Here is a 115343-nt window from a genome sequence, read left to right as displayed (position 1 = left end):
GCAGTGGCGATAACGTATGGGCTCCTATCGGAGTCGACACGAGCAGGGGCGAGCAAAACCGCTGTCAATTCGCACCGTCAACCTCTAACGCAAGGTGCCCGCCATCGTCGACACCGAACCCTTGGTGGGAAAGGAGCAAGGTTTTCGTCTCGATCGACATTTTACTACCTCCACCGAGAGTCTTGCTGAGCTGGCGCGGCACCGGCGCCGTGAGCTCGTTCAACGCAAGGGGACTCGTGATCGAGCAGGTCGCCTGACACTGCGACACCGAGGTTCGAAAGCCGCCTGCCCCGACTGTGTAAGGCAGCTGCCGGGCAGCTGCGACGTTCCCATCTGCCGCTCATCTTGAAGATGCGCGCGAGGGGCTTACTCAACAGGGTTCGACCTGGTGACGTCCCGCTGGTCGAAGGCAATGGGTATATTCCGTCGGGATCAATTATCTCGATGAACCTATCTGGTCGCATTCGGTGTTGTATGCCGGGCCGATAGCGGGCGCCACAACGGCCAGCCCACGATGATTGAAGCCAATGTCGTCGACACGAAGCGAAGTATTTGCATTTCAAACCCGCATCTCCCTGCCCGAGCAAACGGAGCACAGAATGGGTCCGTCGCTACGCGATTGCGCAGGCTTTCAAGGCCCTTGCGTTAACTCGGTTGTGGCAAGCTCACATACATCAAGCATCAGTCCACGGCTCGCCAAGCTGCAGCGATCGCCAACTCATGACTCTATGCGGCGCGCGGCCTCTGATTAATCATCCGACTTCAACAGCGTCATCCGGCTGATCGACCGATTTCGCTCGGCCGAGGTAGGACGTGCCAGCGCATCTCCTAGACTTAGGTATGCTCTTCTCAGCCGAAGTACCACTCGGATCAACCTTCTGTGCAATGGTGTTGGCAATCTCCTCGTGACTACGCTTGGGCTACAGCCGCACCGATTTATCGAACCGCAAGACGATGGCCAGAGTTCACCCATGACAATCATAGATAACTCCGCGTTGTTTGGTTTTGTCCTCAAGACGGCTAAGTCAGCCTCCGACATCGCCGAGGTCGTTCACAATCTGTTCATGGACGTGCGCGACTGTTACCGCCCCGGGCTGCACTACATGCGCGGCCCCGGCCTTAAACGGCGCACCAACCATCAGGCCTGGCTAGTAGATTCTGAAGCCGTACCGCTGCCGGGGCAGCATCAGCCGCCGCCGGTGTACATACGCCCCTGCGACGCGGCAAGCCCGGCTCGATAACCCGGCCAAGGTTCTAACATGTTCGTCCTATGGGGTATCCTGTTTGCCGTCTCGCTCTCGATTAATCTGGCGACATGTATTGTAACCTCTGCCCGTAATAGTTGGGTGGCAACTCGAGGCTGGATGCGGCACGGCGTCGCCGCCATTTGCATCGCATTGCTCGGCCCGGCGACGATGCCGGCTGGTTCGGCGGGCGCCGGGGTCACCCTCGAATTGCGCAAATTGCCGATGAAGTTTAGCTGGATTGCTTGCCAGCCGAATTGCCGAGGTTGGGTCAGCGCGGTCGGCATCGTGACCGCCGATACTCCGAGGGCTTTCGACGAATTCGCGCTAGGTCGACAACTTGACGGTGCGACCATCGTGCTGAATTCCAGCGGCGGTGCGGTCAATGAAGCGATCGCGCTCGGGCGGCGCTGGCGCGATCTGGGGGCGCTGACCACCGTTGGCGTCAGCGTTCAGACCAACACTGCACAGAGCGCTCCTTCCGACAAGGCTCCCGTGGCTTATTGCGAATCGATGTGCGTGTTCCTGCTGCTCTCGGGCAAGACGCGTTTCGTGCCCGAGGCCGCCCATGTTCGGGTGCATCAGATCTGGATCGGTGACCGCGCCAATGATGCCAAAGCCGCGACCTACAGCGCGGATGATCTGATGATCGTGGAACGCGATATCGGTCGTCTCGCGAAATACACTTTCGACATGGGCGGCGCGGGTGATTTGTTGTCGCTGTCGCTGAACGTGCCGCCCTGGGAAGATCTGCATGAACTGTCGCAGGAGGAGTTGCGACTCACCGGGCTGGTCACGACCCGTATGCATGATCAGCCGGCCAACAAGGCAGCGGTGGTCGAGCTGACGCCCAAACCGGTGCGGGGGCGCTTCGTAAGCAGCGCGGTCGCGACCAAGACAAATCCAGAGCCGGCAATATCGACCAAGTCGGCTGAAGCTATGGGGGCCGCGGGCAGCGTGAGCGCGGTGGGCCCGCTTGGGCAAGACTAGCGGGTACCATGTTGAGGACCGATTGAGGATTCCAGCAAAGCCAACCAAGCGATCGGAATATTCACGCTAGATTTCCGAAACAGTCTCGGTCGTGTGAGCGGCTCGCTGGACGTCGACCCTAGCGCTCGCCCGAACAACCTTTCCGACGGTCCGTGCCCATTACCGCGGCGAATCAAGCGGGTGCACATGCCGATTGCTTCGCGGCAGCAGCCCTCCCCAATTAGCCGAAGGGTTTGTATCCGCATCGCAACTTTCGAGACCCGCTCAGGGTCTCCGCCGGAACGCTCAGCCGCCCTAGCGAGCTTTTTCGCGAGCTCCAGCCCAGCGGTTACTCGGCCAAGTGGACGGCTAGCTACCGAAACCAATCGACAACTGCTGTGCCGCTCACGGCCAGTCCTTTCTCGGCCGCCTTCAAGGACACCAACAGTGTGGCTCACAAGAAGCGTCTTTCCGACTTGAAGATCGAGGCAGCCAAGCGGTTGATCTGGCCAGAAGGGGTCGCTTGCTGGTTGCGCTGATTTGCGGCTTCGGGGATCAAGATTAATTCACGCGCGCTCTCTCGCGGGGCGTGGGCGGCAGCCCAGGCTCGTGGCGCGGGCCGATGGATAATCGGCGCATTTCTTACGTAGGCTTGATCATATCCCGTGCATAGGCCAAACCGATACCGTATCCGCCGCCGTGAGCCTCCACGATAGCTCGCGCTCCGTCATAGGTCTCGTGCCGGGTCCAGTCGCGCTGGAGTTCCAGAAGGACCTGGATCCACGACGTCGGCTTCGCGCCCGCCGCTTCCATCCGTCGCATCGACAGATCGTGACTGACCGGAGTGAGCCCGCCGCAAGCGTCGCCGACGACGTGCACCTCATACCCCTCCGCGCGAGCGGAGAGCACCGGAAAAGTCACACACGCTTCCGTCAACAGCCCCGAAAAGATCAGCTTCCGTCGTCCCGTCGCCACGATAGCAGCGCGCGCAGCGTGGTCCTCCCACATGTTCATGTTGCGGCGCTCGATCGCGACTACTTCAGGAATCGCAGTGTGGATTGCTGGCATCAGAGGACCGCTGTAGACCTTTGTGGCGGACGTGGAAGCCACGATCGGCATGCCGAAAACGGTGGCAGTGCGCGCTAGAGCGATCACGTTGTTCAAAAGCGTCTGGCGATCGATCGAGCCGACGCCGAAAGCAAGCCCGGCTTGCTGATCGACCAGCACCAAGGTGCAGTCCTTCGGCTCGATCAGGATGTCGGGCATCGCCGTTTCAGGTCCTTGTGTCATGTTTCGTTAACTCGGGACATCGGGGAGTTATCAAGGTGGCTTCGCTTCTGTTCCGACAGCCTAGCGGTAAAGGTGATCTCGATGAGTTGTTCAGGAAAGGCCAGTCTCAGCACACCTATCAGGTTGCTGGCGCACTGAGGTCGTGCCGTGCCGTAGGCCTCCTTGCGCACCCTGCCCGCAACGGCGAATGCGGCACCGACGTCGAGGACATACAGCGTCTCCTCGACGACATTGTCCAACGTCGCCCCGAAGCGCGCCAAAAGCTTGGCGGCATTGGCGTACGTCGCCCGCATCTGCTGTTCCATCATCGAAAACTCGGCCGGTTTGCCGGATTCATCGAGAGAAGCAGGCGCGACTAGATTCCCCTTCTCGTCGTGGCTGAGCTGACCGGAGACATGGATGGTGTCACCAACCGTGATCGCCTGTGCGTACCCGTAGGCATCTTCCCACGGCACATCAAAATAGGCGGCCTCCTTATAAATTGTTGCGGCGGCATTTATCTCGTCGCGTTGCATACTGAGCCTCCTGGCTTCTCAATCCCGTCTCGATGGCGGCACTGACCGTCGGTAGGACGATGCTTTGGAGAATGACCTTGCAACGCCGGCGAAGGAAATCACCTCTCGTCATAGATTCGATAGACCATCGTTAGCGCCGTCTCGCCGCGTGATGTAGTAACGGGGAATGCCACCAGTCCCGCCTGCAGAGAGTCCGATGGTCGCCCGCGCTGAAAAACGAAGACGAGCCAAAGGAGAGTTGAGTGAGACATCCCACTCGCGCCGATACGTGGAACGAACGGTGACAGGCTTGTGAATGCGTGCATCGCGCAAGCCGCGCAGATGCGACCTGGTCGGTCGCGACGCTTGTATTCGAAGCTTCGCGGAAAATGTCTTTTAAACGGATATTCGTCAGAGTGAACTGAAGGTCTCGGTTGGGGCCAAAAGACGACCTAACTCGTCGGATTAGCTCAGATGGAGCGGCGGGCCCGGCGAATAGCTGTGCCACCACACCAGACCTGGGGATGCAAAAACAGCTTGATCGTGGCGCGCGAAATCCACCGTAGGAGCGGCGTCATGGTCGAGGAGGCGGCGCGCTGCCACCCGTGATCTGGATTGCTCCCAGGCAGCCAACGGAAATCTCTGCATGTGCCTCTGGTGACGGTCCTCGCTGCGGATTCACGCGGCGCGGCGGCAATAACGATCGTCTATCGAATTGATGGCGAGAGGTGATTTCCTTCGCCGGCGTTGCAAGGGCATTCTGCGGGTCGGGCGCGCTTTGGAGCAACGCTGGACAACGACGTCGAGGGGACGGAGAGTCGGATGATGTCATACACCGCTAAGGCCATTCCGCTTCGGACAGCCGCTCCGGATGACCCCGCTCTGGCGCGGGTGTTAGCGGCTTACGTAGCGTCGGCGACAATCTGGCTCGTATTGACCACGGCCGTGGGACTCTTAGTCAGCTTTAAGTTCGCCTATCCGGATTTTGCGACGACGCCGGCGCTGTCGTTTGGACGGCTGCGGGCGATCCACACCAACGGAACATTTTATGCCTGGGCGAGCCAGGCGCTGATCGGACTTGCGCTGTTCGTGGCAGCGCGCAGTTCGGGCGCGCGGCTCTACAGCGAGCGCCTCGCATGGATCAGTCTTGCGCTCCTTAATCTCGCCGCTGTACTGGGCACCGTTACACTCGATTTCGGTTTCAATTACGGCCAGGAGTATCGCGAGTGGCTGTGGTGGATTCGCGTTATCCTCGGGCTTGGTTTGATCACTGCGGTCTGGAATATGATCGCCACTGTCGAGCAGCGGGATGCCGAGGATATCTACATTTCTAACTGGTATACTATCGGAGGCACGCTGTGGACGATTGTCATGGTCGTGGTGTCGCTTCTGCCATGGTACCAGTTCGGACTGGGTCAGGTCGCGGTACAGGCCTTCTTCATGCATAACGCCGTCGGACTATGGTTCACGCCCCTATCGCTCGGTGTGTCCTATTATGCGCTGCCGAAGCTCCTGAACCGCCCGATCTATTCGTATTCTCTTGGCGTCTTTGCATTCTGGACCAATCTCATCTTCTATCCGATCGTTGGCGCCCATCATTTTGAATTCAGTCCATTACCGTGGTGGCTGCAGACTACGGCCATCGTCTTCAGCGTGGCCATGCTGGTTCCTGTGCTGAGCGGCACCGCGAACTTCCTTCTCACCTTCCGGGGGACTCACGAATGGATATATCGCTCGCCCGCGGTGTTCATCCTGGTCGCCGTCTACGGCTATCTACTGGGTTCGACGCAAGGCACATTGGAGGCATTCCGCTCGCTGCAGCAGCTGTGGCATCTGACCAATTACACGGTAGGGCACTCGCACCTGACGATGTACGGCTTCGTCACCTTCGCGATCTGGGGCGGAGTCTATGCACTCTTGCCGCGCGCCACCGGCAAGTATCCGTACAACCTGGCCATGGGCATCCATTTCTGGCTTTCTGCAGTCGGTGTTGTCATCTACGTTGCGGCGCTGTCGGCCGCAGGAACCATTCAGGGACTCGATTGGTTTCGAGGGCTCACGTTCATCCAGTCGGTCGAAGATGCCGCGCCATATTGGTTGTGGCGCTCCGTCGGTGGCTCGATGATGTTCGCCGGCCATCTCGTCTTCGCTTTCAATGTCTGGACAATGACCTACGGCAGGTCCTACGCCGAGCTTGCCGCAGCCAAGACGGTGTCGGTATGAATAGGTTATTGGCGATTTCCGGCGGTTCAACGCTGGTCTACACCGGGTTGGCGGTTCTGATGGGCGTGCTGCCGGGCATCTGGCTATCGAACGTACCGCCGACGCCGGGCCTTAAGCCACTGACCCCCCTAGAGGCGCGAGGGCGGGATGTTTATGTCTCCGAAGGCTGCTTCTATTGTCATACCCAGCAAGTACGCCCCCTCCCTGGAGATAAACCCTTTGGCCGTCCGTCGGCACCGGGCGATTATGCTTACCAGACCACGGAATTGCTAGGTTCGGAGCGTAACGGACCGGACTTGAGCAATATTGGCGCGCGGCAATCGAGCAGCATATGGCAGTTCATCCATCTCTATCAGCCGCGCGCAGTGGTGCCGCAATCGATCATGCCAGCGTTCCCTTGGCTATTCAGCGTTGTGGACAAAGTACCCCCCGCAGAGAAAGCGGTGTCATTGCCGCCTGAGTTCGCGCCAGGCGGTACCGTGATTCCTAACGAAGACGGCAAGGCGCTGGTGGCTTATCTGTTGTCGTTGAAGCAGCCCGCGCTAGCTCCAACGCAGCCCGGCGCCGTGCCGTTGAGTCGCTCGAGCGGGCCGCTAGGGTTTGATGCCAGCAAAGGTGCAGCATTGTTCGCCAACAACTGCGCATCCTGCCACGGCGCGGAAGGCAAGGGTGTGCCGGGAACGTTTCCGCCGCTCGCCGGAGATCCGGTGGTTAACGCCGCGAATCCGACGGCACACATCGGGGCTGTGCTGCATGGACTTAGCGGACACGTGATCAATGGCCAAAAATATGAAGCTCCGATGCCTGCGTTCGGGGATCAATTGTCGGATCAGGAGATCGCCGATATCATCGACCACGAGCGCTCCTCATGGGGCAATCATGGTGCCTTGATCAGCGCGGCTGATGTCGTCGCGGCGCGCGCCAACGAACCACTGCAGAAGCAGCAGACGCCGCCGAAACAGGTCTCGGCGATAGCGGCTCCGGCACCGACATTCGATCCCGCGGAAGGATCGAAGCTGTTCGCCGAGAACTGCGCCGCCTGTCACGGTGCAGAGGGGAAAGGCGTGCCCGGCACGTTTCCGCCACTTGCGGGCGATCAGGTCGTTAACGCGACCGACCCTGCCGAACACATCACCACCATGCTGCGCGGCCTTGGTGGGAAGGTCATCAACGGCCAGAAGTACGAAGTAGAGATGCCGCCGTTCGCTGACAGACTATCTGATCAGCAGATCGCTGATATCATCAATCACGAGCGCACGTCCTGGGGCAACCACGGGCCGCTGGTGACGCTCGCGGACATCACGAAGCTCCGTGCCAAGAAATAGGAGGCGACGATGACTGATACGATTACCGCTTGGATCCTCTCGGCGCTTGGCTATCTCTGCACTACGCCTGTGATCCCTATTGCTGCTGGCGATCATAGTCTTACCGGACCACTACTCGGCAACGTGCTGGTGGCGGGCGGGGCGGGGCTCGTGACCCTCAGCTGCATCGTGGCGGCGCTGTGGATGCTCATTGATCCCGGCGAACGGGATCCCAATCATCCAAAATATCGCGTCTTGGACACCGACCGTTAGAGGAATGCAACACGTGGCCGACCCGCGCATCCGCATCTATCTAGACGACACGCCAGATCCGGTCGCCGATCAGCGGCCGCCGACCGAGATAGCGCTCGACACCAAGAGCCTTGCCGACGGCGAGCACGGCCTGCGCATCGAAGCCCAAGATGCCACCGGCCAGGTCGGGGTCCGGCGCCTTCGATTCCAAGTCCGCAATGGCCCTGGGATCACGGTCACCGGGCTTGGTGATGGTGCCGTTGTCCACGGTACCGTGCGCCTCATGGTCAACGCATTCGGAGCGGAAGAGCCGTTCGAGCCGCACCGAGCGGAATCGCCCTCGCCGATGCCGGTCTGGGTGTGGGTGCTGACGCTACTGATCGTTGCTTGGACCGCTTGGTATGTCGCAACCCTTTGGAACGTTCCGGCGGATTACGCGAAGACACCAACTTATTCCTCTTCGATGAATCCATTCAAATAGCGCCCCAAGATCGAACGGGTCAACGCTGTGGCTGCTGACCCATCCGGATCTCCGCAAGTGTGAAGACGAATATGCTCGTTCATGATCCATTGCGTGGAGGCGAAGTCACGCGGTCTCATCGACAGGCTTCCGCTATTGAAGACGGAGGCGTCCACTTAAGTTAGCGTGATGCCGCACGTAAAGTTTCGACGCCGTCGATCACCTTTGATTGTTAGGTATAAACAGGTGATGGCAGCTCGCTGCGGCGTTTGAGCTCGATCTTGAGGTTGAAGCGATGTACGGACGCATTCAGCGCGCTTGACATCCGAAAGGTGCGCAAGCTCCATTCTCGAGGAACCCGCACCCTTCTCGACTTAGTCCAGTGCCTTTATAAAGTTGCGAGCTATTGGCTGCTTCTCCGTTGCGGGCGACTGTGGATGGATGTGAAATATCGCGTGAGAGAAGATACCTATGCAAGGACTACCACACCAGAGTCACGCTGTGCGGCTACATGAGCAGGCGCCGATCATAGCTAGTTGCGCAACGCTATAGGTTCGCGAACTGCCGAAGAAGCAAGAGGTTTCATTGTGGAAATTCGACTCGGCACCAGACGTAGTGAGTTGGCCATCTGGCAAGCCAGTCACGTCGCCGATCTTATTCGAGGCGTCGAGCCGGCCGCTGAGGTACGCTTGGTCTTCGTGAGTTCGGCTGGCGATAAGGATCGAAGGTCGGCCTTTCATCAGCTTGGCGGCATCGGAGCGTTCACGAAGGAGAGCGAAGACACGCTTCTGCGCAACGAAGTTGACCTGGTTGTTCATTCCCTCAAGGATCTTCCAACCAAATTGCAGCCCGGCTTGGTATTGGCAGCCGTTCCCAAAAGAGAGGATCCTCGCGACGCGATTTGTGGCGTTACACTAAGTGAGCTACAACCGGGGCTGCGCGTCGGCACTGGATCAATTCGCCGGAAAGCTCAACTTCTCGATCTATGCAATGGTCTCGATATTCGACCCATCCGAGGGAACGTTTCTCCAAGGCTGTGTAAGGCAAAGAACCGACAGGGAATAGACGCTACTCTATTGGCGGCGGCCGGGCTGTCCCGACTAGGATTGCTACATGAGGCTTCACAGATTTTAGACGCTCGTGTTTTCCCGTATGCAGTCGGTCAAGGTGCTCTCGCGGCCGAAGCTCGCGAAGAGGATACGGCACTTATAGCGCTGCTTCAAAAGATTGAAGACCGGCAATCGCGCTCCGAAGTGGATGCAGAGCGCGCATTGATGAGAAGTCTCGATGCGGGTTGCAGCCTCCCCGTCGGGGTCTCTGCCACATGGCTCGCCGGGACATTAACACTTCGAGGACAAGTGACTCATCCGGATGGCCAAAGGAAGATCGCCGATGAAAGTGTGGGTCTGGCCGATCAAGCCGACGCAATAGGCAGAAGTCTCGGGCATAAACTTCTTCAGCAAGGCGCCGAAGAGATATTGAAGGCTGCGCTCCGTACAGTGGAAGAGCAAAGGACAATCTGAATTCGCTAGTTGACATGACGACTTATGCTCTTGGGAAGCCAGCATAGCGCAGGCGCTCGGCCTTCTTGAGCAGTGTGGAACCGATTACTGTTGCGCGAATTGCAAAAGCCCGACTGGCGTTCTCCATTAACGATCTGTACCTGTGCCGCAGGGCAGTTGCCGCAGCTTCGTCAAATCAGGGAACCGAGCTTGGCCGGTGGGGGCCTCTCGCCCCGCAAAGGCCTAACGACCGGCGCTTTCCAGGTTGCAGATGCTGCTGCGCATGGGTGATTGCGCCGCGGAGACCAAAGATCAATGTCGATAATCGTGAGTAGGTCAGCCGGTAGCTGGGTCGGGTGGTGAACTACGCGCGTGAGTTTGTCTTTGCTATCCGGGCAGCATCAGCCGGTCGAGCACCAAATGAGGCGATAGACGATGAAGTCCGGCCTCCCCGCGCGCCACGCCTATGGAGCCAGTTGCCTTCGAAACTTTCGGTGAAGAGCTGACCACCGCGCAGGACGACGTTCCAGCGGAAGCGGCGCGCGATCAGCTCTACGATCCGCCACGAAGGCAAGCAGATCGTTCTCGCGGCGCTGATATCAGGTTTGGGCACGTTGGGAAACCGTTCCGCATTGCGGATACGGACCAATGCTTTCGCATGCCCGGACCGCAATAACCTCCGCGGTGATCACTCGGTGACCGGACGCTGTCAATCGGAGTGATAAAGGCTCTTGTCGCCGCGCCCTCGAGATGCACCGTGTACGCGCCGCACAGCGCCATACCGCATCCGAACCTGGTGGCAGTCATTTGGAGCATGTCGCGAAGCACCCACAGCAGCGGGGTGGTCGCCGTCAGCGTCCATCGTATGCGGCTTGCCGTTTACCGTGAGAACATATGCCATTCTGCACCAGTGATATTATCGCGTGTGACGGTAAGGGGCCGTAAGCGCCCCAACCTTGGCGTACATCGGCCGCTCCGGAATAACCTCAGATCGTGCTCATGGGGTCGCGTTTTTCTACTCGATGGCTGGCGCCATCGGCGCGGGTCCGACGTGCTCAGCTCGGGACCAGGCGCCCCGGCGATTTCAGATACTTCGTTGTGATTGCATCGGCCGCCCAATAGGCCAGAGCTCCGACAGTGCCCGTCGGATTGTGCGACGGGTTTTGCGGAAAGGCGCCGGCGCCCATAACAAACACGTTGGGAACATCCCAGCTTTGCAGATAGCGGTTGACAGCGCTGGTCGTCGGATCGGCTCCCATAATGGTGCCGCCTGTCGTGTGCGTCGTCTGGTAAGGGACGATCGAATAAGGGCCCTTGCGATAGTTGATGCCCATTTTGCTCGGGTTCATGTGCTTGGCAATGTCGGCTGCACGATCGGTGCAGTACTTCGACATGTCCAGATCGTTTTTGCTGAAGTCGAACGTCATCCGCAGCAGGGGATTGCCGAAGCCGTCCTTATAGTTCGGGTCGAGGTCAAGATAGTTGCTGCGCTGGGCTGTGACGCTGCCGAAAGACGCGATCACGAAAGTGCGGTTATACCAGTGGGCAACCGATTGCTTCCAGCCTTTGCCCCAGCGAGGCTCGCCTGGTGGCAGGTTGCGGAAATCGATCGGCCGTTGCCCCTTGCTCTCGACACAGATGTAAGAACCACCCACGAAGCCGAGCGGCCCATGATCGAAGTTGTCGTAGTTGAAATCATCTATGATCATGGCGCACGCACCGGCGCCCATGAACGGATTGAAGACTTTATCGTTGAAGTGCGCGGTGACGCTGCTGGACATCTGGTAGGCATAGTTGCGCCCAACGCTACCCTTACCGGTTTTAGGATCGTAGATGCGACCGATTCCCGAGAGCATCATCAGCCGTGCGTTATGCAGACCAAATGCGCAGAGCAGTACCATATCGGCGAGCTGTTCGAACTCCCGACCTTGCGAGTCGATATAGGTAACGCCGGTTGCCTTTTTGCGGCCGGAGTCAAGATTGACCTTAGTGACATGAGAAAGCGTGCGTAGTTCGAATCTAGGGTCTTTCAGCAGAAGTGGCAGAAGCGTCGATTGCGGGCTTGCCTTCGCTGACATTTCGCAACCGAAGCGCTCGCAGAACCCACAGTACACGCAGGAGCCCATGTCCACACCCTCAGGGTTCGTGTAGGCCTGCGTAACGTCGGAGGATGGCTGAACATAGGGGTGATACCCCATTTCCCGCGTTGCATCCTCGAACATCTTCATTTGAAAGCTGCGCTTCATCGCCGGATTCGGATATTCGCGCGCACGGGGCCCTTCGAACGGATTTCCGCCCTCCTGGATCACGCCTTTGAGGTTGCCGGCCTTCCCGGCGGTGCCGCAGAGATATTCGAAGCGATCGTAGTAGGGCTCGAGCTCGTCGTACGTAACCGGCCAATCTTGTATCGTCATTTGGTCGGGAATGAACGTCTTGCCGTATCGTTCGCCATAGTGGCTGCGGATCCTGAACTCGCTGGGCGCGAACCGATAGTGCTGGCCGTTCCAGTGGACGCCTGCGCCGCCCACACCATTTCCCGGCAAGAACGATCCCCAGCGCCTGATCGGCAGCGCCGTCTGGTCAACGTTGTTGCGAAAGGTGAGAGTCTCGCGGGAGGCGTCCTGCATTAGGTCATGACGAATGGCGAAACGCAATTCGTCATGTATCATGGGCGCCGCAAAGTTCGGGATAGTGTCGCGCATCCCGCCGCGCTCAAGCGCCAGCACGTTGAGTCCCGCTTTTGTGAGTTCCCTGGCCAGCACAGCCCCGGTCCAGCCAAAGCCAACAATGACTGCGTCGACGGGTTTCAACTTCGTCGCCATCGGAACTCTCCTTCGACCTGAAAATCAGCTCAAGTCAGCGATGCTTTGGCTTGGTTCGGTGTAAGGCTTGTTGTAAGTCGTCTCGATCAGGTCGACGAAGTTCCCGGTCGCCCCGCTATAGCCGATCATCTTCCACGCAGCCTTATCGCGATTGCCGCCGTAAGCGGGATCGCTGAAAAAGCCTTCCATCACGTTCTGATAAAGCAGATCAAGGAAGAGGCCAGCAGGAAGCGGTCCCGAATCCGCTTTGCCTGTGCCGAGATCATTTAAGACCTCATCGCGCTGACTTTCCGTGATCGATGAAAAGTCCTTGCCGTAGGCCTTGGTGCAGTATGCGTTGATCGCCGGGATGGCGGCGCGATAAGCTTCCGCAGGAGAGAGGCGAACCTGCCATCCTTGTTGGGGCACCCCAGGATGCCATGGACCTTGCATAAACATTTTACCGCCTTGCCCGAAACCGCCTGCCAATTGCTGATCGATGAAATAGGCAATGCCCAAATCGACGCCGCTGGCCGTCAAGTCATCGGCCGGAATCATATGATTGACCGCCGCCTCGACCCAGGTGGCCTCATCGGGATTGAGGAACGTGTAAGTGCGCTTCTCGGGTGGTGCGGAAGTTGCCGTCTGTGCGGGTGAGGATGCATGAGCAGTCTGCTTCGGGCCCATCTGCATCGCATGCTCTGCCGATGCGGGTTGTGGGACGACTGATCCGCCAGTTACGCCGACGACGCCAATGACGCCCGCTCCAACAACGAATTCACGACGTTTGAGGGTCATGGCTGACCTCCTTCAAGTTGTGACGGCCCGCAAGTGTCAAGGTGCCGCCGGAGTATCAACTGCTCGCGCTGCTGCCATGCCTGCCATGACAGCGGTCTTGCCTGCTTTGAGTTTGGCCGCTGCCGCGGCGTAACCTCCGTCGGCTCCATCAACGAAGTGGACGTGATCTGACCGGATGTTTGAAGGGACGTAACAGGTGAGATGCGCGCTCGTCTGACGATGTGTGCCCGCTACACAAACGCCAGAGAGCTGGGCCGAAACCAGTCGAGCCTCGATAGCGTCTGCGATTTCCGGCGAACAGTCCACCGTCATTTTCAGGCCATCGTCGAACTTCCTGAAATCCGTATTGTTCGAAATCTCTCGTCGATATTTGAGGGGTTTGAACTGGCCCATGCGAATACCTGCCGAAAGAACGAATCGCGTCTTGATGGCTCGTAGTGCATCTGCGATGGCCGTCAGAAGGTGCGCGTGTGAGGAGTGCTTATCAAGCAATCTCTGGATTTTGCCTCCGAGCCAGGCGGGCAACGGACCGCCCTCCGGCAACGGATGGCCCGATCGACGCGAGGAAAATTCGATCAAGGCCAAAACATCCGCCACCAAAGCCGCGTACGACCTTTGCTCTTCGACCGGAATGGCGATGATAGAGAGGATGGTGCCCTGCTCGGTAGGGATCGGCCCGAATCCGCAGTAGAGCCCTGATAAATCGGGCGTGGCATTCAACGGTGCGCGGCGTACTTTGAATTCTCCCTTCTTGAGTTGTCCTTCCGCCCACGCCATGCCGCCGCCGGTGAACATGGCGTACGAGACGTTCTCGGACGCTGCATATCGTGTGACACGAACATCGTGACCGGCTGCGCGGATTGCAGAAACCGGAACGATCGCGACTCGAAGTACAAGATCGAGAGTATCGTCTGCCCATGCCGCAGTTCGCGCCAATGCAGACTTCACTTCGTCAAGATACTTGCCGGGGATCGCTACGGTCGCTCCGTCGCCGCCGAAAACGTAGGGAAAGCAGAGTTCAGGTAACGCGTTGGTTATGGCGACCAGCACCGCAGCGCCCACCATGTTGACGGCTTTGTATCGGCCGGTCTTGATCGCCGTCGTCGATTGGACGACATCGGCAATTCCGATGAACCAATCGCGCGGTAAGGGGAGATAGCGGTCGAAATGCGTTATTTGTGAGAAGTTATCGAACGGCTTCAGATTGGCGTAGAAATGCTCTGTACTCGCGCTTACCGTATTCGTGGGTGAGAAGGGGCGTACATGAGCTGATTTGCCCGTCAAGCTGTCTTGGAGCGTCATTTGCTCGCTCCTTTCGTTATCCCAAACCCTCGCAACAGGACCGGGATGCGCGCGTGAGCTTACCAATGAGCCCGTTTCACCGTTAGCTACCACGTCGTCACCGTCAGTGATGAGCTTCCGTTGATTCTTTGTTGCCATATCCTCTTTGGACCACTCGGCCAATTGAACATCCCGCATTCGGTGAATAACCAGCACTGAGCTCGATGAAATGCGCAAGGATAAGGCAGAAGACATACGCTCGCGCTGAACTCGTTTCAGCTTGCTCCAAGAACGACGTGCGAATGATCGAGGAACGCTATGATGTCTTAAATACATGTTGGCTAGCGGCAGCTCGAGGGAGCCGCGCACGGCCAAGCTTTGGCCTCACCGGGATGGAAGTAGTCATAGGTCGGATAGCCCCGGTACGAATTATCAGTAGGATAACCTCGCCGCACCCGATAGCGCACGTCCGTCGTCGCGGCTGGTACCGCCGCCTTGATCGACGTGCAATTGATCGGAGCAGCAGACGATTCGGCCGTTGCAGCCACCGCGATAGGAACAGCAATTGCGAGCGCAATCGCGAGGCCGCGGACTTGAGTAGTCACGGTAGCTCCTGTTCGCTTTGAAGATGACTATCCACCACCCGACGAGAATGACCTTGCAACGCCGGAGGGGGAAATCACCTTTCGCCATAGAGTCGATAGACGATCGTTATTGCCGCCGCGCCACGTGATGCCCGAGCGAGGAATGCCACCAGCTGCATCTGCAGAGACTTGCCACCCTTGGCCCAATCGAGGTCGCGCGTGCCAACGCGCGCCGCCGTCCGAAGCAGATGAAGAGGATGCGGCAGGGCCATTGAAGGATAGGCTTATTGCCGAACTGACGGAGCGCCGTACGAAAGTAATAACGTCGATTGGTGGATCGATCGCGCGGAAGTCGGCACTCGCTTCTGCTTCAAGGATACAAAAAGCAAAAGAGTCATTCGCTCTCGCTAGTCCGCACTTTGGCATCAGGCCCGCTGGTCACGGCGGCGGGCCCGGTTTGCCTAGGAGCCCGGGCCGTCACCCTCCAGATCCCGCTGCAGGTCCTACGTTTTCCGCTCGCGATGTTCGTACTTGTACAGCCGGAATCGCCACGGGTTACGAGATCAATTTCTTGAAGGGGCGGATAACAGTGAAGCAGCGCGTATTCGCTGGTATATGGCGCGGGTGAGCGTACGCAGACGTTTTGCGCCAACGGGTAGATCCACCAACTGCCCGTCCATAAGATGTAGCTGCAGTTGTCCGTCTTCTTTGCCGTTTCTGCCGTACTGTCATCGGCCCAAGCTGCGCCCAGCGATGCAAGGGCGACGCCTGCGATTATCAGTGTACGCATCTCATTCCCTTTCCTGGACACCTTCCGGCCCTTCAATCCCGTGTGGCGCGAGGTGGTACATGGTCATGATAGGCGGACCTAAAGGCAAGCTCGGTGCGATAGCGCGCCTTAGCTTGCCCATTGGGCGATCTCGAGCCCCGCGCAAATCATCATTCCCCACAAGGCGAAGCTAACTTGGAAAGCGAGTGCCATTTCGAGCTCCCGACACTCCTGAGTCGCACGCACTCTGCAACCGGGGGTCCTACGCGATCGGAACGGCGACTTTGGCCCTTACAGAGTCGCGCGAAAAGCAAATCACCTCTCGCCATGAAGTCGATAGCCGATCGCTATCGGCAGAGACACGCTTGAGGCGCTTCGGTGGGCAGGGCTGGCCTTTGAGTACGAGGTGATCGCCCTGCAGGCATGAAAGAGGCCTTCAACTGAGGCGGCTTTATCGTGGGTTATGGCGCGCAATTAGAGGAAGCGGAAACTGAGCGAATCAAGGCCGACCGAGGCCGCGGTTCGCGGCGTAGCTGCTCAAGGAGCGCAATTCGCCCCGGCCTTAGCCACCGCTTCGCGAGTTTGGAAACGAAGGCTGATTTAATTGAGCATCGGAGCGCAGGAGCCTCAAAAGTGAAGGTCGCAGGAACGGCTAAAAGGCTGCTCCTGCGACCGACGCCGCGAAGTTCCGCACGATCGGCACGGCACCCGCGGTGCTAGCACAGTGCCCGCCAGCGTGAACCGGCCGGCCTTTTTGCCTGGATTGTGACGCGCAGGAATCCCGGTCTATACTCACGCGATGCCGGACGCCCCTGACGCCGAGATTCAATTGAGGGACATCTTCGAAAAGTACGCGACCCACGTCGAGCGCTATCGGGCAGCGAGTCGTGCATTCGCGATCAAGCCAGGGTCAATGCAGGAAACCGTGTTTCGCCTATGGTTTGACGAACGGCATGCAGAGTACGAGAAGGAGCAACGAAAATAAGGGTCGTCGCGGATGGCCAAGAAGCCCGCCCTATCGCTGAGGCGGGGCGGTGTGTGCTATAAGGGTAGATGACTGAGCCGCAGCAGAAGAGGTCTCCCGCAGCGCGTAGTCGAGATCGGGCTGAAGAAGAAATGACTGACGACTCACGAACCGGGCAAGTCATGCAGCGCCCAAAGTCGTTCCCCTCCTTTGCTCCCCAAACAACAAAAACCGGACGTTGGTTTGTGGCTGTGAAAACTGGTGTTGGTCCCGTTTCCCACATTGCCGACTTCGCGACGGAAGCGGATGCCATGAACTGGATTTCGAACAAATCGGAATACTGGCCCGGCGGACCGAGAAACGGAATCCAAAAGAGACTAGCCTAGCAGAACCTCCCTCTCGGCCAGACGCAATTCGCGGGCCTGGTGGAGATCGGGCGAAGGCAGAAAAATGAGTCAGGTGCTAGACGAACTAAAAAAGCAAGCCGAAGACGCGGAAACGAAAGCCCTCGCGCTTCCGCAGAATCCCGAGCGCGACCAGCTGCTCTGCGATCTCGCCAACTTCCGCGCGACGCTCGCAAAGCTGAGTCACGAACGTGAAATGGATCAAGGCTAGGGTGGCTGTCCAGGCCGAGGTGCGACCAAGATGGCGTGGAATTTCCCCGTTATCCATAGTCTCGAGGCTGCCGCAACTTGACAACAGCGCTTGAATTGGCCCTGAGCGAGAGCAACCTTCGTCTTTTCCGATTGGCTTTCTTGCGGGGGAAATTCAATGGACAAGATCGAGCGAGCTTTCGTGCTTATTGCACTCACGGGCTTTTACGGCACGATCGCCGGGGTGACGTGGCTGATCGTCGGCTAAGAATGCCTACCGCAAAATGAAGGGCCCGGTGTATAGGAGCCGACATCAAGCTATTCGGACGCTGATGCGGCGAGCGTTAAAGGTTAAAAATAGATGCCACCCCGGCGAACCATCTGCCGACCAGCTCGGAGCGAGATGCGTTGCAGAAGCTGCGCGCGGGACGTGAGCTAACGCCGAGAGCTCTTGCGCCTACCGGCAAGCGCACCGTCTTAAATATGGTCTCCAAGGGCTGGATCGAGCGCGGGAGCACGGCCGCGAAGTATCGGATCACAACGGCGGGTCTCGCCGCCTTGCTCGTCAAGATACCCTAGAGCGGGAAACCTGACTTCTATTTATTCAGGCAGGAACCATCCTACGCTCCCCCCATTACTCAAGTTGCTCCAGGCCTTCCCCCGGGGGGCTTGGAGCTCCAACAGCGGCCTCCGCGTGCCCCCGCGGGGGTCGTTTTGCTGCGAGGCACCAATGGACGAGGCTTGGCGGGTCGTGTTTGCGCCAAGTGCGACGCTGCTGCATATTTTCTTTTCCAAGTTGCGGCAATTTACGCGCGCGACCTATTGATCTCGCGCAGTGGTTGAAGTTCAGTGCGCCCTGTTGTTTTTGGCCGGGGGGCTTTTTCAAATGCGTAATTTTGGAATCGTGGCGCTTGGCGCCGCGTTGGCTGGCTGTGCGTCAGCATCGTCAGATATCGCGCCGTCGTACGTTTCGCCGGTCGTGTACCAATCCTACAACTGCCAGCAGCTGGGGCTTGTGGCTCAGGGTATTTCCAGCGAGCGGCCGGTTTCCGGCGCCTAAGGCAGCCAGCGGACGAAAGACGGCTTGGTCACGGCGGCGCTACCGTCGTGTTCTGGCCAGCCGCATTTTTTGTCGGCGGTGACAAACAGACTGCCGCGGAGCTCGCCAACATGAAAGGCCAAATGGTCGCGATCGAGCAGGCGAGCATTCAGAAGAAATGCAACATCCAAATCCAAGGGAAGCCGCCGGCGTGAGCGGGGGCGCCGATTGTGGGAAGACCGCAGGCGCCGGAAGGCGTGTCCTGCGGCCCCAGGGCCTACGCCCAAAGGCGGTCCGCATCCGTCTTGGTGTCGAGCCACGTCACGCCGTCCTCGTCACCTACCGGGCTGTTCAGGCTGTAATCGCCGTATCCGAGGTCGATGCCGCTGATCAGCCAAAAATTCGTCTACACGCCCTCTCGCATCACTCAACCTGAGGCGCCCCTCCGCTATCGCAACAAACATCCGAGACATGACGTCTCCGCGCTCGTACTTAGAAAGATGGGCGGTAGCTTGCCGTACCGCTTCGTAGGCATCTTCACCCTCGTTTTGGGTCAATGACGCCGCAGCAAGCCGACGCCTGGCATCTGAGCAGCGTTCCGCTTTGCGAACGCATTCTGATCGGAGAGGTCACGCAGCCGAGTACCCAGGTTGGGAGTCGCCCTCATGAAATTCCTCATCGTTTGCTGCATTTGCGACGTTAGAGTCGAACTCAGCGTTCCGCCCTCATGAAGCACTGAGATGGAAGATCTCACCTGTTCTGCGCTGGGCATAAGCAGTTGACGACGGGTCTTCATACAATCCTTGCAGCGTCTGACGAGGTAACCCAGATGCTGCTCATAAAATGTACTGTCCATCGTCCTGATATGGCCGTTCTTGCATCTTTCCGCTGTTCGGCGATTGTTAGCCGACCGCTGTATCGCGAGCCACCACGTTACGGTTACTCGGACTTGCGCCGCGGCTTGTTCATTGGCCTTGGCACGCCTCGCCTCGTCAGCCCACTCGGGGTGCAGCTCGCAATGCTTCCTGAAACGCTGAGGGTGACCAATGCAGGGCCGCATCGCTTGTCGCCAGACGTGATCCTTCGAAGCGTCTCCCCTGCGTTGAGCCGCTGCATGAACTCGCCGGCAAGCTCGGGTGTCATTCCGGGAGGGACGTTCATCCACTTCCGTCTGGCCGCGCTACGCTCCTCATGCGAACGATAGCACCTACATGCGATGGACGTTCTAGCTCGACCCTACTGGTTCCGAGTTAAGATTTGATGGTCCGCCAGATGTGATGCGCGAACGGCAATCTCGATTCAACCGTTTCACAGAAGCACGACGGCGAGAAAATACACGCCGACCAGCAACGTGAGACTGCTAACAGTAATAGTGAGATAGATCTGTTGCATTGCGACCTCCCGGAACCGGCGCCATTCAGTGTTTGTGATTCAGGAGCCTCTTCTTACCGGTCGTTGCTATCCATAATTGGGACCCTTCAGTGATCGGAAGCGAGCCGAGAAAAGGCCGACGGGCGCTACGCCGCCGACCTCTTCTTGCAACTGCCGGCTCGCGGGTCCGGTTCCGTTGCGACTCTCGGCACTGAGCCGTTGGACTCACTGCTATCTCAGAACGATTTCTCAGGCCATGGCACGCTTGTATCGCGTTATCGTGCTGAGGGAGGATCGCATTCCACAATCGGAATGGTCTGATCATACGTTGGTCTAATTCTAGCCTGCGATGAGCAGTATCGGCATTGAAAAGCTCAGTGTCTTCGGTTTAATGGCTGTTGGATAAAATGGGAGGTTGCTCCAGCTTATCCTAAGCGCGTGCACCCTAAATGCCGTGCTCGGCGACAGGAGTTCGTGCGCTTTCCTGCATTTCTCAGGATCACCGCCCGCACAATGTGCGTGTCGGCTGTCATGGCGGCGAGTTGCGCTATTCCCCGAGAGATCGCAGATGCGGTTCGCTGATGAGATGTCGCTGTCCCGAGTAGCGAGCCTCTAACACATCAGCCTCGGCCACTCGAGGGCCTCCCGCCGTCCTTGGGGCCGATGTTTTGTGCGGCTATGTCTTGTTTTCCACTTCGGCACGCCGCACGCGCTCGATGATCAATTATTGTCCAAGACATCCGAGAAGTCACATAGTTCGGTAGCAACTTGACAAGCTCGCGATGCCGGTCTCAAGCGCTTCCCACCCGATCCGGCGCCGTTCCGTCGGGCCTGACGGAGGCGGCCGGTAAGGTGTGCACTTTGTTGACCCGACCCCGACGAGGCTGACGAGTCGCGGGCCTCCAGCCGTCTGATGCATGCGCCCTCAATTCGGCTTGCCGAGCACGGAGGTGAAGGGCACTACGAAGAGCTCATCGCCGCTGTCGTCGCTGACATGCAGGACCCAGTCACGCCAATCCTCGAGACTTCGCTCGCGGGTTAAGGATTGGACGACACGGGTTGCGTGATCGCGTGCCTCAGCAAGATCGTCCACCACAGCGCCGCGGCGATCGACGAAAACCGTCTTCGTGTTCGAACAGTGAAAATATACCTGAGTCATGGTCAACCTCCTTCAAATGTGACGGTTCGCTGCGATACCTCAGCGCGTTGGTGGCCTCGACGGCGGGATACGACCGACGGAATCGATGATGTCTCGCGGAGTTGGACGTCAGCGACTGCGACTCTCATTTCCATGGGTTGAATCATCCAAAAATATCCGCGATTCCGCATAAGCACCCGCGGAGTTCGACACTTGCATGCCGGTGCTCTGCCGCGCCTCTTCGATAAGCTCTTGGCGCGGAGCTCCCCAGAGCAGGGCAATCCCAACGACGGCGGAAAGAATTGACGCAGCGAACACGGCAATCTTGGCGGCTGAGAAGTCAGTGGCGCTTGGAAACGCTTGCCCGGCGATGAACAGCGACATCGTGAAGCCGATCCCAGCCAGGGATCCCGCCCCGGCCAACTGCCGCCACGTGTACTCCGCCGGCTTCACGGCTATGTCGGCGCGCACGGCCGCAGCGGCCGCGAGGAAGATGCCGACCGGCTTTCCTATGGTGAGGCCCGCAATGATCGCGGCCATGAGCCAGTTATGCCCAACGAAGACGCCGGGGTTGATTGCCACACCCGCATTCGCCAGTGCGAAGATCGGGAGCACTGCGTAGCTCGACCGCGCGCCGGCGTGTCGCAGCAGCCGGTCGGCGGGGGATTCAAGTCGGTCGTAGATCGCTTCGAGCGCGTGCAGCGCCGGGGTGGAGGGGCCGTGCCTGAGAACCTCGCCCTCGTGTTGGGCCTCGGAGGCAATGATCGTGCTGGCCTGCGTGATCAGGGCAGCCAGGTTGGCAGGCGGGCGCGTCGGAACGAATAGCGCCAGTACCACGCCAGCCACCGTCGCGTGGAGGCCGCCCGCGTAGACGAACGCCCACAACGCGACGCCAAAGAGAGCATAAGGCGAGAGAAGGTAGACTTTCGACCGGCTCAGCAGCGCCAGCGCGAGGACCACGGCCGCGGCCGCGGCCAAGTAGCCCAGTTGGATATCGCCGGAGTAGAACACGGCGACGACGACGATCGCACCGATGTCGTCAACGATGGCCGCCGCGGTAAGGAAGATCCGCAGCCCAACAGGAACGCGGGCGCCCATCACGGCGATCAAGGCAATCGCGAACGCAGTGTCGGTCGCCATCGGAATGCCCCACCCGTGCGACCACGGCCCCGCAGGGATGACCAACGCATAGAGAAGCGCCGGCACGACCATCCCGCCGAGCGCGGCGGCGATCGGAAGCGCCGCGGAGCGGCGGCTTGCGAGGTGGCCAACTGTCATCTCACGCTTCACTTCCAACCCCACGACGAGGAAGAACACCGTCAGCAGGCCGTCGTTGACCCAACGGAGGATGGGCATCTGAAAGGCCGCCTCACCCAAGCTCACGCCCAACTCCTGGCGCCAGAGCGCCTCGAATGCCGGCCGGATCGGCGAGTTCGTCAAGACGATGGCCGTCAAGGTTGCGAGGACTAGCAAAATGCCGGCGGACGGGCCCCAGCTCGCGAACTCCAGGGCTGCCGTACGGACGCGGTGGCCAAGCGTGCCAAGCATCGCGTCGACGAGAGAGCTCTCGTCCCAGGGTCCGTCATAGCGTCGACGGTTGATGTAGAAGGTTGGCGTGATTCTCACCCCGCTTGCGCGTGCGCTTGCGACGTCCGCCTCCACCCTCGCCCTCGCGCGCCGTAAGGCGTCGCTGTTGCCAAGCGAGAAATCGGCGCTCACACCGAGGTCCGCGGCCACCGCGACGAGGTCGTCCTCTGTGAGCTGCATCGACCTCGTCATCAGCTTGATGTGCGCGGACCAGAACGCCTCGGGCGTCTGAGCATGCTCAGCGAGCTCGGCGGCCCGAAAGGAAATGCTGTTGTCCGCGAGCGGCTTGTGGCGGAAAGCATAGCAGACGCGGTTGCCAAGTTGGTCGCGTGCTTGCGCGATGCGCTCGTTGGCAGCCCTGCAGTGCGGACAGGCGTAGCTGCCGTACTCGACGAGCGAGATCTCAGCATCCACGGCGCCGAGCACGTGGTCCGTCTCTTGGTCGACCGGACGGTCGAGACGGCGCGGGGGGATCATGAGCTGCATCACTGAACGGTCGGGTGTTCGCGCCGGCTACGACGTCGGCGCAGCTGTCGCCGGTTTGATGACGTGGAATACACCGCCGTCAGGTGACGGCGTGTAGGCTATTTTCGTGCCGACGATGCTGCTGGGGAGCCCAGCCGCGTGTACGCGCGGGAGGAAGAGGCGCACCAAGGTGCCTAAACCCTGCTTGCTCTCTGTACTGATTGCGCCGCCGCGGCCTTCGGCGAAGCGCTGGACCTGGGGGAGCCCGAGACCGGTGCCGCTGTCCATGGGTTTTGTGGAGAAATACGGGGTGAATGCCTGCGAAAGGACCTCATCAGGCATGCCCTCCCCGTCGTCGGCGACGATGATCTCAACGAATGCCGCGGCCGCACCGGAGGAAGGTTCGACGTTCCGCGCCGCGACGGTGATCACGCCGAGGTCCGGCATGGCATCGGCCGAGTTTCGACAGAGATTCAGCAGCGCAAAGTACAGTTCTTCCGGATCAGCGTTGAAGTTCCATAAATCAGAGGCAATCTCGGTGCGCACCGTGATATCCGGACGCAACGCCCGGTCGAGCGTGCCCGCTATTGCTGTGAGGCGACTGCCTGAGACGAACTCATCGGTCGACTTGGGGCGCGGTCGCGCAGCGTCGAGGAGCTGCCGGGAAAGCAACGCGCCTCTCGTGATCGCCTCCTGCATTTTGTCGGCGGTAGCCTTTCGGTGCGCGGCTTCGCTCTGGCACTCCAGCAGCTGCAGTCCGCTCCCGATAACGGCGAGTAGGTTATTGATGTCGTGGAGGAACTGCTTCAGGTCCGCTGCCCTCACCCCTGCCCGCTCGCCGGCCGCGACCGCCTCTCCGGTGTCGGGCCGCGGACTGGTGCGGCACAAAATTCCCGAGACCTTGCCGTCGGACACGACGAGCGGGATTTCAACGTACCTGGACGCGATGAGGCCGCTACCGTCATCGCGTGCGCCCCGCACGCTTGCGTTGCTCGCACGCTGCACTCCAAGCGCAAGCCCGGCGCGGTCCCTGAGCACGACGACATCCTCCAGCGGCGGGCTTTCGACCGCGCCGGGGAATGAAACGCCAGTTGTCTCTTTGATCTGCATGTCGGACCTCTTGGCTTGCGACGGTTCAATGGAAGGCCGATTTCGGCTCTTACCCGAGGGCCGGCGACCATGGCTCGAAGATTGAGTCCATGTCGGTCAAAAGGAAAATCACCTCTCGCCATGGAGTCGATAGCCGACCGTTATCGGATCGAGAGAGACGCTTGGCGCCACCGCGGGCGCGCAGCGCTGCCCTCTGCACCGCCTCGCCCGACCAGAACTCTCGGCCACCGAAAAGGTGTTCCACGTGCCTATCTGGATAAGCCCAAAGCGGTTATCGAGACGATCATCGCTTTACCGGTCGATTCCATGGCAATGACATTGGTGCCGCGAGCGCGGTCGTGAGGCCGAAGCGCCGCCGTACACCCGCCGCAATTAGAATTGGGAGTATAGCCATGAGCAAGTATCGCAGGACAGCCTGCCCTTGAACTCGAGCCCTACTGGATCGAAGCTCGGGGAAAGGAACGTTCGCCTCTCACGAGGAACTCGCCGCGCGCCACAGGCTTCTCTCTTCTTTCAGTGTTGGTGCGGTGGCTACCACTCGCACCGATCTCCAATTCTCCAGGGGTTGGCTCACGATCCCCGCAAATGAGGACCTCGGAAACGCCGCAGTCCAGACTGCATCGAGGGGGCCTACGTCTATGCGCGCGACAAGTTGCCCTTCGACCAGTAGCGCTACGGCCCCGGACCCGTCGCCCATGAGGGCCATTCGTCGCGGGGAGTCCTTACCACCACCATGGCCCACTACCGCACCGGTGGCACACCGCGGTTCGTTGTCATCGGACGCAGATCACTCCTTCGCGGAGCGTTAAGGCTAGCGGAGCGTTGTCCTCCAGCGTAGGCTTCCAATTCTCTCTGAAGGAGCCGAGCCTGCCGACAGCCGCAACAAATCTTGGTGAATCAACGGCGCGGATCCGAGCCGAAGACTCCCAATGACCTTCTCGCGACAAGCGGCTACAGAGATGGCCGACCAAGTCCACGTCTTGTCGGTTAGCTCGGGAAGCAGTCCATCGCTCTTGAGCGTAGCGCTAGTCGGAACTTTCCACGCCATCCCCTGTCTTTTGCGAGAATGTGACGAGCGGATACCGTTCGATCCCACCTTCACCATCTATGACCGAAAGACTCGGCCGACCCGATGAATTTGGTCCGGCTGAGCAGCGATTTTCCACCACTGAGTGCCAGTGGCACTTGCCTCGCCATGTACTCACGTTCCGTGAACGCGGAAACGTCACGGAGGGGGCCCTGGACCGGTTCTCTCCTTGCTCCGCCAGTAGGACCAGTGAGCTGAAGCAACCGCTCGCAGCCTACGCGGAGGCAAAGCAGGCGCAGAACGCGAACTTAGGACTGGCAGAAGGGACTATCGACGTAAATTTCAGTGCTCTTCGCTCTTGAGCTCACCGACATGATTCTGGGTGTAAAGCTCGATCCCGATCCGGTTGATCAAATCAAGCTGCGTCTCGAGGAAATCGATGTGGTGTTCCTCGTCCGTCATCAGGTTCTCGAACAAGTCGCGGGTGACATAATCCTTCACGGAATGACAATGCGTCGCCGCCTCTTGGTACAGCGCACGCGCGCTCATCTCGGCGGCGAGATCGCACTCGATGATTTCGTTGACGTTCTGGCCGATCCGCAAGGGATCGAGTATCTGCATGTTGGGAAAGCCCTCTAGGAATATTACACGGTCGGTGATGCGATCGGCGTGCTGCATCTCCTCGATTGATTCCTTGCGCCAGACCTTGGCCATCTCCGAGAGGCCCCAATTGGCCAGCAGCCGGTAGTGCAGCCAGTACTGGTTGATGGCAGTGAGCTCGTGACGCAATCCCTTGTTCAGATACTCGATGACTTTGGGGTCGCCCTGCATGATGAACTCCAACAGTTGAGGCGGGTCTTCGAGCCTAGGAGTTTAGAATGCTTCTGGCAAAAAACAAGCAAGCAGGCATTCCAGGCGCGAATCGAGCGGCAAATCCACCGAAGTCAGGGCGCTGCGGGCGCGATTTTGGGCTCATCTCCCGCGTCATCCATGATCTGGCTAAGCGAGCAGCCGGCCTGACAGGCTAGCGCACATTCCCTGTATGCCTCGTTGATGATCGTCTTGATGGTGCGGGCGCAGCGGCCGCATTCAGCGCTACAACCAAGGCAGTCATAGATCTGCTTGGCATTGCGCGGCGCGTCATCGGCCGTGTTGACGGCGTGGCGAACATCGTGGTCGCTGAGGACATTGCAGGAGCAGACGATCATGAAGCGCAAGAGACCTCCGGTGATGCAGCGTCGTCGATACGGGACGGCGTCGGAGCGCGTTGAAGGTCCCAGACAACGCGGAGATGAGTGAATGGCGCACTCCAGGGAAAGTGAGCCCTTGATCCTTAGATCTCAGCAAAACTCGGTTTGATGACTCGCGGCGGCGGCCAGCTGCGGAGCCGACAGAGCACACGGCAGCGCGCCGTTGCGTATCGGCGAAAGGTTAATGTTCTCGGTCAGCGTAGACGACACAGCTGGAATCTGTTGGCCCTGGGTAGCAGCCACCACGGCGTTTCGCGTGTTGTTGAAGACCTCCTCGATTCCTTTCGAAGACCCGATGCGCTCAAGAAGAGCGGTCATCAGCTGGCTATGTAGTTCGTCCACGTCTTCGACGACTTGGCCAGGCGCCGCTGAGCTCAGGATGAGCGCGTTTTCACTCGTTTGAATAGGCGCAAGTCCGTGTGAGTAATTCCTGAAGCGTCGCTCGTAGGGGTTGCGCCGCGAGGCTTCAATTACTAGGAGCCGTACGCGTGCTCCGGAAGACTTGAGTTGCGAAAGGAGGCGGTCAATACTTACGCCTTGTCGGCGGACATCTTCTTCAGTCCAGATCTTCGCATCGACCGGAATCAGATAATTCTGTCCGTCGGATTGGACACCGTAACCTCCGAAATACACTAACACAATTGAGTTCAAATGTACTTTTGCCGTTAGACGATCAATTGCGCGGGTGATGTCGGGACGCGCCGCATTGTCAACGGCGTCGACCAGAAAACCGTCGTTGCGAAGAGCATTTGTCAAACCTTCCGCATCGCGTGTCATTTGAGAAAGAGGAGATTCGGCATCGGGATAGGTTGAATTACCAATCACTAGAGCTAGCCGATTAGTACCGACGGGGGCAGATTCACCCGACCCAATGGGCGCGCTCATAGACCGAGGCGTCTCCAACCGCATTGTCCTGTCGAGGCCGGTTGAGAACAAGCCGAGCAGGACTGCGATGCCGACTAGTATTCTGGGAACAGTCATTTCATTACGGTCTCCAGTTCACCGAGAAAATGCTCCTTTGCGTAAGACTTGGCGTTAACAGCATTCGCGCACTCGCACCCCGTCGCGTGCCCGCCGTCGAGTCCTTCAATTGCGGCGCGCGGTCCAGTAGCCCGAGCATCGTGCCATTCCTGAGTGGCCGCTCCAGGTCCCCCGACCGGACGTTGCGAACAATTTGCCCGCACCGGCGGCAACTTTGTCTTGGACCGTTACCGAAGCGCGAACCGCGCCGGACCTTGCGACGTAACCTCGAAATTTTACGAGATTGGGATGCGTGACAATTCCGTTGGTCACATCGACAGTAAAGCTGTAACTGGAATCGCAGGTTCCCCTTTGCGTCACGAAGACGAGGTCCCAAGAGCCGTCGTAGGCCGAGCGCCCATATGCTGCCGGTGCAAATGCAATGAAACAGCTTGTAGCTGTGATCATAAGCGAACGTTTTGTCATGATAGTTCTCCTATCTAGTTAGCAAGAGTTTGTCTCGATCGGTCCAGTAGTGGCGGGCATTCGCCCGGAACCGGTACGGTCTCGGATCAAAGCCATTGCGACGCTGGCGTGGAGAGCGCTTCTCAGCTACCACGCCATGCGTACCCAGCCATTTAGGGCCAGGCTCACGCATATAATGACGTTCGGTCTGAAAGGGGTCACAGGCGGTCTCGAGGAGCTTGCTGCACCTGGTTTTGATACTCACCACGCATTGGCGAAGCGGCGCTATGTATGACGGAACCGCCGAGCATGCTGACTTCGATGCGACTTCTTGCCGTTTGCCGCACCTACGACGCGGACCGCCGTTGGATCGCCAACGGCACTTGCGATCATCGCGTATCAGCGTGTCTTGGCGAAGTGAAGCACTAGCAGTGCCTTCCAGATGCCCTTCTGGAATGCGGAGCCGACGAGTTCGAGGCTCGATGTGGAAGGACCTCCGTGTGCCCGCCGAGAAATGGCTGAGCTGGTCCTCCGCGCGCTCAAAGATCGGGTGGTCAACAGCCTCCAAGAGTTCGCCAAGGCGCACGCGCTTTAGATCGAAGTTTTCCAAGAACACCGCTAAGGTTTTGTGGCTCATGAGTTTGAGGGGGGCCCCCGGTGTTTCAACAGCTTTATAGAAAAACGTCACGTCGACCTCCGTTAGACTGACCGCGCCGTGTCAGCGTTGCGGCTTTCGGACGGGCCGTTGCTGTTTCGTACGCACGCGGTAGTCCTTCAAGCTTTGGGTATATTGAGAAGACGACTTCGAAGGCGTGAAGTGCACTTCAGGTTTGGCGGGCGCACGATGTTTCCATGAAACTCGGTCATCCCGAGTCGCTGTCGAGCTTGTCGAAGCATGCGAATAGCGGCTCGCTGGAAACGTCGATGTAGAGACCAGACTTCCTGTTGTCCCAGTATTCGTTGGAGAAGGGAACGCTCGGTCCCATCAGTCTGCGTCTCGCGATACTACTCGGAGTCAACTTCGAGACCGCTTCGGCGGTGTTCCTGTAGGTCGGCATCCGCCGTACTCCGTGGTGTGCTACATTGAAGATATGTACCGGGTCGTCGACCGTCCAATCACCTCCAGCTATCGAAACGATGCCATGAGTTTGCGCGAGCGGTCGCCGGCGGCCACGGCGTCTGCTTCAATCCCGGCTGAGGTCGGGTTAGGCTCTTTGCGTCCTGCGAAGTACCGGCCGAGAAGGTTGTCGCGTTTGTTCTCGGGCATGTTCCCCGGTCTCACCGCGGGTTTAGGAAGGCTGCGCGGTTGCGTGCGACGTATGCGCACCGCCCGCGGAGCGAGCGCGGGGGTCAGTTCGCTCCCTGATGCTCTGAAGGATCATTTCGGAGCCCGGCGCCAGAGCCATCAAAGCGGTGACCGAGGCGAGCGCCGCCGCGGTCCATATCACGTGCCGGCATGCCTGAACAACAGTAACGGATGCAAAGGGCTGACGCGCAGTACAGGATCGGCAATGGCGGGGCCGACGACAGTGCCGCCGTCATGCTGATGGACTAGCCCAACCGCCGACGTCTCGAGATCTAAAGCGCTCGCGGAATTGAGAGAGTTGAAAGACCAAGCGATCTGGCGCGGCGCGTCGCGTAACTTGGCAACAGCGAAGGTTGATCACGGGGTCTTGCTGCGGCTTAAAGTGCCCGCAGCACATCACGCCCGCTTCCGCGAGCTCGAGCAAGCGCTCAATCCGGTCAGGTACTGCATCTTAGACTGGAAGGCGAGATGGGGGCTTTCAGGGCCGCCGGTTCCACCCCGGTCAGCGCGGCGAGCAGCTGAGCACGAAGTCTGGGACTGAGACATCAGTGCCCGATCGGCGCTCGGCCGATGACCTGCCGTTATGGACTGTATGATCAACAAACATGAGCGCCGTGGTGCGACGCGTCCTAGTCTTCGAGGCAGTCCGGTCGCTACCGGTAGCTGAAACGCCGGCGTTGGTTGCTTCGTCACCAACCGAATAATCGTTGGCGGTCTAATGGAGGATCAAATGCCACGCATTTCCATTCCGAAACGCGAGGACGCTCCGGTGGACTCCAAGCCAATCCTCGACAACGTCGACAAGATGCTGGGCTTCGTGCCCAACCTGCACCGCCTCATGTCGATCAGCCCGAACGTGCTCTCCGGCTGGGCTACCCTGATGGCATCACTTGCTAAGACGCTGGACATCAAGACGAGAGACGGGATCGCGCTGGCGGTGTCTGAGGCGGACGGGTGCGACTACTGCTTGGCCGCGCACAGCTTTATGGCGGGCAATCTAACCAAAATCCCAGCGGATGAAATCGAGTTGAACAGGGAGGGCCGCTCAATCGATCCCAAGCGCCAGGCTGCGGTCGCCTTCGCGAAAGCGCTCATCGAGACGCGCGGCAAAGTTTCCGACGCCCAGTTTACGGCCGTCAGGGATGCGGGGTGGACAGACGCCAACATCGTCGAGATGATCGCGCTGACTGCTCAGTTCTTGTTGACGAACTTCATCAACAATGCGGTACAGACCCCGATCGATTTTCCCGAGGTCAGTCCCGCGAAGGCGACCTAATGCGAGTTGCCCTCCCTTACGGAGGAGACGACTGGAGAAACCAATGTCTCGACACTCCTGTCGGCTTGGTGTTAAACGTGTGTACGAGCTGCCCGAGGGCTCGGACGGCACGAGGGTGCTCGTCGACCGCATTTGGCCGCGCGGACTCACGAAGGAGCATGCCAGCGTGGACGTGTGGCTGAAGGACATCGCTCCGAGCGGCGGCCTCAGGACCTGGTTTGGTCATGACCGGAACCGGTGGCGCGAGTTTCACAAGCGATACTTCGAGGAGCTCCGCGCCAATCGCGCCGCAGTCGAGCACCTGACAAAGCTTGCATCGACGGGCAAAGTCACGCTGCTCTTCGGCGCGCACGATACCAAGCGCAACAACGCCGTAGTGCTCGCGGACTATCTCGCGGCCCGCTAATCGGGGTGATGTACGGAATCGGAAGCTCGCTCAAGTCGTCGTATAGCTTGCCGCCGGCCCGATGCCGACGCGATCGTTAGCGCGGATGTCGGCGCAAGGCCCAGCGTCCGCCCGGCGAGACACATGTTTGCAGCCTGCATCAGTTGTGCGCGGCCTCGTCGCCAGGCGTTCCTTCGAGCTCGATGGAGCGCTCGAAGCAGTCGCAGCCGCCATCCCTGGCATGGTGGTACGACACGGCTACTGCGACGTCGGATAGCGGCATTTTTTCGCCTTCGCGCCTGCAGCCGTGTGGTCATCGCCGAGCATGCGGCGAGCGAAGCACCTAGCAACTCGTCGGGGCCGCCCCCCCGGTGCCGCCGCTGCTGTCGGGGCCGCGATTGAGAACACCGATGCGCCGACAGGCCGTTAAGCGTGCCAGCGTCGTCAAGGTCTCCGGCCACCTCAGCCTGTGGCGGAGAGGTCCATCATCGTTCGAGTTCGTCATCGTGCTTTCCTTTCAGAGTTTGACTTGGTCTTAGCTGGCGAGCCAGAGCAGGTCAGTGCACGATCGGTTTACACGGACCTTTCCGCGCGCCTCCGGCTCACGCTCGCTGACGACGAGAGCACGTAAGCCCTGATCACCACTGGACAACAGAAGGACGCTTCGAGGGATCGCCCAATCCAGCGCAACGAGGCCGCCATGATGTTCGAGCGGAACACGATGAGGAGCCAGACGAGCGACGCGTTAGCAGAACCCGGATTTCAGCGATGCCTCGGCCTAAGCCGTCCTCATTTCGGCGGGTCTCCTTGATCGTGTTGGTCGCGGTCACCTCGCGAGAGCGACGCTGGCTGCTCCGCGGCTCGCGACTTCGCTGACGCACGGTCTAATTCGCAGCAGGGCGGGGAGCGGTCTCAGGCGTAGAGGGTCTTACCGCCCTGGGCCTCTGCATAGTACTGAGGTGCCTCGCGACGGTCGTATTTGCCATAATCGCGTACGATCCGCACTGTCCGAACCCGTGCCGTCTCATTCGGCGCGTAAGCGTCCTCGTAGGCCCGCGCTGCACCGGCGTCCTTCCAGGATATGAGCAGAATCAGGTCGCCGGGCGTAAGTACGGCCTCGAAGATGTCCCAGGACGTGGTGTCGGGAGCCCACGGATTCAGGCCGAGCCACTCGGCGCAATCGTACGGGTTGTCGGTTTGCTTCCACTCCCCGGGGCGAGTCGCGTTGATAAGCGTAACCGTCGTTCCCTCCCCGACTTCGGTCTCGTCGAGCCTTTGCTCAGTGACTGCGTACCCCGTCGGCACCTGATTGTCGGCAGTGATCTGGCCGACGCGCAGGTGATAGTCCGCGAGGATTTCCTCGCGCCCCTTCTGCTGAACCTCATGATGACGCCGGCGGGAGCGCCAGCGGACAAGCGACTTCTCGTCCCGCCAGTTTGAAAGCGAAAGGATCCAGCCCTCGCGAATCAGGCTCTTGTATCGGATATTGTCGACGAAGCCATCGACCTGCTCCAGCTCGGGGTGCAGCCTCTTGGCGTTCTCGAAATAGTCATCCCGGCTCTCTTTGTTGGGGAGCATCTCAAAAATCACTGAAAACATACTCGGATCTCGCTCCTAGAGTGCTGCGACGCAGTCGATTCTCGACGTAGAATTGCCCGGTCGATCGAGGATCTAAGCACGGCAGTGTAGCCGTTGGCCCCATCAGCCGCACGGAAACATGCTGTCCCTGGGTGTAGTCGGACGTTTCGGATACGGTTGCGAAAGAAGCTCTTCATAGCGGCGTCCTCCGGGATCTCGACCATCGTGCAGCTCTGCCATCGCCCGGGTTGCGAGAACCGCTTCAGTCATTCGCGTATGGCTGCTCTCTGCGGGCGAGAGCCGGCTACAGCCCGCTAAGCGGCCATGCGCCGGATGAGCAGGGTACCGTTATGCACTTCCGCGCGGCGAATGAAAAATGACATCGCGCCATGAAGTCGATAGTCGCTGGTTATGACCGCCCTCCGCCTTCCGCATCGGACTCGCGTGCACCCGACGCCGGCTCCTCCAACAGCACGGTCAGCATCCTGACTGCCTCCGTTAGCTTGAGGATTTCACGCTCGCGCGGTTGGTCGATCTTCTCATGCAACAACTCTATCTCGAGCTCCGCCTTCACGTCGATCCGGTACTCGTTCTCCGCCGCCTCGCGATCGATGTCCTGCTGCCGGTTGTGGCTCATCATGATGACTGGCGCGGCGTGGGCCGCCTGGAACGAAAGCGCGAGATTGAGAACAGTGAGCGGGTAAGGATCCGAGCGCCTGATCGCGCCCACCAGGTGGGCCGATGTCCAGACGCATAGGATCACGCTCTGGACGATGATGAAGGTCCACGATCCCATGACCGCGGCGACTGCGTCGGCTATCCGTTGCCCTGGAGTCAGGAGCGCAACCGTCGGTGGGCTCATCGATATCCTGAAGCCGACGTGAGCGGCGCGTTCGTCTGAGGTCGACGAGCAGGGTTTGCTCGGCCGGCTCCATGCCTCCGAGACGTCCCGCCTTGTCTTCCACGCAGCTAGCACCCCTTCCGCTCGACCGCGAGGTCGACGCGGCCAGGCAACTGCCACGTTCTGATCGCGGTTGGTGAGCCGTGGAGCTTCGTGGCGTCTCCGCGAGGGCGCTCCCCGGTACCTGGCGCCGACAGCCGATGTCGTCCGATCAGCTCGGATGCAGAGGCAACAGGCCGCACTCCCAACCGGCACTGGAGAAGTTTGCTGGCGTGCCCCGCGTCGAGCGAACAGTGTGAGTGACGAGGGTCGATCGTTTATCTCTCGAGGCGCTCGTGGCGAGCTACACGGAATCAGAAGCGAGCGCGAAGGCCGTCAGGATCACGATGGAGCGCGGCGGTGACCGCCACTTCACCGCAGACGGGAGCGATCCCAAGTCGCCGTGCCCGGCTGAAGCGAAAAACGTCAACTGCGGTCTCGAGTGCAGCTTTCCATGCGTTTCAACTCTCCTCGGCGGCTCGATGCTCTCCGCTCCCTGGGGAGATGCCCGAGAACAAACTCGCCTGGCTGGTATTTCTCAGGACGCCAAGAGCCTCACCCGACCTCGGCCGGTAAAGGTTGAAGCTGACGACGTCGCCGCCGGCGACCGCTCGCGCGAACGGGCTGGATTCGCTTTCCGTAAAGACTTCCGCCCGGTGACGCCGTACCGCAGTCCCTGGTACACGCCTTCGCCGCAGCCCGATTCAAAGTCCTGTTGCAGCAGTGTCAGACCCGCCTCCTAGGACCTTGCAGATTGAAACACCTCCAACGTCGATCCTCATGGCATCGTTTCGATAGCCGGAGGTGATTGGACGGACGACGACCCGGTACATATCTTCAATGTAGCACACCACGGAGTACGGCGAATGCCGACCTACAGGAACAACCCCGAAGCGGTCTCGAAGTTGACTGCCGAGCAGTATCGCGAGACGCAGACTGATCGGATCGAGCGCTCCCTGCTGAAACAAATCCTGGGACAACAGGTAGTCTGGTCTCTGCGTCGACGTTTCCAGCGAGCCGCTATTCGCATGCTTCGACAAGCTCGACAGCGAAACGGGATGGCCGAGTTTCACGGAAAGCGCGAGCGCCCGCCAAAGCTCGAAGTGAACTTCACGCCGTTGAAGTCGTCTTGTGCCCATTGCGTACGCCGTTCCTTGGTCGACGCGAAAGCGGAATGCAAGCAGCAGTCCTGACTTCACTCTACCAGAACGTCGGCTTTTTCCGCTCGCTTCCGCACTATCCTGGTGAGTCGTTCTTAAGTATGGCCGAGTGATTGGATGGTTGACACACCCAAGACTGACTCCACCCCGACGGCTCCAATCCAAAGGAGCCGGTTTTGGGAACCCCGGATGAAGGGGACCGTAGTGTCGAGTGTTACCCCCGAAGAGAGCTGCGGTCCTCTCATTTCGGCTTGTTACCTGATCGTCAGGTGCGTGCTCGCGAGCGCCCTAATGTTGACGATGAACCTGCCATCTTCCAACGGCCATGATGCGATGCACCCGGAGCTGAACCCGTGGTTTGCGAAGCTCCGTAGTAAGTCTGGGCCCTGCTGTGATGGCTCCGACGCCCTACATCTGCGGGATGTCGAATGGACCACTCAAAACAAGAAGGAAAGCCATTACAGGGTTATGGTGCCCAAGACCGCCGACCTCTACAGATCCGCCTCCAACGGTCAGGACATGAAGAAGGGCGATACCGAGTGGGTTGATGTTCCCGACGATGCCCTCATTACCGAGCCGAACTTGGACCATAGCACCTTGGTATGGGTGTGGTATAGCTCCGGTTTTCAGATGACCGACCAACCGCACATTCGCTGCTTCATGCCGGGACCGCTGACATGACCCGCGATGTTCATGATTGCGCCGCGCTCGAAATGAAAAGCGGCATCTCGAGGCCGCAAGTGTCCTCAAGAACGGTGACAGCTCGCAGGCATACACGGAGACAGAGGTCCGCTCCAAGCACGGAGACAGCCACCTCGGCCATGTTTTACCTGACGGGGCCTTGCCACAAGGAAGGGCTGAGATACTGCGTCAACTCGGCCCCCCTTCGCGTAATCCACCGCGACCAATTGGGGTGTGAGCGATTCGGCGAGTACGTGAGGTTCTTTGCAAAGCAGGAGGCCTGAAAATGGCAGGGACTACAGAACGCGCGATCCTGGCAGGCGGTTGCTTCTGGGGGATGCAGCAGCTGGTGCGGCGCCTGCCCGGTGTGATCTCAACGCGGGTCGGCTACTCCGGCGGCGACGTCGAGAATGCCACGTACCGCCACCACGGCACACACGCGGAAGCGATCGAGATCAGGTTCGATTCGAGTCAGACAAGCTTCCGCGACCTGCTTGAGTTCTTCTTCCAGATCCACGATCCGACGACTCTCAACCGGCAGGGAAACGACCAGGGTGCAAGCTACAGGTCGGCGATTTTCTACATAAACGAGGATCAGCACCGCGTCGCACAGGAGACCATTGCCGACGTCGAGGCCTCAGGGCTGTGGCCGGGCAAAGTGGTGACCGAGCTTTCGCCCGCTGGCGATTTCTGGGAGGCAGAGCCAGAGCACCAGGATTACCTGGAACGCTATCCGAACGGCTACACTTGCCATCGTGTTCGTCCACAATGGAAGTTGCCGCGCAGGAACGCCGCCTGACGGGCGATTGCGTTGTCGGTGGCCTGCGGCGCGCGCGCAGCCCCGCGGCGGGTGTGTCGTAAGCGTTTGCAAAGTGCTCTCGCCGCTCCCGCGAAGTCGCTCAGAACGCGACAAGGTGGTGAGGTTTGGAGGGCCGGGCAAGGCCTCAGATTCTCGGCCCTGGATCATTCCATGACGTTTGACGTGCGCGAGTCTATGCGCGTTGAATGGCCCATTTGAATTCATCGTGAGGACTTGCAACTGCCTTTGCGCATCCGTTCCAATCGGCGCTCGTGCTCAGGTGGCCTTGAGCGGTTCTAGCGATAGGCCGGCACACGAACGAGTAGGACTGAGAACCGATTTCCGTCGCGGGCGCAACGGACGCAGTCGATGACCGATGCGCTCTGCGAAACTGGCACCTCACATACGCGACCTGTTTTTTGTGGCGATCGCTCTCGCTGATCTGATGGACTACGGCCATTCGATGAGCGGTTCACATTCCTGTTCAATGCCTAGTAGAAGACACTGAGGCGCGGCTGCAGCGTCCTCGTCGCGGCATGATCACGCGGGCTGGCAATGGACGAAGTCCAATAGCGCGCGCATGTCGACCCGAGCAGTCGCTAACTTGGTTGCTCCCGGGCCGGGGAGGTCGCTGAGCTGATCGAGCTCGGATGTAACATGAGCAGCCTATGGGCTGGTCGGGGCCGCGTAAGTGGCAGACCCCGAACGGCCCGCACGGGACGATGACGCTGAAGTCTCAACTGGTCGAACCGACCCGTCCGTCGTGCACGTCAGCTACTTCGAGGCTCATGCGCTTGCCAGGTGCTCTGGAAATCGGCTGCGGAGCCAGAGCGCAAAGGGTTGAGATGGACGGCACCCTAGGCCCAAATCCGCGTCCCTACCGAAAGCTGGGATGCAGCAGATATTCGACGACGTCTGAGAGTGGATGCCCAACCCGTTTCGCTTTACACGCGCTTCGGCGTGGTTGGTGAGTAAAATTAGGCCTTTTTGCGGGGCCGCTCTTGCGTGACGGCGCGGGGCCATGGCCGCGTGCAATGCATAGAAAAGTGCGAGACGGCAACAAGGAAGCGAACACGAAGCTGAAGCGGCTTCTGGCTGACGCCATGTTGACAATGCGGCATTGAAGAATCTCCTGGGAAGGAAATGGTGACGCTCGCGGGGAAGCGGAAAGCTGTCGCTCATCTGGTGGATGCTCACGGGATGAGCGAACGGCGGGCGCGTAAAGCGGCTGCTGCCGCATGACCATGAGATATCAGACAACCCAGGCTGACGCTGCTAACCGCCGCCAGCGCCTGAGCGATTGCTCACGAACGTCGCCTGCATTCGCGGCTCGGATGGAGAACCCGTCCGAGTTCGCCATGACCTGCCGCCCGCGCCAGGATCTGGCGCTGCGCTACCCGAAAGGCTCCGCGCCAGCTCCCGTCGCTCGCACCGCCCACCGGGCAAATTTGCCGGCAAGAGCGAACTCAAAAACTAAAAACTTGGGGCAAGGTCAAGGGCAGAGCGGCGACGCGAGACGCGCCGCTGCCGCAGGGAATCGGCAGTTATGTGGGCAAAAGGTTATTCATCGGTGAAGCCTACGACCGGACAATTCACCAAATTCCCTGTCGTCTTCACGGGCCCGCCCGCAGGACTCACCAGCAAACCTGACGCACTTTTTGCTTCGAGATCGTCGCCGTCAGTGATCAGTTTCCGTTGATCCTTCGAGATAGCCTCCTGGGTCCACTCGGCGAGTCGTACGTCCCACATCGGAGAGTATCCGGCGCTGATCTCCTTGAAGTGCGCGAGGATGTCGAGCGAGGGGCCCTCTCCGTTGATGGCACTGTCGAGCCCCTGGCGGTTCGGATCGTTCTCACCCATCTTGCCGTTCACAATCGTATAGATCACCTCAATCGCGCCGCTCTGAAGAATGTCGCTTTCCGCAGGCGCAAAGGTGGACGACTCGAGGGTCGCCGACTCCTCGGAGTTTGCGTCAAAACTAAGATAACGCAGGTGTTTGCCATTTGCGAAGCCAGACCGGAGTTTCAAGTCAACGGTACCTTTGTCAGGACAGATGCTCGCCACGGAGTCCGTCACGACAGAGTAATCAGGACTGCCGTTGCAGAACGCGAGTTTCGCGGGCTCGACATTAAAAGCGATGACTGGAGCGTTGAAGACAATGTCCTTGCGATTAGCCACCCGAGCCAATGGGCTGTAGTGCACATCCCCGACAGATCCGGCTCGGGCCGTCCTAGGCGGAAAAAAATGGGGCGCCTCCCCCCCCACCAACGTTTGTGACGGTGAGAAATCGACCCGGCCCGATTTGAACGTGAAGTTACCCGACTCATCCATTTCCGCAACCCGTGTGCTCGTCAAGTCTTTTGCCTTAGCGAGACTCGGCGCCCATGTGAGCCCCATGTCTTTCGAAGTAGCGTAGTCACTTACGTCGGTAAGCACGAACCAAACAGTTTCTCCCGAGGCAAGACGGCCGCGATGGAGCGGCAGGCTCACCACCTCCCGTACAAGGTCCACTTTGCCCGACGTGAGGAATTGCTTGGTGATTTTTTTGTAGGTTACCGGACCGGCTGCTAGACTCCCTTGGGGTGCCGAAAACGACAGAAGAAAGATCATCATCGATCCACAAATGCATCTGCTGAACTTTTTACTGCGCTTCATGACCCTACCTTTTTCTGCATCCAGTCTGGTATTACCCACGCATCTGGTCATACCCACGACATCCAAGCGGACGTGGCTAACAATCCGTCACTTCTTTAGTCCGGGATAGCCATGGACATAGATCCAGTCAGTCGCCTTGGCTGGGATGTGGCAGCCCAGGCAATCTGAGCGAAAGTTCGTTGAGGTCGTTTTCACGGGATCGCCCGCGTCGAACCAAGACCAGCCCCAGCCGTTGCCCCACAACTTATTATCGGGGTGGCTGTTCTTACTGTCCTTCACCATCATGAACCATCCTTTGAGAAGTTCTTGATGGCTGACCGTTCCAGTCGTCATATCCGAAGTGGCCGCGTCGTAAACCTCCTTCACCAGGATCGAACCTTGGGGAAATTCGCCCGTTGTGCGATAGCTTGCTGCAGTTCCCGGCGAAGCGTAGACGACGTGAAGTTGCTTAGCGCCTTTGTCACCTGCGACAGACCAACTCCCAAGGAATTCGTAGGTGGTTCGGTAGTTCTTCGGGATATGCATGTTGCCTGCCGCATCAACAAGTTGTTCCTGCGCAGGGGCGGGCTGGCTGGCTACGGGCTGCGAAACAAGACACCCGACCGTAACTACGATGAAGGACGCGGACGCCACGGCCGCACTTCTGAGAAATGTCATCACAGGCTTTCCTACTTTGTAATCGAAGGATTCTGGCTGGGCGGCATTTTTTTAGAAGAGTTCTGGCCAGGCGGCACCGGCACCTGGTCGAGCAACACGTAGAACTGCGTCCATACGTCATCCCGTTTCGCACTCGCAATGTGGCAATAGGCGCATTCCTCGATTGGCCGGACTTTCGCGGTGGCTGCCTTGGGTTCATGGTGGTTGAAGTTGTAATAGCCCCAGCCGTCGGTCGCCTTATATCTCTCGCTGTCCTTGACCGTCACATCCGCGCCGTTGAAGGCGCCCGGGAAGAATCCTTTCCCAGATGGCTCAGTTCTCGAACCGTCCGGATGAGTGGCGGGCAGCATGAGCTGCAGTTCTTTCACGAAGATTGTTCCTTCGGGGAAGACACCAGTTTTCTTGTAGATATCGTAAGAACCAGGCTCGATATAGACGTTGTGAAATTCAGGGAAGTTCGCTTGAGGGGGGTTTAAGAAGTTTGGCGTCAGTGGTGAACCGACATAAACCCATTCGTGGAAGTTCTTTGGCAGAACAAGCTCGCCATCTTTCGTGTATTCAGGAAGATACCGGCCGGTGGCGTGCCAATCGTCGGGTGGTGGTAGCTGTGGTTGCTGTGCGAAGACTGCGGTCGCTATAGCGCTAGCACCGAGGACGGCGGATAGTGCTAATACTGTGCGTCTCATGATCTCTCTCCTCTGACCAGCTATAATGTCACCGAATGCTGTAGTGGCGGCATTCGTGCGCAGGCGGTCTCATCAACTACGCACAAGTCAGATTAAACGTGCGTGCCTATGTGCGAAAGCAACGAAGGGGCATGCAATTGATATCCGTCGGGAATGATGTCCTCTCGAACTATCTATGTTTGGCGATAATGAGCGTTTCGCCCGCGCAACGCATGCCGAAATGATCCGGAGTCACCGGCGTGACAATCGATTGATTGGAGAGATCGCGCTTGGGCAATCTAATCCGCGCGATTGTTACTCACCGCGAAGCGTACGGCCTTGTGATCCATCGTCCAACTAAAGCACTTCGTTTCGAGTAGGCCTGGTAGCGTAGCCTGCCCGAACTGTTTCGCGCTTCCTGTCCAGCTCAAGAGCCTGCGTTTGCAAGCATGCCTTGCATGCTCACCTCTGGTCGGCCGGCGAGCCCCGCCTTGGCCTTGCTCATGTTGGCGATCCGCACCGGCCCAGCTCTTCAGTTGTGAACAGCCCCTGAGCGGCTTGGTACCATGTCTGGGCAACATCGTAGAGTGCCATGCGCAACGAACTATTGCCCAGCTTGCTGATCCGGCCTGTGTAGTCCGATCTCGCTGGACTGATGCTATTCCGGTGCTCAGGACAACCTCGTGACCCTAGTGGCGTTTGCATCTGCGCGCCGAGCGCATCGTGCAACGCCTCGAAGGACGAAGGCACAGAAGCGCTTCGCTGGAAACGAATGTTGATGCGACCCGCTTCGCCGGCAACTGGCCGCCCGACGCTAGATTCCACCACCTCAGGCGGCGGTTCGCCCTCTTGCCTGAGGATCTCGGATCGTCTCCGGCAGCATCGCCGAGCAGATCCGCTTTGTCGGCGGGAGGCCTGATCGACGAGGCGCGCAGGGCGTGACCAAAGCGGCAGCTGATTGTTTCACCACGCGCCGCCGCCAAAAGGATACGACACGTCGGTCGGCAGGCGCGGAGTGACTCTCTCAATCGGTCAACGCCAGCGCCTCGCGATCGCCCGCGCGATCGTGAACGGCGGCTTCCACGCTCGACTCGGGAACGAGCGAGTTGGAGTAGGCGCTGATCGCACAACGACTGACGCACCGCGATCCTGGTCGCTCATCGGCTTGCCACCATACAAAAAGGCAGACCATACCGTCGTTATGGAAAGGGCCGCATCGTAGATCAGGTATGCATTCGGACCTCACGCAAGGCACGTCTCTACGCTCTGCAATTTAGCCGCTGTCACGGAGAGGACGGCAAAGCCGCCTCGCTGATAGTTGCAGCAGAACGTGCGCGGTTTTCCGAAATGGACGCAGGCGGGCCAGTTGCAAGCTGGCTCAGGCGGCACCCGACCATAACCGGACCTCATGCAAACTATAACTAATACGAGTGCGAATGCGTGATGAGCTACGGTCGACGGACGGTCAGGAGAGATTGAGATGGACGATCTGGACGTACCAGCGAGTTGGCAAGCAAGGCATCGGCCACACGGAAACGTCAGTAACAGACGTTTGTGTGTGGACGTAGTGCCGGGGGAACGAGCATTGACGCCGCCCAACGGGACGTTCGCTGCGGACGATCACAATTGTGCGGCCGAAGCTTACGAGCGTCATTTCCACGGCTGTCTTGAGCGCCTGCACGGGGAGCAACGTTATCGCGTCTTCGCCGACATCGAACGGATCTCCGGCCGCTTCCCAGCCGCCAAATGGCGCCGGTCTGACGGAACTGTTAGGGAAATCACGGTTTGGTGCTCGAATGACTATCTCGGTATGGGACAGCACCCGGAAGTCGTGAGTGCACTGACCGCAGCAGCTCACCGCTGCGGCGCAGGAGCGGGTGGAACGCGCAACATCGCCGGCAATAATTCCCCCTTGGTTGATTTGGAGGGCGAGCTCGCTGATCTGCATGGCAAGGAAGCGAGCCTCGTCTTTACCTCCGGGTACGTATCGAATCAGGCCAGCATCTCGACGATCGGTAAGCTGATCCCAGGCTGCGTGGTCTTATCTGATGCAGATAACCACAATTCGATTATCGAAGGCGTCCGCCAATCAAATTGCGAAAAGCGGATTTTCCGGCACAACGATCTCGGTCACCTTGAGTCGTTGCTGCGCGAGGCAGGGGACCGCCCCAAGCTTGTCGTGTTCGAGTCCGTATACTCGATGGATGGCGATGTGGCGCCGATCGGCGCCATCTGCGACCTCGCGGACCGGTATGGCGCGATGACCTACCTCGATGAGGTTCACGCGGTTGGCCTCTATGGCGGTCACGGTGCCGGGATCAGCGAGCGTGATGGCGTGATGCACCGCGTGACCGTGATCGAGGGTACCCTCGCCAAGGGATTCGGCTGCGTTGGCGGCTATATCGCGGCGTCGCGGTCGATCTGCGACGCGGTGCGCAGCTTCGCGCCCGGATTCATCTTCACGACGGCACTCCCTCCACCAATTGCCGCCGCAGCCCGTGCGTCCGTTCGTTACCTGAAGCACTCGTCTGCCGAGCGCGAAGCACAACAACGGCAAGCCGCTGCAACGAAGCGGGCGCTCAAAGCCGCCGGGCTTCCGGTCTTCCCGACCGACACCCACATCGTGCCTGTGATTGTCGGCGATGCGGAATTGTGTAAGGCGGCAGCCGATCGTCTTCTAGAGCGCCACGCCATTTACATCCAGCCGATCAACTATCCGACCGTTCCCCGTGGGACCGAGCGTCTCCGCATCACGCCCTCGCCATATCACGGCGATAGCCACATAGCGGAACTCGCAGCTGCGCTCGCGGAGACTTGGGAGACCCTCTCTCTTGCCTGAGAGCCGTGCTTGGGAGCGCCCCCTTCGCAACCGCCTCCCCCAACGTTGTGCATGGGAGGGGCATCGGCTACCCGGCGGGCGCGGACCGCGCTGGGAAGGCCTCGCGCCTCCTAGGTTGCGGCCGGGGCAGCCAAGTTGGGACGACGGACCAGCCAAAGAAGGCCGTTTGAGGAGAGACCCGCCCCTTTTCGACACCCTTTCGGTTAAAAGATGTGATGCGACCCAATCCACCCCTTCTATCACGCTGCTACGTTGCATGGGTCATCGCGTGGCAGATCTTGCCGCTTACGATCACAATAGGGCTCGTATTCTTCTGGTGGGCAGCCTCGAAGAATTGACCTTCGTCATCCTGTTGGGCGGTTCTCTCCAACGGCGCCGCCCTTCGTTCGAACATGCTGATCCAGAATCGTTCATTTCGATAAGCCCTCCAACCCGGAGTGCGAAAGCGATCCGAGCGAGACAACGGGCAACCGGAAATAAAAATGGATATCACGCAGCGGTGTCATCTCTTGATCGAGGATCTGTCCGTCGCGCGCGGCGAGCGCGTGGTGTTAGGTGGAGTGTATTTGCAACTGGGCTCGGGCCAACTTGCCGAAGTGACGGGTCCCAATGGCGTGGGCAAATCCACTCTTTTGCGCGCTATCGCCGGTTTCTTGCCATTGGGATCTGGTCGCATGTCACTGGTGGAGTCCGAAGCCATGGATTCAGCGCCCTTGGCAGAGCGCCTCCACTACGTGGGTCATCTCGACGGGCTGAAATCAGCGTTGACCGCCCGCGAAAACCTCGAGATCGGCCTGGGAATTTTGGGCCGAGGTCGGCTAACCCCGTTAGACGCGCTGGAGCGTCTGGAGTTAGCCCACGTTCTCGATCTGCCCGTTGGCTATCTCTCCGCGGGGCAGCGTCGCCGTGTCGCATTGGCCCGGCTCCTGGTTGCCGATCGCCCTCTATGGCTGCTCGACGAGCCGCTAACGGCGCTAGACCGGCACGCACGAGCCTTGCTCAAGACTATTGTCGCGGACCATCTCGGAAGCGGAGGATTGATGCTCGCCGCCACCCACGAACCACTCGGTCTGCCGGGAACAGTCCAAGTCAGGCTCGGAGCGAGGTGAGTGTCTTCCCGCTGAGGCGCGGCCGGCATCCTTATAGCCGTCTGTCTCAAGGTCGGGAGAGAAGAGGTCACGCCGCTTTTCCGATTTCCCCGGAACGGTCTCGACGCAATGGCGACGCGGGATGGGGGCCATGATCCGTATTCTCCTCGTCGTTTTTCTTCGCGACGTCACGCTGGCGCGTCGCATCGGCGGAGGCGGAGTTCTTGGCCTGGTCTTCTTCCTCAGTCTCGTAACTGTGGTGCCTTTCGCGATTGGACCTGACCTGCGCTTGCTGTCGCGCATCGGTCCAGCCATTCTGTGGATAGCGGCGCTCCTCGCGAGTCTATTGGGCCTTGACCGTCTGTTCCAGGCGGATCACGAGGACGGTTCGCTGGACCAGATGTTGCTGTCGCCGACGCCGCTAGAACTCATTGTTCTGGTGAAGTGCATGGCCCACTGGTTTGTTACAGGGCTACCGCTCGTTCTGCTCTCGCCTTTGTTTGGCCTGATGTTGGACTTGGACGGCTCGGCGCTCTGGGCGGTAGCAGCGACCTTGTTGGTGGGTACGCCAACTTTCACCTTCCTGGGAGCGATCGGTGCAGCGCTTACCGTCACGCTTCGGCGGGGTGGTCTTCTGCTTTCGATCCTCGTTGTACCACTAGCCGTACCAGTGCTGATCTTCGGTGTCTCCGCGGCGCAGAGTGGCACAGCGCCCGTTCTGACACCGTTCCTGGTTCTCTGCGCTCTGGGACTTGCATCCATCGCCCTCGCCCCAATCGCTGCAGCCGCGGCACTTCGCGGGGCGGGAGAATGACAAGCGCATGCAGCGGAAGGGTTTGCTTGTGAGCGCGCCGTTGCGGAACGACTCCGCACGCTTCCCAAGCTAAGACGACTTGATCATCGGGCAACGCCTATAGCGGAGTATCCGCGTCTAACAAGGCCGCGAGCCGATCCCGCTCGGCTTGGCTCAGGGGCGCCGCCGGCGTAGGTTGCAGGCGTCGCAATCTGAACAGGAGAGCGATCCCGCCCGCTGCGAGCACCAAAGCCGGCATTCCCCAGAGGAAGGTGGTTTCCAAGTCGAGCGGTGGTCTCAGCAGGATAAAGTTCCCATAACGCTCCACCAGAAAGTTGCGGACCTGCTCGTCGCTCTCGCCGAGGTTAAGGCGTTCGCGCACCAGCAGTCGGAGATCCCGCGCGAACTCTGCTTTCGAATCGTCGATCGACTGGTTTTGGCAAACCAGGCAGCGCAGTCCGGCGGAAATATCGCGCGCGCGCGCCTCAAGGTTCAGGTTGGGCAGGACCTCATCTGGCTGCACCGCCCTGGCCAAGCCAGGCGCGAGGCCTGCGGACACCATCGAAAGCAGAAGAATGCGACGAAGCGGAGTCATTCGGCGGCCTGCGGCGCTGCTGCGGGGTTAGCTGCGGCGCGGACGCGAACCGCGCGGCGCGCGAAGCCGATTCTGAGGCGTCTATCAGACAACGACACGATCCCTCCAAACCCCATGATGACGCCGCCTATCCAAATGGCCGTCACAAGCGGCTTCCAGAACATGCGCGCATCGATCGAACCATCCGCGTGCTGGTCCCCAAGCGAAATGTAGATCTGGCCAAAACCCAGCGTCACGATGCCTGCCTCGCTGACGGTAGTCTGTCGTACGGGAAAACTGCGCTTGGCGGGCTCGACGGTGGCCACGGCCGCGCCGCCCCGGCTTATGACCGTGTAGGCCAGGACTTCGGAGTAGTTCGGGCCCTGTCGCGATTGTAGATTTTCGATAGTCGCTTGATAAGGCCCGAGATCGATCCCCTGGCCTAGCTTGACGGTCGCGATCCGCTCCACGCCCCAACCGGTCGCCGCCAAGCCCATAAGTGTCACGCCAAGGCCAGCGTGAGCGATAGCAGCACCCCAGGCGGAGCGCGGCAGCCCGACCGCGCGGGCCAGCATCACTCGAATGGGCTGCCCACGTGCCCAGATACGCGACATCACATCGGCGAACGAACCGACTATGAGGTAGACGGCGAGGCCGAGGCCAACCGTGGCGAGGACAGGGCCGCCTCGGATGACGGCAACGAGCACAAGTGCGACCACGAGGCCCCCCAAGGCTGCAACCGTCGCCCGCTGCGCCGCGCCGAGCAGGTCGCCACGCTTCCAGGCGAGCGACTGACCGATCGGCATCAGCAGAACGATCAACGCTAGTAGCGGACCGAGGGTCAAATTGAAAAACGGTGCACCGACCGAAATCTTGTCCCCGGTCAGAGCCTCAAGCGCGAGCGGATAGAGCGTGCCGGTCAGGACCGTAGCGCAGCAGGCGGTGAGCAGCAGGTTGTTGACTGCGAGCGCGCTCTCGCGTGAAACGGGCGCGAACAGACCACGTTGGCTCAGGGAAGGCGCACGCCAAGCATAAAGCGCGAGGGAACCGCCGATGAACGTGCTCAGGATGATCAGGATGAAGACGCCGCGCGTCGGGTCGCTGGCAAACGAATGAACGGAGGTCAGCACCCCTGAACGCACCAGGAAGGTGCCGAGCAGCGATAGCGAGAATGTAAGTATCGCCAGGAACAGTGTCCAGATCTTGAGGGCTTCGCGTTTCTCCATAACGGCGGCCGAATGCAGGAGCGCGGTACCCGCAAGCCAGGGCATGAGTGACGCGTTTTCGACCGGATCCCAGAACCAGAACCCGCCCCAGCCGAGGGTGTAATAGGCCCAGTACGAGCCCATGGCTATGCCAAGCGTTAGAAAGATCCAGGCAATCAGAATCCAAGGCCGAACGTAGCGGGCCCAAGCGGCGTCCAACCGTCCGCTGATCAGCGCCGCCACCGCGAACGAGAACACGATCGAGGAGCCGACATAACCGAGGTAGAGGAGCGGTGGGTGTATTGCAAGGCCCGCATCTTGAAGCAGCGGATTGAGATCCTGGCCTTCAAAGGGCGCCGGAAACCGTCGAACGAAGGGATCGGAGGTGAACAGGATGAAGCAGAGGAAGGCAAAGGAGATCCAGCCTTGGACCGTTAGTGTATTGGCGCGCAATTCCTTTGCCATGCCGCGCCCGAGAATCGCAACTGCCGCTCCGAAGGCCGCGAGGATCAGAACCCAAAGCAGCATGGATCCTTCGTGATTGCCCCAGACGCCGGCGAGTTTGTACAGGAGTGGTTTGGTCGTGAGTGAGTTCTCGGCGACTGTCACGAGACTGAAGTCGGACACCACATGAGCGTAAGTCAGGGCCGCGAAGGCATAGCCCAACAGCAGGAACTGGGTGATTGCAGCTGGGACCGCAATGGAAGTCAGCTCAGAATCGCCACTGCGGGTCCCCCAGAGCGGCAGAACTGACTGAAGCAGCGCGACGGCGAGAGCCAGAGCGAGCGCGTAATGTCCAGTTTCGACGATCATCCTTTCGCCCCGTCCCGTTGTGGTGTTTCGTGGAAGGTCGCGCTATTGCGCCCACGCGGATTTTCGTTCTGCCAAATGCCTGATTGCTTGAGTTTGTCGGCTACGTCCTTGGGCATGTATCGCTCGTCGTGTTTGGCGAACACGGTATCCGCATGAAAGACGCCCGGTCCCTCCACCGTGCCCTCGGCCACGACGCCTTGTCCTTCACGGAAGAGATCCGGCAGCAATCCGGTGTAGCTGACCTGGATGTCGTACTTCAGGTCGGTCACCGCGAAGACGACAGTCGACGATCCACCATAGGTAAGTGAGCCAGGTTTCACCAGGCCACCGATGCGCAGACGGGTTCCTCGCGGCGGCGCCTTTTCGGCCATCTCGGTCGGCCCGTAGAAGAAGACGATGCTGTCACGCAACGCAAACAGGATGAGCCCAACCGCGATGGCCAAGGTGAAGCCTGCTGCGCTGATGATAGCGATGCGCCTGCCCTTTCTGGTCAAAGTCTACCTCTTCAAACCTAGCTGACTGACGAGTTCATCGATGCGCTCTGGCGCTTGCGCATCTTCTGCTAACTGGGCGCGCGCACTTGCGACGGCCGCCTCGGCTTTCTGGCGTTCACCCAATACGACGTAGGACCTAATCAGTTGCAGCCATCCCTGAAGGTCATGGCCATCCTTCGAAAGCTTCTCGGCCAGTCCTCCCACCATCCCGCGGATCGCGTCTCTCCGCTGCTCCGGTGGAAGGGCCGCGATTTCAGTCCGGCTTCGGCCGGCTTCTGCTTTTGATTGAGTTGGCCTAGAAGACTTATCCAGGTGTTGGCGGACGGCATCCATCCACGGGGCGCCGGCTGGCGTATCGGCTTCCAGCGCCTCCCAAAGTTGTCTCGCCCGATCTGTGTCGCCATCTTGCTCTACTGCGAGCGCATGGAAGAATCGGGCCAGAGGCTGTTTGGGATCATCCACGAGTGCTTGGTTAATGGCAGCGCGTGCTTCTGCAGTCACAACGCCGTCGGCAGCCATCGTCAGCGCCTGCCCAAGAGACGCACGCTCCTCCGCATTTTCGCCGAGCAGCCGTAGCGCCGCCCTATACGCATGCGCCGCATCCTGAAACCTCCCCATGCGCAGGTAAATTGGCGCGACAACCTGGAATCCGCGGCCATCATTGGGGTGGCCCTTCAGACGCGTCTCGACTTCGGAAATCGCGGCAGCGAGAGTGAAGTCCTCACCCGTGCGCCTCGATGCGATCGGCATATCAGGCTGGTTGGGAGCGCCGACCTTGAGATACGACGCGAGAGCGACGAGTGGCAGCACTAGGACGATCGCCAAGGCCGCGGCAGTGCGTCTCGGCTGCCAGCGCGGCCACGCATGTGGCCGGCTCTCCGACGCGGAGTCGAGTGACGCAAGCAGCCGGCGCCCGATCTCGGCACGCGTGGCCATGGCATCCTCGGGCCCTACGAGCCCGCAGCGGACGTCATCATCTGCCTCGGCCAGAAGGCCGCGATAGAAGGCCACGTCGGAATCGTGACCGCCAAAGCTCTCACGCCGCTCGGAGAGCGACCGGGCCAGCGCCAGCACGATTGCAAACGTCATCATTGCGAAGACGGCCCAGAGCACGTTCAAGGCCTCCGTCCGTATTCGCCAATCCGTAACGCACCACGTTTTCGGGTATCCGGCGCGCTTGAAAATCGGACTGCTTCTATGTGTGCCGCTCCCATGGTCCGATCGGCCACTCCCGAATGATGTAAATGGACTTGCAAGGCAGTCGTCATGGACGCTCTGCCCCGGCAATTGCCGCCATCAGAGCTGGTCGACTTGCGTCCGAGATGCCTCCAACCAGCTTGTAGGCGATTGTGCCATCCCCCTTGACCACATAGGTCTCGGGGACGCCATAGACGCCGAAATCGATGCCCGTTCGGCCGGACCGGTCAATGCCGACTTGTGCGAAGGGGTTCCCATTCGCGGCGAGATAGGCTAGCGCGTTTCTGGGATCGTCTTTGTAGACGATGCCGGTAAGCGTCACCCCCTGTCGCTGCAGCATCCGGTCGCTCGCCAACGCCATCAGAGCCCCTTGTTCTTCCCGGCACTCGATACACCATGATGCGAACACGTTCACAATTGTCACGTGCCCCTTCCGCAGATCGGCGCCCGACAAGCCGGGTGGACCAGGCGTGCGAAGCCCCTCCAGCGGCTCCAGCGCAAACTGCGGTGCCGGCTTGCCGATCACAGCGGAGGGCACGAGTGACGGGTCTCCGGCGCCGAGCCGCACCAGGAGTAACGCCGCAATTCCGACGAAAACTAGAAGCGGGATAATCAGCCACAGGCGGGCCAGTGCGCGGCGACGGGCCATGGCGCTTGAGCGGAGGTGAATCGAAGTTCGGATGTTGCTCATACGCGGCCGCGCGGATCGGAGTGACGAAGTTGCAGACGACGCAAGGTACGGCGCTGAACGCGATAGTCGATGAGAACCGCCGCGATCATCCCGGCAAGCATGGTGCCCGTCACCAGAAAAGTCGCTGTGATGAACCCGCTATGCTGCATCATTCTGCTCAGGACGCCATTTCGACAGGCAGCATGCAAGCCATCGCAGGTTCGCCTGCAGCCGCCATCGTGATCGCAAGCCGCCGGATTCGGCGTCGCATGATTTCGTTACGGACGGCCATTACGTGGAGAGTCACGAACAAAAGCGTGTATGCGAGCGCCATCACAATTAGCGGCCATAGCATGGTGCCAACAATCGCCGAGCCCTCCATCCGAAATACCGATGCCGGCTGGTGGAGAGTGTTCCACCAATCAACCGAAAATTTCACGATTGGGATGTTGATGAACCCAACCAAGGTCATGATCGAAACTGCTCGTGCCGCCCTGTTCGGGTCCTCGATCGTCTGCCAGAGCGCGATTAGACCGAGATAGATCAGAAACAGAACCAACACGGAGGTGAGCCGGGCGTCCCAAACCCAATATGCGCCCCACATCGGTTTACCCCAGAGGGAGCCAGTGACGAGGCAGATAAAGGTGAAAGCCGCGCCAAGCGGCGCAGCCGCCTTTTGTGCTGCATCGGAAAGTGGATGACGCCAAACTAAGGATCCGAGCGCAAACACCGCCATGAACGTGTAGGCAAGCATCGCTGTCCACGCGGCGGGAACGTGGATGTACATGATGCGCACCGTCTCGCCTTGCTGGTAGTCGGGTGGCGCGGCGAATGTTCCGAGCAGACCAACCGCGAAGGCGAACGCCGTCGAACCCCAAAGCCAAGGCAGCAGCCTTGTGGCGATACGCACGAAATTGCCAGGATTGCTGTACGCAGTGAAGTTCAGACTCAAATTCCGATCTCCTCGAACTCAACCTGCAGGCCGGGATTGCTCGCGCTCCCGACGAAAGTTCGTGCCACTCGGGCGTCTACAAGCCGATGAGTATCGCATCACACCGGAGACGATTTCACAAATTACCTCCAGTTATTGTTTTGATGCCCGCTAGGCGCCCAGAGCTGAGCGGCTCCGATTTGTATACTTGGAGTGGCCGAAATCGTCCCGTGCAGACGCGGCACAGCAATTCGAGAGACCGATAGCAGGTGGAAGCCGCGCGTTATTCGATCGCGTGCGACGTCGAGATAGCGGCTAATGCCGCGCTCGATGCTCGGCGTAATGAGCTAAGTGACGGCGCTCGTCTCGTGTAAGCGGTCCGCTTCAAAGGGCGCCTTCTTCGTATAGGTCCCTTACTCCGTTTGGATGCCCGACCCGTACGTAGGGTCAATTGAGCCACCAATCGCGATCATCGTATCTATAACGCGTGCGGTGGCCCTCCCAGCTATCGCTGCCCACCTTGGGCGTTTCCTCCCTAGACTTAGGCCGCTTGTGGCAACGCAGGCGGCCTTTTTTTTGTGTGCACTCATATGGAATTGAACCGAGCCTGGTCGACCTATACCTCGGTAGGGTCACTTCATTCCGTCGCGCAATGGCAACAACTAAGCGCTCGGTGCTACCAGATGATACGGAGCGAACAGCAACGGAACTGGCCCGCGAGCAGGCAGTTGCAGGACAAGGTCGGCCACGTAATGCTCGACCGGTCTTTCCCATCATCGAGCCGCATGTTGCCAGTAATTTACTGTTTACTTCCATGATTGCGGAGAGCCCCCATGATAAGCATCGCCGATCTCTTAATCCGGTTCCGGCGAGGGAGCCGGCCCGCGTCCAATGCTCAAGTTGCGGTTGTGACCGATCGGGATCGATCCAGCATGGCCGAGTTTGTCCGCATCCTGCAGGCCTACGATCAAGGCCGGTACGGCAGGAGTTAGAGGGCGACCGCGTTTCAAGCAGCGAAGAAAATGCGGGACACGGGACCGTCCACACATGACTTCAAATCAGTCATTTCGGTTTCGCAATGCAGGTGCCATCGGTTGCTAATCGGCGATCCGCTTTCGAGGCCATGATCGAATTCGTGACAAAGGACTGCGCGCCCAATCACGATGAGCAGCGGCTAACGTTGTTGTGACCACGACAGCTCGGCGACGCGTTTCGGTCGCCCCGGTAGTAACTCGCAAGGCGATCTGCTGAGGTGCCGTCGCAGCCGGATAATGGGAAATGTCCTGCGACTATCTATCCGATAGCCATTTATCATAAGGTTAATTCAGACGCGATCGCATCACGGCGGCGTTTGGCTGCCCTCACCACCTCGCCGTATGTTCAATCGGAGTTCTGTCCATCACCCTCAGATTCTTCCGGAACGTATCCATGCACTTGGCGAAAGGCACGGAGAAAGCTACTGTAGCTCCTATAACCGACCGCCCGCGCGATCTGCTCAACTGAAAATGTCCTCGCGGCGAGCATATCGGCTGCACGCTTCATCCGTATTTGCCGGAGCGCTACCATTGGCGAACATCCTATCGTGCGCACAAATCGCGCCATGAATGCGGATCGGCTCAAGCCGGCCTTTTGCGCCAAGGCCATGACGGAGTGATCGGCCTCCGGCCGCGCCAGCATATCCGCGAACGCAAGAGCGATTTGACGGTCACTCAAAATAGAGAAGCGTTCGAGCCAAACGCTGGTCGAATTGAGACTGCGACGAACGAGCGTGACGAGCACCTGCTTGAGGATGGCGGTTGTCATGGCCTGCATTCCAACCCGCCCGCCGCTGATTTCTGCCCGCGCGGCCTGCAACTTTGACCCCACTTCATCGGCTGGTTCGAAGCGCTCGACAATCGGCGTGGAAAGGCCTGCAAAGAGGTCGATCGACGAGCCGTAGGTAGCGCGAAAGTACCCGCAGATCAGCATGACCATCGGGTCCAGGTCCCCGGCGACGAATCGCTGGATTCGCTCGCCGAAGCGCGGATCCCATTGCGCTTCGACTACATTCACTCTCTTGGCCGCTGTGCCGTCATCGACCTCGATGTGAAACGGCTTCTTGGCCGGCGTGATGACAAGGGTGTGAGGTACTAGAGGAAATGCGGAGAAGCCACCCACGACCATTCGTCCGGTCCCGGAAAGATTGTAGTGGATAGCCGGCGCCTCCGCGCTTCCGAATGACAGGCGCCAGCCTGGGCTAACCAAACACTCGATGAGCCCGATGACGTCGACATCCAAAGTTGCCATCAGCACATCGAGATGGGATCGAAGCAATGTAAGATTTGGACGATCGGACATGTGTTTCGGACTCTCGGATTGAGCTGATGTCCTAGTCTTAGGACAGGACAATTGCAAATCGTGGAACTGTATTATGGCTAGGATGATGCGCATCTGCTCGCCATGACCAACTGCCTAAGCGAGTTGGGAACCTCTTGGACGAGCGTGAGCGTGCTGCGCTTCCCACGGCCCTCATTTCACTGTCCAGAACTGACGCCTTAGGATGTCCCAAAATGAGCAAAAAGCACTAAATGGAAAGGTGGTCGAAGCGATCCCAATGCAAACCTGACATTAGATTGGTCTCGCGTACGATGTTCTACGCAACCGCGACCTCAATAGGAAACAGCATCGATGCAAACGCTTTCAGCAAGACGCGGCCGGCAATTCCGAGCCGGCGCACAATACCTGTTTAATCGGAAGCTCCGCGAGCAACCGCTTGATCATCACGCCTGCCTACTATGGCAACGAACCGAACGACCCGAACCGGGGCAAATGTTTCGAGTCTGACTATGCAGCTGCAGCTTTATCAGGTGCGATATTTCTTAGCCCTAGCAAAGACGCTAAATTTTACGCGAGCGGCGGAGCAATGCAATGTGACGCAGCCGGCGCTGACAAAGGCGATACAAAAGTTGGAGCAAGAACTCGGCGGCGCGCTGATTCACCGTGAACGTCATCTCACCCAGCTTACCGATCTGGGCAAGATGATTTTGCCCACGCTGGAGAAAATATTCTCCGCCGCCGAGGCCGTACGGCTTCAGGCACGAGGCTATCAAAAGAAGGCAATAGCCCCGCTTAAGATCGGACTGGTGCCGTCAGTCTCCGCCGCACTCATTACTGAATTGCTTGTGGAGCTCGCGAGGATCATCCCCGATCTTCGAGTCGATCTGCGCGAGGCCGATGCCAGCGGGCTGGTTGCGATGCTTTTGGATGGCGAGATCAATGCCGCACTTGTCGGTGACGCCATGGAGCTGCCTGAGCGTATCGACCGCTGGCGCCTGTTCGAGGAACGCTGTGTGCTCATCTTGTCCCGGAAACATCCGATGGCCAGGCAAAGCGTCATCCTGCTCCAAGACTTGCACGAGTTGGTTTTTCTCGAAAGGGTCGGATGCGACGTCGCAGACCGATTCAATCGGGCTTGTTTTGCCGACCAACCAGGCCCTAAGGTTATGCACAGGAGCGATCAGGAAAGGCATCTTCAGCAAATGGCATTCGCCGGTTTGGGGGCCATCTTGGCGCCAGAGCACGCTCCCAGACTGCCGTCGCTCGCCACTATCCGAATTGAGGGGGACCCCGTCCGGCGCGAGGTGCAGCTTTTGGCCGTGGCGGGGAGGCAGTATTCGCCGGCGCTTGACGCCTTCATCAAGGTTGCTCGTGTTCGCGACTGGACGACTGCGTTGGACAAACTCCGCCGCGCATCTGCCCCTGACTCGAACAAGGACGATGTTGGCTCGGCTGATGCACAAGGTGCAGGCTCCTTGATCCAGATCACGGGCCCCGGTCCCGCCTCTTCATGCCCGAGCTTGTTACGGGTATCCAAGCGTCGTTGCTGAGGTGACGCGAAGTCGTTGATGGCCAGGACAAGTCGGGCCATGACGCAGTTGCAGTCGCCCATGCGTAGCCTCTTGAATTGACTTGGCTCATTCCGGTCAGCCTCGAAGGGCGAGGCTTAGGCCCATCCAATTTCGGACAGGGCAGCAAGCAAGGTTTCGGTCTTCGCTCCCGTGATGGAGTCCGGGCCGACAAACGCTCGACGGATGATCCCTCGTTGGTCGAGGACATAGATGGCCGGCATCGGCAACATCCAAAAGGAGAAGCCATGGGGAGCGCAGAGATCGAGTCCGCGCCGCAACAGATGGCTCTTTATGTCCGCCGGCACCACGGACACCAGGCCGAACGAAAGGCTCACCCCAAGATCTAGGTCGGAGAGGATTTCCAGATCCAGTCGGCGGTCGCGTTTGAAATTGCGTGGCAATTCTCCAGCCTCGGGCGTTATGGCAATTGTTGTGGCGCCGGCAGCGCGGATTCTAAAGCTTGCCTTTTGAAGGGCGCGCAGTCCAACCGTGCACAATGGGGACCAAGTCCCGTAAACAAAGATGACGATCAACGGTGCAGCTCGTCGCAACTCCAAAGATGAAACGAGCTTTCCATCTGCCTCGGGGAGAAGAAAATCGGGGGCAAGTTCGTTCGCCTTCAGGGCGCCGTCAGGAATACCGGCCTCTCGCATCCATGATGAAAGCAGGCGGTCGGTTGGGATGTCCAGCATGCGGAAACCGCTCAACGTCTCCGCAGAGGAGTCGACCTGCGTGCTGGCCGAGGGCCCCTTTGAAACGTCATCGCCCATTCTGTTTCTCCCCGGTACGCCACGGCACTTGGCCGCGTATGTTTCTTCCATGGTGACCGAGCGTTCTGGAAAACGAAAATTCAACTTTGGAATGGTAACCGTCGACGAATAATCGATAGGAATAGTCGTCGCCCCAGTATCGCGATGCGCGCGGGTGGACGAAATAGTAGGGAGCAGCTTCCGTTGAGGAGGTCATGACTCTTTCACCGCGCCAAGGCTCCTGCTACCGAGCGACACGATCAAGGACAGGCAATAGCCAAGCACCGAGCTGCACGAGCTGGTACGCCAAGATTGTCGTCAGAAGCGGCACCTGATCGCTGCACGACGCATTGCGTTCCATTTGCGGGGCGCGCGCCCTAGTCGGCATTTTGTCAGGAGTGCTTCTGCAAGAAGCAGCCGCGAAGCCAGGACAATCGGTGAGCAAGCCAGCTCCTCAGTCGAACATGTGTTGCTGATAAGGTATGCCACGACCGACAGAGCGCCTTCTAGCCCGCGCGGGGTTGAGGGGAGACCGATGTAACCAAATTGAGGCTCACCTGCCCGGCGCGTCAAAAATCAGAGTCGGTGAAGTGACGCCGAGCGCCAAATAGGTCGAAACCGAGATATCCAAAAGTCGCAGCCGTGCTCCGCCACAAGTCTAATCCCGTTTTGCCCTTTCTGTCAGACACACAAACGCGAGTGCAATTGGGGACTTCCGTGTCGCAGGGCAGGCTCCCGCTTGTAGCAGCTTTCGGGGGATCTGCCGCTCGGCCCGGCGCGCGACGCCCTACCCAAAAAAGGCACCGCGATCGCGCAACGGTAGGGATGAATGCAGTCCAGAATCGGAGTTCGAATTCCATGCGTCCAGCCAATGATGACCAGATGATGCCACGAGTCAAATTCCAGCAGACGGGGGAATCGATGGTGGAACACCGCCGAGCACGTTCGTCCTCCACGCCGCGACCCGAGCTCCAGCAAGTCCCTTTATGCAAGAAGCTTGGGAAGCCACGCGATTGGCGCCACGGCCCTGATGAGCGGCAACATCTTTCACGATCACGAATGTTGCTGCCGATAGCTCAATCTCCGATCATTGTTGGTGACCATGAGCCGCTCATTTTCGATCCAATTCGTCAATTGGATGATCAGGTGCCGGCGGACGTGATCCATCCTGTTGTTGAAATTTCTCCTCGCGAGGCTGTGGAACGCCTCATCATAACGGGGCACGGCATGACGGCCGAATCTATTCGATCCACAAGTCGAGGCAAAATCCAACATCAGTATAGGGCTCCAATGCATATGCTCGTCATGTACGAGAAGGGGGAGCGCCGCGATGGAGAAACATTTGTAGAAGGTGTGCCGCCATCAGCGCTCCGGAGCCTCGAGCGGAAGCTGACATTCGTTCCTGCTGGCTGCGAGTTTTACGATTGGCACGAGCCGCGGGGATCGCAGATGCAGCTCATGTACTTCTACTTCGACCCTGAGAGGCTGAAGGCTCTTTCCAAACGTGGCATCACCGGCCTGCCGGACTCCCCGCGCCTACTGTTCGAAGACGAAACGCTATGGAACACCGCCCTCAAGCTGAAGACGTTCGTCGATAGCTCCGCAGGAGACCCGGTCTACTTCGAGAGTCTCGGTAGCCTGCTCATGCATGAAGTCGTGCGTTTCACTTGCGGGATGCCCAGCATTCAGCGTCAACTCCAAGGTGGTCTTGCACAGTGGCAGCAGCGGCTCGTCACCGCCTACATCCAGGAGCATCTCAATGAGCGGATACCGATTGGCACGTTGGCGCAGCTCGTTCGTCTTAGCCCGTATCATTTCTGCCGGGTGTTCAAGCAATCTCTTGGAATGCCGCCTCATCGGTACCAGACCAAACGTCGCGTTGAGCAGGCCAAATTACTGCTGGCAAACCGCGCAGGCTCTATGATGGAAATCGGTCGGGCGGTCGGCTTCAGCAGTCGTAACGCGTTCGCCACGGCGTTTCGGAAGGCGACGGGAATTGCTCCCGCGGATTACCGCCGAAGCGTGGCTCCTCCGATAACCGTATGAATGAATTGCGGCGTCCCGCTCAACTTTGCCATTCGAAGGTAGCGGCGTCTCGGTGCCACATTGCGATGAGGACGATCGGGCTTTGGGTGCCCGTCAAGAAAGCAGGTCACGGGCCTTAAGAAGGCATGCATCTGCCGCTGGTGGCGAAGAGAGGCAGAAAGCTCATCGCGGGAATTCGGCAAAGCGACCGAAAGCAAGCGGCGCCGCGAATGGACCCGCCCAGAGCGATCGGAGGGACGTTTCGCAAATCTGTACTGATGATGGGCTGGGCGCGAGACTAGGTCGATTGCCCTCATCACTCCTGTTTTAGTCCGACCGATGAAAGTCAGATCACCTTCACGCGCAAGCGATTGCGTTCCACGCTGGAACTCGCGGAGTGTCATTTGTTGAATGGTCTTCGTGAAGATGATATTTCTACACGGAATTGTCGTTTTTGGGGGAGTATCCCATGGCACAGCATTCAATTCAAAAGCGTGCGGTAGCCGAGGAGCCAACCATCGTCGTCGTTGACGACGACAATGACTTCCGCGCCTCACTCGGGGACCTGTTCAACTCGGTTGGCTTCAAGGTCAAGATGTTTGGCTCGGCAGCGGAGTTGCTGGAGGGCGAATTGTTGCCCGACGCGGTGAGCTGCCTCGTACTTGACGTCAGATTGCCGGGCCTAGGCGGTCTCGATGTCCAAGCCGAGCTGTCGAAAGTGAACGCTTCGATTCCCATCATCTTCATGACCGGCCACGGCGACATTCCGATGTCGGTCAGGGCCATGAAGGCAGGCGCTGTGGATTTTCTAACCAAGCCATTCCGCGATCAAGACATGCTGGATGCAGTCACGATCGCGCTCGAGCGCGATCGGACGCGGCGGAAGAACGAGCGGCGGCTCACGGAATTGAAGTCGCGTCTCGAGCGATTAAGCGCGCGCGAGCGAGAGGTGCTGGCTCTCGTGACGACTGGCTTAAAGAACAAGCAAATCGCTTTTAAGCTAGAGATAGCTGAGATCACTGTAAAGGCGCACCGCGGTCATGTTATGCAGAAGATGGGTGCGCAATCGCTGGCCGAGCTTGTCAAAATGGCGGAGACGCTCGGTATAAAGTCGCCCCGGTCTTAATCGCTTCCTGCTTGCACGTGAGTGCATCAGCCGAGAGGGCTATTGTTTGCGCAAATCAACTGACGGCGTTAATCGCTTGCCGCCAGGCCCTGCTGCCGCGTCGAACGTAACGACCCGAGATCAGCGCACGCGTTCGGACGTGGCCCAAACCGGGCTGAGCTATTCAGATAGTCTGCATCGATTATTTAGTCTGCATCGATTATTCCAAAGTATAGCATCGGTTGTTCCAAAGCGTAGCACCGCCCGTCCATCGTCTAATCGCCGGTTCAGACCCTTCTTGTTAACGTGTAATGGTGTCCGCGCAGTGCGCTTTATGAGATGGACACGGAACGCGAGATGCGGCGGGCCACCTCCCCAGCAACGAAGGTGGGGATATGTCTAGCGAGATTCGAATTTCGATCATTGATGATGATGACCAATCTCGCTCAGCCTTAGCGGGTCTCCTGCAAGCGATTGGATTCACGACTGAGACCTACTCGTCGGCAATGGAGTTTCTCGCGTCTGGAAACTTGCGCGATAGCTCCTGTTTGATTGTTGATGTCCACATGCCGCGCATGACTGGGACTGAGTTGTATAGCCGCTTGGTAGGATCCGGCTATAACATACCAACGGTTCTGATCACCGCTTACCCCGACGACATCGCGCGAGCTCGGGCTCTGGATCAGGGCGTCGTTGGCTACCTGACCAAACCCATCGACGAAAAGGTTCTACTCGGATGCATCGAATTGGCGCTACAGCGCGGGAAATAAGATGAAAATCCCGATCGGCTGCCGCTCAGGAAACGTTCCCTTCAGCTCGAAAATCGTTGCTCTTTGAACGGGTCCCCGTAGATGTGAAATCCGTTGAATTCCCACAAGCCCGGCGATTCGCGATCCAAAAACTGTATCCCGCGCACCCATTTCACGCTTTTATAACCATAGAGGTTTGGCACGACGAGCCGGAGCGGGTAACCGTGTTCGGCCGTAAGGGGTTCGCCGTCATGCCGCAAGGCGAAAACCGTCGTCGGGAGCAGAAAGTCCGAGATTGGCAGGTTCGCCGTGTAGTTGTTCTCGCCATGGATCATCACGTGCCGCGCCTCTGGCCGCAACGTCACTCGCTTCATCAATTCTGTGGCGAGAATCCCTCCCCAACGGTTGTCGAACCGGCTCCAGCGCGAGACGGAGTGTAAGTCGGCAAGTACTTCGCTTTGCGGCAGTTTGCAGAGCTCTTCCCAGGAAAGCCGCAGCTGCTCCTCTACCAGGCCGAACACGCGAAAATCCCAAGTCGTGGGAGCAAAGAGCGGCACCGAGCCCACATGGAGCACCGGCCACTTAAGCGTCAGCGACTGTCCTGGGGGTAGCCGCCCAGCGTCACGCATCTCACGCTCCCGTTCGCGCCGCTCGTTCGATTGCACAAATAGCTCCACTGCAAAAGGAGTAGCGCGGCCTAGTTGGCGCACGTAGTGATTTTCGGGGCCTGAAAAGCGTCACCCGGGTTGCCTCGGACTTCACCGAACATGGTTTCTGGTACACCACATTCCGAGAAGCGAACTACCAACACGCTAGTCCCCGAGGCGGCGAAGGGGGAGCCTCACTGCTCCCCGTCACCGCTCTTGGAGGTAGAACCAGTTGCAGGCTCGGAGACTAAGCCAGGAACAGTCTTGCTGGTGTTGTGTCGGAAAATGTTGACCGCTCCGATCACTTCGTCCTCGTCGTCACGAATTGGAAACACATTTACTAGCGCCAGAAGACGATAACCGTTTGGCTGTTCGCAAATTACGTCGGCATTCCGAACGGTGGCACCGTTGTTGACCACCACGGAAGGTGGCGCAAGCTCGTGCGGCATCACTTCTCCTGAGGGGTAACGAAGCAGGTGTGACCCGCAAAACTTTTCCGAGGTTCCCAAGGACGGCGTCCGTCCCCAACCCGCGATTGCAGCTTTGTTGCACTTAACGACGGTGGCATCCTTCTCAAGGACGTATATCCCTACAGGGATAGAATCCATTGCCGCTTGGTCTGCAAGAAGTCCTTTTGCGACGAGGTGGCCGTCCACGAGTTCTCCTCGGAAGTCGATCTCGTCGAAGTCACCATCCAAAATCATCGTGCTTGTTGCCAAACCACTATGTGTCACGCTGGTTGCCATTTTTAACTTCCTTTGCGCGATGGAGTCAGAAGACGATCGAATTTCATGTCCCGTTTATCCCGCTTGTCAAGAGGACACTTGAGACTACGCAAGAAGACTCTATCTTGCGGAACTCTCAAGTCCTGAGAAACCGGCTTCGCGAAGGCTAGCCGCCCCATCTCCGATAGCAGGACTGTGAGCGAAATAATCGGAGCGGTGAGGACGAGGTAGCCCCTGACTTGGGCAAAGCGTGAAAGGTCGCGGTGAAAATCGCGGAACCAGTCACTTTCCCAATTGCAGACCTAACGAGCTGCGGTAGGCGGCGCTGCCGGAAGATCGCCTGAAACCACAATCGAAGAAGGGCTCGGCTTTACGAGCAAACGCCTGCTGGAGGTTAACCTGTCTGCCTTGAGCTCATCTGCTCAGAGGCCTGGTGGAAGTGAACGCACTTGTCTGATGAGCGGAGTGCCGGTTCGGAGAATGTTGTCGACGAAGGGTCCCGGAAAGTTCCAGGTCGTTCGAAAGATTGGACCAACTCGTTCTCTCGCGCGGCCACAGATATCTCGTTGCAGTTGACATCCTTCTGGCGTCCTGTCCAAATGAATACTCCGAGGTCGTGATGCCCGTGGCGACAAGAATGTCACCTATCCCGGGGCTGTCGGGGTACGTGCTTGTGCCCCTGCGGAAAAGCGCGGATTTTACCCTTTACCGCGGCCGGAAACTCGATGACCCCTCGTCGGTCCTAGCGATCGCACTCTTTGAACAGCCGTCGCCTCAGAGTATCAGGCGGCTTATGCACGAATACTCGATCGCCGCCGAACTCGATCCCGCTTGGGCTGCCAAGCCTCTGGCCATTACGCGTCACGAAGGGCGGACGATCCTCCTACTCCAGGATCCCGGCGGTCAGCCGCTGGATTGGATTCTTGAGCGTGACCATGGGCAACCGCTAGATGTGACTCGGTTCCTAAGCATCGCTGTTGGGCTGACAAGAACACTGGGTCAAGTCCATCAGCAGGGCCTTATCCATCGGGATATCAAGCCTTCGAATGTTCTCGTCGACGAGACCGGTAACGCATGGCTCACCGGATTCGGGATTGCGTCCCAACTTCCGCGCGAGCGCCAGTCGCCCGATCCTCCCGAGTTCATCGCGGGAACGTTCGCCTACATGGCACCCGAGCAGACGGGACGAATGAATCGCTCGGTCGATTATCGGAGCGACCTTTATTCGCTTGGAGTGACTTTCTACGAAATGTTGACCGGGACTCTTCCATTCACGGCGTCCGACCCCATGGAATGGGTGCACTGTCATATCGCGAAACAACCAGCCGCCCCCAGAGCGCGGGTGGGAACCGTACCAGTCTCGGTCTCCGCGATCACGATGAAGTTGCTCTCCAAGACCGCGGAGGAAAGATATCAGACAGCGGTGGGAGTTGAGAGCGATCTTCGGCGCTGCCTATCCCAGTGGGAGTCCCACGGGTGGATCGATGACTTCGCTCTTGGCGCATACGATACCCCGGATCGCCTCATCATCCCCGAGAAGCTGTATGGGAGGCACCGCGAAGTTGACACTCTGCTGACCGCCTTCGACCGCATCGTTGGCGGTGGCCGAGCCGAACTGGTGCTGGTCTCTGGATACTCCGGGATCGGAAAATCCGCAATCGTCAATGAGCTTCATAAACCGCTCGTGCGGCCACGCGGCTTGTTCGCGTCGGGCAAATCCGACCAGCACAAGCGGGATATTCCGCACGCCTCCCTGGCCGGTGCGTTTCAGAGCCTTATCCGGCGGCTCCTAAGCCAGAACGAGGAAGATCTGCACAAATGGCAGGCCGCAATTCGTGAGGCGCTGGGTCCGAACGGACTGCTCCTCGTCGATCTCGTCCCGGAATTGCGGCACCTCATTGGCGACCAGCCGCCGTTGCCCGAATTGCCGCCGCAGGAAGCGCAGAGACGTTTTCAGACCGTCTTTCGACGGTTCCTCGGCGTGTTTGCACGACCGGAACATCCGCTTGCGCTCTTCCTCGATGATATGCAATGGCTGGATGTCGCCACACTCGACCTCGTCGAAGATCTGCTAACACGCAACGATTTGCAGCATTTATTGCTCATTGGTGCGTATCGGACCAATGAGGTCAATGGCAACCATCCGCTGGTACGTAAGCTTCAAGCGATCCGTCAGGCCGGAGCCGCAGTGCAGGACATCGTTCTCACACCACTCAGTCGCGACGATCTAGGTAAACTGCTTGTGGACTCCCTTCACTGCCAACTGGAGCCCGCCGCCCCACTGGCAGACTTGATTTACGAAAAAACCACGGGCAACCCGTTCTTTGCAATCCAGTTCATTTCTACTCTGGCGGACGAGCGCCTGCTGACATTCGATTACCGCGCGCGCCGTTGGATATGGGACCTGCCCCGCATTCGTGCCAAAGGCTTCACGGACAATGTCGTAGAGCTGATGGTGGACAAATTAAAGCGCCTTTCGCCAGAAACCCAGAAGATACTCCAGCAGTTCGCCTGCATGGGCAACACTGCAGAGTTCGAGATGCTGCGGATTGGGTATCAGGGCTCCGTCGAGGACATGCACGATCATCTCTGGGAAGCGGTGCGATCGGGTCTGATCTTCCGTACGGACAATTGCTACGGCTTCATGCACGACCGCGTGCAGGAAGCGGCCTACTCGCTTATCCCGGCGGAGCTGCGTGCCGAGGCTCACCTCCGCATCGGAATGCTCCTCGCTGAGCATACGCCCTTAGAAAGACGTGAGAAGGCGATATTTGATATCGCCAATCAACTTAACCGTGGCTCTCACCTTATCAACTTTGTCGAGGATCGCGAGCGCGTCGCAGAATTGAATCTGATCGCAGGTCGGCGCGCGAAACTCTCGACAGCATACGACTCCGCTCTCATCTATCTCAGGGCCGGCCGCGCCCTTCTTACAGAAGAGACTTGGGAACGCAATTACCGGCTTATCTTCTCGATGGAATATCTGACAGCCGAGTGCGAACTGCTGACCGTCACGGTTGGTCTCGCTGCCGGGGATCCACTCGCGGAAGTGCAAGAGGAATGCGAGAAGGGCTTGGCATTTGCGAGGCGGGTGCGCTTCGGTCCGCTCATCGAGCGCTGCGGAGCACAACTTGGTTTGATCCTCACCCTGCGCGGGCTGACTGAAACGTTCGGCTGCCTGGATCATGAGGGGTATAGCGAAGTCGATACCGAGCGCCGTTTGGCCAACAGCCCGGATCTCGTGCTCTCGGAGTTCTATTACTGGACGCGAAAGCTGCAGGCGCATTTTTTTGCCGGAGAGCTTGCGGCGGCGGTCGATGCATCGCGGCACGCGGAGCCCCTGCTTTGGACGTCGGCGGCAACGTTCGAGTCGGCGGAGTATCGCCTATATGCGGCGCTGGCGCATGCGGCGATGTGGGATCACGCCCCAACGGAGCAGAGACCGACGCATTTCGCATCTGTACTTCAGCACCACCGGGAACTCCTAGCGTGGGCGGAGGTCAACCCGGAAACCTTCGAAGACCGCGCCGCCTTGGTCGGCGCCGAGATCGCCCGCATGGAGGGCCGAACACTGAACGCTCAGGAGCTGTACGACAAAGCGATCCGCGAGGCTCGCAAATACGGCTTCGTGCACATCCAGGCAATTGCCAACGAGATTGCCGCGCGCTTCTACGCAGAGCGCGATTACGGGAGAATCGCGGCAACCTATTTGCGTGCCGCGCAGGGCTGCTATCAGCGCTGGGGAGCCGACGGAAAGGTTTGCCAACTCGAGAAACTGTATCCGCAGCTCAAGCTGGACGAGTCGATCCCGAATTCCACGGCGACGATAGTGACACCTTTCGAGCAACTCGATTTGGCTACCGTAATCAAGGTTTCGGAAGCGGTCTCGGGCGAAATCGTCTTTGAGAAGTTAATGAACACGCTCATGAGTTCGGCAATCGAACACGCAGGCGCAGATCGAGGTCTCCTGATTCTTCCCCGAGCCGACAAATATCAAATTGAAGCAGAGGCCACAGCCAGCGGTGACAACGTGACGGTGGTCCTGAAACAGGCGCGCGTCACGACCGCAGATCTCCCAAACTCGGTGTTTCACTACGTGCTTCGCACAAAACAAAGCGTTCTGCTGCACGATGCGTCCAATCAGAATTCGTTTTCAGGGGACGACTATATTCGTGACCGTCGCTCGCGCTCAGTGCTCTGCCTGCCGATACTTAAGCAGACCAAGTTGATTGGCCTGCTGTACTTGGAGAACAACCTTACGACTGCCGCGTTTACTCCTGCTCGAATGGTAGTCCTCACACTGCTCGCTTCCCAGGCCGCTATCTCAATAGAGAACGCCAGCCTGTATCGCGAACTAGCCGAGCGGGAGGCCAGAATCCGACGGTTAGTGGATGCCAACATTATCGGAATCTTCGTCTGGGATGTTGACGGCAGGATCATCGATGCCAACGAAGCTTTTCTCCGCATCGTCGGATACAGCCGCGATGATCTCGTCTCTGGCCAACTGCGCTGGCGGGACCTGACACCCACGGAATGGAGCGATGCCGACGACCGACGACTAGCCCAGCTGGAGGCGACCGGGACCACGCAACCCTACGAGAAGGAGTACTTCGCGAAAAACGGCAGCCGCGTGCCGGTGCTGGTCGGGGCAGCGACCTTCGGAGAGCGATCCGACCAAGGCGCGGCCTTCGTGGTAGACTTAACTGAGCGCAAACGGGCGGAGGAGGAAATTCGCGAAAGCGAACGGCGTTACAGTGAGGTGCAGATGGAGCTCGTGCACGCAAATCGAGTTGCAACAATGGGGCATCTCTCGGCTTCGATCGCCCATGAAGTCAACCAGCCGATCGGGGCGACGCTCAACAATGCCTCTGCGGCGTTGCACTGGCTGAGCAAAGAACCAGCAGATCTGGATAAAGCTCGAGACGCTCTCAACCGGATCTTTGCTAACGGCAATCGCGTCAGCGAGGTTGTCGGCCGGATACGAGCGCTTTTCAAAAAAGCACCTCTACGGAAAGAAGACGTGGACATCAACGAAGCAATCCTTGAGGTGATCGCCCTGACCCGCGGCGAAGTCGTGAAGAATGGCATTTCGGTGCAATCACACCTCGGGGACGGTTTGCCGCTCATTCAAGGAGATCGGGTCCAGCTGCAACAAGTGATAATGAACCTGATCATCAATGCCGTTGAAGCATTGAGCTCGATCAGCGGGGATCCGCGAGAACTGGTGATCACCACTGGTAAGGGCGAGCCGGACGGCGTGCTGGTAGTACTGCGGGATTCCGGGCCAGGTCTGAGTTCACTGGGTCTGGAGCGCATCTTTGATGCCTTCAACACGACAAAGCCGGGCGGCTTGGGGATGGGCCTATCGATCTGCCGCACGATCATTGAAGCGCATGGGGGACGACTGTGGGCCACCGCCGCTCAACCTCGGGGCGCGACGTTTCAATTCACGCTGCCCGCACGGTCAAATCAGGCGTGAACTGAACAGTTTGCAGCGCGTCTGCAACGGACCGGATCGCTACCGGAAGAACTCTGGGCTCGCACGCACTGGAGTTCCGCCGGCGCAGCCAGCGCGCTATTCATCATTTAGGAGGTCGTTATGCTCGTGGCTTGTTCCTTGGAACGGCTCATGTCCATCTCGTTCCACGTTCAGCGCAGCTAAGAAACGACGAGTCTGAGCACTCGTATTGCGGCGACGTCGGGTTGGCCACGGCGTTGAGAGAGGTCGCCGGGGGACCTCAGAAATCGCCAAGCACCGCTCTCCGTGACATACCCAAAATCGACAAAGCAGAGGCGAACTTCAAGAGAAATGCCGATATCGTGTCGCCGCATGGGAGCGGTGATCGGAAGCATTGACGCGCTAAACTGACCACCGTCGCCGTTCCGGGCCTCGTGCGCGGTCATTGCATTCGCTAGGTCCGGTCAACGCCGGAACAAGTTCGATTTGGCAAGCGAAGAGCGCAAAGTACGTTCCTTGATTATGAGTATCAGTGGCGTGTGTCGCACCTTAGCGAACCCGTCTAACGGGCGGTCGCGCGGCCCGAACAGCGCGACCGATACTCACCTCTATACTACGGCGGATTGTTCGAGCCATTTGGGTCGAGCTGGTGTCCAGACCTCTGAGTTGTCGGCACGCAACGGACGTCGGCGCCATAAAATACGCGCTCAACAAACCGCAAGAATGAGAACGCCGTAACAAGAACTGCGCTTCACGCAGTGATTAACCGGCTATATCTGTAGTCCGCAAGAGCATCAGGCTTAGCGGCGATAAGGAGAACAATGATGCCGGCGATATTCACTGCGACTAGTGGCGACGATGTGACCGTCACGTGCACCACGCGCGATGTCGCACTCACGGGCGAGGCTACCGCAACTTCAAACAACATGAGCAGGGCCATCGCCATAGACGGGATATCGGCGATGGTCGCTTTGCAACCGATCGGCAGATGGACAAGACGCGCACCGCGCAAGGCGCAAAGTCGATGCTCTGGTCCGCGCGACGGGGGTTTTGGTGCCCGATGTGATCCGACCATTTGATCGGATCCGCCTTGAAAGGAGCTGCATGTTTCTACGTTTAGCCGAACTGTAGTTCCCTATCGCAAGGATGGACGTTTCCCCGATGCCATTGCCCCTCCACGACACTCACTCTCTTCTGCTGTCAGGTCATCGAACCTGTTGTGAAACGGCTTCCCGGTCGATGTGATGACAAGTGTCAGGAATGCGGAGAAGCGATCCCACGATCGTTTGTCCGGCCCCGGAAAGTGCAGTGGATAGGCTGTGCGTGCACGCTCCGAGTGACATATTCACACTTTAGGTGACCAAACAGGCGATGACTCCAATGGCGGCGAATTCAAGGTCGTACCAGTACGTCGAGATCCGAGCGAGGCAATGCAACGTTCGTACGATTGGACGCGTCTTTGGGACGCGCAAAAGCGGATGACTTGGTCCGCAACGTTAATTCAAAGCAGTGTCGGTGAGGAAACGTTCCGCAAGACGCGGGCCGAGAATGCCGAGCCGGCACACAATACCTGTTTCCTGGGAGGCCCCGCGACAAACCGCTTTATCATCACCCCTGCCCGCCCCAGCAACGAACTGGAATGGTCCGAACCACCTCAACCCTTTCGAGTATAAGTATGCAGCTGCAGTTTCATCAGGTGCGATATTTTTTAGCCCTGGCAAGGACGCTCAATTTTACGCGGGCTGCGGAGCAATGCAATGTGACTCAGCCGGCGCTGACAAAGGCGATACACAAGCTGGAGCAAGAGCTCGGTGGCGCCTTGATTCACCGTGAACGTCACCTCACCCAACTCACCGAGCTGGGCAACATGATTTTGCCAGCGCTGGAGGAAATATTTGCCGCGACGGAGTCGGTACGACTTCAGGCGCGAGGCTATAAAAAGAAGACCATCGCTCCGCTGAAGATTGGGCTGGCGCCATCAATCTCCGCCGCACTCATTACGGAATTGCTCTTGGAACTCGCCAGGATCATCCCTGATCTTCGAGTCGATCTGCGCGAGGCCGATGCCAACGGGCTCGTTGCGATGCTTTTGGATGGTAAGATCAATGCCGCACTCGTCGGCGACGCGGTGGAGGTACCTGAGCGCATCAACCGCTGGCGGCTCTTCGAGGAGCGGTATGTGCTCGTCTTGTCACGGAAACATCCGATGGCGAGTCACACAGTTATCCCGCTTCAAAACCTTCACGAGCTGGTTTTTCTCGAAAGGGTCGGGTGCGACGTCGCAGGCCGATTTAAGCAGGCGTGTTTTGCCGACCATCCCGGCCCGACAGTTGTGCACAGGAGCGATCAGGAAAGGCACCTTCAGCAAATGGCATCCGCAGGTTTAGGGGCCATCCTGGCGCCAGACCATGCTCCCACGCTGCCGTCGCTCGCGGCTATCCCAATCGAGGGCGACCCTGTCCGGCGTGAGGTGCAGCTTTTGGCCGTGGCCGGGAGGCAGTATTCGCCGGCGCTCGACGCCTTTATCAAGGTTGCTCGTTTTCGCGACTGGACGAGTGCGCTGGACAAAACGCGGGGCTCGACGGTCGCGTCCTCCGATGCGGCGTGAATACGGGGCCGGCTGCGAGGTGCGGCACATAAGCGAGTACCGCGAAACCGTGTGATTTAGGTGACGTTAAGGCCAGAAGCACCCAGGTACGAGTTTGGGTGGCGCGTTGGGGGTTACGGATGTTCCGACAGAGCCAGATCAGGGCGAAGCACGCGAGTTCGTCGCGCGCGGGAATGAATGCCCACGGCATCTTCCGCTCATCACCCCGATCCTGGAAAACCTATTGCGCTTCGTTGGCGGCGGCTACAGCATATCGGCAAGCTCATCCGCGTCAGCATTCACCGCCACGATTGCAACGAGAGCGCACCGATTACGGTCCGCAGGGATAAATCGGGTAGGGTGGGCAAAGCGCCGCGTGCCCACGATTCAAGATGCCGGTGAAGGATGGTGGGCACGGCGCAAGGGCGCCTTTGCCCACCCTACGGGCTGGTTCCTTCAGGATTTTGGATATGGACGTTTCAATCATTGAAGATCGCAAAGCCCGCGCCCGCGCCTGGTTCGAATCCTTGCGCCACGACGTCTGCGCGAGCTTCGAGCGGCTGGAGGATGACGCGCCGCAAAGCCTCTATCCGGGCGAGGCCGGCCGCTTCAAACGCACGCCGTGGCGGCGCACCGACCACACCGGTGCGCCCGGCGGTGGCGGCGTGATGTCGATGATGTGCGGCCGCCTGTTCGAGAAGGTCGGCGTGCACTGCTCGACCGTTCACGGCGAATTCGCGCCCGAGTTTCGCGCGCAGATCCCTGGCGCGGCGGAGGATCCGCGGTTCTGGGCCTCCGGCATCTCGCTGATTGCGCATCTGCGCAATCCGCACGTGCCGGCGGTGCACATGAACACGCGCTTCGTCGTCACCACAAAAGCCTGGTTCGGCGGCGGCGCCGACCTCACGCCGGTGCTGGACCGCCGGCGCACCCAGGACGATGCCGACAGCATCGCCTTCCACGCCGCATTGAAACAGGCCTGCACGCAGCCGAACGGCATCGTGGATTACGACAAGTACAAGAAGTGGTGCGACGAGTATTTCCACCTGCCGCACCGCAAAGAGGCGCGCGGCATCGGCGGCATCTTCTACGACTGGCACGACAGCGGCGACTGGGACGCCGATCTCGCCTTCACCCAGGATGTCGGCCGCGCCTTCCTGAAGATCTATCCCGACATCGTGCGGCGCAATTTCGCGACAAGCTGGACCGCGAAGGATCGCGAGGAGCAATTGATCCGGCGCGGGCGCTATGTCGAGTTCAACCTGCTCTACGACCGCGGTACGATTTTCGGACTCAAGACCGGCGGCAATGTGGATTCGATCCTGTCGTCGCTGCCGCCGGAGGTGAAGTGGCCATGAGCGCGGGCAAGCTTCTCCCCCGCGCCATCCTGATCGACATGGACGACGGCATCCTGTCGGCCCACGGCCGGCCCGAGATCGCCTGGACCAATGCGGACGCCCCATGGCGACTGAAGCTTGCCGAAGCCCGGCATCTGACCGTCAAGGGGGGCTTTGCCGCGCTCGCGGCTGCGGGCCACCGCGCTCTGCCCGACGATCTCGCCATGAGCCCGGCCGATCGCTTCACCAGCTATCGCGAAGAGGATATGTCCATCGGACCGGGCGTGCATGATGCGATCGATAGGCTGAAGGCGCTCGGCGTCAAGCTCGCGCTGGTGACCAAGGGCGCCGCGGACACGCAGCGCACTATGCTCCAGCGGTTGCAGTCTTAGCACCACACAAGCGATTATCTCCGCTCCTGGAGACAATATGCATCTCCCGAGATCGAATGGCGAAGTCGAACAGACACGTTCGCCGTGGTGGTCATTTCTAAGCGAAGGGTGACCAGCGGTCGATCCTCATCATGAGGGTCGGCTCGCCCCTCGCCCCCGACCGATCGCCGCGATTGTGGCCGACGACCATCGATCCCTGGGCACGCGCTGGCCGGAGTGGTCACCGCTCACTGCTACGGCGCGGCAGGCGCAGTCAGTTCGCCTGTGTCATCGGTACCGGACCGCCGCCGACTGTCAGATAGCATTTCGACTTCGGCGCGAAGGAGTTCGTTGACCTCGAGAAGGACGGCTCGGAGGGCGTCGGCGGCCCGATCCGGTGTTTGATGTCATCGGCGGCGGCATCCAGATGCGGTCCGCAGGCGCATTCGTGCCGGAGGAACGCTGGTGACCATCGTCAGACCGGCGAGGCGCGGCCCTCTAAGACAGCGACTATCATGAAGCCGGTATTGATGCGCGGAGTTCGTGGTCAGTGTCGGAAACCCCAGCCACTCCTTCCGAACATATGAGTGTGGGAGCATGAGGGTGCCTGGGTTTGGTGGCCAGCACCGTGTTGTACGGGTTACCGAACACAAATACCTTCGACGTGCGCCAAATGATTCGCTCCAGTTCCACGAATGTGCGCATCTTCAGCCGGTATTTCCACAACAGCATGTGTTGAATGAAGTTCCAGGTTACTCCCCACGCCAAGAATGGTAGGCGCCGATAGTGGATTGGACTGAAGCCAAGTCGGCGCATCTTGTAGACCAGAAGGTTGGCGCCGACAAAATTGTAACGCCAATTCTCGAAGAAGGCGGTGACACTCAGGTAATCCTCGGTACGGCGACAATGATCTAGCGACCCCGGCGAATGGATCAGCAACCGTCCTCCCGGCTTGAGCATCCGCCAGCACCTAGCTAGCCACGCGTCCAGATCTTTGGTGTAGCCAATCGATTCTAGCGCATAGATGCCGTCAAAGTGTTCATTCGGGAGATTGAGGCTGTCGAAGTCGATGACTATCACCTGTCCACGTCCCCCAAGCCTCGCAAATTTGCGCCGGCAGATCTCCGCCTGGACAGAGGAATTGGTCACGCACACAACTTCGATATTGCTCCGTCTGGCGAGGTATTCCGCTGCCGCGCCGGAGCCGCATCCGAGATCAAGGAATCGCATCCCGTCTCTCGGCTTCAAAAGCGCATATTCGGCCTCGTAAGGGTGCGAAAATGCGAACCGGGGGAACACACACGTGCTGTAGTTTGATTGTTCGTCGCGATACCTGCCGAACACGTCATCGTATGTGCGCGTTTCGTCGTCATGTTTCAGAAAATCGTTGGGCCTTGGTGTCCACTCGATCAGTTGGCGCTGCTCGAACTCATTTAGCTGGTGGCCGATTTTACTCGCGTCCTTCGGTCGGGTCACCAAAAGGAACAGTAAGTAATGAAACAAGTTGTATGCCACAAAGGACGCGACGACGACGCCCGCTACCAACTGAGACATTAAAGCGATATTCAAGGTGTGCTCCTGTGATAGCTGCAGAAATTCTACGAACGGGCTGGAAATCACAGCAGTGCCGCATCATCTCAGAGCCAAACTTCCGGGTTGGGTCATTCGCGTCACTCTGACCGTGAGCCGCCCCTGCCGCCATTCTCCGGCAGCTGGTCGAGAGCGATTTGGAGCCAGGCCACCCAATTGCGATCACTCCGAGTTCTGAACCGATCAACGCATTTCTTGGAGCAAAGGGGGGTTCGCCACGAGTAGTGCCGGATGAGACCAAACTTGCCGTCACAAACTGCGCATCGCGCGGCTCTGCCAGATCTAAGGCTCGGAGAGCAGTGGGGCATTGTGCCTTCCTTCTCGTACTTTCGATCGAGTGGAAAAAGCGGGCGGTGAAGTTGGGGGACTTCACCGCCCTTAGACCTTCCGCGGGAGGGGACGCATTCCACCGGAAGGCGGGAGCGAGCTGCTTTGAGCGCCGCACCCTTTAACGCATGCAGCCTAGATAGTCGCGATCAGCGATTCAATTAGACCTAGGAAATCGTCGGGCATCCAAAGTCGCCATGGAACGATACGAAGGTTCATTGCGTTCGCCCTTAAAGCCGACCAGTTCCGCAATGCATCAAAGTAAACCGATCGAGTGGCAGAACATGAGCGCCGGCGGGGCGGCTAAGAGCATAGCGCAGCGAAGCCTGCCGTCTTGAGAAGAGATTGTAACCTTCACCGTAGAGAGGAGCCGCCCATGACCCACGAGGCAGTGAGCCCGCTGCGTCGGCGTGCGCATGATCGATGAGATGACGATACGCAAGTGCGCGCCAAACCCCCAACATGACGAGCTTCAACTGGTCAGACAGTCGCAGCGTTCCTCAGATGGTCTTCGGATCCGGCCACCTTTGAAGAGGTGCGTCGCTATCAGCTCCTTCTGGGATCGAGCGCTGTCGGCGTCCCGATCATCAACCAGAGTATCTCGACCTTACGGTTCTTCTTCAAGATCACGTTACGGCGTCACGATATCGTCGAACACACCCACTTCATCCAAGAGCCGCGCAGGCTTGCCGGTGATGCTGAGCGTGGAGGAGTGGCGCGGCTGCCGCCCGGAGCCCAAATACAAGCCCGCCGCTGGCCCGCGTGCCAAGATCGTTCACCGGCAACTCGCGCATTTTGGCAGCAACGGCCGGTCGATCAAGCGTGTCTGCGGCTTCGACCGCCTTCACATCGTGCCTCACCGCACCACAGGTTCCGGCATGAATCATGGCGCCTTCCTCGCCGTCTCGATGAAAAACCTTGGACCCCGAGCCGCTTCCGCACGCGTTGCTGTTCGAATATGAGGATGCGCTGATCGTCCGCAAAAGATGCAAGCTCGGCCGGCTCGACAATGAAAGCTCGCGACCCCTGCCGCTGGTCGTGGTCCCCTTGGCGGAGAACAAGAGGGGCGTTGGCCGGCTTCATCTTACGCGGTCTTACTACGGCGTTTGCAGTGCCGGCAGTGCTGGTCGGCGCCGAATTGGCGGCTATCGTTCCGCGACCGCTGGCGCGTGGGCTCGAGCAAGCCCATGCGATCACGAACTATGAATTGCCTTACATCGCGACGTCCTTGCAAGCTCGCCTGCTCTGGCACGAACACGCGCAGGACGAGCCGTCCCACGAATCGCTTTACGAGGTGCTCCGGGCGCGCCATCGAGGAACGCAGGCGCGCGCTAGCTAAGGATTGCGACTTCAACTCATAGACCGGTGTGCAACCCGTTGCGCAGCGATGGCGCCCGATATCGGAACCCAACGCTCGCCCTCGAAAGGCTGCGGCCCGCAATGTGCGCGCACACTAATCGTGCGGGCTGGTGTTGACCGTGATGGCCCGGAAGCGCGCAGAATCGTTAGCGTGGTCGCATGCGTTTTTCATGTTCTGCCGCGAAAGATCGTCACGGCAACGGACTAGCCCCAAATGTCAGTACAGTCCTGTCCTCGAAGAACGGACCGGACGTCCGTTTTCCTTGTCCGCAAGTCCACGCGCCCGATATCAGCTTTGACAGGCAACTCGCCTAGCCCCAATGGTGGAGAGGTCCGCGACAGACGTTGCGAAATCTGGGAAGAAGGCGCACACGTCCCTTCGAACAAGGTCGAGGTCGGCCGCCAAGCTTCGAATCGGTCGTGAAAAATTGAAGGCCACCGGCATGGAAAAGTCCCCCCAAATCGGCGATAGGATTACTGACAAATCAGCATCGCCCGATGATAGCACCGTTCGGGACTGGATCGGACCGGGCACGTTCAAGCATTGGGCCTCTCTGCAGAATTGGATTGAGAAAATTTACCCCGGGGTCTTCGCGCCGGAATGGCTCTATGGCGGCAAGAAGCGCGGCTGGTCCCTACGCTACAAGAAAACAAGGGCGTTTTGTACCTTGCTGCCGGAATACAGGCGGTTTTCCGTCGTGGTGGTCTTGGGGGGAGCAGAACGAGATAGGTTTGAGGAGCGCCGTAATGCCTGGCGCTCGCAGTTGATCAAGCTCTTCGATAAAGCCAAGACATACCCGGATGGTAAATTCCTCACAATTGCCATTTCATCCGCAGATGATCGGCATGATGTGACGGAGCTTTTGACTATGAAGCGCCCTCCACGCTCGCGCGCTTGAATGTCGCGGAAGTGTTAAGTCTAACGAGGAAAGACGCTGGATAGGTGTAAAGAAACTCGCTAGCAAGTTTCGGATATTGGCCATTCGGCCGACGCGACGTCGTTGCACGGATGCGTTATCGTGTGAAGAGTTGCTCCGGCACACCAACTACCGTCAATATGCTCGGCCAGGAGTGTGGTTGCAATCTGCCCGATATGACCAGTGCTGTCAGCGCTAACGCGCGGATTCTATGAACAAGATGTAGGTTCTGCTCGACCAGAGCGACGCATGCGCCGCCGGCGGCGGGGCTAGTCATTGTTCCCCGATCACATCCGCAGCCCTTTGGCATCAGGCCTTCCGTAGGTTGATCGACCAAGTAGATGCTGACTCCAAACGACATCACGCCGAGCGAACGCCAGAAGCGTTCGTTCTCCCTCGGGCTGTCATCCGGCAAGAGGTCTGGGCGCGCGGCGAGAGCGAAGCGAACACTGGCTGCGTTGATCGTCTTCTTAGCTATCCGGTTGGCGGCATTCCCCGCTGGTATGAAAACTATACATGCCGGCTATTGGAAAGCGTCGTCCCTTGTTGCGATCAATGTGTGAGTTTTCGCGGATTTCATGAGTGCGGTTGATCGACTCATGGCTGACCCCCTAGGCGGATCAAGAGGCATTCATGGCTTTCACATTAAAGATCAACGGCTCACCCCATGAGATCGATGTCGACGGCGACATCCCCTTGCTATGGGTGCTGCGCGATGTGCTCGGCATGACCGGGACCAAGTTTGGTTGCGGCCAAGCATTGTGTGGCGCCTGCACGGTGCATATCGACGGCCGACCGGCCCGCTCCTGTCAGACGTCGGTCGATAGTATCGGCGACAGCGCGGTTACCACCATCGAGGCGGTTGGGCGCACGCCGCAAGGCGCCGCCTTGCAGAAGGCCTGGCTGGATCTGGAAGTAGTGCAGTGCGGCTACTGCCAATCCGGGCAGATCATGTCGGCGGCGGCATTGCTAAAAGAGACTCCCAAACCCAGCGATGCGGATATCGACTCGGCGATGTCGGGAAATGTCTGCCGTTGCGGTACCTACCAACGCATCCGGGCCGCGATACAGCTAGCAGCGGGAGTGTGAAGCATGGATAGCCGAATTCGAACGAACCACACCGAGGGTGAAAGCGCCATGTCCCGGCGCACCTTTTTTCAGGGAACAGGTTTGCTGCTCGGTTTTGCTATGACCGGGGCACGCGCAGAGCCCGTGTTCGCAGCGCGTGCTTCGCAGGTAACGGAAAAGGAGGTCACGGGCACTTTCGCGCCGAACGGATTTATACGGATTAATCCAACCGGCGTCGTCACCCTGATTATTCCGATGATCGAAATGGGACAGGGGGTTTACACGTCGCTCTCAATGCTTCTCGCTGAGGAACTAGAAGTGAAGCTTGACCAGATTCAGGTTCAGCATGCGCCGCCGAATGATGCTCTTTACGTCAACTCGATCATAGGCATTCAAAATACCGGTGGTTCCGCGTCTGTCCGTGCCTTCTGGACGCCGCTTCGTCAAGCAGGGGCAGTGGGCCGTAGTCTGCTGATCGCGGCAGCGGCAAAGCGCTGGAATGTCGATCCGGCAACTTGCCGCGCTAAGGACGGCGTGGTGTTCGATGCACCAGGCTCGAAGCATCTGAGCTACGGCGAACTTGCGACCGCCGCGGCGAAATTGACTATGCCGCCTGCAGCAAACGTGAAATTGAAGGATCCGAATGAGTTCACCTTGATCGGCACGCGTGCCAAGCGTCTGGATTCAGCAATAAAAGTCGATGGGCGCGCGCTCTATGGCATCGATGCGCGACTGCCGGGTATGAGGGTTGCGGCGGTTGCTATTGCGCCTGTGCTCGGCGGCAAGGCGAAAGCATTGGATGAGAAGGCAGCGCTGGCGGTAAAGGGCGTCCGGCAGGTGGTCAATATAGATGAAGCCGTTGCCGTGCTGGCGGATCACATGGGTGCGGCGAAGAAGGGGCTCGAGGCTGCCGCCGTCGCCTGGGACGACGGGCCGAACGGCAAGGTCAGCAGCGCCGATATCGTGAAGCAATTGGAGGAGGAATCCAAAAACCCGGGCGCGGTTGCTCGTAAGGTCGGTGATGTAGGGAAGGCAATTGCGGAGGCAGCGCAACGGGTTGACGCCATCTATCAGGTGCCTTTCCTGGCGCATGCGGCGATGGAGCCGATGAACTGTACCGTTCATCTGCAGAAGGATCGTTGCGATATTTGGGTCGGTACACAGGCGCCTACGATCACGCAGGCTCAGGTGGCCGAGCTCACCCGCCTGCCGATGGATGCGATCAAAATTCACAATCATCTGATTGGGGGTGGGTTCGGCCGAAGGCTGGAGGCCGATGGGACGATCCTCGCCGTCAAGATCGCCAAGCACGTCGACGGGCCGGTTAAGGTGATCTGGAGCCGCGAGGAAGACATCCAGCACGATATGTATCGGCCGTATTATCTCGATCGGTTGTCGGCTGGACTTGATGCCGCCGGCAAGCCGGTTGCCTGGATGCATCGAATTGCCGGATCCTCAGTCATGGCTCGCTATTATCCTCCGTACTTCAAGGACGGACTGGATCCGGATGCCATAGAAGCGGCGGCCGAGCCGCCCTATGCGCTGCCAAATGTCCACGTCGACTTTGTCCGGGTCGAGCCACCAGGTGTCCGGACGTCTTGGTGGCGCGGAGTCGGACCAACTCACAATGTGTTTGTGGTCGAAAGCTTCATAGATGAACTTGCGCATGCCGCGAAGCAGGATCCTGTCGCTTATCGCAAGGGATTGCTTGGCCACAATCCGCGAGCACTTGCTGTTCTGTCGCTTGCCGCGGAAAAAGCGGAATGGGGAGCACCCCTCCCCGCGCGGCATGGCCGCGGGATTTCGGTGCAATTCGCATACGGGAGTTATACATCGCAGGTCGCCGAAGTCGAAGTGGCCGCGAATGGCTCTGTCAAAGTCAAGCGGATCGTCTGCGTGATTGACTGCGGCATGTACGTCAATCCAGACACGATCGAAGCACAGATTCAAGGTGGAACGCTTTTCGGTCTGACCGCCGCTCTCCATGGGTCAATCACGTTCAAGGATGGTCGGGTCGAGCAGAGCAACTTCGACAGTTATTTGCCGATGCGTATCGACGAGGTGCCGGTCGTCGACACGCATTTGGTGAAAAACGCGGAAGCCCCAGGTGGTATCGGTGAAGCTGCGACAGCCATTGTCAGTGCTGCGGTGACCAATGCGATCTTCGCCGCGACCGGCAAGCGTCTGCGCAGACTGCCGGTTGATACAAATTCGCTGAAATCGTCCTCTTAGTCCTTGCGCCCCATCATCCCGCGCGGCGTCGCTGCGTGGACGGGTGACGGTGCGGTCTAAGGCTCTTGCGCGTAACGACCATGAGAGTGGCCGCCTTCTCCGCTCGGAGAAAATCACCTCTCAGAAGGAGGCCCGTCGGGTTGCAAATTCGATCCGGTTCAAGCTGTCGCGTCGGCTTCCTAGTAGGCCAGCAACGGAAGTACGGAACGGTCCATTCAGGGTAATATTTCGGCTCCTTAGCCTGCCGCTGTCGCCTAGCTGATTCGAATGCCGCACATACCCGCGATGGTCGCTGCCGAGATCAAGGCGCTTATTGCAATGCCCGCGCCCCAAAGACGATTTGCAGCGAACTGATCGACGCCATGCGCGATCAGTACCATCCGTAATCCCGACGCAAGGTGACTTAGGACAAAAAACACGCCCAGCGCGTAGTGAGGCAAAAGGCGGATGTTCCATGCGTCGTGAATCAGCCCGCTCGGGGCGCCGATCGCGAAATTCCAATCTGTGGGTATGCCGAGAAACCTTCTAGCGTAGATGAAAACCGAGTTCATGTGCCCAAGGATATACACCGAGAGGTAGGCCCCCGAGGCGACCTGAAATGTCCGATGGAAGCCCTGCGGGGCGGCACTCCAATGCCATGCCAGAAACAGCCCGGTGCCAATCTGGAAAAGCATCGCCACGACCAACAGCGGTTCACCGACGCCAGAGCGGTAGACAACGCGGCCGATCTTCATGACGGCCGCATGTGCTTCGGGGCCGATCAAGCCAAACAGATGGTTGGCTAGATGGAAAGCCACGTATAGGCACAAGACCCCCGCCGTTATTCCGTGGACAATGCGCCAGCGCCCCACGGTTGGCCCCGTTGCCGCGGCGCGAATACCGGCGATCTTTGGCCAAATCGCGATCGTAAGCCAAAGCGCGCACCACACGAGTTCGTCAGGGAATGGGCTATGAATCAGGACCTGAACGACGCCAAGAAAGACGAAGAGCGTTGGGGTCGCCACGCCGGCATAGGCGAGCCGCCGCGTCACGGGATCGGCATCGGGCCGGCAAGCGAGCGCGAACGCGAGGAACGGCACGACGAACGCCATGGCCAGAATCAAGGCCGCGCCGGCAACTGCGAATGGCGAGGGCGTTGCGGCCTGCGTGACGACGATGGCATGAAAGGACCGGAGTAGAAAAGGGTAGCAAACGGCCGCCGCTGCGGGGGTCAGCGCCAAATAGTCAAGGCGTGGCCCGAACGAGGCGCTTCGGTCCGGCGGCTGAGCAAACGCCATCTTGAGTCTCCTAAATATCAAGCGCGCGATGCGGCCGAACCGCCCGAAGGCTTGCAAAGTGCAAACCCCACCATCGGCGTTCTGAAGAATGATCCCAGCCCAGGTTCCAAGCGTATCGCTCTCGGGAGAATCGCTAGGGCGGCTGTGAATACCACCCTCCGCGCGGGTTGCGACGGACTGCCGCAGACCAACACCGGCAACATTTCGACTCTCAACCACGGAGCCGCCGCCTTCACGCCGCTGTGCGCCTGCCCAATCTCGAACGGACCGTGACCGGATCCTCAGGTGCGTTCAAGACCGACGTCGTGAACAGGACAGCGGCAGCGAGGATCCAATAATACCAGGCGTCGATCCCATCGAATTTGCAGGCAAAGGGTGCGATGACAAACACCACCCCGACTGCGCGATCCACCCAAAGGTGCAGCCAGTAGGGAATGATGCGGACGAACCCGGTGGGATGGTCGGTCAGGCCGGCCAAGAGCAGCGCGGCCACACCGACGACAACCGAAAGCCACATTGCGAGCGGTCCGCTCTGGCCGAGGTTCAGCACGAAAGGCATTGCAATTAAGACGATCGCGACGGGATAATCGATGAGGTAGGCGTGGATAGACTTGGTGATGAAGCGAAATGACATCCGGTCTCCTACGTGTTTCGTTGCTAGAGTGGGTCCTTGCGACGCGGAGAGTGCATCGACCCAAGAAGCGGACGACCCGGCGGTCCTATGCTGGCGAGCACTCGCTAAAACAGTCACAGGACAGCTCAGCTGAGGAACGGTAGGCCAGCACGCCAACCATTAGAAATGCCGGGTGGTTATCGTTTCCATTCCACTCGCCCGTGCGATAGAAGCGGGTCAGTCGGCAGAAGTGAACGCATCCGCTCCTCGCATGCGCCGAAAAGTTGCAGCTTCGTCGCGGATTGGCCCCACTGCCTGTCACCCTGCCCCAGCCGCGGTTATCTGAGTCGGCTTGCCTTCGTTCTTTCCTTCCGCGAGGTTGCGGACCACCACATAGAAGATGGGTGTGAAGATCAGGCCGAACAGCGTAACACCGATCATACCGAAAAAGACTGCAACCCCGACCGCCTGGCGCATCTCCGAGCCGGAACCGGTCGACACCACGAGCGGCAGCACGCCTAGGATGAAGGCGAACGACGTCATCAGGATCGGCCGCAGGCGGAGCCGGCAGGCCTCGATCACCGCCTCCAGCCGCGGCCTGCCCTCGAGCTCGATATCACGCGCGAACTCGACGATCAGGATCGCGTTCTTGGCGGCCAGGCCCACCAGCACCACAAAGCCGATCTGTGTCAGGATGTTGACGTCCTGGCCCAGGATACGCACACCGATCGTCGCGGCAAACAGGCACATCGGCACGATCAGGATCACCGCAAACGGCAACGTCCAGCTGCCATATTGCGCGGCGAGCACGAGATAGACGAACAGCACGCAGATCGGGAACACATACAGACCGGCATTGCCGCCCGTCACTTGTTGATAGGATAGATCGGTCCATTCGAGGGAAAAACCGCTCGGCAACGTTTCGTCGGCGACCTTCTGGAGGGTGTCGAGCGCGGTCGTCGAGCTCACACCTGGCGCGGGCTCACCTTGTACCTCGGACGCCGAGTATAGATTGTACCGCGCGACACGGTCGGGCCCGGAAATGTCTTTGAAGTCCACGATGCTACCGAGCATCACCATGTCGCCGACAGCGTTGCGGGTGCGCAGCCGCGCAAGATCGCTGGTCTCCTTCCGGAATGGAAGGTCGGCCTGCGCCGTGACGTGGTAGGTCCGCCCGAACAGGTTAAAGTCGTTGACGTAGGTCGAGCCAAAGTACGTTTCAATCGTGTCGGTGATGCTGGCGATGGGCACGCCGAGCTTCTGCGCCTTTACGCGATCGACATCGACGAACAGCTGCGGCGTGTTCGCCGAATAAGGCGAGAACACCGAGGTCAGTTTTGGCGACTTCTGCGCGGCGCTGACGAGTTCGTTGGTCGCAGCCGCAAGCAGTTCGGGACCGCGCCCTTGTCGATCCTGGATGCGGATAGCGAAGCCGCCGCCGGTGCCAATGCCCGGCACCGCGGGCGGTGGAATGACGATGATGAAAGCGCCCTGGAGCGTCGACAGCCGCTTGCGCAGATCGGCCGTGATTGCAATCGCCGTCAGCCCTTTCTTCTGTCGTGCCTCCGGCTCGTCGAACACCGGGAACAACGCCGCGGCGTTGCCGGCCTGCGTGCGAGTTGCGCCGGAAAAGCCGCTGAACGCCGCGACACGGACGACACCCGGCGTATCCAGTGCAATCCGCTCGATCTCGCGCACGATCGCGGCGGTTCGCGCCAGCGACGCTGCGCCCGGCAACTGCACCGAGATGATGAGGTAACCGCGATCCTGCGCAGGGATGAAGCCCTGCGAGGTAGTCGCGAGCAGCCAGCCGGCGCTGCCGATCAACGCGACATAGAGCAACAGCATCGGCGCGGAATGCCGGATGCCCAGGAATGCCACAGCCGCATAGCCATTCGACAGCCAATCGAACGCACGGTTGAAGACACCAGTGAAGGCCGACCAGCCGCGCGCGATTAGGTTCCAACGCGCAGCCGACCGCTTCTCCTCATGCGGGACTAGGATCTGCGAGGCTAGGGCGGGTGAGAGCGTGAGGGAGCAGAAGCAGGAGATCGCGGTTGCGACCGCGATGGTGACAGCGAATTGCTGGAAGAACTGCCCGGAGATGCCACCGAGGAAAGCTGTCGGCACAAACACCGCGCAGAGCACCAGTGCGATCGAAACCAGTGCGCCGCCGACCTCCCCCATGGTCTTAAGCGCCGCATCGCGCCGGCTCATACCAGTCCGGAGATGTCGCTCGACATTCTCGACCACCACGATCGCGTCATCGACCACGATGCCAACGGCGAGTACAAGCCCGAACAGCGTCAGATTGTTGATTGAGAATCCGAGCGCGGCCATTACCGCGAAGGTACCTACCAGAGACACCGGGATCGCGATGATCGGGATGATCGCAGGTCGCCAGCCCTGCAGGAATACCAGCACCACGATGACGACGAGCGCCATCGCCTCGTAGACCGTCTTGATCAGCTCGTGTACCGACTGGGCGATGAATTCGGTGGGGTTGTAGCCAATATTGTAGTCGAGCCCCTTCGGGAACCTCTCCTTCAGCTTTGCCATAGTCGTAGAGATTGCCTTCGCCGTGGCAAGCGCGTTCGATCCGGGCCGTTGGGTCACTACCATTGCAACCGCCGGCTTGCGCAGGATGCGGCTGCTGGTGGCATAGGAGAGCGCACCGAGTTCGACGCGGGCAATGTCGCGCAGCCGCACCGTGCGGCCGTCCGAGCCGGCCTTCACCACGATGTCCTCGAACTGCCTGATGTCCTTGAGGCGGCCGGTGAAGACGAGATTCGGCTGGAACGCGCGATCGGCGATCGGCGGCTCCGCGATCTGGCCGCCAGCGATCTGCAGGTTCTGCGCCCGAATCGCCGCCATTACTTCGGTCGAGGTCAGGCCGAGATTGGCGATCCTCTCCGAGTCGAGCCACAGCCGCATCGAGTAGTCGCGCGCACCGAACATCTGAATGTCACCGACGCCGTCGAGCCGCAACAGCTGGTCGCGGACCTGCAGCAGCGTGTAATTGGAGATGTAGAGCTGGTCGAAACTCTCGTCAGGGGACAGCATGAACACGACCATCAGGATGTCGGGCGAGTTCTTGCGGGTGACGACGCCGTTGCGCTGGACTTCCTCCGGCAAACGGGGCTGCGCGATTGCGACCCGGTTCTGCACCAGCACCTGGGCCTTGTCGAGATCGGTGCCGAGCTTGAAGGTGACGGTAATCGTGAGCTGACCATTAGAGGTCGCCTGGCTGTAGAGATAGAGCATGTCCTCGACCCCGTTGATCTCCTGCTCGATTGGAGCAGCAACGGTGTCGGAAACGGTCTGCGCCGAGGCGCCAGGATATTGCGTGGTCACAGTGACGGTCGGTGGCACTGCTTGCGGATATTCCGACACCGGCAGCGTCTGATAGGCGATCGTGCCGACGATCAGAAGCACGATCGACAGCACCATCGCGAGGATAGGCTGGTTGATGGAAAGTCTTCCGAGATTCATGGCGTGGCACCTGGCGGAGTCTTGTCGCCCCCCAGCGTTTGCGACATGATTGGCGTCACCTTGGCGCCGACGCGGGCGCGCTGAATGCCGTTGATGATGACGTGGTCCTCCGGGTTCAGGCCCTCGCGAATCACCCGCAGGCTGTCATCTAGAGGCCCGAGCACCACCGGCCTTGCCTCCACCCTATTGTCGTCCTTGACCACGAACACGATCTTCCGCGACTGGTCGGTTGCGACCGCGACGTCCGGAATCAGCAGCGCCTCATAGGGCGCGCTGCCGATCAGGCGAACGCGGCCGAACTGGCCAGGTAGGATCGAGAGATCTTTGTTGGGGATGATGGCGCGGCTGCGCAGCGTCGCGGTGGAGACGTCGAGCCGGTTGTCCAGGAAGTCCATCTTGCCCTCATGTGAGGGTTTCGTTTCGCCGGTCAACGACACCTGCACCGGGTTCGCGGTGTCGCGCGAACTCGGCCGCCTGCCTTGAAACCACAGCTTGCTGTTGCGTTGATAGGTCGGCTCGTCGACATCGAAATAAATGTAGATCGGATCGAGCGACACGATCGAGGTCAGCAGGGTCGCGCCGCTTTCGCTCCCCTGCACCAGATTGCCCGGGGTCACTAGATGACGGCTGACGCGGCCGGTGATCGGCGCCAGCACATGGGTGAATTCGACGTTGAGCTGGGCGGCCTTCAATGTACCCTCGGCCTGCGTCTCAGCCGCATGAGCCGCCTGCAACGCCTGACGGCGCTGGTCGACGACCTGCTGCGAGACCGCGCTAGTTTGAACCAGGGTCAGGCCACGGTCGAGTTCACGCTTCGCAAGCTCTTCCTTGGCCCGCGCGTCGTCGAGTTGACCCTGGGCTTGCAACGCGACCGCCTCAAACGGGCGTGGATCGATGATGTAAAGCAGATCGCCTGCATGAACGATCGCACCATCCGTGAATGCGACCCTGTCAATGAAGCCGCCGACGCGAGCGCGGACCTGAACCTCCTCGATCGCCTCGAACCGGCCGGTGAACTCATCCCAGTCGGTGACTGTTCGTTTCACCGGTTGCGCGACTGTCACCGACGGTGGCGGAGGCGCGGCCGCCTGCGATTGCACCTTGTCTTGGCAGCCAACGAGCGCCAACGCGAGCAGCAGAACGATCGGCGCGCCGCTGCACCGAAGGCGACGAAACGAACTACACGCGGGAGGTTCCGCCGCCGCTAAGGACGGAGGTCTCAGTGTCAGCGTGCCCATGGAGCGAGGAGTTCGAATACATCGTTGCTTAGCACGTCCATCCACTCTCAAAGATTCCCATGTTGGTCCGCCTGCCGACCGCGAAACCGTAAATGTCCCTCGACGATACTTTGGAGAGTGACCTTGCAACGTCTGCGACTGAAATCACCTCTTGCTATGGAGTCAATAAACGGTCGTTATTGCCGCTCGACCCGCGAGCACGACGCCTAGCGAGGGACCTCAGAAGCCGCACCGCACTCGAGGGCGCCGCGTTACTCTGCAGAGGCTTCTAGGCCGCGTGCAGTCACCGGCTATCGATGCCGCCGCGAAGTCGCGTCAAGGGCTCCGAGCAAAGCTCGTACGACGGGCTTCGTTGCGTCCTCCTGGGACTTAACTGGCGCAACGATCACTGAAGAAGGTCACGCATCGTTTGAGGACCGAGTGTGGAAAGCGGTGTGCTCGTCCACGTTCTGGGACTTCGGCTGACTGGAACTTAATGCATTCTTCGTGACCGGACGGACCATAGGCCGCCACACGCATTGATAGAGTTGTTCACCGGGACGACGATACGCTCTACGGAGCATTCCTGGCGATTATGGAAATGATAACTTTACCTGAAGGGCCTTCGGACTTACTTGCTGAACGCGCTCACTTGCGTGGTCGCAAGGCTGTGATCTCCCACCACAGCTAACATCTATTTCCTGCTGTCACTGGCGGACATGCTCGTTGAAGTCGATGGATCAATCATTCGAAGGATCGGGACCTAATCGTGACAAAGATTCGCGAAGTTGTTGTCGCCACCGACCCCACCAATCATGGCGCGCTGATTTGCCAGGTCGGCGAATCTCGGTTTGCTGTCGGCGGCCCAGATGGCATCGGCCACAATTCTTCTGGACCCAATCCTTACGACCTTCTCAGCGCGTCTCTTGCCGCATGCAGTGCTATGAGCGTTCGTTTCGAGGCTCAGCGCCAGAAACTACCGCTGGAGCGCGTGAAGGTGGGCGTCAGCTTCCACCACGGCTCCCGAGGCGAAAAGGATTCGTTCGAGCGCACCGTGGTGCTTGAAGGAGACCTCGACGCCCAGCAGCGCACATTCTTGATGGAAGCCGCAAACCTGTGTCCCGTAGGCCAAATTCTCGGTACTGGTGCGGATATCACCACACGTCTGGACGTTACAACCTCCGGCCACCAAGAAAGCCCTCAGGCCAGCTACGAGGATGACCTGGCTCTGCTCCCGATTCCGAATATTACTCCCGATTGACCGTCTCTCGTGCCGTCTATCACAGCACCGGGGCATGCAGTCTATCATACCCGCAGGTCTTCAATTCGCGACGCGCGATGCCCGGCGGGGTATTCGCTCGGCCGACGCGCTCTGTGCTTTCGCGTCCCTGGCATCGAATACATAGCCACCCGTCATTAGACCATAAATTTTCACGACCCTACTTTTGCTCGTCTGCAAGGGGACTTGAAAATGACGACACACCACACACAGGGAGGCCGATGATGAAGGCAATTGTCGTAACGGACCAGGCGGCGGGAACTGCGGGTATGAGGCTCGTGGATCGGCCCCAGCCGCAACCGGCGATCAACGACGTCGTCGTTCAAGTTCATGCGTCGGGATTCGTGCCGACTGAGCTGGAGTGGCCCTCTACATGGACCGACCGCCTCGATCGTGACCGAACACCGTCGATTCCCGGACACGAGCTGGCCGGAGTGGTCGCCGCCCTCGGCTATGGCACAACGGGGTTGTCGGTTGGACAGCGGGTGTTCGGCCTCGCCGACTGGTATCGCGACGGCACCCTGGCGGAGTATGTAGCAATGGAGGCGCGCAACCTCGCCCCGCTCCCGGGTGACGTGGACTTCATAGTGGGCGCGAGTCTGCCAATTTCGGGCCTCACGGCGTGGCAGGGGCTATTTGTGCACGGCCGCCTTCAGGCAGGGCAGAGCGTTCTCGTGCACGGCGCGGCCGGCGCAGTCGGATCAATCGTGACACAGCTCGCACGAGAGGCCGGTGCTTACGTCATAGGCACCGGGCGTGGCGCTCATCGTCAGAAGGCGCTCGACTTCGGCGCGAAGGAGTTCGTTAGCCTTGACAACGACGTCCTGGAAGACGTCGGCGGAGTCGATCTGGTGTTTGACGTAATCGGCGGCGACATCGGGAAGCGTTCCGCCCGCCTCATCCGAGCCGGAGGAACGCTGGTGTCCATCGTCGGGCCGAGCGAGGCGCGCGCTGCCGACGCCTTGGCGGTCGACTTCGTCGTCGAATCCGATCGTGCCCAATTGACTGAAATCGTCCAGCGGGTGCGGGACGGGCGACTGCGGACGAACATCGGCACCGTCTCGATCCTCGATGATGCCGTCGCCGCTTTCAATCCGACCGAGCGCATCGACGGGAAGACGATCATCCGCACTCGTCCCTGAATGACGTGCGCCTTCGATGCACGTGGCCGGGCGCCTGCTATCGGAAGAGCCGGAGCAACGTGAGAAACTACCGAGCGGGCTCGTTAGCATTTCCAGTAAAAGGAGCAAAAGCCCTCATTATCGCAGCCTACTCCCTCACGCAGAACAACAACTTGACCAACGGAATCACTATGACCAGCAGAAGAACTATGACCAATGAGGTCATCGAATGCATCCTGAGCCGCCGGGCCACGAAGTACTACGACCCTGCCGCCACGTTGAGCGACGACCAAATCCGCGAGTTGGTTCGAATCGGGACCACCGCGCCGACATCCTTTCACTTGCAGAACTGGCGCTTCATCGCGGTGCGCACGCCGGAAGCCAAGGCTCGCCTCAGTCCGATCGCTTGGAGCCAGCCCGCGATCACCGAGGCGGCTGTTACTTTCATCATCTGCGGCCAGTTGGCCGACTCCAGCGTAGTACCCGACCGTCTGGCACCGCTGGTGAAAGAGGGCATCATGCCGGCAAAGATGGTGCCGGAATGGGAGATCCCCGCACGGGACCTGTACATGGAATACCCGCAGCGCCAGCGCGACGAAGCCGTACGCACCGGCACCTTCGGCGCGGCGGCGATGATTTATGCGGCCCGCTCGCTAGGCCTGGGTTCGACCCCGATGATCGGTTTCGATGCTGAAGCAGTGCACCGCGAGTTCGCGCTTACGAAGGACGAAGTACCGGTCATGCTGTTGTCCGTAGGGGCGGAGCGTCCGGGAAACTGGCCACAGAAGCCGCGACGGCCTGTGGCTGAAGTGTTGAATCTGGTCTGATTATTAGTGAAGCCAACAAAATACAGAGAACATGATGCCCAGGATTGCCGCTCTAAAGCCGGAACAAGTGCCTCCCGAGTCGAAGCCGACCCTTGACATGTTCACCAAGAACATCGGGTTCACGCCGAACATGATGGCGACTTTCGCGGCAAGCCCGATCGCGTTCAACGCATGGGCCGCCCTGCTCGGCGCCTTGAGCAAGTCGCTCGACGTGAAGACGCGTGACAGCATCGGCCTCGCTGTGTCCGAAGTGAATGGCTGCGACTATTGCCTGACGGTTCATAGTTTTACGGCCGATCATATGGCCAAGCTGCCGGCCAATGAAATAATTCTCGCTCGGATGGGTCACGCCAGCGACCCGAAGCGGGACGCCGGGATCCAGTTCGCGCGCAAAGTCGCCGAGACTCGCGGCAAGATCAGCGACGCCGATCTGAAGACCCTCCGCAATGCCGGCTACACGGATGCGAATGCCATTGAGATCGTCGCGCTCGTGGCCATGTACTCCCTGACGAACTTTTTCAACAATGTGTTCGATCCCGAGAAGGACTTTCCCGCCGTTGCGCCGGCTGGCTCGGTCTAAACTCCATCCGATCGTATCGAACACCTCCGAGAGTGCTCGGAGCGTTCAGGTGATGCGAACGCGATACCACTGCCCGGATGCGCCCATGAAAAAAAGGTGGGAGCGCCTCCGGGCGTTTTGGTACGTGCCGACGAGGAGTTTACGAAAAGCCAGAGCGGCGATTGTCACTATGAGGGACAGCTTGGCAAGTGCGAAGGAACACAGGATCGGCGCGATACCGAGAAGAGGCCGGGCTCGCTCATAGGATCGGAATTGTTATCAGCTCAAAGTCTTAGCAAAACGGCAAACTGGCACCCGCGATATGAAGCGAAGCAACGATAGCGGAATCGGAGAAGACCGTTGATGTGAAACAGTACGTCGCGTCCGCCTCTCTCAAAAGGCAATATCTTAGGCCGAGCAAGATGATTAGCCGACCCATGGAGCAACTTACTAATCGGTAGTCCTCGATGACAACGTTTCGCGTCGCATCAGATAGCACTCACTGGTGGGTCGGGGACTTAGCTCCTGCTAGCGCTAGACTTGGGTATGAAAGAACAGCTTCATTGTTAACCGCGTCACCGCAATGTGCAGAGTTAAAAATGGGGCCCGATCCCGGCAATGGAAGTATTTGCAGACGCAGTCGTTGAGAGTCCTCGTTCGGGCATCATGGGGCGCGGCGGCAATAATGATCGTCTATCGACTCTATGGCTAGAGGTGATTTCCCTCGCCGGCCTTGCAACGTCATTCTTGCCGGGGGGTAGAACGAACAGGAGCTACTCATGAAGATTCAAGTCCGCAGCTTCGCGATTGCCCTGGCGATTGCTGTACCTCTTGCAGTGACCGCCACCGCCCAGTCGTCTGCTGCGCCGATTAATGGTACGTCGATTAGAGCGGCGGGACCGGCCCTGACGGACGTGCGCTATCAGGCGCGGCGGGGTCATCCTGATCCTTCGTACTCGGGCTATCCCACCGATGATGCGAACTGGGGTTATCCCGCCTATAGTTCGTATTGGGGCGATCCAATCTATAATTCATACTATCGAGCCTACGGCTACGGATATTACAGGTCAGGTTGTGCGCCCGGACCGCGCGTCGGCGCCTTTGCGACAGCCCCCTGGGCCGACTTGCCGACTTGTCCGCCGTATTGACAAAGTCTCCTCTGCGCTCCCGAGGGTTTGCGCCTGCATGTAAGGAAGTCGGCGCCGACCTCCGGACGATCCACGATCAGATCACCGCCGTCGATGACACCCCAAGGATTGACGATGATAGTGGAGCTATCCAACCATTACCGTCCGAGCCTCTCTTAGGGTCCGGCTGGCCACGCTCGTCGTGATCCCAAAGCTTGGCGGCGTGCGGCTCCTCATGCCGCCGCTGGCCAACATGTATTTGAAAGAGTTTAGCGTCCCTCGGTCATGCGTACGGCACTTCTGGATGTTGGTGGTGTCAAACCGGTCGATCAACGCGCGGCCGGGGTCGTCAATTCTTCCGGGCCAACCGATGCTCTCGCGCGAGATCATGTATCAACAAATCTGGGTGACGCGAGATTGCGCTTTTGACGCACTTTCCGGCTTTGAGCGGCGCGGATCTGGCTTTAATCAGCCTCAGGTGCCGAGGATGTTCAAACACCCCTGTGAAGTTATAGGCGAGGACATCCAACCCCATCTCGGCGGCGACCTTCAAGGCCCTTCGTCAGGAATTGGGTCGCACCCATACAGTCTTTGATAGTGCCGAAGGGATGCTCCACCCGTCGCGTTGTGTCCGCATGGCGTCGGGATTGGGATCGAGCAACCTTGGCACGCTGCGGCAGGCCAGTAACGGTGCGGCGTCGTCTCGTGCTCGAAGTACGTAGTGATAAGGCAGCTGCTGGCGGGATGGGCTGCGGTAGACGTCCTCATCAGGGCAGGTAGACAAAGTCCTGTTTGCCGAACGGCCCTCCGCGTTCCCGTTCGACGTCATGGGCTCGTTCAGCATTCCCCCTGAAGACGCGATGGCGTGAGTGCATCCGCCCGTCAACGCACCGATCTTCATGAAGTCCAGCAGGCCGTCCGGCCGAGGCCTGCGGCTAACGAATCCGGTAATCAGGTCCGAGGATGGCGTTCACGGCGCCAGCGTCAGAGGCTCGCGGCGTCGCGAACGTCGCGATAGTCCGGCTTCCGGGCAACTCGTGTTCCAGCGCCTGGTGCGTCTGAGCCTGGATCGAGACACTCCGCTCCGAATGGCTGCTTCGGTGATCTTGAGGGCATCTGGCAACCCAATATCGAATCTAGTTGAATTCCATGGGGTCTAGACGCCTCCCGAGCCGCCCGCTTTCGTGTCGGCCGGCATGGCGATTATTGCGACTGTAAAAGCTCCGCAGATCGAGGTCGCGGCGGCTACGGCGAGACCGACCTCGTAGCCGGACTCGAAAGACGCGGCACCGGCGGCTAGTGCTGCACCGGCAAGCTGCGCAACCCGGCTTGCGGCATTGTTGATGCCGGAGGCGAGCCCTTCATCCGTCTGGTCAACGCTCGACATGACGGATGCGGTGAGCGGTGTCACGAGCACCGCGAAGGACAGGCCAAGCAGCGTCATAGGTACGATCACGCCGAGCATCAAGGATTCTTTATGACCGAGCGCCAACCAGACATAGGCTAGCGCGGCACCTGCCGGTCCCGCGATAAGCATGGTCCGCGTGCCAATCTTGTCGGCCAACCCGCCGAAGACACTCGACAAGAGCCCTACGCCAAGCGTGAAAGGCAGGAATGCCAGCCCGGCATCGGTCGACGACAGGGCTCGGCGGTCGACGAGGTCAAAAGGTAGAAGGAAAAACACGATCGAAATCCCCGTATAGATCATCAGGGTCGCAAAATTCAGCCCGAGAAAGGTGCGGTTCTCCACCAGGCGGGGTGGCGTCATCGGATGTTCGCTTCTGCGCTCCCAGAAGGCGTAGACGGCGAACCCGAGAATGCCGAACCCGGCGACTATCGCGAGCACCGTCACCGATTGGGCTGGTGCGTTCGCAGCGGCCCGAGTGTGACATGGTCCGATCTGGCTCAGCGCCCAGGTGAGCGTCCCGAGCGCTAAAGCAAGGATCGCGGCGCCAATCCCGTCGAACCGGCGCTGGACGAGGTCATCTCTGCCTGCAGAGACCAGCAGAACTCCCACTGCTACGAGCGCGAGCGGCGGGTTGATCCAGAACACGGATGGCCAGCCAAAAGACTCGGTCAGCCAGCCGCCCAGGACAGGACCTCCGGCGGTGGTGAGAGCAGATGCCGCTGCCCATACGCCGATCGCCCGGTTCCGCTCCGCGTGCGGATACGTTGCCCCAACCAGGGCGAGACTTGCAGGTGTAACAATCGCTGCGGTCGCTCCCTGCAGCACCCGGGCAGTGATCAGCCAGACGGGCGAAGGCGCCAACGCGCACGCCGCGGACGCCAGACCGAACAGGACGCAACCGACGACGAGCATGCGCGCCTTGCCATAAACATCAGCGAGCGCTCCGCCGATCAATATCAGGGAGGCGAGCGCCAGCATATACCCGTTGAGAACCCATTGGACCGAGGCGAGGTCAGCACCGAAATCGGCGCGCAATATCGGCAGCACGACGGGCAGCGCTGTCCCGTCGATGAACGCCATCGACGACGCGAGCACACAGGCCGTGAGCACCATGCGTCGGCACCGAGCCGGCGCTTTCCGCCCGAGCTCTCGAGGGCAGGGTCTGGATCGAACGCCGCAGCTGCGGCACTCTACATGTTTTGCGCCATTCATCCGTCTTCCCCATAGTTTGCCACTGCTCCTCACTAGTTTTGCCGAAGGCTTGAGGTCGCCGGCCAGACCCAGACGGCCGAATAGACGGAGTCACGATCCGGCTCTGGGGATTGAGAACAAAGCTGGTTGCCTGGAGATAGACGGATCGTCATTTTCGATTTACCTACCCTGCTTCGATTTACCCCCGGCCGCATTGTTCACCGTCGCAAAAAGCTGCAGGCGGTTACACAAGATGGCGCCGACCCGCCCGCCTGACCGCTAAGCAAATAGATTCCGCCGCCACAGGCGCATGCAAAACCATGAGAGACGTCGCTGGTCTGCAGCCTCAATATTGCACTCCCTCACTCCGGTATCTGGCGATCAATGCGCCGGATGATCCGCGACCGCCTCTGCCACAAATGCGGTCTCACACGATGGCGGTCGCCCAGCGGTGAGGGAAATCATCTCGCGGCATAGAGTTGATAGACCATGGTTATTGCGGTTCTGAGGGCAGCGTGCTGCAGTCGCGGAATGTGCAACTCGCCTCGACCTAGAATGGATTGAGGAACGGCACCGTGCCTTCCCAGTTTCCATGCTATACGCATCTGCAATTGGCAATGTTCGTCCAGCGTTAGCATTGCAGAGCGGGCCGTAAGCGATAGCGACTTAGGAAGAGTCTGCTTGAGGTTGCATTGATGCCGAGAGAGTGATTTGTCAACGGATGCGGCGCCCGGCTCCAAGCTGTTGGCCAATCAACCCGCGCCCGTGAAGCGACTTAAACCTGAAGTATTCGTTAGCAGCGCGTCCCTGATGCCGGCCGACCACCGCCTGCGGCTCTAAAAGCCTAGGCCGTCGCGCACAGCACAAATGTGCTCTCCGCATGCAGCGTGGGCAACTGTCTTATGTTCGTCAGCAGCGCCGTCATCATGGTCCCCTCGCGGCGATTGGCGGACATGGCCCTGTCGCCGTTCCGAGTGCATTGGCTGATGAACGCCGAACCGCGCGGACCTTTCTTGCGGGGCCGATCTCGATGCCTCGACGCCATCGCGCCGGCTCATCGGTCGGCCGGTCACTGCAAAGTTCGGGCGAAGGCTTGATCCTGCCTGACGGCCTTTCGGTGCACGAGCAGCGATTGCCCACTGACAAGAGAGTCGTGCGGTAGGCATCTGGTCTGGCGCCACGCTGTCGCTAGCGGCGTTGCGTCCGCGGTGGCCGGTTTGGCATGCGGCTGACCCGCTGGTTGCCTCGAGCAAGTTGCAGTTCACACGGCATCTTCAGATCGACGATGGCGGCGCCCGGAGTAACTGGCCGGTGACAAAAAGAGTGCGACTTTTGGATCAACTGTGAACACGCGTTCAGAACGAGATTTGCTCAAAATCGACGGGATGGAAGGCCCTTGCCCCGCCGGCGCTACGTTCGCACGACTTAGCGTCGCAACCCGTGAGCGTTCGAGTGGAAGAGATTTATACTCGAGCGCTGGTCTAACCGCCCGCGCGGGAGGCCTTGGCGTCTGAAAGCTTTAGACCGGGCGGCCGGAGATAATGAAAACGATAACGATCCGACATTTCTAACCTCGCGCGGAAGGGAATACGCTCTTTATACGCCTTTATCGATATTTGGTGGCAGCACGGGTCGCCCAGATCACAAGCCCCTATTTTCGATGTCCCGACAACTCGATCTAGCAGCCCAAGTATGCAGGAGTTCCGCCATGTCATTCCGCTTCATCACAAAATCTATCCGCACGTACCTAATCGACTGTCCTGTCGCCGTCGTTTTAATTGTTGCGCCATTCCTGCTCAAGCTAGGCAAGAGCAGTCCCGTCGCGCCGTGGCTTTCGGTGGTGACTCGCGTCTCACTGCTGCTGTCGGCATTCACGGACCACTCGACGGCGTTCGTCGGATTCATCCGTGCCTCGCTACAATGGGTGGACCGCGCATTGGGTTTGATCTCCATCACTGTCCCCTCCGCTTTCCATGTCACTGGGCCAGACGCCGGCTATTCCTGGGTTTTCGCCGCAGCAGTCTTGCTGACGACCTCAGCTCTCAACGCACCCGAGGTGAGCGCCGCCCAGAGAACGAACCTCAACGGACCCGCAGGCGGGGATCGGTTCGTCTTAGCGGATCAAAAGAGCAAACCCAATGACCGACGATGCCGATGTTCTGTGCTGGGGGGCAAGCTACGGGCGGAGCGCGGAACTGCCGCGATCGGCGGGATGACAGCCTGTCGCGCGGGCTACACCAGCAGGCGCTCAAGATAGCAAGAGTGGCGCTGTGGTGCCGTAGATGCTTGCGTCCGAGGTCGATGATGCGCTGCTCAACATCCGGCACTGTGGCGCTGTTTGAGCGGTTATTCGGCGATGCGCAGCAGATTGGGAGCAATAACCCCCGTTGGGGGCCCCACGCACCTTCTTTAATGTTGACCGGAACCCGTGCTGCAAATCGATTGGTTCGTCCCGGCATCCCGATCCAGCACGGCGAGCCCTTCGAAGTGGAAATACGATCCGCTACGATGCCGCGCACCCCAATGTGCCCATTGCGTTCCGTGGCGTGGTTTAGCTGGCGGTGGATCACCGCGTTGCCGGCGAGAGCCGGGCAGGTCAGCTGGCGAGAGCCGTGAGGCTGACGCTCGAATCATCGCGCAACGGCGTGACTGCTTCCATTGTCATAACGGGCACAGTGGACCGCCCATTCTTCGTTTTTCGAGCAGGATCGCGCCGATGAGGCGAACGACGGCGTTCTCGTTGGGGAAGATGCCGGCCACCTCGGTGCGCCGCTTGATCACGCCGTTGAGGCGCTCAATCGGGTTGGTGTAGTGCAGCTTGGTCCGGTGCTGCGGCGGGAGGTCGCGTCGGCGAGCACGTCGGTCTCCGCCGCCTCGAAAAGGCGCAAGCTTCGGCAGCTTGTGGCGGAACTGATCGGCGACCTTGCGCCACTGCGTCTTGGCAGCCTCGGCGTCGTCCCGGGCAAACGGTTTGGAAGGCGGAGACGACGAGCCGTCCGGTCTTGCGGCATGCGCCAATGCATTGCGCATGAAGTCGAAACAGCAGCGCTGCCAGCTGGATTTAAGCAGATTTGCTACGGTGGCCTTCATGCCCTCGTGGGCATCGGACATGACGAGCTTAACGCCTCTGGCGGCGTGCCCCGAGCGAGTGGAATGGAAACCATAACGACCAGGCACTTTTAATGCTTGGCGTACCGTCATAGGTTTCCTGTGTGTCTAACGGGCTGACCCTTGACGATTGTGCAGAGTGCTTGCTGGCATACGGCGGCACGAGCAGCAAAGCACGTAGGAGTCACTGATGTCGTTCCGCTTTATAACCAAATCTGTCCACGCTTACCTGATCGACTATCCCGCCGCGATCGTCCTGATCGCAGCGCCATTCGTGCTGAACCTGGGCCAGAGCGAACCAGTCGCGATGTGGCTTTCCGTTGTCGTAGGTGTTGCCGCGCTGATCTTGGCCGCTGCAACCGACCATCCCACCGGTCTCGTCCGTATCATCCCCTACTGGCTGCACCTTCGGCTCGATCGCGCCCTTGGGGTGGTGTTTGTGATCCTACCCTTTGCCCTCAAATTCGGTTGGCTCGACGCGTCGTATTACTGGATCCTCGCTGCCGCTGTCCTGCTCACGACGTCAATCTTTGACGCGCCTGAAGAGCCGGTCGTGAGGCGTCAGGGATTGCACACGCGCACAGCGGGTTAGGCATGAAGCCCCCCGCGCTGTGCAGCAAACCTTGCGCCGCGTTTGAATGCAAGTCCCAGGATGCGACATCAGCGCCGGCTTGCTAAGCGTCGAGCGATTCAGCCACGTGAAGGCATGCATCGACCACAACCCCGTCGCCCGAGCGCCTCCTCCGGAAAGGCGGCCGGCTCAAGCGTGGCCGATCGTCGTGGTGGGTCGCGGCCTTCCCGCCCAGAAGATGTTCCAGGAGTTCAGGTTGCGGCTCTTTGTGAAGTTTCCTCACGTCGGAGGCTATGCATCTCCGTTTCGAGTCTGCCTTCGCGCTCGTCGAAGCGACCGATGAACCGCCGTAAATCGGGCCGGCATCGGAGCAACGAGCGAGTTTCAGATCAAGGTATGAAGGCCCTCGCACTTTGGCAGTTCGGCACTTTTCTTAGATCACAGTAAACGGCAGCCGAAGCGTTTTACCCTCATTGTCACCGGCTCAGCTCTCTTCGGCGCCGAGGTTCATTTTGCTCTCCGTCACTGCTAGGGTTCGATCACCAGATCGCGATTGACGATCACGTTGACTCGAAGCCTCGCCTGATTGTCATTATAGCTTGAATATTGCAGGTCACGGAACGATCTGCTGTCGGGTCTGGCTCAGAAAATTTGCCGTCGCTGATCGAAGCCGCTGGACGACGGCCTGTTATGCGCGCCAGCGCTGAGCTCTGACCCAGCGCCCAGGACCGTAGACAACAGCCCTGCCCTTACAATTCGAAGCCGATTTAGTCCTCAAGACCAGAGTGACGGCCGGGTCGGTGCCCTCCTGTCGCTCCGAAAAGATCGCGCGACCGTTTGACATTATTAGCCGCGTCCACACCCGCAGCACGCGTCACTGCTCGTGCGACCGTGGTAGGTTCGGTCAACGCGTTCGCTGTCGATCTAGCTGCGGGCGGTAGGGGTTTCAAAATGATCTCTCTACTAGCGCGGCCATGGCTTGAGCTAAGCGGCAAGATAATCATTCATGCGCCAGGAGTCATCGATTGAAGAACGTCGTCGCGCAGATAGAAGTGGTGGAAGAGAGCCGCGGCTGTATGCACAGCGGCAATCCAGAGGATGGCGTTGCCGAGGATGGCGTGTATTTCCATGATCAGCTGCCCCAGTCCATGCGCCTTCGCGATCAGGGGGGCGATGTCGAATCCGGGAAGGGTGACGGGTATCCCCTCCAGCCAAGTGCCGAGCACCGCGGTTGCCGGAATCGCGATGAGGAGCGCATAAAGCGCGAAGTGAACGAGCTTTGCGGCCGCAGCCATCCATGGCAGCATCGGCTGCTTCGCGGGCGTAGTCTCGATCAAGCGCCATAGCAGCCGCAGCAGGACAACAATGAATAGGACGACCCCAAGCGCCTCATGAACCCTGCGAAGCCCGTCCGCGGCCGCGGAATAGAGCGAATAGCCGTCGCCGGTGCTCAGCACATAAGCGGCGAGAACTAGCATGACGGTCAGCCAATGCAGGACTTTGGCCCCGGCGCCGTGCCGAGAGGAATTGCTGCGCAAGCCGATCATCTCGCTCCGATCCCGCCACACGGTTGGTGAACTGTCGCGGCGTCTAGCCAGAGATTTGGGCGGTGGTAAGCCGGCCGGTTGCCCCGGCGATCAACTTTACCTCCGACCCATTGCCCAGCGGCCCAAAATGGGGCGTCTGAGCCTCCGGTGCTATTTAACCCAGACTGCAAGCGGGAGATGATCATCGCCAGGGCCGCGGAGATTGGAGGGGAGGTCGTAAAAAAGAACCGCCGATTAGCTTCGTTCCGTCGTGCTCACAACTGGAGTGATAAGCGCACAGCGTAGTTGTCTTCGCTCCTGCATTGACGGATAGCATGTTCGCCGGATTCTCGGAGGACGACCAGCGAACGCCGCCTTCTAATCTAAGCGCCCCTGCCATCCTGTCTTCCAATTACGCAGCGCCATGCGGCCAAACGCTCGGCCGGATGCTGGTTCATCCAGTCGGCGAGCTGCGGCGCGCCCATCAGGCAGGACTGCATCGAGACCTCGGCGAAGTCCGAGGTGGTCACAATTTGCTCGTGGCAATTTGCCGGAGAGGAAAGACTGCAGAGGACGGCGATGATTTTGATCATGAGAACTCGCCCTCGTCACCGGTGGTGCCGCGCACTTCGTGACTTGTCAGTGCCTTGTCCTGCTGCTCCGGCGGGAAGATACTGTCGTGGATCGCGCTAGCCTCTCGAATTAGGCGAACTCGCTCGCGCTCAGATTTTGGGACAAACCGAATGACTTCGCCCATATTCGCTCCGAAAAGCTGCCTCGTGAACCAGCTTCGCTATGATATGACCATACTCATTTCATTCAGATGTACCATCTGAGCTCCAACTTTGAAGCCGTGCGGGCGGTTCAATAAAACTGCTCGTGACCGGGGTCGCGCGCCGGACGTTCGAAAGATCGCTTCGATTTCTTCCGAAGACGAGCGATGAAGCAGCCCGTCAGGTCATGCACGCCACTCATCTCAGTTCTTGGCAACCGATCGAGCCGATGCCGTTGGGTTGATCAAGACGCGAACGTTCTCATCCTGCGACTGGTAGTCGTCGGCAAGGGACTTGAGCCGGGCCGCAATCACTGAGTCAATCACCGCTTGAGCCGTGCGGATCAAAGTCCGCCCTGCTTCCAAATACACAGTGCCGCGTTGCGCGCTCCGGAGCGTCATGATGGGCCCGGCCGTTTCTCTGGCAGTTGGTTGAAGGCGATCGGGAGCCAGCTTACCCAATCGCGGTCACTTTCCCTGCGAGCTCTGAAGCGATCGACGCATTTCTTGGAACATAGCCCGGTTCGCCACGAATAGTGCCGGACGAGACCAAACTTGCCGTCACAAACTGCGCATCGCGCGGCTCTGCCAGACTTAGGAGTTTCGGAGCAATAGGGCATCGCAGTCTCCTTCTGGTTTTAGTACAGTTGTTCCTCGATCCTCGTTTTTCCTCATCGCACTTCACAAACTCGTGTGCGTTCCAACACATGCAGCCTAAGACCATCGGGGCCAGCAGCTCAATCGGACATAGGTAATCATCGGGCACCAAAAAGTGGGCACGGAACGATACGAAGGTGTATGGTGTTCGCGTCTAAGTCGACAGCTCCACTTTGATCGATTGCGCTGAAAAACTGCGACGGCCGGAAGGAGGTTGTTCGGCTCCCGATCTCAGTCAGGTGGACAGCGAGTTCGGCGGCGCGCTCGTAGCAACCCGTTGGTTTACAGTTCGACTGCGAGCTGGGCCACCAACCGGCCGCAGCGGCGCGTTCTATCCCGCGGGGCGCTTGTCAGCGGTGGAACGCACATCGCCTAGAGCGTGGCGGGTCGCTCGAAGCATCCGAGCACGAAAAGATGTTCCGGTCGGAAGCGCGCATGCGCTCGAGAATATCCTTGAGCACCTTGAATCGAGCGGTGCGGAACGTTGATCGAAATAACCGCCGAGCTCAGCGGAGCTTGTTAGTTACACACAATTGTTGCGGTTACGCTCGCGGCGAGTTCATTGGTCACTGTGGGACTTAGGGCCATGCCAGACGAAATCCTTCGATGATTTCTATCTTGCATGGCGTTGTTTTCGCGTTTTTTTCAGTGAAGGCAGTCGGTTTCCACGGCGTCATGGTTCAAGACGCGGCGTAAGGCGGCGCTCGTCAGTCGCAAAGTAAGTCCTCATCTGAGGAGCCCGCCTCAAGCGAGCGTCTCGAAGGATGCGCCGCAAGGAAGAATCGCTCTTCAGCCCCGAACCCGCTTCAGCATCTGCTCGACATGGGCGATCGGCGTCTCCGGCTTGATGCCGTGGCCGAGATTGAAGATGAATCGCCCTTGCGCGAAATTCGCCAGCACATTGTCCACCGCGCGGTCGAGCGCGGCGCCGCCTGTGATCAGCACCAGCGGATCGAGATTGCCCTGAACCGCAACCTTGCTCTGGACGCGCTCGCGGATGAAGGCCGGCTCCGCGGTCCAGTCGATGCTGACCGCGTTGACACCGGTCGCCTCGACGAAACCGGGTAGTTGCGCACCGGCGCCGCGCGGAAAGCCGATGATCTTCGCATCCGGCACCTTGGCGCGCACGCCTTCGACGATGCGCCGCGTCGGTTCGACCGACCAGCGCGCGAACTCGGCGGGTGGCAGCACGCCGGCCCAGGTGTCGAAGATCTGCAACACATCGGCGCCTGCGGCGAGCTGCGCCAGCAGATACTCGATTGAATTCTCCACCAGCACGTCGATGATTTTCGCAAAGGCCTCCGGATGCCGGTAGGCCATCATCCGCGCCGGCGCCTGGTCGGGCGTGCCGTGGCCCGCGACCATGTAGGTCGCGACCGTCCACGGGGCGCCGCAGAAGCCGATCAGCGCGATCTTGGGATCGAGCGCGTCGCGCACGATCTTGAGGGCCTCGAACACCGGCGCGAGCTTGCCGAAATCGGCGTGCTTCGCCAGTGTCGCGACCTTGGCGGGGTCATCCAGCGGTTCGAGCCGCGGACCCTCGTCGACCTCGAAGCGCACGGAACGTCCGAGCGCATAGGGGATCACCAGGATGTCGGAGAAGATGATCGCCGCATCGAAGCCGAACCGCCGGATCGGTTGCAGCGTCACCTCGGCGGCAAGCTCCGGGTTGAAGCAGAGATCGAGGAATCCGCCGGCCTTGGCGCGCACCTCGCGATATTCCGGCAAGTAACGGCCGGCCTGCCGCATCATCCAGACCGGCGGAATGAGCTGCCGCTGGCCGGAGAGGACGTCGATGAACGGTTTTGTCGCAGACTGGGGCACGAACGGTCCTGAAGATGGTTGGGGCTCCTGATACACCGCCGCGGTGCGACTATGCCGGGCTTCAACTCGGCTCAGCTTGCCACGTTGAAGAGTAACTCCTTTGACCTTCCAGAACTTCCCTCGCCCGCTTCATGGAATGTCGTGGGTGGATGGGTAAACGTCATCCACGCGCCTATGTAGCCGTTGCGGCCTCCAGAAAGACGTTAACTTCAGTTATCCGCGCGCGAAGCTACATTGTAAGCGCCGGGCCCTGAACCCATCTCACGTTCATTAGGCTGGTGCGATAGCGTTCTCACCGCGCACCCGCGCGGTCAGCCGCATCAGAAGACCAGTTACCGCGATAACTACAAGGTAGACGATGAGCTGCATTTGCGTCGGTTGATCACTATAGCCGATCAGTTTGTGCAAGGCGCGGCCAGGAATGCTGGCTTCGGATAAGATCCAGCCCGAGTCCCACACGACGCTGTCGAGCGACGTTAGCCAGTTCGCCCGCTCCAGGAAGGCGACGGCCTGAGCCGCCATACCGGCCGCCAGGAGGGTGATCAAAACAGTCGTCGTTGCGAACAACGCGCGCGGTGGAATCCGCACCAGGCCCAAATAGGTCAGCAGGCAAACCGCGACCCCGAGCAACAGGCCGAGGCAGCCACCGATGGTAAGGCCCAGGGCCGAGCCGCCTTCGGAGGTCCCGCCCCCATAGAGAAACAGCGCGACCTCGCTGCCTTCGCGCAGCACCGCGACGCCGACCACAGCCGCCAGTGCCCCTAGCGGCTTGCTGCCTTCGGCCACCGCGTGGCCGACCGCGCGCATTTCGAGGGCAATCTCGCGGCCATGGCTCGCCATCCATACATTGTGCCAGGTCAGCTCCGTAGGCACCTGAACTCCGCTCCGCGGTTGCGGGTATTTGGCGACGCTGCCACGAATATGCAAGACACCAGCGGCGCGACCGACTTGTCGGTCCGCCGTGTGTACTTTTCGGCCCGCGGGATTCTTGCAGACGACTGGGCGCATTGGCGCATTTCACCGCTCCGCGCGCTAGTTGGGTTGAACCGGGAGACCGCTGGCGCACTCGGCCGGCGCGGGTCGCGCGCGGCCTGTCGCCGGGCCGAGCGGGCGCACGGCCGCGGGCTCCGCGCGGCCGGTCCCCCCCTAGGGGAACGTCAGGCCGAAAGCAGCCGGATCGAGCTGCTCGCCTTTGCGAGGGACTAAGAAGCGCTCCAGCCCACCCGGCACGAAGCTGAGCAGCAGGATGGCCTGATCGCCGACCACCTCTATTGTATGCGGCACACCGCGGGGAAGAGCCGCGTAGGCGCCCTGCCCCACCTCAATGCGGGCATCGCCGACTCGCGCGATCAGCTGCCCCTCCACAACGAAGAGCAGCTCGTCCTCGTGCGAGTGGGTGTGCAGCGGCGGCTCCTCCCCGGCCCGCACCGTCCACAGGACGGTGCCATATTCGCCTCCAGTCTGGCTGCTCTCCACCTTGATCTCGTGCGTTGAGCCCCCACTCGACGTCACCGTCTCACCGCCGTGGGGCGGCGTAAGAACCGGCTGCTTCACTGCCATTTGTAGCCTCCTGATTGTGGACCCTTTGCTCGGGTCTCGGAGTGGCGGCGTAAGTTGCCGCTCACACTCGTCAGCATGAGATTGCGCGCGGCGTATGGGAAATGACGTCACGCCATGAAGTCGATAGCCGCCCGTTATGGTGACCGGGAGCACGTGAACGTCTCTTCGGGGTCGCGGAGAGTGCCGTTTCAGGCACCCTTGATCCACCTGCGGCAGCTCAATCGTGCAGGGGTTTTCCTTACGCTTGCGGTAGAGGTAGCGCTCCCGCCTCACCGCGAGCTTCATCGCTTTCCGTACACTCGAGCACGCCTTCTGGAGCGGGTTGATGACCGCGCGAGATAGTACAGGGCGATTACCGCACCGCCCCGGACCTCCGGATAGTGCCTGCTGCCCGGATCGGGCGCCGTCCAGCCAGGTCCCTGCCAGCCCTGCATCCTTTCAGCTCCGCGCCCGCGTTCAAGGCCACCACGAGGTTGATCTCGCCATAGGGATGACCGTGATAGTGACCGCGCAGCACGTCGTGGTCGTCCTTGTCCTTGAACCGGCGTGGAGCAGCGCTGTTCTTGTGACCGCCGTGAGGCTGAACTGGAGTGTTTCGGCGGTCGGCTCAAGGATGCGGCTGCGGGAACTGGCACGACGACGTCCAAAAGGGCAGCCGCGTGGGATCGGCGAGCCCACGCCCGCTATCGGCGAAGCTGATGCCAGTAGCTGTCGGGGCCACCGAAAGTCGGCTATCGAGGATGTAGCGGACTAGAAGCTCTCCTTCAGGTTCTCCTTTTGGACCCAAAGCAGTCGTTGCTGGAAATCACCAGTGTTGAATGCTCCACCAAGAGGGCGGCAATGCCGGGCGCCCGGCACATCGTCAAACTGCGATTTTTTCTTCAACTACATGTTTCAGCGGCGTCCCCTCAGCGGACAGGGTCATTCGCAGTTTGAGCTCGCCACTTTTCACTGCCCCGCTACGCACGAGGTTCTCAATTTCACGCTGCGATGTAACTCCGACATGCTTCAGAAATTTACGGATAGCCATATTGAAGCGATCTTCATCGAACTCGGCGGTCATGGCTGTTCTCCTCGTTTGACAGGCGAAGTCTAACACGAGGCGCGCGAAGACCAAATATCCGAGACCAACTCACGTCAGGGCCGACTTCCTCCTCAATCTGATTTCCGGTGGAGGACATGAGCCGATCGCCGCGAGAGAGCACCACGAAGCGCGAGACCGAACGCAAGCAGACCGAAGCGTCTGTATCGTTTGATCTCCTGGCATCCGTTCCTCACTTGGAACGCCACGCTCCACCCCGACCTATCGGCTTTCTATCCTTTTGCTGCACAGGGCGGCGCTCGCGAATGCCTTAACGAAGAACTTCGTGGGGTGAGAAGGAGCGCCCGTCAGCTCTGGCTTACTGACGACGTACTACGCCGCCTTCAACGTACACGGGCTCCAACTCCAGTCGGGTCCCTCGGCTCGCAGCATGAACCGAACTGCTGGTTCGAGTGGAATCCGCCCGAGAGGGACCGCCCGCTTAAAAGGCTCATCCGCAAAGGCCGCCAACTGGGGCGACCTTACTGCAGAATGATAGATTCAACTGTCCGGCAGGGCATGCACCTGTAGGCGTCGTGTTGTTCCAGGTTCGCTGTCCGGAACTGCATCTGCTTGTTGACGCGCCGGGTAGGATTCACACCGCGAGCAGCCGGGCACACAAAGGTTTAGCCGATCAATTAGGAGCGGAGGGAGCGACAATGGTCTTGGATGAGCCGCCAGGCGCGGGCTGCATATCCGGCGGTGTCCCTCCCTGGGGACTTGAAGCCGGCGCGCCGCCTGATCCTGTCGAGTTTGGCCCGGTCCATCCCTGCGGCTGCAGCTGGCCCTTGTAGTCCGGTAGCACAGTCCGTCCAGTACTGTACGTGGAGTCGCTCGGACTTTTGTCTTCAGTTTTCACTTGTGCCACAGCAATGCTGGCAACAAGAGCGATACAGAGCGGTAGGAGTAAGACTGGCATAGTCGATCCACAGGTCGGTTGATGAAATACTTCATTTAGCCACCTGCTACGGCACTCCGGGCGCGCTCGAGAGGCTGGCGGACCTGCATCAAGTGAAAGCAATGCCGACTCGCCGTCTTCAGTGAGCACGTTAGCAGGTCGGGCCGCTGCCGCGAGGGCGAGCGCCAGTGCACCAACTCGTACGCTGGCCCGCTCACACTAGGCATGCAGCTTCATCGTGATCTCCGCTATCGCACGTCCTTGATAACGTGCGCCGGAGAGCTCGTTTTGAGACGGCTTTCGGCTGCCGTCCCCACCAGCGATTGTACTAGCGCCGTAAGGTGAACCACCAGTGACTTCGTCGAGCTTAGTCTGACCCACAAACCCATAATTCAGGCCGACAACCGTCATTCCGAAGTGCAGCAAGTTGGTGATGATCGAGAACAAAGTGGTCTCCTGCCCCCCATGCTGGGTTGCGGTCGAGGTGAAAGCGCCGCCAACCTTTCCGTGGAGCGCACCTCGAGCCCAGAGACCACCCGCTTGGTCGAGAAAATTCGCCATCTGAGACGTCATGCGGCCAAAGCGGGTGCCAGTGCCGACGACGATCGCGTCATAGTCCGCCAGATCCTCGATATTCGCTACAGGCGCAGCCTGATCGAGCTTGTAATTCGACGCCTTTGCAAGGTTGGGCGACACCAATTCTGGGACGCGCTTGATGTCTACCGTGACCCCCGCCTCGCGTGCCCCCTCGGCGACAGCATTCGCCAGAGTTTCGATGTGGCCATAAGCCGAATAGTAGAGAACCAGGACCTTCGTCATGTTCGCTTCCTGAAGTTTTGCAGATGGGTAGATGGTGCGACCGTGAAGCACCGTTCGAAGAGAAGTTGATCGTATCTCATGTAGAGCATTTCGCGTCTTCGTTGGCTCGAGTTAGCCGGCGACCATCAGGGCAAAAATCGAAGCTTCCAGCACGGTCCGCAGCTAACCTTATCTCGGCCCTTTGATGAAGGAGCTGGAGAGTTCATTCACAGCAGCGGTTTGTTTTAATGGCTGCTGATTGCGGCCGGAACTGAAACGATTTCAATAGCCAGATGCAATCCGTTCATTGAAGGGCTTGGAAGCTGCCCACAATTTTGGGATACGGCATCAGTTCAGCTTGCGCCGCAGCTTTGAGCCGCTTCGGCGCAGACGGGGCGACCTCAAGGATATCACTGATCATACGCCCCAGCACACTCGTTTTGACGATCACAGCCTCGCCCGAATGACACGCTCGATCTTCCCCAGAGTTTCTTCAAGTCAATTTTGTACCAAGGGGCATCCTCCCTCGTCCATTGGGCGGAATGCCTCTTCTTTCGGAATGGTGGCCAGGAGTTTGTAGTAGTCGAACGCGTATTTGGAGTCTTCGGGCGATTTTACCCGAAACAAATACATGTCTCGCACGAGCCGACCGTCTCGACGGATCTTCCCGCCTTTTGTCATTAGGTCATTAACTGGCATCTCACGCATCTTCGCCGCAACCGCGGGACCGTCCAGAGTCCCTGCAGCGCCAGCGGCCTTTAGGTAGTGCATGACGGCACCGTAAGTGCCAGCATGGATCATCGTGGGTACCTTGTGTGTGCGGGCGATGAAACGCTTGGACCAAGCCCGCGCCTCGTCGGTCATGTCCCAATAGAAGGCCGAACTCAACAAAAGGCCTTGAGCGCTCTGCAGACCGAGGTTGTGGACGTCTGCAATGAAGACGATCAGCCCGGCAAGTCTTTGCGAACCGAATATGCCGAACTCATGGGCTTGCTTTACAGCGTTTATGAAGTCGCCGTGCTTGCCGTATCCGCCATCTCGTTGTTGGTCGCAAACCATGTTGTTCGGCGACGAGACGTTCTGTGGCAGGTGCGAAAGAATAATCGAGAAGGTCGTCAGGCTCTTCCTTCATGAATAGACGCCCCTTCCCAATCTCCTTCAGAAGCCGCGCCCGCAGTTCGAGCGTGACGTCGGGCGGCTCAACCTCGCAGACGATCAACGACCTTGGCTCGCGATCCAGCGGAGATGCGCGGAACTTTGATCGCCCGAGAGCGGCGGCCATTGCGATCCTTAGATCCCTCAACTCGTATGGGTCGTGAAGGCCGCGCAACAATTTCGATGCCTTGTCGGAATACGGCAACTGCCTCAGGCCTCACCTGCGCAGAACGACTTCGCTTCACGGCACCAAGCCGGTAAGAAAAGACGCGCGCGGGATCGAATGCGCTGAGTTTTACACCTCACCTCGGGATCAGCATCAGTACGGATCAATACGGTCCAAAGGTCGGAACCCGCGTCGACACAGACGTTGTGATCAGTTCAGAAACTTCACAGCGAGACGACGCTCATCACGCCATACAACGGAGCAATCGATATTCAAGCCCGCACTTGGAACGCGCAGCCCAAATGCCGCGGGCACGATAGGCGCGTTATCGATTTGGACGATCGCAGAGGAATCCGTGAGGTGGCGGACCTTGCATCGCACAGGACTGCCGTCGACCAATATCTGCGCAGCATAGATGCGACGTCGCCGCTCCTTCGCCACGTCTCGCAGTCTCCCCCGCTCTACCGCGCCAGAGATATTGATCGGCGATTCCAGTCTCAAATGAGGCTGGACCATGGTTTCATTGCTAGGCTACGCGTCTTCTCTCCATCGCAGCCAGAGCCTCAAGACCAGGTCCCGCGCTGCCGGCGCCATCTCGCTCACGCCTTAGGCCGACAACTCTGTACCGTCGAAGGCCTTATTGGCGATCCATTTGCTCGAGAGCCCAACGGCCCATGGCGAGTTCAGTTCTTATGGCGCTGGCGTCACGAGCGATCTCCATTGTGCTTCGAGACTTCGAGGCGCCTGTTCTGCAAGCAGGTCTCGCTTCGCTATTTTTTCGGTGCGGAGCCGTCCTTTAGGGAGGCATTGTAGTCGGCCTGCGAACTGTTGATGTTTGATTGATCGCTGGGTGTACTGCTTCCGGTTGTCGTTCCTGCCGTGCTGGTTGTCTCCCCCGGCGCATGAGAGGCCGCGCCAGGCTTGTCCTGATTGGCGACATATCCAGCTTCACCGGAGTTGCGGGTCTTTATGTCTTTGTCGGCTTCAGTTTGCACGTTTTGGTTCACACCGGCCTGAGACGTCGCGCCCGTTTGCTGCGCGGCAGCGGGTATCGAAATGAGTGGCAACGCGGCAACAAATGCCAAGGAAAGCTTTCGCATGGCTGTTCTCCATCTAAACCCTGCCGCTCCATCAACGTGCGCATCTCCGAACATTTCCGCGAAACTGCTGAAAACTTGTGACTGCAACGTTGGCACGTTTCAAACAGGGCACGACATGTCGCGTTAGCGTACGGTGGTCATAGGCGCTGTGACCGCCCTCGTTCTTCACCATGTCTTCGCGGGCTATAGGTAGTTCCCCAGTGAGCGGACAACCTCAGACAGGCGGGCTCAAACGGACCAAGGCTGGAAGTGCAATGTGGTAAGCGGCACCGGGCCGCCTCTCGCGCGTTCACCTATCTGGGGACCGTTCACTGTGCATTCATGGTCTGCGAGATTTCATTGATCCAGATCAAGTACTACGAACGCGCCTGGCATCTACCGCCTAAAAGGGCAGGATGCGAGTTGACCTGGTCTGCGAGGGCATCGAGACGGCCAAGGAGAAGGCCAAGCAGTTGGTCAGCGGTCGGGATGTGGAGCTATGGGACGGGGACCGGAAGGTAGCAACTTTCGGTCCCGAAGCCCGAGCCCGGCGCTCAGCGGGCGCCTCAGGTGCCGCCTATCGCCGGAATGAATGCTCGATCTGCCCGAATAGCCAAGGCCGCGTCCGTATAGCGCCCGTAAGACAGCTGCTGGTCTGTGAGACTAGCCGCCGCCAGTACAAGAGCAGCTATGGTCACGCCCTTGATCATCGGAAGAACGGGAGCCTTGCCGAGTAAAAGAGTCGCTAAATGGTAGCGCAGGCTCAACTCACTTTGCCCGACCAGCCTAGGTAAACGATTTCTGTATTTGGCCCCCAAATTGTGCCGCGACTTTCCGCGACAGCTTTATCGATCTGTAAGAAAAGCTGGCTTAACACCCGTCCCCATGGAAAAGCGAACCGCTCGCCGTCGACGTGTATTCAAGTCTGCACTCATCGAGTTTCCCGCGGTGTGGCGGTCGGAAGGACGCATCGGAGCTGCGTTTTGCTGATCATCGCCCTGGTGCTGGCACTTGGCCCGCGCGGGCTAGAAGGCACGCTCAGGGACGCCCGTGATCCCGGCTTCGCGGTGCCTAGAGATCGTCGTGCCGGCCGGAACCCCAGATGTCGCGGGCCGGTTGACTTATCACAATCGCTAAATCAGGGTCCTGCTCGCCGGCACGGGGCGGGGCTAAGTAATGACCGACCAGAAGAACTACAATGAGCGCTATTTCCTGCGTTTGCTCCAACATGGCCCGTTTGAGCGGCGGCCGCGTGGAGGCTGGCGCTTCGGTGTCAAGGTAATCAGCGACGGCATCGTTGAGCGGCTCCTCGCCGGTGGCCACACCGAGATTGCCGGCTCGCAATTGAGGCTGAAGCCGCTGGCAAGCTTAGCTCTAACCTGCTGAGCGGATCGAGCCGAGCGACCACCTCGCCGTGATACTGCTGGCGGACTACCTGACGCGCGAGCGTGACGCGGCCACGCACGAATCGACTGGCTGATCCGCATTCTCGATGACGACCACCGGAACTTTGGCGAGAATGGGAACACTATTGGGAGCCGCAAGGTTCTCCTTCCTCTTAGCGGCTAATGGAACGAGGAGCTTCTTCCATGGCTACCCAGATCGTTATGGACCACACAGGCGACAGCAGACATTACTTTGAACAAACTGATCCGAAGGGCCTCGCCCAGGCTGAACGTCAGTTTAGGCAGCTTTCTGATCAGGGATTTACTGCCTCGACGCGAAAGGCGGGCAGTGAAACTGAAGATCACACGCTCGGTTGATCCCACCGCGGATGAGACAATATTCTATCCGCTTCTCGTCGGCGGCTAAGCTATCGCGATGCGACAATGTTTCCGTTCAGACGCAGCGACGCTGACAGAACGCGCTTCCTGCCCTCCGTGAGCTTTATCGGAGCTTCACCGAGCAAAATGGCCCGGAGGCGCGCTCGCGGCGTCTGCTGCGGGATTGGTTATCTCCAGAGCAGCGCGCGCAATTCGATGCCAACAACTATTTCGAAGTCACCGGTTCTCACACCGGCAGGCGATATCGAGTTCAATATGGTACCCTGAGCAATGTTGTAGAGCTCGACGCATCCGGGCAGCCCGCGATCGGCTGGTGTTTCGTTCCTGATCGCGCTCTGGCGGCTGGGGATGTGATGTTCGCTCAGAAGATCGCGCTCGAAACCGACGAAGCCGCAGTGCTCGCGCTTGCCCACCGGTTTTCTCCGAGACTGCCATCTCTGCCCCGAGTAGTGCGGCGTGCTTACTAGGCCGACATGGGCGGGGCCGCCGACCGAGAGGACGGCGACCCCTCGCCGCGAAGGCGCCAATACGCGAAACGAGGACGAGTTCGCGACTGCATCCAGCATCTGCGCTGGGCCGGATCGGCGCAAGAACGTCCGTGCGTTAGTGTTACTTGAGCCGCGGCTTCGTGGATCGGCCTCGTGAGACGATTTCGTCAACAGTTCGCAGCATCCGAGCGAATTCAGACTGAAGATGTCGAGCCTGCGCCGCATCTATTGGCTCTGAGAGAAAAGCAATCTTCACGAGGAAACGGTTCAATCGCGATGAGACGAGAAGATTGTCAGAGTGTTGCGAGCGCAAGTTCGTGATCTGGCGTCGTATCTCAACCAGATCGAACGGGTCACCGTCGGGCTTATTTGCCAAATGAAGCTCGTAGCGTTGCGACGGGAAAACAAGGCCGCCGCGCCGATTATCTTGGCGCGACGACCTCGCCATGGTGAACCCGGACGGGTGCAATGTCCGGTGCAGAGACGCTAACGCTCAGCAGCTCCGGTGCAATCGAAACCGCGGGTTAAGCTTGATGTCGCTGCGGGGAGTTAAATCTGGAACAAGCGGCGGCAGCATGCGCGTCCAGTTCGGCGCCCTTGTCCAGAGACGTCACGGCGACGCGGTCAAGGTCCGGGCTTAGCGCTTTGGCGCGGGTTGCGTCGCGGGCGACGGACGCAATGGAACATCCAGCCTTGGCGCCTGTGTCTGCCGTGAACCGCTCCGGCTTCAAGTTCTCAACTTTAGAACTTGATCCGCGCCGTGCGCCGCCGTGCTTTGTCTCGGATGCACAGCTTCATAACCCGCCTTCCGCTTCGCCCGTTGCCCTACTGTTCAGGATTTCCTATGTCAAACGCGCCGAGACGATATTCTTCACCAACTGACTGCTCATCCGCCGTTTTCGTGACCAAGGTAAACGCCGCGTCCGGATAACGTGCCCACACATCGAGGTCGTCAGACGTGACGGTGAGATGACCGAAATAGCACTTATATCGACCCGGCGCCGTCACCCGTCCGATTTTGTCCCAGTTGATTTTGTTAACGCGCATCGCTAGGCTCACTCGTTCTCAGGCACCGAACCGGGCGGAGGTTTAAGTTCTCCGAGACCGGCTTCGATCACAGCCAGCTCGTCCTGGATTACCCTGACCGCGTTTTCGGGGTTGATGCCTGATGCAGCCTGCAATTCAGCCAGCACCTTGCGCCGATGCGCTAGCAACTCCGTCAGCGCGCGACGGTCCCGCACCTTGACGTAGCTAGCGACGATCAATTCCATAGCCTGTGACACGTTCGTCGTTTCCCACCGGTTTGCGCCTATCGGGGGCGGCTAAGTTCTGTCAGGCCGGCCTCGGTCAAACGAAATTCGACACCTTTGCAGGTTGAGCGTCGCTCCATCCATCCGTTTCGTAGAAGGGCGAGCTTTGTTCCGGGGTGATCGGTAAGCTTCGAAGACGACACCCAATCGCGGTCACGAAGAGCATCGAGCATTTGCCGGTGATGCTGATTGAAGAACGGCCTCCGCCTTTCGTGGTGACCGACGTCTTGACCTATCGTTTCATGCGGGCGTTTGGCTTCCATGGCCGTTTGTTGCCATTGCATCATTTACGATCAGTTACTGATCGGAACGACGGCAATCTTTTCTAAATGGTTCATGGATATTGTTCTGCGGCATGGATCACGAAGGCGCATCTGATTGGTTCGTTCCGGCTCTCAGGCGAAGCTACGCTCGTCTGGCAGCGTGGATGACGCGCGGTAATCGCGTGCCAGAGACCAGCCGCTTGCCGGCGCCGCCGCGCTCGGAGCAGCCAACTCGGTTTCCCGACCCACCGCGGCTCCCGGCGCCGCCGCGCACTTAGGCGTTGGGGGCGTCGCGCCTGACGAACAATCGCGCATCGAGGCGTCCATGGTTGCCGGACGAAGAGGCGGAATTGCTCTCGCACTTTGGCGCAGGTGCCCACAGCTGAGGAGGTCGGCGGACGCCTAGGTCGCACCCGGCAAGCGGTTTACGCTCGCTTGCAGCGCTTTCAAAAGCAGCGGGGGCGAACGAGTAGGAAGAGTGGGAAATTCTTTGCTCAGTTACTAGACTGATCGCGCGGCGGCGATGGAGTTCGACCGCTCTATCCTCGGGCTTGCCGCTTGGCGTAGGGCCGCTCGTTGAGCAGTTTCATTCGGGTAGTGCGGCATTGCGCTTCGAGACCTGAAGAGCCATTGCCGCTCCCAAATGTGAAAAATGGCCGGCGGGCATCACTGCCGCCGGCCATCGCTCGCGCTACCGTGGGCTGGCGGGCTGATCGGAGCGATAATCGCAAGGCTGCCGAACGAGGATTAAGAACCCGCTAACCAATTCAGGCAGGCTCTGGACCATTCAACGGCGAGAAATCGGCGAACTGCGCAGCTATCGCCCGCGCCGCCTCCGGCTAGGCCGCCAGACGCGTGGTGGAGGGCGGCCGAGAATACGAAGGGAAAAGGTCATCCTCGATCAAGACCGTGCCTTCACAAGTTAGACTTGAGCACTTCCAGTGCAGGCGGCTTCCGTGCGGTCCCGTGGACGAGATCATGGCGACCATTGCTTCGTCGCACTGGAGCTGCGCTTGCCGATGGGAGCCGGCGCGGCGCCGACGTGCGGCCGGATTTCGACCCGCCTACCGTCAACTATGGCGGTCTCAATCGGATGATGTTGGATGAGTTGGTTGGATGGGGTGGACACGTTTCTCGGACCTGCGCACGGTAGGCCTTGTCGAAATAGTCCAAGGCGAGGATATGCATGGCTCTCGCTTTTTTAAAGTCGGGTTCTGACAGTGCCATCCGGGACGCAATTTCGGCTTGCTTCAAATAGTACTCAGCGCTCGCCACGATGATTCCTCCCAACAACGCCCCTTAACGCCCCAATTGCAAGTTGTTCCCGCGATAAATTTCCGCGGTGCGGGCTTACCCATCCGCGAGCAGTGTTAGGGAGTCGTCGGCGCACAGTATGGAAGTAGGCCGAAAGCAATTAAGACTTCGCGGCGATGCTCCGCTTCGGGTGCGGTCTTTGCTGCTTTTTCCCAAACTCGGTTACGAGCCCTTAGTCGATTTCATATTAGGAACGACGAAAACGATCTGAGTACCGGCAATGACAAAAGAAACGGAACAGGAGGGGCGACGCGTCACCTTCGAGCATGCGCTCCCCGCGCATATGATGGCGATCGACGGCACTGGCGACGCTCCTGCACCATCAAGGATGTGTCAGAAACCAGCGCGACACTTGGAGTTGAAACGTCAATCGAAGGGTTGGCTCTGGCAGAGTTCTTCTTGCTGCTTTCCTGCACGGGCCTTGCCTATCCTCGTTGTCAGCTCGACCGGGTCAACGGCGAGGAGATTTCGGTAAGCTTCCTGCGGCAAAGAGCAAAGGGGAATAAGACACGGGCGCGATCGACCGCAGCCACGTAAATATTGGTTCCCGGCGGGAACTTTTTCCTTCTGTCCACTTTGTTACGTCCGGGCAGAGCGAGGATGGAAGGGGGAGTTCGTGGAATTACCGACTGTACTTGTCGTCGAGGACGATGAAGCAGTTCAAGGTGTGGTCGCGGACGTGTTGAACGAGGGCGGCTTCGAGCCGGCTACTGCGCGAACGGGTGAGGAAGCGGTTACTCTGCTGAAGGGGCGTCAGACCAACTACAGCGCGCTCGTCACAGACATCAATTTACTGGGTCGAGTTAGCGGCTGGGACGTCGCGCGTGCGGCTCGTCAAGTCGATCCGAACTTCCCTGTGGTCTACATGACCGGCGCCGCTGCTGACGAGTGGGCCATCCTGGGCGTGCCGAACAGCCTCCTTCTTCGGAAGCCCTTCGCGCCCGCGCAGATAGTGACAGCGGTCTCTCAGCTTCTGAATGTCGGCTCCCAATCGGCTTCCGGCAACTGAGAGCCCACCGTGGACCGCCCAGCATCGATACTCGTGGTCGAAGATGAAGCATTAATTCGGATGATGTTTGTCGAAATGATCGAGGAGCTTGGACACAGAGTTGTCGCCGAAGCCGGACCATCTGGATCAGGCCCGGTCGCTCGCCGAAACTGAGCAATACGATCTTGCCATTCTCGACATCAATTTGCAGGGCTCAAATGTTAGGCCAGTAGCGGAGGCAATCACGGCCCGCGGACGACCGTTCTTTTTTCTGAGCGGCTATGGCTCCGGTGGGGTGCCGGAGCAATTCAAGGGCAGGCCCGTGTTGCATAAGCCGTGCACGATCGAAATGCTAAGCCGGACTATCGACGCGATCTGGCTGAATCGGCAGCCTGATGAGGCTCAAGACAAAAGCGGCTAAGCCTTGTGAATGCACCGAGCCCAGAGGCGGCTTGCCGCCTAGGCCGTTGCGGGCACGAGGTTCGGTGTGGTTTTCATGCCGGGCCTCGATTTTCGTCTGCTGCTCGGCCCGCGCGGAAGCACTGGTGGTCCGCTAGACTGTATGTCCCCCCACAAAATGAGGCGACTCACCCTCGATGTTGCGACGAGGGTTGCCCGGATGGACCGGGTAGAGCCTCAAACAAGGAGGGCGAGTCGTGGGTCATCATACCGAGGTCTTTGTCGGAATCGATACGTCAAAATCGCGCAATGCTATAGCCATTGCCGATGGCGGCCGTGGCGGCGAGGTACGATATCTCGGGGAGTTTCCTGCCACGGAGGCAGCGATCCGAAAGCTGGTGGCAAAGCTTGCAGCGAAATGCTGTCAGTTGACGTTTTGCTACGAAGCAGGGCCAACAGGATACGGTCTCTACAGACTGCTCAAGAGCCTCGGCCATGACTGCCTGGTGGTGGCCCCCTCGCTCGTTCCGAAGAAGGCCGGCGATCGAGTGAAGACGAACCGGCGCGATGCGGTAAGCCTCGCCAAGCTGTTGCGCGCGGACGAGCTCACGGCGGTATGGGTGCCGGACGAGCGCCATGAGGCTATGCGCGATCTCTCGCGCGCCCGTCAAGCAGTGAAGAAGGACCTCCAGGGCAAGCGTCAACAGATCTCGTCATTGATGCTGCGGCTGGGACGCATCTATCCGGGCAAGACAACGTGGGGACCAGCCCACATGAGATGGCTCATGTCGCAGAAGCTCGAGCATCGCGAGCAGCGCATCGCATTCGAAGAGTTACTTGAGGGGGTACGCCAGGAAAGTGAGCGGCTGGAGCGTTTGGAAGATGCCATCCGCGAGGTAGTACCCGAGTGGTCGCTCGCCGAGGTTGTGTCGGCCCTGCAGGCGGTGCGCGGGATTGATCTCATTGCGGCTGTGGGGGTGCTGGCTGAGATCGGTGATCTATCCCGCTTTCAAAATCCGCGCGAGCTGATGGGCTATCTGGGTCTGGTGCCCACAGAAAACTCGACTGGCGACCAAGTCAAGCGAGGCGGCATCACCAAAGCCGGTAATGGGCGGGCGCGACGTATTCTTGTAGAGGCGGCCTGGAGCTATCGATATCCGCCGCGCGTGAGCCGAGACAAGCAGACAAAGGTGGAGGCCGCACCGAGAGTCGCGCGCGAGATTGCGTGGAAAGCGCAAACCAGGCTGTGCGGGCGCTTCCGCTCACTCGAGCGGAAGGGCAAGCGGCGAACCGTAATCGTCACGGCGATTGCCCGAGAGCTATCCGCCTTCATTTGGGCGATCAATCGCGAGCTCATGCCACCTCGACAGGCGTGACATCGTTGGGGGCTGTGGACCGCTCGAGTCGTGAGGTGCGCTCGACCGGCCTGCGGATTCCGACGAAGTCGCCCAGGCGTACCGATATGAAGTCGCCCGTGGATTCCGAGACGATGTCGCCCACCTTTCCGATTTGATCTCGCCCAGCGGCGAGGCGTTCTGGCCGGCTGGTTCTCTGGCATCGGTCAAGCCGCGTGGTCAATCTGGAATCGCGACTTCAACCTGTTTTTCTTCTTCTGCAGTTGCTGTGGGCATGTGGGCAACGCGATTGCGTTGTCCAAGCGCAGCGGCATGTCCACAGCGCCACGGGCTCAGGTCTTTCGGGCGGATTGCCGG

90 protein-coding genes and 7 pseudogenes are annotated in these 115343 nt (G+C 59.5%); 45 read left to right on the top strand and 52 right to left on the bottom strand.

What is annotated here, in order from left to right:
* Positions 1-971 precede the first annotated feature (971 nt).
* Both ACIPUD_RS14720 and ACIPUD_RS14715 read left to right on the top strand, forming a co-directional pair.
* Entirely contained in the window at positions 972-1241 is a 270-nt protein-coding gene (locus tag ACIPUD_RS14720; protein ID WP_446480936.1) for a hypothetical protein, read from the top strand.
* Positions 1242-1364: 123 nt separating this feature from the next.
* The gene (locus tag ACIPUD_RS14715; RefSeq protein WP_446480935.1) at positions 1365-2234 is read left to right on the top strand and encodes a hypothetical protein; all 870 of its coding nucleotides are present in this window, start codon (positions 1365-1367) and stop codon (positions 2232-2234) included.
* Between the two features lie 621 nt (positions 2235-2855).
* Here ACIPUD_RS14715 and ACIPUD_RS14710 read toward each other — a convergent pair.
* Positions 2856-3479, bottom strand: a complete 624-nt coding sequence (locus ACIPUD_RS14710) for a hydrolase (RefSeq protein WP_346771005.1) — start codon at positions 3477-3479, stop codon at positions 2856-2858.
* 20 nt (positions 3480-3499) lie between these two features.
* Positions 3500-4018, bottom strand: a complete 519-nt coding sequence (locus ACIPUD_RS14705; RefSeq protein WP_446480934.1) for a RidA family protein — start codon at positions 4016-4018, stop codon at positions 3500-3502.
* Between the two features lie 801 nt (positions 4019-4819).
* Between ACIPUD_RS14705 and ACIPUD_RS14700 the strand changes: the two genes are divergently transcribed.
* The 5 genes from ACIPUD_RS14700 to hemC all read left to right on the top strand — a co-directional run bounded on the left by ACIPUD_RS14700 (position 4820) and on the right by hemC (position 9759).
* Positions 4820-6220 (top strand): cbb3-type cytochrome c oxidase subunit I, encoded by a 1401-nt coding sequence (locus ACIPUD_RS14700; RefSeq protein ID WP_247297972.1) that lies wholly within the window; start codon positions 4820-4822, stop codon positions 6218-6220.
* 8 nt (positions 6221-6228) lie between these two features.
* Complete coding sequence (locus ACIPUD_RS14695; RefSeq protein ID WP_446480933.1) at positions 6229-7545, top strand: c-type cytochrome; 1317 nt, start codon at positions 6229-6231, stop codon at positions 7543-7545.
* A 9-nt stretch (positions 7546-7554) separates the two neighbouring features.
* Positions 7555-7797 (top strand): hypothetical protein, encoded by a 243-nt coding sequence (locus tag ACIPUD_RS14690; protein ID WP_085385728.1) that lies wholly within the window; start codon positions 7555-7557, stop codon positions 7795-7797.
* 13 nt (positions 7798-7810) lie between these two features.
* On the top strand, positions 7811-8257 hold the full coding sequence (locus ACIPUD_RS14685) for a cytochrome C (protein WP_085385813.1): 447 nt from the start codon (positions 7811-7813) through the stop codon (positions 8255-8257).
* Between the two features lie 566 nt (positions 8258-8823).
* Complete coding sequence (hemC, locus tag ACIPUD_RS14680) at positions 8824-9759, top strand: hydroxymethylbilane synthase (RefSeq protein ID WP_446480932.1); 936 nt, start codon at positions 8824-8826, stop codon at positions 9757-9759.
* Positions 9760-10440: 681 nt separating this feature from the next.
* Here hemC and ACIPUD_RS14675 read toward each other — a convergent pair.
* The 4 genes and pseudogenes from ACIPUD_RS14675 to ACIPUD_RS14660 all read right to left on the bottom strand — a co-directional run.
* Positions 10441-10639: pseudogene (locus ACIPUD_RS14675) on the bottom strand ((2Fe-2S)-binding protein); the annotation flags it as partial.
* Positions 10640-10793: 154 nt separating this feature from the next.
* On the bottom strand, positions 10794-12560 hold the full coding sequence (locus tag ACIPUD_RS14670; RefSeq protein WP_446480931.1) for a GMC family oxidoreductase: 1767 nt from the start codon (positions 12558-12560) through the stop codon (positions 10794-10796).
* Positions 12561-12584: 24 nt separating this feature from the next.
* The gene (locus tag ACIPUD_RS14665; protein ID WP_446480930.1) at positions 12585-13337 is read right to left on the bottom strand and encodes a gluconate 2-dehydrogenase subunit 3 family protein; all 753 of its coding nucleotides are present in this window, start codon (positions 13335-13337) and stop codon (positions 12585-12587) included.
* A gap of 36 nt (positions 13338-13373) precedes the next feature.
* The gene (locus tag ACIPUD_RS14660; RefSeq protein ID WP_446480929.1) at positions 13374-14639 is read right to left on the bottom strand and encodes a DUF3095 domain-containing protein; all 1266 of its coding nucleotides are present in this window, start codon (positions 14637-14639) and stop codon (positions 13374-13376) included.
* A gap of 2746 nt (positions 14640-17385) precedes the next feature.
* Between ACIPUD_RS14660 and ACIPUD_RS14655 the strand changes: the two genes are divergently transcribed.
* Positions 17386-17550, top strand: a complete 165-nt coding sequence (locus ACIPUD_RS14655; protein ID WP_354202030.1) for a hypothetical protein — start codon at positions 17386-17388, stop codon at positions 17548-17550.
* 1034 nt (positions 17551-18584) lie between these two features.
* Here the strand turns inward: ACIPUD_RS14655 and ACIPUD_RS14650 are convergent.
* The 8 genes from ACIPUD_RS14650 to ACIPUD_RS14615 form a co-directional block, all read right to left on the bottom strand.
* Positions 18585-18764: a hypothetical protein gene (locus ACIPUD_RS14650; RefSeq protein WP_446480928.1), complete on the bottom strand. Its 180-nt coding sequence runs from the start codon at positions 18762-18764 to the stop codon at positions 18585-18587.
* 2099 nt (positions 18765-20863) lie between these two features.
* Positions 20864-21097: a DUF6894 family protein gene (locus ACIPUD_RS14645; RefSeq protein ID WP_009859344.1), complete on the bottom strand. Its 234-nt coding sequence runs from the start codon at positions 21095-21097 to the stop codon at positions 20864-20866.
* 108 nt (positions 21098-21205) lie between these two features.
* Positions 21206-23149, bottom strand: coding sequence for a Na+/H+ antiporter NhaA (gene nhaA / locus ACIPUD_RS14640; RefSeq protein ID WP_446480927.1), 1944 nt, complete (start codon positions 23147-23149; stop codon positions 21206-21208).
* Positions 23150-23176: 27 nt separating this feature from the next.
* Positions 23177-24238 carry an ATP-binding protein gene (locus tag ACIPUD_RS14635; protein WP_446480926.1) on the bottom strand — a complete coding sequence of 354 codons (1062 nt, stop codon included), beginning with the start codon at positions 24236-24238 and terminating at the stop codon, positions 23177-23179.
* Positions 24239-25607: 1369 nt separating this feature from the next.
* Positions 25608-26096, bottom strand: a complete 489-nt coding sequence (gene bfr, locus ACIPUD_RS14630) for a bacterioferritin (RefSeq protein WP_009859347.1) — start codon at positions 26094-26096, stop codon at positions 25608-25610.
* A gap of 113 nt (positions 26097-26209) precedes the next feature.
* Positions 26210-26473 (bottom strand): (2Fe-2S)-binding protein, encoded by a 264-nt coding sequence (locus ACIPUD_RS14625; RefSeq protein WP_446481120.1) that lies wholly within the window; start codon positions 26471-26473, stop codon positions 26210-26212.
* Positions 26474-26605: 132 nt separating this feature from the next.
* The gene (locus ACIPUD_RS14620; RefSeq protein ID WP_446480925.1) at positions 26606-27400 is read right to left on the bottom strand and encodes a caspase family protein; all 795 of its coding nucleotides are present in this window, start codon (positions 27398-27400) and stop codon (positions 26606-26608) included.
* 201 nt (positions 27401-27601) lie between these two features.
* Positions 27602-27961 carry a hypothetical protein gene (locus ACIPUD_RS14615; RefSeq protein ID WP_009859350.1) on the bottom strand — a complete coding sequence of 120 codons (360 nt, stop codon included), beginning with the start codon at positions 27959-27961 and terminating at the stop codon, positions 27602-27604.
* A gap of 2015 nt (positions 27962-29976) precedes the next feature.
* Here ACIPUD_RS14615 and ACIPUD_RS14610 point away from each other — a divergent pair.
* Entirely contained in the window at positions 29977-30522 is a 546-nt protein-coding gene (locus ACIPUD_RS14610) for a carboxymuconolactone decarboxylase family protein (protein WP_446480924.1), read from the top strand.
* Between the two features lie 43 nt (positions 30523-30565).
* Positions 30566-30928 (top strand): DUF488 domain-containing protein, encoded by a 363-nt coding sequence (locus ACIPUD_RS14605; RefSeq protein WP_446480923.1) that lies wholly within the window; start codon positions 30566-30568, stop codon positions 30926-30928.
* Positions 30929-31067: 139 nt separating this feature from the next.
* On the opposite strand, the gene ACIPUD_RS14600 is transcribed toward ACIPUD_RS14605, so the two are convergent.
* The 3 genes from ACIPUD_RS14600 to ACIPUD_RS14590 form a co-directional block, all read right to left on the bottom strand.
* Positions 31068-31190 carry a hypothetical protein gene (locus ACIPUD_RS14600; protein ID WP_446480922.1) on the bottom strand — a complete coding sequence of 41 codons (123 nt, stop codon included), beginning with the start codon at positions 31188-31190 and terminating at the stop codon, positions 31068-31070.
* A 629-nt stretch (positions 31191-31819) separates the two neighbouring features.
* Positions 31820-32506 carry an antibiotic biosynthesis monooxygenase family protein gene (locus ACIPUD_RS14595; protein ID WP_446480921.1) on the bottom strand — a complete coding sequence of 229 codons (687 nt, stop codon included), beginning with the start codon at positions 32504-32506 and terminating at the stop codon, positions 31820-31822.
* Positions 32507-32894: 388 nt separating this feature from the next.
* Positions 32895-33347, bottom strand: a complete 453-nt coding sequence (locus ACIPUD_RS14590) for a DUF1003 domain-containing protein (protein WP_446480920.1) — start codon at positions 33345-33347, stop codon at positions 32895-32897.
* A gap of 338 nt (positions 33348-33685) precedes the next feature.
* Between ACIPUD_RS14590 and ACIPUD_RS14585 the strand changes: the two genes are divergently transcribed.
* The 6 genes and pseudogenes from ACIPUD_RS14585 to ACIPUD_RS14560 form a co-directional block, all read left to right on the top strand.
* Complete coding sequence (locus ACIPUD_RS14585) at positions 33686-34168, top strand: hypothetical protein (RefSeq protein WP_446480919.1); 483 nt, start codon at positions 33686-33688, stop codon at positions 34166-34168.
* Positions 34169-34291: 123 nt separating this feature from the next.
* Positions 34292-34618, top strand: coding sequence for a hypothetical protein (locus ACIPUD_RS14580; protein WP_446480918.1), 327 nt, complete (start codon positions 34292-34294; stop codon positions 34616-34618).
* Between the two features lie 258 nt (positions 34619-34876).
* Positions 34877-35266, top strand: coding sequence for a hypothetical protein (locus ACIPUD_RS14575; RefSeq protein WP_446480917.1), 390 nt, complete (start codon positions 34877-34879; stop codon positions 35264-35266).
* Positions 35267-35282: 16 nt separating this feature from the next.
* Positions 35283-35504: a peptide-methionine (R)-S-oxide reductase gene (locus tag ACIPUD_RS14570; protein WP_446480916.1), complete on the top strand. Its 222-nt coding sequence runs from the start codon at positions 35283-35285 to the stop codon at positions 35502-35504.
* A gap of 48 nt (positions 35505-35552) precedes the next feature.
* Positions 35553-36065, top strand: a complete 513-nt coding sequence (msrA, locus tag ACIPUD_RS14565) for a peptide-methionine (S)-S-oxide reductase MsrA (protein WP_247334933.1) — start codon at positions 35553-35555, stop codon at positions 36063-36065.
* Positions 36066-37126: 1061 nt separating this feature from the next.
* Positions 37127-37406: pseudogene (locus ACIPUD_RS14560) on the top strand (IS3 family transposase); the annotation flags it as partial.
* Between the two features lie 219 nt (positions 37407-37625).
* On the opposite strand, the gene ACIPUD_RS14555 reads toward ACIPUD_RS14560, so the two are convergent.
* From ACIPUD_RS14555 to ACIPUD_RS14545, 3 genes are all read right to left on the bottom strand, one after another.
* Positions 37626-38720, bottom strand: a complete 1095-nt coding sequence (locus tag ACIPUD_RS14555; protein ID WP_446480915.1) for a DUF7482 domain-containing protein — start codon at positions 38718-38720, stop codon at positions 37626-37628.
* A gap of 87 nt (positions 38721-38807) precedes the next feature.
* Positions 38808-39377, bottom strand: a complete 570-nt coding sequence (locus ACIPUD_RS14550) for a cytochrome P460 family protein (RefSeq protein ID WP_446480914.1) — start codon at positions 39375-39377, stop codon at positions 38808-38810.
* Positions 39378-39388: 11 nt separating this feature from the next.
* A complete protein-coding gene (locus ACIPUD_RS14545) occupies positions 39389-40063 on the bottom strand; it encodes a cytochrome P460 family protein (RefSeq protein WP_085385711.1) in 675 nt (224 codons plus the stop codon).
* A gap of 1459 nt (positions 40064-41522) precedes the next feature.
* On the opposite strand from ACIPUD_RS14545, the gene hemA reads away from it, so the two are divergent.
* The 3 genes from hemA (at position 41523) to ccmB (ending at position 44783) form a co-directional block, all read left to right on the top strand.
* A complete protein-coding gene (gene hemA, locus ACIPUD_RS14540) occupies positions 41523-42881 on the top strand; it encodes a 5-aminolevulinate synthase (protein WP_446480913.1) in 1359 nt (452 codons plus the stop codon).
* 482 nt (positions 42882-43363) lie between these two features.
* A complete protein-coding gene (gene ccmA / locus ACIPUD_RS14535; RefSeq protein WP_446480912.1) occupies positions 43364-43990 on the top strand; it encodes a heme ABC exporter ATP-binding protein CcmA in 627 nt (208 codons plus the stop codon).
* 130 nt (positions 43991-44120) lie between these two features.
* Positions 44121-44783 (top strand): heme exporter protein CcmB, encoded by a 663-nt coding sequence (ccmB, locus tag ACIPUD_RS14530; RefSeq protein ID WP_028141256.1) that lies wholly within the window; start codon positions 44121-44123, stop codon positions 44781-44783.
* Between the two features lie 97 nt (positions 44784-44880).
* Here ccmB and ACIPUD_RS14525 read toward each other — a convergent pair whose 3' ends face one another.
* The 8 genes from ACIPUD_RS14525 to ACIPUD_RS14490 all read right to left on the bottom strand — a co-directional run bounded on the left by ACIPUD_RS14525 (position 44881) and on the right by ACIPUD_RS14490 (position 52983).
* Positions 44881-45357 (bottom strand): cytochrome c-type biogenesis protein, encoded by a 477-nt coding sequence (locus ACIPUD_RS14525; protein ID WP_446480911.1) that lies wholly within the window; start codon positions 45355-45357, stop codon positions 44881-44883.
* A complete protein-coding gene (locus ACIPUD_RS14520; protein ID WP_446480910.1) occupies positions 45354-47354 on the bottom strand; it encodes a heme lyase CcmF/NrfE family subunit in 2001 nt (666 codons plus the stop codon). Before ACIPUD_RS14520 ends, ACIPUD_RS14525 begins: the two co-directional genes overlap by 4 nt.
* Positions 47351-47848 (bottom strand): cytochrome c maturation protein CcmE, encoded by a 498-nt coding sequence (gene ccmE, locus ACIPUD_RS14515; RefSeq protein WP_446480909.1) that lies wholly within the window; start codon positions 47846-47848, stop codon positions 47351-47353. Before ccmE ends, ACIPUD_RS14520 begins: the two co-directional genes overlap by 4 nt.
* A 3-nt stretch (positions 47849-47851) precedes the next feature.
* Positions 47852-48961 carry a c-type cytochrome biogenesis protein CcmI gene (gene ccmI / locus ACIPUD_RS14510; RefSeq protein ID WP_446481119.1) on the bottom strand — a complete coding sequence of 370 codons (1110 nt, stop codon included), beginning with the start codon at positions 48959-48961 and terminating at the stop codon, positions 47852-47854.
* Positions 48962-49112: 151 nt separating this feature from the next.
* Positions 49113-49736: a DsbE family thiol:disulfide interchange protein gene (locus ACIPUD_RS14505; protein ID WP_446480908.1), complete on the bottom strand. Its 624-nt coding sequence runs from the start codon at positions 49734-49736 to the stop codon at positions 49113-49115.
* A complete protein-coding gene (gene ccmD, locus ACIPUD_RS14500) occupies positions 49733-49888 on the bottom strand; it encodes a heme exporter protein CcmD (protein ID WP_063615308.1) in 156 nt (51 codons plus the stop codon). Before ccmD ends, ACIPUD_RS14505 begins: the two co-directional genes overlap by 4 nt.
* Positions 49889-49893: 5 nt before the next feature.
* Positions 49894-50667 (bottom strand): heme ABC transporter permease, encoded by a 774-nt coding sequence (locus ACIPUD_RS14495; RefSeq protein WP_247383962.1) that lies wholly within the window; start codon positions 50665-50667, stop codon positions 49894-49896.
* Between the two features lie 1359 nt (positions 50668-52026).
* Positions 52027-52983 carry a helix-turn-helix domain-containing protein gene (locus ACIPUD_RS14490; protein WP_446480907.1) on the bottom strand — a complete coding sequence of 319 codons (957 nt, stop codon included), beginning with the start codon at positions 52981-52983 and terminating at the stop codon, positions 52027-52029.
* A 488-nt stretch (positions 52984-53471) separates the two neighbouring features.
* Here ACIPUD_RS14490 and ACIPUD_RS14485 point away from each other — a divergent pair, with 488 nt between their 5' ends.
* Positions 53472-54512: a LysR family transcriptional regulator gene (locus tag ACIPUD_RS14485; protein ID WP_446480906.1), complete on the top strand. Its 1041-nt coding sequence runs from the start codon at positions 53472-53474 to the stop codon at positions 54510-54512.
* A 116-nt stretch (positions 54513-54628) separates the two neighbouring features.
* Here the strand turns inward: ACIPUD_RS14485 and ACIPUD_RS14480 are convergent, their stop codons facing one another.
* Positions 54629-55303 carry a peroxiredoxin-like family protein gene (locus ACIPUD_RS14480; protein ID WP_446480905.1) on the bottom strand — a complete coding sequence of 225 codons (675 nt, stop codon included), beginning with the start codon at positions 55301-55303 and terminating at the stop codon, positions 54629-54631.
* Positions 55304-56341: 1038 nt separating this feature from the next.
* Between ACIPUD_RS14480 and ACIPUD_RS14475 the strand changes: the two genes are divergently transcribed.
* The 3 genes from ACIPUD_RS14475 to ACIPUD_RS14465 all read left to right on the top strand — a co-directional run bounded on the left by ACIPUD_RS14475 (position 56342) and on the right by ACIPUD_RS14465 (position 59182).
* Positions 56342-57328 carry a helix-turn-helix domain-containing protein gene (locus tag ACIPUD_RS14475; RefSeq protein WP_446480904.1) on the top strand — a complete coding sequence of 329 codons (987 nt, stop codon included), beginning with the start codon at positions 56342-56344 and terminating at the stop codon, positions 57326-57328.
* A gap of 448 nt (positions 57329-57776) precedes the next feature.
* Positions 57777-58433 carry a response regulator transcription factor gene (locus ACIPUD_RS14470; RefSeq protein WP_446480903.1) on the top strand — a complete coding sequence of 219 codons (657 nt, stop codon included), beginning with the start codon at positions 57777-57779 and terminating at the stop codon, positions 58431-58433.
* 374 nt (positions 58434-58807) lie between these two features.
* A complete protein-coding gene (locus ACIPUD_RS14465) occupies positions 58808-59182 on the top strand; it encodes a response regulator transcription factor (RefSeq protein WP_446480902.1) in 375 nt (124 codons plus the stop codon).
* 41 nt (positions 59183-59223) lie between these two features.
* On the opposite strand, the gene ACIPUD_RS14460 is transcribed toward ACIPUD_RS14465, so the two are convergent.
* Positions 59224-59826, bottom strand: a complete 603-nt coding sequence (locus ACIPUD_RS14460; protein WP_446480901.1) for a sulfite oxidase-like oxidoreductase — start codon at positions 59824-59826, stop codon at positions 59224-59226.
* Between the two features lie 176 nt (positions 59827-60002).
* Positions 60003-60554 (bottom strand): PAS domain-containing protein, encoded by a 552-nt coding sequence (locus ACIPUD_RS14455; RefSeq protein WP_446480900.1) that lies wholly within the window; start codon positions 60552-60554, stop codon positions 60003-60005.
* A gap of 772 nt (positions 60555-61326) precedes the next feature.
* Here ACIPUD_RS14455 and ACIPUD_RS14450 point away from each other — a divergent pair.
* The 5 genes and pseudogenes from ACIPUD_RS14450 to ACIPUD_RS14430 all read left to right on the top strand — a co-directional run.
* Positions 61327-66012, top strand: coding sequence for a trifunctional serine/threonine-protein kinase/ATP-binding protein/sensor histidine kinase (locus tag ACIPUD_RS14450; RefSeq protein ID WP_446480899.1), 4686 nt, complete (start codon positions 61327-61329; stop codon positions 66010-66012).
* A gap of 1654 nt (positions 66013-67666) precedes the next feature.
* Positions 67667-68599: a LysR family transcriptional regulator gene (locus tag ACIPUD_RS14445; protein WP_446480898.1), complete on the top strand. Its 933-nt coding sequence runs from the start codon at positions 67667-67669 to the stop codon at positions 68597-68599.
* Between the two features lie 449 nt (positions 68600-69048).
* Positions 69049-69936 carry an oxygen-dependent coproporphyrinogen oxidase gene (gene hemF / locus ACIPUD_RS14440; RefSeq protein ID WP_446480897.1) on the top strand — a complete coding sequence of 296 codons (888 nt, stop codon included), beginning with the start codon at positions 69049-69051 and terminating at the stop codon, positions 69934-69936.
* A pseudogene (locus ACIPUD_RS14435) lies at positions 69933-70301 on the top strand (HAD family hydrolase); the annotation flags it as partial. The gene hemF and the pseudogene ACIPUD_RS14435, both read left to right, overlap by 4 nt.
* A gap of 314 nt (positions 70302-70615) precedes the next feature.
* A pseudogene (locus tag ACIPUD_RS14430) lies at positions 70616-70784 on the top strand (NADP-dependent oxidoreductase); the annotation flags it as partial.
* 15 nt (positions 70785-70799) lie between these two features.
* Here the strand turns inward: ACIPUD_RS14430 and ACIPUD_RS14425 are convergent.
* Positions 70800-71855: an SAM-dependent methyltransferase gene (locus ACIPUD_RS14425; RefSeq protein WP_446480896.1), complete on the bottom strand. Its 1056-nt coding sequence runs from the start codon at positions 71853-71855 to the stop codon at positions 70800-70802.
* A gap of 1034 nt (positions 71856-72889) precedes the next feature.
* Between ACIPUD_RS14425 and ACIPUD_RS14420 the strand changes: the two genes are divergently transcribed.
* The 5 genes from ACIPUD_RS14420 to ACIPUD_RS14400 all read left to right on the top strand — a co-directional run bounded on the left by ACIPUD_RS14420 (position 72890) and on the right by ACIPUD_RS14400 (position 77779).
* Complete coding sequence (locus ACIPUD_RS14420; RefSeq protein WP_446480895.1) at positions 72890-73165, top strand: hypothetical protein; 276 nt, start codon at positions 72890-72892, stop codon at positions 73163-73165.
* Between the two features lie 107 nt (positions 73166-73272).
* The gene (locus ACIPUD_RS14415; RefSeq protein WP_049824122.1) at positions 73273-73542 is read left to right on the top strand and encodes a hypothetical protein; all 270 of its coding nucleotides are present in this window, start codon (positions 73273-73275) and stop codon (positions 73540-73542) included.
* 463 nt (positions 73543-74005) lie between these two features.
* Complete coding sequence (locus tag ACIPUD_RS14410) at positions 74006-74461, top strand: DUF3788 domain-containing protein (RefSeq protein WP_446480894.1); 456 nt, start codon at positions 74006-74008, stop codon at positions 74459-74461.
* A gap of 651 nt (positions 74462-75112) precedes the next feature.
* Positions 75113-75568, top strand: a complete 456-nt coding sequence (locus tag ACIPUD_RS14405) for a (2Fe-2S)-binding protein (RefSeq protein WP_028141233.1) — start codon at positions 75113-75115, stop codon at positions 75566-75568.
* 3 nt (positions 75569-75571) lie between these two features.
* Entirely contained in the window at positions 75572-77779 is a 2208-nt protein-coding gene (locus ACIPUD_RS14400; protein WP_446480893.1) for a molybdopterin cofactor-binding domain-containing protein, read from the top strand.
* 254 nt (positions 77780-78033) lie between these two features.
* Here ACIPUD_RS14400 and ACIPUD_RS14395 read toward each other — a convergent pair whose 3' ends face one another.
* The 4 genes from ACIPUD_RS14395 to ACIPUD_RS14380 form a co-directional block, all read right to left on the bottom strand.
* Positions 78034-79056: a hypothetical protein gene (locus ACIPUD_RS14395; protein ID WP_446480892.1), complete on the bottom strand. Its 1023-nt coding sequence runs from the start codon at positions 79054-79056 to the stop codon at positions 78034-78036.
* Positions 79057-79288: 232 nt separating this feature from the next.
* On the bottom strand, positions 79289-79690 hold the full coding sequence (locus ACIPUD_RS14390) for an SPW repeat domain-containing protein (RefSeq protein ID WP_446480891.1): 402 nt from the start codon (positions 79688-79690) through the stop codon (positions 79289-79291).
* A gap of 297 nt (positions 79691-79987) precedes the next feature.
* Complete coding sequence (locus ACIPUD_RS14385; RefSeq protein ID WP_446480890.1) at positions 79988-83161, bottom strand: efflux RND transporter permease subunit; 3174 nt, start codon at positions 83159-83161, stop codon at positions 79988-79990.
* A complete protein-coding gene (locus tag ACIPUD_RS14380) occupies positions 83158-84399 on the bottom strand; it encodes an efflux RND transporter periplasmic adaptor subunit (protein WP_446481118.1) in 1242 nt (413 codons plus the stop codon). Before ACIPUD_RS14380 ends, ACIPUD_RS14385 begins: the two co-directional genes overlap by 4 nt.
* Before the next feature lie 748 nt (positions 84400-85147).
* On the opposite strand from ACIPUD_RS14380, the gene ACIPUD_RS14375 reads away from it, so the two are divergent.
* The 5 genes from ACIPUD_RS14375 (at position 85148) to ACIPUD_RS14355 (ending at position 89312) form a co-directional block, all read left to right on the top strand.
* A complete protein-coding gene (locus ACIPUD_RS14375) occupies positions 85148-85639 on the top strand; it encodes an OsmC family protein (RefSeq protein WP_446480889.1) in 492 nt (163 codons plus the stop codon).
* A gap of 242 nt (positions 85640-85881) precedes the next feature.
* The gene (locus ACIPUD_RS14370; protein WP_446480888.1) at positions 85882-86799 is read left to right on the top strand and encodes an NADP-dependent oxidoreductase; all 918 of its coding nucleotides are present in this window, start codon (positions 85882-85884) and stop codon (positions 86797-86799) included.
* A gap of 188 nt (positions 86800-86987) precedes the next feature.
* Positions 86988-87605: a nitroreductase family protein gene (locus tag ACIPUD_RS14365; RefSeq protein WP_094183747.1), complete on the top strand. Its 618-nt coding sequence runs from the start codon at positions 86988-86990 to the stop codon at positions 87603-87605.
* 34 nt (positions 87606-87639) lie between these two features.
* On the top strand, positions 87640-88185 hold the full coding sequence (locus ACIPUD_RS14360; protein WP_446480887.1) for a carboxymuconolactone decarboxylase family protein: 546 nt from the start codon (positions 87640-87642) through the stop codon (positions 88183-88185).
* Positions 88186-88943: 758 nt separating this feature from the next.
* Entirely contained in the window at positions 88944-89312 is a 369-nt protein-coding gene (locus ACIPUD_RS14355; RefSeq protein ID WP_446480886.1) for a hypothetical protein, read from the top strand.
* Between the two features lie 1135 nt (positions 89313-90447).
* Here ACIPUD_RS14355 and ACIPUD_RS14350 read toward each other — a convergent pair.
* On the bottom strand, positions 90448-91812 hold the full coding sequence (locus ACIPUD_RS14350; protein WP_446480885.1) for an MFS transporter: 1365 nt from the start codon (positions 91810-91812) through the stop codon (positions 90448-90450).
* A 1786-nt stretch (positions 91813-93598) separates the two neighbouring features.
* Here ACIPUD_RS14350 and ACIPUD_RS14345 point away from each other — a divergent pair.
* Positions 93599-94147 carry a hypothetical protein gene (locus tag ACIPUD_RS14345; protein ID WP_446480884.1) on the top strand — a complete coding sequence of 183 codons (549 nt, stop codon included), beginning with the start codon at positions 93599-93601 and terminating at the stop codon, positions 94145-94147.
* A 437-nt stretch (positions 94148-94584) separates the two neighbouring features.
* Here ACIPUD_RS14345 and ACIPUD_RS14340 read toward each other — a convergent pair.
* Positions 94585-94980: pseudogene (locus tag ACIPUD_RS14340) on the bottom strand (transposase); the annotation flags it as partial.
* A 208-nt stretch (positions 94981-95188) separates the two neighbouring features.
* Here ACIPUD_RS14340 and ACIPUD_RS14335 point away from each other — a divergent pair.
* Positions 95189-95590 (top strand): hypothetical protein, encoded by a 402-nt coding sequence (locus ACIPUD_RS14335; RefSeq protein WP_446480883.1) that lies wholly within the window; start codon positions 95189-95191, stop codon positions 95588-95590.
* A gap of 983 nt (positions 95591-96573) precedes the next feature.
* Here the strand turns inward: ACIPUD_RS14335 and ACIPUD_RS14330 are convergent.
* The 11 genes and pseudogenes from ACIPUD_RS14330 to ACIPUD_RS14280 form a co-directional block, all read right to left on the bottom strand.
* Positions 96574-97116, bottom strand: a complete 543-nt coding sequence (locus tag ACIPUD_RS14330; protein WP_446480882.1) for a cytochrome b — start codon at positions 97114-97116, stop codon at positions 96574-96576.
* A 362-nt stretch (positions 97117-97478) separates the two neighbouring features.
* The gene (locus tag ACIPUD_RS14325; RefSeq protein ID WP_354167187.1) at positions 97479-97688 is read right to left on the bottom strand and encodes a hypothetical protein; all 210 of its coding nucleotides are present in this window, start codon (positions 97686-97688) and stop codon (positions 97479-97481) included.
* Entirely contained in the window at positions 97685-97852 is a 168-nt protein-coding gene (locus ACIPUD_RS14320) for a hypothetical protein (protein WP_446480881.1), read from the bottom strand. The genes ACIPUD_RS14325 and ACIPUD_RS14320 overlap by 4 nt, the downstream gene beginning before the upstream one ends.
* A 1461-nt stretch (positions 97853-99313) precedes the next feature.
* Positions 99314-100348 (bottom strand): uroporphyrinogen decarboxylase, encoded by a 1035-nt coding sequence (hemE, locus tag ACIPUD_RS14315; RefSeq protein WP_446480880.1) that lies wholly within the window; start codon positions 100346-100348, stop codon positions 99314-99316.
* Between the two features lie 270 nt (positions 100349-100618).
* The gene (locus ACIPUD_RS14310; protein ID WP_446480879.1) at positions 100619-101356 is read right to left on the bottom strand and encodes an FTR1 family protein; all 738 of its coding nucleotides are present in this window, start codon (positions 101354-101356) and stop codon (positions 100619-100621) included.
* A 138-nt stretch (positions 101357-101494) separates the two neighbouring features.
* Positions 101495-101908, bottom strand: a complete 414-nt coding sequence (locus ACIPUD_RS14305) for a cupin domain-containing protein (protein WP_009859413.1) — start codon at positions 101906-101908, stop codon at positions 101495-101497.
* Between the two features lie 281 nt (positions 101909-102189).
* A pseudogene (locus tag ACIPUD_RS14300) lies at positions 102190-102532 on the bottom strand (4-hydroxylaminobenzoate lyase); the annotation flags it as partial.
* A 238-nt stretch (positions 102533-102770) separates the two neighbouring features.
* On the bottom strand, positions 102771-102971 hold the full coding sequence (locus tag ACIPUD_RS14295) for a DUF6494 family protein (RefSeq protein ID WP_446480878.1): 201 nt from the start codon (positions 102969-102971) through the stop codon (positions 102771-102773).
* A gap of 1135 nt (positions 102972-104106) precedes the next feature.
* Positions 104107-104706 (bottom strand): NAD(P)H:quinone oxidoreductase, encoded by a 600-nt coding sequence (wrbA, locus tag ACIPUD_RS14290; RefSeq protein WP_446480877.1) that lies wholly within the window; start codon positions 104704-104706, stop codon positions 104107-104109.
* Positions 104707-105183: 477 nt separating this feature from the next.
* Entirely contained in the window at positions 105184-105744 is a 561-nt protein-coding gene (locus ACIPUD_RS14285; RefSeq protein ID WP_446480876.1) for an ABC transporter substrate-binding protein, read from the bottom strand.
* Positions 105745-106776: 1032 nt separating this feature from the next.
* Positions 106777-107106, bottom strand: a complete 330-nt coding sequence (locus tag ACIPUD_RS14280; protein WP_446480875.1) for a hypothetical protein — start codon at positions 107104-107106, stop codon at positions 106777-106779.
* Between the two features lie 1155 nt (positions 107107-108261).
* Here ACIPUD_RS14280 and ACIPUD_RS14275 point away from each other — a divergent pair.
* Entirely contained in the window at positions 108262-108471 is a 210-nt protein-coding gene (locus tag ACIPUD_RS14275) for a hypothetical protein (RefSeq protein WP_446480874.1), read from the top strand.
* Between the two features lie 203 nt (positions 108472-108674).
* Positions 108675-108897: pseudogene (locus ACIPUD_RS14270) on the top strand (hypothetical protein).
* 139 nt (positions 108898-109036) lie between these two features.
* On the opposite strand, the gene ACIPUD_RS14265 reads toward ACIPUD_RS14270, so the two are convergent.
* The 3 genes from ACIPUD_RS14265 to ACIPUD_RS14255 all read right to left on the bottom strand — a co-directional run bounded on the left by ACIPUD_RS14265 (position 109037) and on the right by ACIPUD_RS14255 (position 110628).
* Positions 109037-109282: a hypothetical protein gene (locus tag ACIPUD_RS14265; RefSeq protein WP_446480873.1), complete on the bottom strand. Its 246-nt coding sequence runs from the start codon at positions 109280-109282 to the stop codon at positions 109037-109039.
* A gap of 900 nt (positions 109283-110182) precedes the next feature.
* Entirely contained in the window at positions 110183-110404 is a 222-nt protein-coding gene (locus ACIPUD_RS14260) for a hypothetical protein (RefSeq protein ID WP_446480872.1), read from the bottom strand.
* Positions 110405-110412: 8 nt separating this feature from the next.
* Positions 110413-110628 (bottom strand): hypothetical protein, encoded by a 216-nt coding sequence (locus ACIPUD_RS14255; protein WP_446480871.1) that lies wholly within the window; start codon positions 110626-110628, stop codon positions 110413-110415.
* Positions 110629-112860: 2232 nt separating this feature from the next.
* Between ACIPUD_RS14255 and ACIPUD_RS14250 the strand changes: the two genes are divergently transcribed.
* The 3 genes from ACIPUD_RS14250 to ACIPUD_RS14240 all read left to right on the top strand — a co-directional run bounded on the left by ACIPUD_RS14250 (position 112861) and on the right by ACIPUD_RS14240 (position 115007).
* On the top strand, positions 112861-113253 hold the full coding sequence (locus ACIPUD_RS14250) for a response regulator (RefSeq protein ID WP_446480870.1): 393 nt from the start codon (positions 112861-112863) through the stop codon (positions 113251-113253).
* Between the two features lie 100 nt (positions 113254-113353).
* Complete coding sequence (locus tag ACIPUD_RS14245) at positions 113354-113653, top strand: hypothetical protein (protein WP_446480869.1); 300 nt, start codon at positions 113354-113356, stop codon at positions 113651-113653.
* A 235-nt stretch (positions 113654-113888) separates the two neighbouring features.
* On the top strand, positions 113889-115007 hold the full coding sequence (locus ACIPUD_RS14240) for an IS110 family transposase (protein WP_446480868.1): 1119 nt from the start codon (positions 113889-113891) through the stop codon (positions 115005-115007).
* Positions 115008-115343: the final 336 nt, after the last annotated feature.

The sequence above is a fragment of the Bradyrhizobium sp. CAR08 genome (assembly GCF_052871955.1).
This window is presented reverse-complemented; position numbering and strand designations above follow the sequence as displayed.

Excerpts from the sequence above, each read along its gene's own strand:
- ACIPUD_RS14305 (WP_009859413.1), bottom strand. The coding sequence starts at position 101,908 with ATGGCAGTGAAGCAGCCGGTTCTTACGCCGCCCCACGGCGGTGAGACG.
- ACIPUD_RS14490 (WP_446480907.1), bottom strand. The coding sequence starts at position 52,983 with ATGTCCGATCGTCCAAATCTTACATTGCTTCGATCCCATCTCGATGTG.
- ACIPUD_RS14295 (WP_446480878.1), bottom strand. The coding sequence starts at position 102,971 with ATGACCGCCGAGTTCGATGAAGATCGCTTCAATATGGCTATCCGTAAA.
- ACIPUD_RS14385 (WP_446480890.1), bottom strand. The coding sequence starts at position 83,161 with ATGAATCTCGGAAGACTTTCCATCAACCAGCCTATCCTCGCGATGGTG.
- ACIPUD_RS14615 (WP_009859350.1), bottom strand. The coding sequence starts at position 27,961 with ATGACAAAACGTTCGCTTATGATCACAGCTACAAGCTGTTTCATTGCA.
- ACIPUD_RS14645 (WP_009859344.1), bottom strand. The coding sequence starts at position 21,097 with ATGACTCAGGTATATTTTCACTGTTCGAACACGAAGACGGTTTTCGTC.
- ACIPUD_RS14705 (WP_446480934.1), bottom strand. The coding sequence starts at position 4,018 with ATGCAACGCGACGAGATAAATGCCGCCGCAACAATTTATAAGGAGGCC.
- ACIPUD_RS14400 (WP_446480893.1), top strand. The coding sequence starts at position 75,572 with ATGGATAGCCGAATTCGAACGAACCACACCGAGGGTGAAAGCGCCATG.
- ACIPUD_RS14575 (WP_446480917.1), top strand. The coding sequence starts at position 34,877 with ATGTTGACGATGAACCTGCCATCTTCCAACGGCCATGATGCGATGCAC.
- ACIPUD_RS14365 (WP_094183747.1), top strand. The coding sequence starts at position 86,988 with ATGACCAATGAGGTCATCGAATGCATCCTGAGCCGCCGGGCCACGAAG.
- ACIPUD_RS14550 (WP_446480914.1), bottom strand. The coding sequence starts at position 39,377 with ATGACATTTCTCAGAAGTGCGGCCGTGGCGTCCGCGTCCTTCATCGTA.
- ACIPUD_RS14620 (WP_446480925.1), bottom strand. The coding sequence starts at position 27,400 with ATGAGCGCGCCCATTGGGTCGGGTGAATCTGCCCCCGTCGGTACTAAT.
- ACIPUD_RS14520 (WP_446480910.1), bottom strand. The coding sequence starts at position 47,354 with ATGATCGTCGAAACTGGACATTACGCGCTCGCTCTGGCTCTCGCCGTC.
- ACIPUD_RS14330 (WP_446480882.1), bottom strand. The coding sequence starts at position 97,116 with ATGATCGGCTTGCGCAGCAATTCCTCTCGGCACGGCGCCGGGGCCAAA.
- ACIPUD_RS14405 (WP_028141233.1), top strand. The coding sequence starts at position 75,113 with ATGGCTTTCACATTAAAGATCAACGGCTCACCCCATGAGATCGATGTC.
- ACIPUD_RS14605 (WP_446480923.1), top strand. The coding sequence starts at position 30,566 with ATGTCTCGACACTCCTGTCGGCTTGGTGTTAAACGTGTGTACGAGCTG.
- ACIPUD_RS14390 (WP_446480891.1), bottom strand. The coding sequence starts at position 79,690 with ATGTCATTTCGCTTCATCACCAAGTCTATCCACGCCTACCTCATCGAT.
- ACIPUD_RS14555 (WP_446480915.1), bottom strand. The coding sequence starts at position 38,720 with ATGAAGCGCAGTAAAAAGTTCAGCAGATGCATTTGTGGATCGATGATG.
- ACIPUD_RS14545 (WP_085385711.1), bottom strand. The coding sequence starts at position 40,063 with ATGAGACGCACAGTATTAGCACTATCCGCCGTCCTCGGTGCTAGCGCT.
- ACIPUD_RS14320 (WP_446480881.1), bottom strand. The coding sequence starts at position 97,852 with ATGGGCGAAGTCATTCGGTTTGTCCCAAAATCTGAGCGCGAGCGAGTT.
- ACIPUD_RS14600 (WP_446480922.1), bottom strand. The coding sequence starts at position 31,190 with ATGCCGCTATCCGACGTCGCAGTAGCCGTGTCGTACCACCATGCCAGG.
- ACIPUD_RS14335 (WP_446480883.1), top strand. The coding sequence starts at position 95,189 with ATGTCGTTCCGCTTTATAACCAAATCTGTCCACGCTTACCTGATCGAC.
- ACIPUD_RS14665 (WP_446480930.1), bottom strand. The coding sequence starts at position 13,337 with ATGACCCTCAAACGTCGTGAATTCGTTGTTGGAGCGGGCGTCATTGGC.
- ACIPUD_RS14370 (WP_446480888.1), top strand. The coding sequence starts at position 85,882 with ATGAAGGCAATTGTCGTAACGGACCAGGCGGCGGGAACTGCGGGTATG.
- ACIPUD_RS14700 (WP_247297972.1), top strand. The coding sequence starts at position 4,820 with ATGATGTCATACACCGCTAAGGCCATTCCGCTTCGGACAGCCGCTCCG.
- ACIPUD_RS14720 (WP_446480936.1), top strand. The coding sequence starts at position 972 with ATGACAATCATAGATAACTCCGCGTTGTTTGGTTTTGTCCTCAAGACG.
- ACIPUD_RS14470 (WP_446480903.1), top strand. The coding sequence starts at position 57,777 with ATGGCACAGCATTCAATTCAAAAGCGTGCGGTAGCCGAGGAGCCAACC.
- ACIPUD_RS14360 (WP_446480887.1), top strand. The coding sequence starts at position 87,640 with ATGCCCAGGATTGCCGCTCTAAAGCCGGAACAAGTGCCTCCCGAGTCG.
- ACIPUD_RS14380 (WP_446481118.1), bottom strand. The coding sequence starts at position 84,399 with ATGGGCACGCTGACACTGAGACCTCCGTCCTTAGCGGCGGCGGAACCT.
- ACIPUD_RS14455 (WP_446480900.1), bottom strand. The coding sequence starts at position 60,554 with ATGGCAACCAGCGTGACACATAGTGGTTTGGCAACAAGCACGATGATT.
- ACIPUD_RS14635 (WP_446480926.1), bottom strand. The coding sequence starts at position 24,238 with ATGCAGATCAAAGAGACAACTGGCGTTTCATTCCCCGGCGCGGTCGAA.
- ACIPUD_RS14505 (WP_446480908.1), bottom strand. The coding sequence starts at position 49,736 with ATGAGCAACATCCGAACTTCGATTCACCTCCGCTCAAGCGCCATGGCC.
- ACIPUD_RS14410 (WP_446480894.1), top strand. The coding sequence starts at position 74,006 with ATGGAAAAGTCCCCCCAAATCGGCGATAGGATTACTGACAAATCAGCA.
- ACIPUD_RS14655 (WP_354202030.1), top strand. The coding sequence starts at position 17,386 with ATGAGTCAGGTGCTAGACGAACTAAAAAAGCAAGCCGAAGACGCGGAA.
- ACIPUD_RS14285 (WP_446480876.1), bottom strand. The coding sequence starts at position 105,744 with ATGGTTTGCGACCAACAACGAGATGGCGGATACGGCAAGCACGGCGAC.
- ACIPUD_RS14475 (WP_446480904.1), top strand. The coding sequence starts at position 56,342 with ATGTTGCTGCCGATAGCTCAATCTCCGATCATTGTTGGTGACCATGAG.
- hemF (WP_446480897.1), top strand. The coding sequence starts at position 69,049 with ATGGACGTTTCAATCATTGAAGATCGCAAAGCCCGCGCCCGCGCCTGG.
- ACIPUD_RS14525 (WP_446480911.1), bottom strand. The coding sequence starts at position 45,357 with ATGACTCCGCTTCGTCGCATTCTTCTGCTTTCGATGGTGTCCGCAGGC.
- ACIPUD_RS14275 (WP_446480874.1), top strand. The coding sequence starts at position 108,262 with ATGACCGACCAGAAGAACTACAATGAGCGCTATTTCCTGCGTTTGCTC.
- ACIPUD_RS14610 (WP_446480924.1), top strand. The coding sequence starts at position 29,977 with ATGCCACGCATTTCCATTCCGAAACGCGAGGACGCTCCGGTGGACTCC.
- ccmA (WP_446480912.1), top strand. The coding sequence starts at position 43,364 with ATGGATATCACGCAGCGGTGTCATCTCTTGATCGAGGATCTGTCCGTC.
- ACIPUD_RS14325 (WP_354167187.1), bottom strand. The coding sequence starts at position 97,688 with ATGATCAAAATCATCGCCGTCCTCTGCAGTCTTTCCTCTCCGGCAAAT.
- ACIPUD_RS14625 (WP_446481120.1), bottom strand. The coding sequence starts at position 26,473 with ATGATCGTCTGCTCCTGCAATGTCCTCAGCGACCACGATGTTCGCCAC.
- ccmD (WP_063615308.1), bottom strand. The coding sequence starts at position 49,888 with ATGATGCAGCATAGCGGGTTCATCACAGCGACTTTTCTGGTGACGGGC.
- ACIPUD_RS14670 (WP_446480931.1), bottom strand. The coding sequence starts at position 12,560 with ATGGCGACGAAGTTGAAACCCGTCGACGCAGTCATTGTTGGCTTTGGC.
- bfr (WP_009859347.1), bottom strand. The coding sequence starts at position 26,096 with ATGCAGGGCGACCCCAAAGTCATCGAGTATCTGAACAAGGGATTGCGT.
- nhaA (WP_446480927.1), bottom strand. The coding sequence starts at position 23,149 with ATGCAGCTCATGATCCCCCCGCGCCGTCTCGACCGTCCGGTCGACCAA.
- ACIPUD_RS14715 (WP_446480935.1), top strand. The coding sequence starts at position 1,365 with ATGCGGCACGGCGTCGCCGCCATTTGCATCGCATTGCTCGGCCCGGCG.
- ACIPUD_RS14255 (WP_446480871.1), bottom strand. The coding sequence starts at position 110,628 with ATGGAATTGATCGTCGCTAGCTACGTCAAGGTGCGGGACCGTCGCGCG.
- wrbA (WP_446480877.1), bottom strand. The coding sequence starts at position 104,706 with ATGACGAAGGTCCTGGTTCTCTACTATTCGGCTTATGGCCACATCGAA.
- ccmB (WP_028141256.1), top strand. The coding sequence starts at position 44,121 with ATGATCCGTATTCTCCTCGTCGTTTTTCTTCGCGACGTCACGCTGGCG.
- ACIPUD_RS14595 (WP_446480921.1), bottom strand. The coding sequence starts at position 32,506 with ATGTTTTCAGTGATTTTTGAGATGCTCCCCAACAAAGAGAGCCGGGAT.
- ACIPUD_RS14280 (WP_446480875.1), bottom strand. The coding sequence starts at position 107,106 with ATGCGAAAGCTTTCCTTGGCATTTGTTGCCGCGTTGCCACTCATTTCG.
- ACIPUD_RS14590 (WP_446480920.1), bottom strand. The coding sequence starts at position 33,347 with ATGAGCCCACCGACGGTTGCGCTCCTGACTCCAGGGCAACGGATAGCC.
- ACIPUD_RS14345 (WP_446480884.1), top strand. The coding sequence starts at position 93,599 with ATGTCATTCCGCTTCATCACAAAATCTATCCGCACGTACCTAATCGAC.
- ACIPUD_RS14350 (WP_446480885.1), bottom strand. The coding sequence starts at position 91,812 with ATGGTGCTCACGGCCTGTGTGCTCGCGTCGTCGATGGCGTTCATCGAC.
- ACIPUD_RS14480 (WP_446480905.1), bottom strand. The coding sequence starts at position 55,303 with ATGGGCGATGACGTTTCAAAGGGGCCCTCGGCCAGCACGCAGGTCGAC.
- ACIPUD_RS14690 (WP_085385728.1), top strand. The coding sequence starts at position 7,555 with ATGACTGATACGATTACCGCTTGGATCCTCTCGGCGCTTGGCTATCTC.
- ACIPUD_RS14310 (WP_446480879.1), bottom strand. The coding sequence starts at position 101,356 with ATGCGCCCAGTCGTCTGCAAGAATCCCGCGGGCCGAAAAGTACACACG.
- ACIPUD_RS14355 (WP_446480886.1), top strand. The coding sequence starts at position 88,944 with ATGAAGATTCAAGTCCGCAGCTTCGCGATTGCCCTGGCGATTGCTGTA.
- ACIPUD_RS14445 (WP_446480898.1), top strand. The coding sequence starts at position 67,667 with ATGCAGCTGCAGTTTCATCAGGTGCGATATTTTTTAGCCCTGGCAAGG.
- ACIPUD_RS14710 (WP_346771005.1), bottom strand. The coding sequence starts at position 3,479 with ATGCCCGACATCCTGATCGAGCCGAAGGACTGCACCTTGGTGCTGGTC.
- ACIPUD_RS14580 (WP_446480918.1), top strand. The coding sequence starts at position 34,292 with ATGCCGACCTACAGGAACAACCCCGAAGCGGTCTCGAAGTTGACTGCC.
- ACIPUD_RS14660 (WP_446480929.1), bottom strand. The coding sequence starts at position 14,639 with ATGACGCTCCAAGACAGCTTGACGGGCAAATCAGCTCATGTACGCCCC.
- ACIPUD_RS14260 (WP_446480872.1), bottom strand. The coding sequence starts at position 110,404 with ATGCGCGTTAACAAAATCAACTGGGACAAAATCGGACGGGTGACGGCG.
- ACIPUD_RS14450 (WP_446480899.1), top strand. The coding sequence starts at position 61,327 with ATGCACGAATACTCGATCGCCGCCGAACTCGATCCCGCTTGGGCTGCC.
- ACIPUD_RS14485 (WP_446480906.1), top strand. The coding sequence starts at position 53,472 with ATGCAGCTGCAGCTTTATCAGGTGCGATATTTCTTAGCCCTAGCAAAG.
- hemA (WP_446480913.1), top strand. The coding sequence starts at position 41,523 with ATGGACGATCTGGACGTACCAGCGAGTTGGCAAGCAAGGCATCGGCCA.
- ACIPUD_RS14395 (WP_446480892.1), bottom strand. The coding sequence starts at position 79,056 with ATGGCGTTTGCTCAGCCGCCGGACCGAAGCGCCTCGTTCGGGCCACGC.
- ACIPUD_RS14465 (WP_446480902.1), top strand. The coding sequence starts at position 58,808 with ATGTCTAGCGAGATTCGAATTTCGATCATTGATGATGATGACCAATCT.
- msrA (WP_247334933.1), top strand. The coding sequence starts at position 35,553 with ATGGCAGGGACTACAGAACGCGCGATCCTGGCAGGCGGTTGCTTCTGG.